Raw genomic sequence first — 97,003 nt, forward strand, 5'->3', positions numbered from 1 at the left:
TTTGCGCTCTTCGTGCTTGGCAACGGTTTGTCCGGTATGGGCAAGCTGCTGCTGCTTCAACGCCAGTTCGCGGCGGATGCGGTTTGCCTCGTCCTGCTGGGTTTGGAAGGCGGTGTTGAGCGTGGCTTGGGCTTCTTCCAATTCGGGCAGACGTTCTTCGTGTTCGGCAACCTGCATCGCCCATTCCGCCAGCTCGGTTTGCTTTTCTTCGGCCTGCAACTCGTTTTCTTCAAGCTGCACGCGGATTTGCTGCTGCTCCTGATGGATGCGTTGCAACTGCGCCTGAGCCGCCTGCTTGTCGCGTTCGATGCGTTGGTGCAGGTTTTGTTGATGGCGGATTTGTTCTTCCAAACGGGCAATCTGTTCGCGCAACACGCCGCGTTTATTGCTCAATTCGTGTACCGCCTGCTGCTGCGACTGCTCGGCGGTCTGCAAGGTGTGTACTTCGTCGTTTAACGCCTGAACCTGCGCGGCGGTTTCGTCCTGCTGCGCCTGCAAAGACTGATGCTGCGCGGTCGCCTTATCGGCGGCGGCAAGCGATTGCTGCCATTGGGCGTAATCGAGCAAATCCTGTTGCTGGTTCAACTGCGCGGTCAGGGATTTGTAGCGTTCGGCGGTTTCCGCCTGTTTCTCCAGCTTTTCCACCTGACGCGCCAACTCGTTCTGCAAATCGCCCAAACGCTGCAAATGCTCGCGTGTGTCTTTCAGACGGCCTTCCGTCTCCTTGCGGCGTTCCTTATATTTGGACACGCCTGCCGCCTCTTCGATATAGGCGCGCAACTCTTCCGGCCGCGCTTCGATGATGCGCGAAATCATCCCCTGTTCGATGACGGCATAACCGCGCGCACCCACGCCCGTACCCAGAAACAAATCGGTAATGTCGCGGCGGCGCACGGTCTGATTGTTGATGAAATAAGTCGATTCGCCCTGACGCGTCAGCTGCCGCTTGATGCTCACCTCGGCATACTGCCCCCACGCACCCTGTAAACTGTGGTCGCTGTTGTCAAACACCAGCTCCACCGAAGCCCTCGGCGCGGGACGGCGCGTCGCCGCACCGTTAAAAATCACGTCCTGCATACTTTCGCCGCGAAGCTGCTTCGCCGAAGCCTCGCCCAACACCCAACGCACCGCGTCAATCACATTCGACTTGCCGCAGCCGTTCGGCCCGATAACCGCAACAAGCTGCCCCGGAACATGAATCGTGGTCGGGTCGGTAAAAGATTTGAAGCCGGAGAGTTTGATGTGGGTAAGGCGCATAATGGTCGGAAAAAATAAAAAAGAAGCGTATTTTAACGGAAATCCCGCCACACCACCCCATATCTTTCCGGCAAAACCTTACCGCATCCGCCCCGCGCGATGCCGTCTGAAGCCTTCAGACGGCATTTTTAACGCGCCCGAACCCCGGTTCCGCCAACGCCCGATGCTTGGCGCGGCATTTGCCGTATTGCCCCGCCGCCGGGCGCGTTATAATCCGCCACGACATCCGCCCGATTTGGAAACCTGCCTATGAAACCCGCCTATTTCATCTCCGACCTGCATTTGAGCGAAAAGCATCCCGAACTGACCGCGCTGCTGCTGCGTTTTTTACGTTCTGCCGCCGCCGGGCAGGCGCGGGCGGTTTATATTTTGGGCGATTTGTTTGATTTTTGGGTGGGCGATGACGAAGTTTCCGAGTTGAATACTTCGGTTGCGCGGGAAATCAGGAAATTGTCCAACAAAGGCGTTGCCGTGTTCTTTGTCAGGGGTAACCGCGACTTCCTGATCGGTCAGGATTTTTGCCGGCGTGCGGGCATGACGCTGCTGCCGGATTACTCGATTTTGGACTTGTTCGGCTGCAAAACCCTCATCTGCCACGGAGACACATTATGCACCGACGACAGGGCATACCAACGTTTCCGCAAAATCGTGCATCGGAAGCGGCTGCAAAAACTGTTCCTGATGCTGCCTCTGAAGTGGCGCACGCGCCTTGCCGCCAAAATCAGGCGTGTCAGCAAAATGGAAAAACAGGTCAAGCCCGCCGATATTATGGATGTCAATGCCGCCTTTACCGCGCGGCAGGTTCGCGCCTTCGGTGCGGAAAGGCTGATACACGGGCACACCCACCGCGAGCATATCCATCACGAAAACGGCTTTACCCGCATCGTTTTGGGCGACTGGCATAACGACTATGCTTCAATCCTCCGCGTGGACGGGGACGGCGCGGTATTCGTGCTGCTGGAAAAATGCTGAAAATGCCGTCTGAAGCCTTTCGGGCGGCTTTTTTTACACGCCCCTTTCCCACACTCCCTCCGCCGCATCATCGCCATCCTTAACCCGCATTAATAGCCATTATCGATAAAATGCTTGACCGATTACATAAGATTACGTAAAGTGTGCAAACGTATAATAATTGGTCTTACCAATTTATCTTTTAACCAAAATATCGGGTGTGCGGGATTTGAACGTCTTTCCAAACCTCAACGCGCCTTATGATGCAAATGCCTAAAAAGGATTCGTTATGGCACTTTTCCTCAGCATATTCCCCATCGTCCTGCTGATTTGGCTGATGGTGAAAAAAAACAGTATGCCTTCCTACGTCGCGCTGCCGATTACCGCAGTGCTGATTTACGCCATCAAACTTTTCTACTTCGGCGATGCGGGAATGCTGCTCAACGCCACCGCCGCTTCCGGCCTCGTCAAAACACTCACGCCGATTACCGTGATTTTCGGCGCGATTATGTTCAACCGTATGATGGAAACCACGGGCTGCATCGATGTCATCCGCAAATGGCTGGCGACCATCAGCCCGAATCCCGTAGCGCAACTGATGATTATCGGCTGGTCGTTTGCCTTTATGATTGAAGGCGCATCCGGCTTCGGCACGCCTGCTGCGATTGCCGCGCCGATTCTGATGAGCTTGGGCTTCAATCCGTTGAAAGTGGCGATTTTCACTTTGGTGATGAACTCCGTCCCCGTCTCTTTCGGCGCGGTCGGTACGCCGACCTGGTTCGGTTTCGCACCGCTGAACCTGAGTGCCGAAGACATCCTCGCCATCGGCAGGCAGACCGGCGTGATGCACTTCTTCGCAGGTTTCATCATCCCCGTCATCGGCTTGAGTTTTATCGTACCTTGGTCTGAAATCCGCAAAAACTTGGGCTTCGTCGCCATTGCCGTTTTCTCCTGTACCCTTCCCTATGTCGCATTGGCAATGGTCAACGAAGAATTTCCTTCTTTGGTTGCCGGCGCAATCGGTCTGATGTTTTCCGTATTTGCAGCTAATAAAGGCTGGGGCTTGAGCAAAGACCACGCCAAAGACCCGAATGCCGAAAAAGTGCCGTTCGCCCAAGTCGCCAAAGCACTCACCCCTTTGGGTATGCTGATCGGTATGCTGGTGGTTACCCGCATCAAACAACTTGGCATCAAAGGCATTTTGACCAGCAAAGAAGAATGGTTCAGCTTCCAACTGCCGTTTGATTTGTCCAAAATTACCGTCAGCGACTCCCTGACAATTACCTTCGGCAATATTTTCGGACAAGATGTCAGCGCGTCCTACCAAACGCTGTACGTTCCCGCTTGGATTCCGTTTGTCTTTACCGTTTGGATCTGCATCCTGCTGTATAAGACCAAATTCAAAGATGCTTGGACGATTTATGCCGTAACCTTCAATCAAACCAAAAAACCGCTGCTTGCCCTGATGGGCGCGCTGATTATGGTTCAGCTGATGCTGGTCGGCGGCGACAATTCGATGGTGAAAATCATCGGTAAGGAATTTGCCGCAATGGCGGGCGAACACTGGGTTTACTTCTCGCCGTATTTGGGCGCGATCGGCGCGTTCTTCTCCGGCTCCAACACCGTGTCCAACCTGACCTTCGGCCCGATTCAGCAGCAAATCGCCTTGGATACCGGCCTGTCCGTTACCCTGATTCTGGCGTTGCAATCCGTCGGCGGCGCGATGGGCAATATGGTGTGCCTCAACAACATCATCGCCGTATGTACCGTATTGGACGTGAAAAATTCCGAAGGTGCGATTATCAAGAAAACCGTTATCCCGATGGCGATTTACGGCGTGATTGCCGTCGTCGTGGCAATGATTTTCTTCCTCTAGGCGAAACGCCGCCATCCATAGCGGCAGCACCATACGGGGAACGGAAACCGCCGTTCCCCCGTCAGGGCGGCGCGTCGGGCAGAATACCCGTGCCGGAACAAGCCCGCCCAGCCAAACAAATGCCGTCTGAAACCGGAAAAGGCTTCAGACGGCATTTTTCCGCCGTTTGCATTCAGGCGTAATGATGATGCGGCATCTTTCCGTCAAGGCGGTAGCGCGTGCCGCAATACGGACAGGCAACGCTGCCCGACTCTCCTTCGCCCAAAGGCAAAAACACCCTCGGATGTCCGTTCCACTGCTCGTTGTCCGGTCCCGAGCAATACAGCGGCAGATTTTCCGGCAACACGGAAATTTCCTGCGGATTCAGATTGTCCATTCGATTTTCCTTCACGTGGTTGGTGTACGCCTATTTTACGCCATCGGCAGGCTAAAGGATATTTTCGGCGCAAAGCCGCAATCCGCTATAATCCCCACTTTTCAGACGGCATACTATGACTGCGCTTACCCTTCCGGAAGACATCCGCCAACAAGAGCCATCCGTTCTGCTCTATACCCTCGTTTCCGCCTACCTCGAACACACCGCCCAAACCGGCGACGAATCCCTCTCCTGCCTGTCCGACGACCAGCACACGCTGACCGCATTCTGCTACCTCGACAGCCAAGTCGAAGAAGGCGGCTTCGTACAGCTTATCGCCTCCGGCTACGGCGAATACATTTTCCGCAACCCGCTTGCCGACAGCCTGCGCCGCTGGAAAATCAAAGCCGTGCCGAAAGTCTTGGACAAAGCCAAAGCCCTCTACGAACAACACGGCGAAAACATCGAAACGCTTGCCGACGAAGGGCGGGACATCCCTTCCCTGCGCAAACAGTTCCCCGACTTTGAAGAATGGGACGGCGCATACTACGAAGCCGCCGAACAAGACCTGCCCCTGCTTGCAGAACACATACGGTCAAACTGGGAAACCTTCGCCCATATCGGGCAGGCGTGATTGCGTCTGTTTCCAGCCCGTATAAAACAGCGTAAAATCGGCAAACCCGAATGACCTTCCGTCCACATCAAGGAGCAAGCTATGTTCTTCAAGCACATCGAAGCCGCCCCCGCCGATCCGATTCTCGGTTTGGGCGAAGCATTCAAAGCCGAAACCCGCCCCGAAAAAGTCAACCTCGGCATCGGCGTGTACAAAGACGCATCCGGCGCGACACCCATTGTCAAAGCCGTCAAAGAGGCTGAAAAACGCCTGTTGGAAAGCGAAACCACCAAAAACTACCTGACCATCGACGGCGTTGCCGACTACAACGAGCAAACCCAAATCCTGCTGTTCGGCAAAGACCACGAAATCATCGCCAGCCGCCGCGCCAAAACAGCGCAAAGCCTTGGCGGTACAGGCGCATTGCGTATTGCGACCGAATTTGCCAAACGCCAGTTGAACGCGCAAACCATCTGGATTTCCAATCCGACTTGGCCAAACCACAACGCCATCGCCAAAGCGGTCGGTATCCAAGACAAACCTTATCGCTACTATGATGCCGCCAAACACGGTTTGGATTGGGACGGTATGATTGAAGACTTGAGCCAAGCGCAAAAAGGCGACATCGTCCTGCTGCACGGCTGCTGCCACAACCCTACCGGCATCGACCCTACGCCCGAACAATGGGAAACTCTGGCAAAACTTTCTGCCGAAAAAGGCTGGCTGCCGCTGTTTGACTTTGCCTACCAAGGCTTCGGCAACGGTCTGGAAGAAGATGCCTACGGCTTGCGCGTGTTCTTGAAACACAATACAGAATTGCTGATTGCCAGCTCTTATTCCAAAAACTTCGGTATGTACAACGAGCGCGTCGGCGCGTTCACTTTGGTGGCCGAAGACGAAGCAACCGCCGCCCGCGCCCACAGCCAAGTCAAAACCATCATCCGTACCTTGTATTCCAATCCGGCTTCACACGGTGCGAACACCATTGCGCTGGTGTTGAAAAATGATGATTTGAAAGCCCAATGGATTGCCGAACTCGATGAAATGCGTGGCCGCATCAAAACCATGCGCCAAAAATTTGTCGAGTTGCTCAAGGCCAAAGGTGCTAACCAAGACTTTGATTTCATTATCGAACAAAACGGCATGTTCTCTTTCAGCGGCTTGACTCCCGAACAAGTTGACCGTTTGAAAAACGAGTTTGCCATTTATGCCGTCCGCTCCGGCCGCATCAACGTCGCCGGCATTACCGACGACAACATCGATTATCTGTGCGAAAGCATTGTAAAAGTACTGTAAAAGTACTGTAAAAAGCGCAGCTATATGAAATGCCGTCTGAACCTCAACCAGTTCAGACGGCATCTGTTTTTTGTTAAAAAACAATAAACTATAACAATTTCAAACAAGCTGAAAACATCTATAAAACCAACCCAATATGATGAACTCAAATAAAAAATACGAATATCATCATTCTCAAATTCAAAATTTGAACGCCACAGTATAGTGGATTAACTTTAAACCAGTACGGCGTTGCGTTGCCTCGCCTTGCCGTACTATCTGTACTGCCTGCGGCTTCGTCGCCTTGTCCTGATTTTTGTTAATCCACTATATTATCCGAAGCCACAAAAACCTTTCCGCCGTCATTCCCGCGCAGGCGGGAATCCGGGAACCCAATGCTGCAAGAATTGATTAGAAACAACTGAAACCGAGCAAACTGGATTCCCGCCTGCGCGGGAATGACGAAATAAGGCGAGCAAAAATGATGGAACAAATTAATTAAAAACAATAACTTATATTATTTTCTTAAATTTTCGATAAAATCAATTTTCCGTATTCAATACCGCCTCAATCAATTCCTGCGCACCGTCGTCCGCCAATTTCTTAGCGACTGCGCGTCCGAGCGCGTCGGCGTATTCGGCAGGTGCTTGCGCGTCCGCCTGCAACACAACCGAACCGTCAGGATGACCGACCAAGCCGCGCAAGGTCAGCAAGCCGTTTTCTTCCGTGCAATATGCGGCCAGCGGCACTTGGCAGCTTCCGCCCAAAGCGCGTGCGAGGGCGCGTTCGGCGGTAACGCAGGCATTGGTAACGCCGTGGTTCAAGGGTTTCAAAACCTCATACAAATCTTCGCGGTGCGCGGCAATTTCAATACCCAATGCGCCTTGTCCGGCGGCAGGCAGGCTGTCGGATTCCGACAAAATCATGCGGATGCGTCCGTCCAATTCCAGACGCTGCAAACCGGCGGCGGCAAGGATAATTGCGTCGTATTCGCCATTGTCCAACTTGGACAAACGGGTTTGCACATTGCCGCGCAAAGGTTTGATAAGCAAATGCGGATAGCGCGCGCGCAACTGGGCTTCGCGGCGCAGGCTGGATGTGCCGACAACCGCGCCTTCGGGCATTTCTTCCAAACGCGCGTATTGGTTGGACACAAACGCGTCAAACGGATTGGCGCGTTCGCCGATGGCGGCAAGCGCGAAACCTTCGGGCAAATCCATCGGCACGTCCTTAATCGAATGCACCGCCAAATCGGCGCGACCGTCATATAAAGCCTGTTCCAACTCTTTGACAAACAAGCCTTTACCACCGACTTTTGACAAAGTTCTGTCCAAAATCCGGTCGCCGCGCGTGGTCATGCCCAAGATTTCGACTTCGCAATCGGGATACAGCGCCTTCAGACGGCCTTGGATATGTTTCGCCTGCCACATAGCAAGCAGGCTTTCGCGGCTGGCGATGACGAGTTTTTTCGGGTTCATGTTCAATGCGTTCAAAGAATGGAAACGGCGTGAAGTCTATCATATTTTGAACGTTTCTTCAGACGGCACCGTCAGGTCTATGTTATATTTACGCCCACAAAACACGAAACCCGCCACAATGAAACGCGCCAAAAAATACCCTTTCTTAACGTTGCAGCGGCAACGTTTCCATTTGAACTTTGAAAACGCCTCTTCCGCCGCCGGCATCCCCGCCGAACGTGATTTCTACCGCTGGGCTTGGTCTGCCCTGAAAAGCGGATACCGCCGCGCCGACATCGGTTTGATCCTTTTGGACGAAGAAGCAGCACGCGCCTACAACCGCGACTACCGGGGCAAAGATTACGCCACCAATGTATTGAGTTTCGCGCTCAACGAAGGCGAAACCCTGCCCGGTCAAGTTTCGGAAAAACTGTACGGCGATTTGATTATCTGCCCGCAAGTCGTATTGAAAGAAGCCGCCGAACAAGGCAAAACATCCGAGCAGCATTTTGCCCACCTGACCATACACGGTACGCTGCACCTGATGGGCTACGACCACATCGAAGACGATGAAGCCGAAATAATGGAAGCCGAAGAAATCCGCCTGATGCGGGCGGCAGGCTTCCCCAACCCCTACCGAGAGGACGGACATTAAAATGGACGGCGCACAACCGAAAACAAATTTTTTTGAACGCCTGATTGCCCGACTCGCCCGCGAACCCGATTCCGCCGAAGACGTATTAAACCTGCTTCGGCAGGCGCACGAACAGGAAGTATTTGATGCGGATACGCTTTTAAGGTTGGAAAAAGTCCTCGATTTTTCCGATTTGGAAGTGCGCGACGCGATGATTACGCGCAGCCGTATGAACGTTTTGAAAGAAAACGACAGCATCGAACGCATCACCGCCTACGTTATCGACACCGCCCATTCGCGCTTCCCCGTCATCGGCGAAGACAAAGACGAAGTTTTGGGCATTTTGCACGCCAAAGACCTGCTCAAATATATGTTCAACCCCGAGCAGTTCCACCTCAAATCCATTCTCCGTCCCGCCGTCTTCGTCCCCGAAGGCAAATCACTGAACGCGCTTTTAAAAGAGTTCCGCGAACAGCGCAACCATATGGCAATCGTTATCGACGAATACGGTGGCACATCGGGTTTGGTAACTTTTGAAGACATCATCGAGCAAATCGTCGGCGACATCGAAGACGAGTTTGACGAAGACGAAAGCGCGGACAACATCCACGCCGTTTCCGCCGAACGCTGGCGTATCAACGCCGTTACCGAAATCGAAGACATCAACGCCTTTTTCGGCACGGATTACAGCAGCGAAGAAGCCGATACCATCGGCGGACTGGTCATTCAGGAATTGGGACACCTGCCCGTGCGCGGCGAAAAAGTCCTTATCGGCGGTTTGCAGTTCACTGTCGCCCGCGCCGACAACCGCCGCCTGCATACTCTGATGGCAACACGCGTAAAATAAAGTTTGCCCTATAAAACAAATGCCGTCTGAACCCGATACGGTTTCAGACGGCATTTCCCTAACCGGCTACTTCCTGCTCAAAGTCAGCCCCGTCCAACCGAACAGAAGTGTCAAAGCCAGACTCAAATAGCAGAAAAAGGCATAGGGCAGATATTCCCACACCGGCACGCCCAGCGCGTGGCTGATGAACACGCCGCACACGCTCCACGGAACAAGCGGATTGATGACCGTACCCGCGTCTTCCAGCGTGCGAGAGAGGTTGCGCGAATGCAGGCCGAGTTTGTCGTAAACGGGTTTGAACGTTTCTCCCGAAAGCAGGATGCTCAAATATTGCTCTCCAATCAGGAAGTTCACTCCAACCGAAGTCATGGCGACGCTGAATGTGGCGCGCCCGGCATTCGTCAAAAAGCTGCGGACGGCATCCAGCAGGGAAGGAATTACACCGAGCGCAAACAACAGTCCGCCCAAACTCATACCAAGGATAACGATGGTCTGCGTGAAAAACATACTTTCCAAACCGCCGCGCGAAATGAGTTTGGCGATGTCTTTAAACGCTTCGCCTTCGAGTTTGTAGCCGCCGTAAAACCACGCGCCGAGCTGACGCAGATCGGGCGTGCTGTGCAGATACGTTACAGCAACGGCAACCATGACGGTAAAGAGCATGGCAACGACGGCGTTGACGCGCATCAGCGCAAGAACGACCAACAGCGCAAACGGAATCAGCGAATAGCCGTGCACCAATCCCGTGGCTTCAAGCTGGCTGCGGAAGGATTCGACGCTGCCCATATCGTATGCCGCGACATTCGGCAAAAGCCACAGCATCAGTGCCGCGCTGATAAGCCATGCGGGGATGGTGGTGTACATCATATTTTTGATGTGTTCAAACAGGTCGATACCGACGATAGAGGCGGAAATGCCCGTGGTGTCGGAAAGCGGGGACATTTTGTCGCCAAAAAATGCGCCCGAAACAATCGCGCCCGCCGTCATCGCCATATCGGCATGAAACGCCGCCGCCATCCCCATAAAGGCAACGCCGACCGTAGCGCAGGTGGTCAGGCTGCTGCCGATGGACACGCCGATGACGGAACACAGCGCGAAGGCGGAAAAATAAAAATAAGTCGGGGAAATCAGTCCGAAACCGTAATACATCAGCGTCGGAATCGCGCCGCTCATCATCAGCGCGCTGACCATCAGCCCGATGAAGAAAAACAGGTAAATCGCGCCCATACCCTGATTCAACGCGCCTATCATGCCCTGCTGCATATCGTTGTATTTCAAACCGCGCGCCAAGCCGTACAAAATCAGCACGACGATGGCGGCAATAATGGACATATGCGGCAGCCACTCCAATGAAATGATGGTATAGCCCATCGCGGCAATCAGAGCGACGACGACGGCAAGTGCCTCACCGCGCGGCATATCGAGTAAGGATTTGAAAGCAAACATGATTCTTTGCCCGATTTGATATAAAGTTAACGGATTCTAACACACCATACCGAATCCGCCCGACGTTTTCAGACGGCATTTTAGCGTTTTACAAAAGCCGGACAGAAACAAAACGGCAATTTTCTCAATTTAAATTAATTTTTTTGAAATATAATTTTTTATTTTTTTATTTGTTGGCATATAAGACTTTTATGGATTGAAGTATTAAAACCTCGGCACACACGCCGCAAACACCGGTACGCAAAAATGCCGTCTGAAAGATGTTCAGACGGCATTTCTCAAGAAAAAGATTATTTGTCCGCCCGATACCCGTACACCGCAAAAAACACGATGTAGAGATAACAGATGACGGAAACGACAAACGAAGACATCAGGGTGTAAGTATCCGCCGCCCAACCTTGAATCACCGGCACGACCGCACCGCCGACAATCGCGGTACACAGCACACCGGAAGCCGCGTTGGTGAATTTGCCCAATCCTTTGGTTGCCAAAGAGAAAATCGTCGGGAACATAATCGAGTTGAAAAAACCGATGGCAAGCAGCGACCACATCGCCACATCCGCATTGCCGCTGCCCGTCGCCATCGCGACGGCAAGCAGCACGACCGCAGCCGATGCGTTAAACGCCAGATAGCGGTTGGGCGCAAATTTCGCCATTACTGCCGAACCGAGGAAACGTCCGACCATCGCGCCGCCCCAATAGAACGACAGGTAATGCGCGGCAGAAGCATGATCCAGCCCTTTCAGATAACCCAATACGTTGACCATCAGCGAACCGATGGAGACTTCCGCACCGACATAGCAGAAAATGCCTGCCGCGCCGAACACGAGATGTTTGTACTGCCACACGCCGGTTTTGCCGTCGTGGTTGTGTTCGCTTTCTTCGGCGGCAATTTTTTGCGCGTCGGGCAGACGGATCAGTTTGACAAATACGGCAAGGATAATCAGCAGCCCCGCCAGCCCCAAATAGGGAATCTGTACGGAAGAAATCTGTTCCGCCTTGCTGACGGTTCGGGTTGCGTCCGCCAAAATCAGGAATGCGCCGATTTGCGGCGCAATGGTCGTACCCAAAGAATTGAACGCCTGAACCAGCGTCAGCGTTGCCGATTCCTTGCCGGGTTTCGCCAGCAGGGTTACATAAGGATTACCGGCAACCTGAAGCAGCGTTACGCCGGAAGCCAAAATAAACAACGCGCCCAAAAATACCGCGTAAGAATGGCTGCCCGCAGCAGGATAAAACAACAGGCATCCGACCGCCGTCAGCAGAAAGCCGCCGATAACACCGTTTTTATAGCCGACTTTGCCGACAAAAGCCCCCATCGGGATGGACATCACCGCATAGGCGGTAAAGAAACAGAATTGAATCAGCATCGCCTGAACATAAGTCAGGTCGAAAATTTCTTTCAAATGAGGGATAAGGATGTCGTTCATGCAGGTAATAAAACCCATCATGAAGAACAGCGTAGTCAAGACGACCAACGGGGATGTATGGTTGTTTTGTGATTGCGCAGACATGATTTGCCTTTCATTTTATTGGAATACATTGCACGGTTCGGACGGCAAAAATTGACATTCTTCAAGGGCGGCGTGAATCATACTGACATTTCACAAATTTGCAAGCCGTCGGCATATCCTCGCCGGACAACATCCGTTATTATCCCGACAAGCACGCCGACGCTGTATTTTTTTCAATCCTCATTTTGATTTATCACAAACCGTACATGACCGTTTTTTCCGCCTACGCCGCCCTCGCCTTTTCCGCCTTCACTTCCGCCACCCTCCTGCCCGGCACATCGGAAGCCGCCTTTGCCCTATTCGTCCACCGCTTTTCCGAACATGCATACGGCGCATGGCTGTGCGCCGGCCTTGCCAACGGATTGGGCAGTATGGTTTCCTATTGGATGGGGCGTTTGCTGCCTTCCCGAAAAATGCCATCTGAAAAAACACTGAATCTGATGCGGCGTTTCGGTATTTGGCTGCTGCCGTTTGCGTGGCTGCCCGTCGTCGGCGACGCACTACCGCTTGCCGCTGGCTGGCTGCGGTTGAATCCGTGGACAAGCGGGCTGATGCTGGTTATCGGCAAAACGGCGCGTTACGCCTTCATTCTGTGGGGAATGCAATATTACGCCGCCTGAACCGTGCGTTATAATGCCGAACACACAAACCCACCGTATAAAAAAATGAACAGACACATCCGCCAAGAAATTTTCGAACGTTTCCGCGCCGCCAATCCCCATCCGACCACCGAGCTGAATTTCAACTCCCCTTTCGAGCTTTTAATTGCCGTTCTGCTTTCGGCGCAGGCGACCGATGTCGGCGTAAACAAGGCGACGGCGAAGCTGTTTCCGATTGCCGATACGCCTCAGGCGATGTTGGATTTGGGCTTGGACGGCGTGATGGAATACACAAAAACCATCGGGCTGTATAAAACCAAGTCCAAACATATTATGCAAACCTGCCGCATCCTGCTGGAAAAATACAACGGCGAAGTGCCGGAAGACCGCGAGGCTTTGGAATCGTTGCCTGGCGTGGGGCGCAAAACGGCAAACGTGGTATTGAACACAGCGTTCGGCCATCCCGTCATGGCGGTCGATACGCATATTTTCCGCGTGTCCAACCGAACCAAAATCGCCCCCGGGAAAGATGTACGCGAAGTCGAAGACAAACTGATGCGCTTCATTCCTAAAGAATTTCTGATGGACGCGCACCACTGGCTGATTTTGCACGGACGCTACACCTGCAAGGCACTCAAACCGCAATGCCAAACCTGCATCATCAACGATTTGTGCGAATATCCCGCCAAATCCTGACCCTCCCTTTCCGTTCAAAATGAAACGCTTGAAAATTCGGACGGACGTTGTAGAATTTCATCCCATGCCGTCTGAAGCCGACAAAATGCGCTTCAGACGGCATTGAAGTCAATATCGGCACAACACAAAGGACGAAACGTGTTCAAAAAATACCAATACCTCGCTTTGGCAGCACTGTGTGCCGCCTCGCTGGCAGGCTGCGACAAGGCAGGCAGCTTTTTCGGTGCGGACAAAAAAGAAGCATCCTTCGTAGAACGCATCGAACACACCAAAGACGATGGCAGCGTCAGTATGCTGCTGCCCGACTTTGCCCAACTGGTGCAAAGCGAAGGTCCGGCAGTCGTCAACATTCAGGCAGCCCCCGCCCCGCACACCCAAAAAGGCAGCGGCAATGCCGAAAACGATTCCGACCCGATTGCCGACAACGATCCCTTCTACGAATTTTTCAAACGCCTCGTCCCGAATATGCCCGAAATCCCCCAAGAAGAAGCAGACGACGGCGGATTGAACTTCGGTTCGGGCTTCATCATCAGCAAAGACGGCTACATCCTGACCAATACCCACGTCGTTGCCGGTATGGGCAGCATCAAAGTCCTGCTCAACGACAAGCGCGAATATACCGCCAAACTCGTCGGCTCGGATGTCCAATCCGATGTCGCCCTTCTGAAAATCGACGCAACGGAAGAGCTGCCCGTCGTCAAAATCGGCAATCCCAAAGATTTGAAACCCGGCGAATGGGTAGCCGCCATCGGCGCACCCTTCGGTTTCGACAACAGCGTTACCTCCGGCATCGTGTCCGCCAAAGGCCGCAGCCTGCCCAATGAAAGCTATACACCCTTCATCCAAACTGATGTCGCCATCAATCCGGGCAACTCCGGCGGCCCGCTGTTCAACTTAAAAGGACAGGTCGTCGGCATCAACTCGCAAATATACAGCCGCAGCGGCGGATTTATGGGCATTTCCTTCGCCATCCCGATTGACGTTGCCATGAATGTTGCCGAACAACTGAAAAACACCGGCAAAGTCCAACGCGGACAACTGGGCGTGATTATTCAAGAAGTATCCTACGGTTTGGCACAGTCGTTCGGTCTGGATAAAGCCAGCGGCGCATTGATTACCAAAATCCTGCCCGGCAGCCCCGCAGAACGTGCAGGCTTGCAGGCGGGCGACATCATACGCAGTCTCAACGGAGAAGAAATACGTTCTTCCGGCGACCTTCCCGTCATGGTCGGCGCCATTACACCGGGAAAAGAAGTCAGCCTCGGCGTATGGCGCAAAGGCGAAGAAATCACAATCAAAATCAAGCTGGGCAACACCGCCGAACATACCGGCACATCATCCAAAACAGATGAAGCCCCCTACACCGAACAGCAGTCGGGTACGTTCTCGGTCGAATCCGCAGGCATTACCCTTCAGACACATACCGACAGCAGCGGCGGACATCTCGTCGTCGTACGGGTTTCCGACGCGGCAGAACGCGCAGGCTTGAGGCGCGGCGACGAAATCCTCGCCGTCGGGCAAGTCCCCGTCAATGACGAAGACGGTTTCCGCAAAGCGATGGACAAGGCGGGCAAAAACGTCCCCCTGCTGGTCATGCGCCGTGGCAACACGCTGTTCATCGCATTAAACCTGCAATAACACACATAATTTAACCAAAATATTTTTTAAATGATAAAATGCCCGCCAATACCGATTAACGGGCATTTTATAAAAATCAGTTGGTTGATTTTAAACAAATATTTTTTACGACAAAAAATATTTCCGCCCATTTTGCCAACAAAACCCAAACCGGAGGCGGACAGATACCCTCCCATCCGGACGCTTGACACCCCCATAAACCATGCAGCTGATCGACTATTCACATTCATTTTTCTCGGTTGTGCCACCCTTTTTGGCACTGACACTTGCCGTCATTACCCGCCGCGTACTGCTGTCTTTAGGCATCGGTATTCTGGTCGGCGTTGCCTTTTTGGTCGGCGGCAACCCCGTCGACGGTCTGACACACCTGAAAGACATGGTCGTCGGCTTGGCTTGGGCAGACGGCGACTGGTCGTTGGGCAAACCAAAAATCTTGGTTTTCCTGATACTTTTGGGCATTTTCACTTCCCTGCTGACCTACTCCGGCAGCAATCAGGCGTTTGCCGACTGGGCAAAACGGCACATTAAAAACCGGCGCGGCGCGAAAATGCTGACCGCCTGCCTCGTGTTCGTAACCTTTATCGACGACTATTTCCACAGCCTCGCCGTCGGTGCGATTGCCCGTCCCGTTACCGACAAGTTTAAAGTTTCCCGCGCCAAACTCGCCTACATCCTCGACTCCACTGCCGCGCCTATGTGCGTGCTGATGCCCGTTTCAAGCTGGGGCGCGTCGATTATCGCCACGCTTGCCGGATTGCTCGTTACCTACAAAATCACCGAATACACGCCGATGGGGACGTTTGTCGCCATGAGCCTGATGAACTATTACGCGCTGTTTGCCCTGATTATGGTGTTCGTCGTCGCATGGTTCTCCTTCGACATCGGCTCGATGGCGCGTTTCGAACAGGCGGCGTTGAACGAAGCCCACGACGAAACTGCCGCTTCAGACGCTACCAAAGGTCGTGTTTACGCACTGATTATTCCCGTTTTGGCCTTAATCGCCTCAACGGTTTCCGCCATGATCTACACCGGCGCGCAGGCAAGCGAAACCTTCAGCATTTTGGGGGCATTTGAAAATACCGACGTAAACACTTCGCTGGTATTCGGCGGCACTTGCGGCGTGCTTGCCGTCGTCCTCTGCACGTTCGGCACAATCAAAGCGTCCGATTACCCCAAAGCCGTTTGGCAGGGTGCGAAATCCATGTTCGGCGCAATCGCCATTTTAATCCTCGCCTGGCTCATCAGTACGGTTGTCGGCGAAATGCACACGGGCGACTACCTCTCCACACTGGTTGCGGGCAACATCCATCCCGGCTTCCTGCCCGTCATCCTCTTCCTGCTCGCCAGCGTGATGGCGTTTGCCACCGGCACAAGCTGGGGGACGTTCGGCATTATGCTGCCGATTGCCGCCGCCATGGCGGTCAAAGTCGATCCCTCACTGATTATCCCGTGTATGTCCGCAGTAATGGCGGGGGCAGTATGCGGCGACCACTGCTCGCCCATTTCCGACACGACCATCCTGTCTTCCACCGGCGCGCGCTGCAACCACATCGACCACGTTACCTCGCAACTGCCTTACGCCTTAACCGTTGCCGCCGCAGCCGCAGCCGGTTACCTTGCCTTGGGCATGACCAAGTCCGCGCTGCTCGGCTTCGGCACGACCGGCATTGTATTGGCGGTGCTGATTTTTCTGTTGAAAGATAAAAAACGCGCCAACGCCTGACCCCTTTCCCTGTTCAGACGGCATATGCCGTCTGAAGCTTTTTGGAGCAAACCGCAATGACCGTCCCCCATATTCCGCGCGGCCCCGTCATGGCCGACCTTGCCGCCTTCCGCCTGACCGAAGAGGAAAAGCAACGCCTGCTCGACCCTGCAATCGGCGGCATCATCCTCTTCCGCCGCAACTTCCAAAACATCGAACAGCTCAAAACACTCACCGCCGAAATCAAAGCCCTGCGCACACCCGAACTCATTATCGCCGTCGATCACGAGGGCGGCAGGGTGCAACGGTTTATCGAAGGCTTCACCCGCCTGCCCGCAATGAACGTTTTAGGGCAAATTTGGGACAAAGACGGCGCGTCCACCGCCGAAACCGCCGCCGGACAAGTCGGCCGGGTTTTGGCAACCGAGCTTTCCGCCTGCGGCATCGATTTGTCCTTCACGCCCGTCTTGGATTTGGACTGGGGAAACTGCCCCGTTATCGGCAACCGCAGCTTCCACCGCAACCCCGAAGCCGTAACCCGCCTCGCCCTCGCCCTGCAAAAAGGCTTGAATCGCGGCGGCATGAAATCCTGCGGCAAACATTTTCCCGGACACGGGTTTGTCGAAGGGGACAGCCATTTGGTGCTACCCGAAGACGGGCGCAGCCTCGACGAACTCGAAGCCGCCGACCTTATCCCCTTCCGCAGCATGAGCCGGGAAGGTATGGCGGCGGTTATGCCCGCCCACGTCGTTTATCCGCAAGTGGATGCCAAGCCCGCCGGGTTTTCCGAAATCTGGCTCAAACAGATTTTGCGCCGCGACATCGGATTCAAAGGCGTGATTTTCTCGGACGATTTGACTATGGAGGGTGCGTGCGGTGTCGGCGGCATCAAAGAACGCGCCCGCATTTCCTTTGAGGCAGGTTGCGACATCGTCCTCGTCTGCAACCGTCCCGACCTTGTGGACGAACTGCGCGAAGATTTCCACATTCCCGACAATCCCGCTTTGGCGCAACGTTGGCAATATATGGCCAACACGCTCGGCAGTGCCGCCGCGCAAGCCGTGATGCAGACGGCGGATTTTCAAGCGGCGCAAGCCTTGACCTCCCGTTTGACTTCGCCTCAGGACACGGCGGGCGGCGTAAAAGTCGGCGAAGCCTTTTAAATCGGCTGCGTTTCAACAATCTGCCGATTTCAACCGTTTGTCAGGGAAAGGCAATGATTTTTTTCGGTCAGGTAGAAAGTTATCTTATTGAATTACTTGAAGATAAGGATGCTTATCAACACTGTATTCAAACACAGCCCTTTAAATCCACCCGACACGCGGCAAAAAGGCAAAACGGTATAGGCACGCCGTATTTTTTACGCTATAATCACGCCTTACTTAATTCGGAATGTAGCGCAGCCCGGTAGCGCACTTCGTTCGGGACGAAGGGGTCGGAGGTTCGAATCCTCTCATTCCGACCAAATCCAAACCGCCTCGGCATCGATTGCCGGGGCGGTTTTTACCTTTTGGCGTCAACAGAAAAATGCCGTCTGAAACAGCATTCTGTTTCAGACGGCATTTCGTTTTCCCCCAACCCTGCCATTTGCGCGCACTGACAAAGGGTATCGGCAAGGTTCAAAAGACTATCGGAATTTAGGAAGCCGAGCTTGTACCCAACGGCGGCATCTTATTCAGTAAGGTTCCGAACCAATTAGGCAGCGGAAATGCCGGCAGTTTCACGCGGAAGCGGTACACTTCCCGTATGTTAAACATCGGTAAAACGGTAAGCCGACCCTTTGAGTTACACTACTTAAACTACTCTATTCCCGCCCATTTGTGCGTCTGTACGCTCAACTGCCAATGCACGGGCGCGTCGGGGCGGCTGTTCAGAATACCGATTTGGCGGATAGTGTCGTAGATGTTCATTGCGCCGTTTTGTTCGCAGGGCGAAAGGTAGTAATGATGCGCGCGGATTTTGCGTTCCATATTTTCGCAGAACCCGACGACATCGCCGTCGGCAACAATCCGCACTTCGTCGGCGGTTTCGATACAGCTTTTTTCGTATTTGGCGGCATAGCAGGCTTTAGGGCTGGTGGCGACATAGTCGATTTGCGGCGGCGCGGGCTTGAGGCCGTTGGTTTCGATACAGAGGAAATAGCCTTCCGCCTTGAGCGCGTTCAAGAGGGTGTCGAGATGCGGCTGTATGGTCGGTTCGCCGCCGGTGATGATGATATTGCGGGCGGTGTAGGCTTTCAGACGGCCTAAGATGTCGGACAGGCTCATCATACCGAATGTCAAATAATCGGTATCACACCAGCCGCAGGCAAGGTTGCATTTGCCCAAGCGGACGAAAACGGCAGGCATGCCCGTGTTCCAGCCCTCGCCTTGCAGGCTTTCAAAGATTTCAACGATGCGGTATTGCGGATTTTCGGGGGCGACGCTGATTTTTTTCATACCGCCAATACCGCCGCCGCTGCCAAAAATGCGGGCACCCCCTGTTTGACGAGTATGCCTTTGTTGCCTGTGGTAAACGCGCCCCACGCGGCGGCAATCAATACGAAACCGAGAAACAGAATCGTTGCACCGTAAACGGCATTGTCCGGCACGGCAAACCGAGACCACACCAGCCCGATGCCGAGAAAGCCGTTATACAGCCCTTGGTTGCCAAACAGGGTCTGCACGCGCTTTTGTTCCATAAATTCATAAGGCAGCTTGAACGTTTCCGCCGCTTTTTCGCTGGGAATCTGTGTCATTTCAAGCCAGGCGATGTAGAAATGTTCGGCGGCGACGAGGAGAACGAGAATGGTGGAGAGGAGTTTCATGGGTGTTCCTTTTAATGGGTACGTTTGAGATGGAATGCCGTTTGAAAAGACGGGGAATCCGTGCAGGAGAAAAAACCGTTTTACGGTATATTGGTAGATCTTATCTGCTCTGGCTCTCAGGCTTCGTTCGCCGGGTGTGAATCCGTCCAAACGGTCTAGGGCATTATTCTCCACCGCATTCTGCCCCAGCACGCCCCCTACCTGTGCACTGATCAGCATGAAAAAAGTGTAAACAATGCAATTTTTCCAATAAATAATCAATACAGAAATTTACTTGCATCTATTATATTCACTTTGCAACCATGTTAAATCACTGTATTTTATTTTATTAATTTTATCAAAAACTATTTGGTGCTTATTTATTTGAGCATTTTCTATACTATCAGTTAGTTTGTTAATACGTAATAGCTTTAACTTTTTATTTGTATAGCAGAAATCATGCACAATACCTCCATCAATATATGAAAAATAAATAAAGTTACCCTCTTCTATATAGTTATTAATAAAGAAATAAATAATGGAATTCTGATTTTTATCTATTAAGAAATAGTTAAATGGTATGCCAGAATTATAACTGTATGACTTCTCAAAAATAAATCGTTTTGTTGATAATTCCTTCTCATTTGGATAAAAAATGAAAATCCAAAATAAAGTCATAACTACCCATAAAATTATTTTTTTAATTAACAATATTAACTCTCCCTTTGAAATCTATCTTGAATTTTGTACCACTAGTGGATTAACAAAAATCAGGACAAGGCGACGAAGCCGCAGACAGTACAAATAGTACGGAACCGATTCACTTGGTGCTTCAGCACCTTAGAGAATCGTTCTCTTTGAGCTAAGGCGAGGTAACGCCGTACTGGTTTAAATCTAATCCACTATAAATTCAAATAAGGACGCCCCACATCGTCATTCCCGCACAGGCGGGAATCCAGAGATTTGGAATTGTTGCAATTTTTAAATATTCCTGATAAATCAAGGTCTGGATTCCCTCCTGCGCGGGAATGACGCGGTTGGGCATGTCTTATTTGAATTTACTATATCGATACGTTCAAGATATTCCCTACTCCCCTTCATACTCCGCACACGATGTCGGCGTTTCCCACAATTTCACGCGGCACACGTTCAGCCCCGCGTTTTTCAAACGGTCGTACATTTCGACCGCCATATTTTCGGCAGTGGTGCGGCAGGGCAGGCGCAGGGTTTTCATGTTCCAACCCTCCAAAAGCGCGGCGATTTGGCATTCGCGCCCGTTGCCGCCGTGGTAGATGAAGGCGTGGTCGAAGGGGTCGGTAATGTGTTGTTTGACGATGGCTTTCAAGTCGGTAAAGTCCATCACCATACCGTCTTTCGCGCCGCCTTTGATAATGCCGTCTGAAACGGTGATTTCGAGTTTGTAGGTATGCCCGTGCAGGTTTTGGCATTTGCCGTCATGCCCGTCGAGCATATGCGAGGAGTCGAAGGTGAAGATTTTGGTGATTTTCATGGGTTCTCAAATGGGCAAATAACCTTGAAAGCCGATTTCGGCAGGCTTGCCGTGCGGATTCGGGGTCAGGCGGATATGGAAATTGCCGATGCGGTCGAGCGCAAGCAGGTTGTCCACGTCTTTTAAGTTGTCTTTATGTTGCTGAACATGGTCGGTCAACAGGGTTTGCAGGGCTTTTTGTTTGGCTTCGGCAGGCGTGGCGGCGGCGAACAACCCGAAAGCGTGCGCTTCGGCGAGCTGCCCTGCGCGATAGCCGCCGACATTGGCAAAATACAGGCGCGGGGCGTGTTCAGACGGCATTGCGGTATGTTCTTCCGCCTCCCGTACGCAGACATCGTAACCGTCCGCCCATTCGACAATCTGCCAGCCGTCGATGTGGATTTTGTCCGCATCGCCGAACCATGCGGCTTTGAGCGCGGGGATGGCTTCGCGGTAATCGTCGCACACGGCAAATTGGATGTCGTGCACTTCGATATTCGACCGGCCGGCATTGCCGCCGAGGTAAAACATATGGAGCTTGGGCATATCGTATTCCTTGTGCTTTGCGCGCGTTCAGACGGCCTTTTTACTTTCCAGATATTCCGCCAGCCCGCGTTCGCGCAAGATACAGCTCGGGCATTCGCGGCAGCCGCCGACGATGCCCTTGTAGCAGGTGTGGGTCTGTTCGCGGATGTAGTCCAACACGCCCATTTCGTCCGCCAACGCCCACGTTTGCGCCTTGGTCAGGTACATCAGCGGCGTGTGGATTTGAAAATCGTAGTCCATCGCCAGATTAAGGGTAACGTTCATCGATTTGACAAACACGTCGCGGCAGTCGGGATAGCCGGAAAAATCGGTTTCGCACACGCCCGCGATGATGTGCCGGATGCCCCGCCCTTTGGCGTAAATCGCGGCGTAAAGCAGGAAAAGCGCGTTGCGCCCGTCCACAAAGGTATTGGGAACGCCGTTGTCGGCGGTTTCAATGGCGGCAGCTTCGTCCATCAAGGCGTTGTGCGTAATCTGCCGCATCAGGCTCAAATCGAGTACGGTCTGACTGACACACAAATCCTGCGCGATCCACTCTGCGCGTTCCAGCTCGACGGCGTGGCGTTGCCCGTATCGGAAGGTGATGGCTTGGACGTTTTCGCGCCCGTAGGTTTGGATTGCCTGAATCAGGCAGGTGGTCGAATCCTGACCGCCCGAGAAGATGACCAAGGCTTTTTGGTTTGACATATCGAATCCTAGTTTTGGTAACGCGGGAGGTTTGCGAACCGCGAAGTTGGACAGTAAAGACGCGGATTATACAGGCAAACGCGTTCAGACGGCATCTGAACGCCATGCCGTCCGAACACGCGGCTTATGCCGACTTGACGGCAAGCTCCGCAAGCGTCTGCCTTGTGCGAAGGAGATATTGTTTTCTTCGGCGGTCGGGACGGGACCGCTGTCGGGAATATCTTTTTCGACGGCTTCGCAGACGGCGGACACTTTGGGGACGGTAAGCAATACGGCTTCGCAACCTTCAACGCTGTCGATGCCGCGAGCGATTCGGCGGGCGGGATTGCGGGTGCTGCCGTTTTGGGAACAGTAGAGGACGAAGATTTTGAGGGGGATTTGGGTTCATAGGCGGATTCCGTTAAAATGGTTCGGTCTTCAGACGGCATAACGGTTGTCCCAATGCCGTCTGAAACAGCCGCAGTTCAGGCATTTGTTCCTGACGGCAAAATTGGCTATAACATCGGGCATCAACGCCCAACCTACTGACCGGGCAAGAAATTATGACCTTTTTACAACGTTGGCAAGGTTTGGCAGACAATAAAATCTGTGCGTTTGCATGGTTCGTCGTCCGCCGCTTTGATGAAGAACGCGTACCGCAGGCGGCGGCAAGCATGACGTTTACGACGCTGCTGGCACTCGTCCCCGTGCTGACCGTAATGGTGGCGGTCGCTTCGATTTTCCCCGTGTTCGACCGCTGGTCGGATTCGTTCGTCTCCTTCGTCAACCAGACCATTGTGCCGCAGGGCGCGGACATGGTGTTCGACTATATCAATGCGTTCCGCGAGCAGGCGAACCGGCTGACGGCAATCGGCAGCGTGATGCTGGTCGTAACCTCGCTGATGCTGATTCGGACGATAGACAATACGTTCAACCGCATCTGGCGGGTCAATTCCCAGCGTCCGTGTATGATGCAGTTTCTCGTCTATTGGGCTTTACTGACGTTCGGGCCGCTGTCTTTGGGCGTGGGCATTTCCTTTATGGTCGGGTCGGTACAGGATGCCGCGCTTGCCTCAGGTGCGCCGCAGTGGTCGGGCGCGTTGCGGACGGCGGCGACGCTGACCTTCATGACGCTTTTGCTGTGGGGACTGTACCGCTTCGTGCCAAACCGCTTCGTTCCCGCGCGGCAGGCGTTTGTCGGGGCTTTGGCAACAGCGTTCTGTCTGGAAACTGCGCGTTCCCTCTTCACTTGGTATATGGGCAACTTCGACGGCTACCGCTCAATTTACGGCGCGTTTGCCGCCGTGCCGTTTTTCCTGTTGTGGCTGAACCTGTTGTGGACGCTGGTCTTGGGCGGCGCGGTGTTGACTTCTTCACTGTCCTACTGGCGGGGCGAAGCGTTCCGCAGGGGGTTCGACTCGCGCGGACGGTTTGACGACGTATTGAAAATTCTGCTGCTTCTGGATGCGGCGCAAAAAGAAGGCAAAGCCTTGCCTGTTCAGGAGTTCAGACGGCATATCAATATGGGCTACGACGAGTTGGGCGAGCTTCTGGAAAAGCTGGCGCGGTACGGCTATATCTATTCCGGCAGACAGGGCTGGGTTTTGAAAACGGGGGCGGATTCGATTGAGTTGAGCGAACTCTTCAAACTCTTCGTGTACCGCCCCGCCGCCCAAAACAAAGACAAAGCCAACCAAACCGTCGATACCGTCATGCAGCCCTGTCTGCAGACGCTCAACATGACGCTGGCGGAGTTTGACGCGCAGACCAAACAAACCGTTTCCCCCGATTCCCCCACAACATCCGGAGGATAAGCCATGTTGTGCAAAACCTTCCTCATCCTTTCCGCAACCCTCGCCTTCGCGCACGCATACGCCGATGCGCCCGACGGCATTTTCGTCGTCAATTTCCAATCCCCGAGCGGCAACATCGTCTGCGGCGGCGACACCGAACCGCCGGAAGGCGAAGAACCGTGGCACGGCGTATCCTGCTTCATCCGCGAAACCGACAATACCAAACCCGCCATGCCGAAACCCAAAGGATGCGGATTCGACTGGGGCAATGTGTTCAACATCGACAACAAAGGGAAAGCCTACATGAGCTGTTACAGCGACTACCCGTACAGCCCCGAACCGCCCGTCCTCGCCTACGGACACACCGCCAAAGGAAAAGGCTGGCAGTGCGGCAGCCTTGAAAACGGCGTACTCTGCACCAATTCGGGCGGACACGGCTTCCTGCTCAACCGCAAATGGCAGCGTATGTTTTAAAACAGAATGCCGTCTGAACCGCAGTTTTGCAGCGTTCGGACGGCATACCCGCCAACCACACAAAGGAAAAACCATGAGCAAAAAAATCAAAGCCGGCATTGTCGGCGCGACGGGCTACACGGGCGTGGAACTGCTGCGCCTGCTTGCCGCCCATCCCGATGTCGAAGTTGCCGCCGTAACCAGCCGCAGCGAAGCGGGAACCGCAGTTGCCGATTACTTTCCAAGTCTGCGCGGCGTGTACGGCCTCGCCTTCCAAACGCCCGACGAGGCAGGTTTGGAACAATGCGACATCGTCTTCTTCGCCACGCCCAACGGCATCGCCATGAAAGACGCGCCGCGCCTGATTGAACAGGGCGTGCGCGTCATCGACCTCTCCGCCGACTTCCGCATACGCGACATTCCGACCTGGGAACACTGGTACGGCATGACCCACGCCGCCCCCGGCCTCATTCCCCAAGCCGTGTACGGATTGAGCGAACTCAACCGCGAAGCCGTCGCACAGGCACGCCTCGTCGCCAACCCCGGCTGCTACCCGACCTGCGTTTCCCTGCCGCTCGTGCCGCTGTTGCGGCAATGCCGTCTGAAGCCCGGTATGCCGCTGATTGCCGACTGCAAATCCGGCGTGTCCGGCGCGGGCAGGAAAGGCAATGTCGGTTCGCTGCTGTGCGAAGCCGGCGACAACTTCAAAGCCTACGGCATAGCCGGACACCGCCACCTGCCCGAAATCAGGCAGACCATCGCCGGGCTTCAGGACGGCATCGCCGAAGGATTCGTGTTCACGCCTCACCTCGCGCCGATGATACGCGGCATGCACGCCACCGTTTACCTCCACCTTTCAGACGGCAGCGACCCCGAAACCGTCCTGCGCGACTACTACCGCGACAGCCCGTTCGTGGACATCCTGCCTGCCGGTTCGACACCCGAAACCCGCAGCGTGCGCGGAAGCAACACCTGCCGCATCAGCATCCGTCAGGCGGCGCAATCCGATGTGTGGGTCGTCCTTTCCGTCATCGACAACCTCGTCAAAGGCGCGGCGGGTCAGGCGGTGCAAAATATGAACATTATGTTCGGACTGGAAGAAACGCACGGCTTGGGCGGCATCCCCCTGCTCCCCTGAAGCGCAAACGGCAAACCGCAGGCATCGTGCCTGCGGTTTTTTGATGCCGTCTGAAAGCGACGGTTTTTTTTAGGGCTCGGACGGCTTTCGGCTCATCATTCCGCGAAAACAACAATCTGAAATCCCGTCATTCCCGCAAAAGCGGGAATCTATAGTGGATTAAATTTAAACCAGTACAGCGTTGCCTCGCCTTGCCGTACTATCTGTACTGTCTGCGGCTTCGTCGCCTTGTCCTGATTTAAATTTAACCCACTATAGTTTATCCGGTTTCAGCAATTTCCGACACATTTCCACACGCTTCGATTCCGTCATTTCTCCGGTTTCAATCATTTCCGATAACACCGTGGTTTTTCATTTCTAGATTCCCGCCTGCGCGGGAATGACAGCGTAGGGCTTGCCGTTTTCCCGATAAGTCTCTGCGGCTTCCCATTGCCGGATTTCCGCCCACTTGGGAATAACGGGATTTGAAATCATGAAAATGTGTCAAAAATAATATAGTGGATTAACAAAACCAGTACGGCATTACCCCGCCTTAGCTCAAAGAGAACGATTCTCTAAGGTGCTGAAGCACCAAGTGAATCGGTTCCATACTATTTGTACTGTCTGCGGCTTCGTCGCCTTGTCCTGATTTTTGTTAATCCACTATAAAAAATCAGATTTCCGTTACACTTTTTTCTAATATTTCAGACGGCATTTTGCTCACACGCCCAAATACCCTTCCCTGCCGGAAAGCCACCGCGCCAGATGCGCTTCGACGATTTCAGGGTTTTGTTCAATCAGCAAAGGGGCGGTTTCGCGCGCCTGTTCCAAGAGGTGCAGGTCTTCTTCGAGGTTGGCGAAGCGCAGCATGGGGACGCCGCTTTGGCGCGCGCCGAGAAATTCGCCGGGGCCACGGATATTGAGGTCTTGGCGGGCGATTTCGAATCCGTCGGTGTGTTCGTAGATGACTTTCAGCCGCGCTTTGGCGAGTTCGCCCAAGGGTTCGGCAAACAGGAGGACGCACACGCTTTCCGCCGCGCCGCGCCCGACCCGACCGCGCAATTGGTGAAGCTGCGCCAAGCCCATGCGCTCGGCGTGTTCGATCACCATCAGGGCGGCGTTGGGCACATCTACGCCGACTTCGATGACGGTGGTGGCAACCAAGACGTTCAGACGGCCTGCGGCAAACTGAGCCATGACTTCGGCTTTTTCGGCGGCTTTCATGCGCCCGTGTACCAAGCCGATGTTGAGTTCGGGCAAGGCTGCCTGAAGCTGGACTAGGGTTTCGGTGGCGGTTTGCAGTTGGAGGGTTTCGCTTTCTTCAATCAGCGGGCAGACCCAGTATGCCTGCTGCCCTTTGCGGCAGATGTTGAGGACGAAGCCTTCGACTTCGGCGCGGCGGACGTTGTTGACGAGGCGGGTTTTAATCGGGGTGCGCCCGGGCGGGAGTTCGTCAATGACGGACACGTCCAAGTCGGCGAAGAAACTCATGGCGAGCGTGCGCGGGATGGGGGTGGCGGACATCATCAGCTGGTGGACGTCTCGTCCTTTGTTTTTGAGGGCGAGGCGTTGGGCGACGCCGAAGCGGTGTTGTTCGTCCACAATCACCAAGCCCAAATTTTGGAACTCGACGTCGTCTGAAAACAGGGCGTGCGTGCCGACAGCGATTTTGACGGTGCCGTCGGCAAGTTTGGCTTTGGCTTCGTCTTTGGCTTTTTTGCGCTGGCTGCCGGAGAGCCAGACGACTTCAAGGTCCAACGGCTCAAGCCATTGTTTGAACTTGATGAAATGCTGTTCGGCAAGGATTTCGGTCGGCGCCATTACAGCCACCTGCGCGCCAGACTCAATGGCAGTCAGCGCGGACAAGGCGGCGACGATGGTTTTGCCGCTGCCGACATCGCCTTGCAGCAGGCGGTGCATGGGGTGGGTTTGTGCCATATCGCGGCGGATTTCGGACACGACTCGTTCTTGTGCATCGGTCAGGGCAAACGGCAAGGCGTGGCGCAGAGCTTGGGTCAACGTGCCGTCGCCGCCCAATGCTGCCGCGGTGCCGCTGACGCGCTTCTGCCGCGCCAAGCGCATGGAAAGCTGTTGCGCCAAAAGTTCGTCGAATTTAAGCCGCTGCCATGCGGGCAGCGTGCCGTCTGAAAGTTGATGAATCGTGAAACTCGGCGGCGGCGAATGCAAAAGGCGCAGGCTTTCAGCAAGGTGCGGCAGTTTCAGACGACCTAATAAAGCATCAGGCAAGGTGTCGTGCAGCGGCGTAACGTCCAACGCCGTCTGAATGATGCGGCGCAAAGTGGGCTGGTTCAAACCGTTTACGGTCGGATAGACGGGCGTGAGGCTTTCCGCCAAACCGCTGCCCTCGGCATCGCGGATTTTGGGATGAATCATCTCGTCGCCGTAAAAGCCGTGTTTGATTTCGCCCACGGCGCGGATGCGTTTGCCGACCGCCGTCTGCTTCTGATGGCTGGCGTAAAAGTGGATGAAGCGCAGGAAAAGGACGCTGCCGGAGCCGTCGGCGATTTGGACAATCAGCTGCTTGCGCGGTTTGAACGTTACTTCCTGATGGATGACTTCGCCCTCGACCTGACACGGCACGCCGATCGGCGCATCCTTAATCGGCATGATGTGCGTCTCATCCTCGTAACGCAACGGCAGGTGCAACACCAAATCCCATGCGGTATGGAGGTTGAGTTTTTCGAGCTTCTTGGCGGAAACATCGGTAATTTTGAGCTGTTTTCGGGTTTCGGGCGACATCATAGGCAGATTCCTTTGGACGCGCCTATTTTATCCGAAAACAAAAATGCCGTCTGAAACGGATTCAGACGGCATCGGCAGGCAGGAATCAAGCTCCGGCGGCTTCGGCTTCCTGCTGTTGTTGGTAAATCGCCTCAAAATTAATCGGCGCGAGCAGGACGGGCGGGAAGCCGGCGCGCGTTACCGTACTGGAAACGGCTTCGCGCGCGTAAGGGAAGAGGATGTTCGGACACGCCACGCCGAGCAGCAGGTCGGCATCTTCTTCGGGGATGTTTTCCAGACGGAAAATACCGCTTTGGGTTACTTCGTTCAAAAACATCGTGCGCTCGTTATCCAGCTTGGCGGTAACGGTTACGGTAACGTCCACGTTGTAGTAGCCGTCTTCCAGCTTTTGGCTGCCGGTGGAAACGCGCATATCCACTTCGGGCTCGCCCTGTTCCAAAAAGATTTGCGGCGCGTGCGGCACTTCCAAAGACAAGTCTTTGACATACAGTCGCTCGATGCTGAATACGGGTTGCAGTTCTTCGCTCATTTTGTTTTCCTAGTTGGGGGTTAAGGGTTCAGCAGTCCGTCCAGCCCGCCTTCCTGCTGGAGGCGGTAGAGGTCGGTAAATCCGCCGACGTGCGTTTCGCCGATGAAAATCTGCGGCACGCTGCGCTGTCCCGAAAGCTGCTGCATTTCGGCAAAGGCTTCGGGGCTTGCATCGACACGGATTTCGTCGATATGTCCGACACCTGCCGCGTGCAGCAGCCTTTTCGCCATCGTGCAGTAGGGGCAAAACGGACCTGTGTACATGGTAACGGTCTGCATATTGGGTTTCCGAAAATTTTGCAATGATAATCAATATAGGGGCATTTCCCCCGTTTGGCAAGTGCGGAACAGATGCACGTTCAAACGGCATGTGCGGAGTGTGTCAAACTTTCTTTTTTAAAGTATGATAGGCATTGTGAAAAATATTTTTGCGCCCGCGCTGCGCGGCGGAACGGGTGCAAAAATATTTTTATTACATTTTCAGGAAAAACCATGTTGTCAGGACTCCCCATCCCCAAAGACATCGCGCGCCCGCCCGAAACGATATTGGTCAACATCACGCCGCAGGAAACGCGCGTGGCGGTGTTGGAGGAAAACAATATCTGCGAGCTGCACATCGAGCGCAACAGCGGGCATAGCCTGGTCGGCAATATCTATCTGGGCGTGGTGCGCCGCGTGCTGCCCGGAATGCAGAGCGCGTTTATCGACATCGGTTTGGAACGCGCTGCGTTTTTACACATCGTCGATGTCCTCGAACAACGCCGCAACCCCGAAGAAACCCAGCGCATCGAACATATGCTGTTTGAAGGGCAGTCGGTTTTGGTGCAGGTCATCAAAGACCCCATCAACACCAAAGGGGCGCGGCTTTCCACCCAAATCTCGCTGGCGGGGCGTTTCCTCGTCCATCTTCCGCAAGAAGACCACATCGGCGTGTCCCAACGCATCGAAGACGATGCCGAACGCAGCAGCCTGCGCGAGCGTCTCAACAAGCTCCTGCCGGAAAAGGCATGCCACGGCTACATCATCCGCACCAACGCCGAAAACGCCACCGACGAACAGCTCCAGTCCGATATCGACTACCTGACCAAAGTGTGGGAACACATCCAAGAACAGACAAAAATCCAACCGCCGGAAACCCTGCTTTATCAGGACTTGCCTTTAAGCCTGCGCGTGTTGCGCGATATGGTCGGCTGCGACACGCAAAAAATCCTCGTCGATTCCACCGTAAACCACGGGCGCATGACGCGTTTTGCCGAACAATACGTCCACGGCGCATTGGGCAGGATAGAGCTGTTCAAAGGCGAACGCCCGCTGTTTGAAACCCACAACGTCGAACAGGAAATCGGCCGCGCCCTGCAACCGCGCGTCAACCTCAACTTCGGCAGCTACCTGATTATCGAGTCCACCGAAGCCATGACCACGATAGACGTGAACACCGGAGGCTTCGTCGGCGCACGCAATTTCGATGAAACGATTTTCCGCACCAACCTCGAAGCCTGCCACACCATCGCCCGCGAATTGAGGCTGCGAAACCTCGGCGGCATCATCATCATCGACTTCATCGATATGGCGCAGGAAAGCCACCGCGAAGCCGTGTTGCAAGAGCTTGCCAAAGCCCTCGCCTTCGACCGCACGCGCATCACCCTGCACGGCTTTACCCATTTGGGGCTGGTCGAGCTGACGCGCAAACGCTCGCGCGAAAACTTAAGCCAAGTCCTCTGCGAACCCTGCCCTTCCTGCCAAGGCAGAGGCCGTCTGAAAACGCCGCAAACCGTGTGCTACGAAATCCAGCGCGAAATCGTCCGCGAAGCGCGCCGTTACGATGCCGAAAGTTTCCGCATCCTCGCCGCTCCCAACGTCATCGATTTGTTTTTGGACGAAGAATCGCAATCCTTGGCAATGCTGATAGATTTTATCGGCAAACCGATTTCTCTGGCGGTCGAAACCGCTTACACACAGGAACAATACGATATTGTGCTGATGTAAAAAATGCCGTCTGAAGCCTTCAGACGGCATCTGTCTATTTCAGGGCTTCCTTGTCCAACAAGGCGCGTATCAGCAGGCCGTGTCCGAACCTGCGGCTGTCGGACAATTCCAAATATCCGCCGTATTTTTTGGCAAGCGTGTCGGCGATGGACAGACCCAGCCCCGTCCCCTGCTGCTCCGTTCCCAAAATACGGTAAAACGGATCGAGGACACGGGCGCGTTCGGATTCGGGAATGCCGTTCCCGTTATCTTCCACCCACACGGCAAGATATTTCCCTTCGTCCGTGAAACCCAAATCTATCCTGCCTTCGGGCGGCGTATAACGTACCGCGTTGTCGGCAAAGGTTTTAATCAGCGTATAGATTTCCGTTTCGTCGGCAGACACTTCGACATCGCCTCCGACTGCCACACCGATGTCCTGACGTTTTTCCAAAGCCAGCGGCATCAGTTCCTGCAACACTTGGCGGAAACGGCTTTGCAGACCGAATGTCGTTTTCGTCAGAGGGGTTTCGTCCGACTGCGAACGCGCCAGTACCAAAAGCTGCTCGAGCAGGTGTTTGTTGCGCCTGATGCTCTGCTGCAAAACGGCGGACTGCCGCGCCGCTTCGGGCGGCAGAGGCATATTGTTGAGCCGTTCCGCCTGAAGGGAAAGGGCGGTCATCGGCGTACGCAACTCGTGTGCCGCGTCGGCGACAAACCGCTGACGGTGGCGGATGTCTTCATCCGCACGTTTCAAAAGCAGGTTGATGGCGGTTACGAAACCTCTGATTTCACTGGGAATATTGTCCACGCTCAAAGCAGACAGGTCATTGATTCGGCGTTGTTCGAGACTTTGCGACAATTTGCGGACGGGGCGCATGGCTTTGTGCGTAATCCACACGGTCAGCAGTATCATCAGCAGCAGTGCCGCCAACAGGGGCAACACGCTTTGCCGTGCCGCATCCGCCGCCAAATCTTCACGGTATTCGTTTTCCTGCATGACGGCAATCCGTCCCTGTTCGGTCGTGCGGATATAGACGCGGTAATAATCGTCGTCCCCGTCCGCCTGAAGCGTGTGCAGACCGTCCGCCAGATGCGCGGGCAGGCTGACAACAGGGTCTTCCTGCTGCGGCATCTGCACGAAAATGCGCGTATCGCCGTCGCCCTCGGGCAAAGTTTCGGGTTGGGAATCGGGGGCGACGTACAATGCCGCCTGACGGAGCAGGTCGTCCTGCAACTCTTCCGTTTCGTGGAAGGTTTCGTAGTAGGAAAACATACCTGCAAGCATTGCCAGCGGAACAAACATCCAAATCAGGGCAAGGCTGATTCTGACCTGAAGCGAATGTTTTAAAATTTTAAAAAAACGGTCCGGCATCTTCGTTCCTATTCAGACGGCATCTTGACGCGGCATCAGCCAGCCGACACCGCGCACATTTTGTATGCTTTCCTTACCCAGTTTCTTACGCAGCGCGTGAATCAGAAAATCCACCGCATTGCTTTCGACTTCCTCACCCCAACCGTAAACCTTGTCCTCCAAATCCGAGCGCGACAGAATGACACCCGGCCTCGCCAACAAAGCCTGCAATACCGAAAACTCCTTATTGCTCAACGCAACCTGCCGCCCTTCGGCAACAATTTCCGCCTGATACGTTGCCGGATTCAGCGAAATCACGCCGTTGGACAGGCAAACCCGTCCCTGACCGCCGCCGCGCCGCAACACCGCCCGCATCCGCGCCTTAAGCTCCGCCATATCGAACGGCTTGACGATATAGTCGTCCGCACCGCCGTCCAAACCGTTCAGACGGCTGTACAAATCATCCCGCGCCGTAACGATCAGCACGGGGACGGTACAGCCTGTCGCGCGTATTTCCGACAAAACATCCAAACCGTCCCGCACCGGCAAACCCAAATCCAGCAGCATCAAGTCATAAGGCCGGGCAGCGGCCGCCGCCGCAACCTGCGCGCCGTTTTTGACCCAATCCACCGCATAGCCGCCGTCTTTCAAACTTGCCGACACCGCTTCCGCAATCATCGCATCGTCTTCCACCAGCAAAACACGCATCAACTTTCCCTTCAAAATAAACCGTGCCTATTCTAACACCCCAAAATTAGCCGCAATTTAGCGGCAACAAAAAACCGCAGAACCAAGATTCTGCGGTTTTTGACCGTTTCCAACCTATTTTGCGTGTTTCTCCACCAGAGAGACAAACTGATTAATATATGACTGAACAAAATCCCTCGCCGAGTCGATTAATTTGCCTTTTTCATCAAACAGCGTCGGCGAATTGCCCAAAAACACTTCCGGCTGTCCGGTTACGGGCATATCGAAATAAGACAGGGCAAGGCGCAGGTTTTTTTGCGAACTGTACCCGCCCATCTTGCCGACGGAATGGCTGATGATGCCGGCAGGTTTGTTTTTCCACGCCACATCGGCATTCGGTTTCGAGCCGATGTCCACCGCATTTTTCAAACAGGCGGGAATGGTGCGGTTGTTTTCGGACGTAACGAACAAAATGCCGTCTGAAGCCTTAATCGTTTCGCGGAAAGCCGTGTAACTTTCGGGCAGCGGCACATCTTCCACCGCAGGGTCGTCATAATCGAAATTGTAAAGCGGCAGATGTCCGATTTCGACGATTTCCGCCTGCCAGCCTTCGGGAAACATCTCCGCCGCATTCAATGCCACTTTGCGTGCAAACGAAGCACGGCGCAGGCTGCCCACCAAAATACTGATTTTCTTAGCCACAATCATTCCTCCTGAATATTAAGTTTGTGCGTTTCAATCATTTTATAATGATAACGATTATTATATATGTGATTTCCCCTGCAAACAAGCCGGCCCGCCGCCACGGCGTTCCCACTTATCTGGCTTTGCCTTATAATTGCTTTTTTTATGTAACAGATTCACCTATGAATTTCCCCAAAACAGCGGCCTCCCTGCTGCTGCTTCTCGCCTCCCTCGCCGCACACGCGCTCGATACGGGGCGCATTCCGCAAAACGAAATCGCCGTATATGTCCAAGAACTCGGCAGCGGCAGGGTCGTCATCGACCACCGCGCGGATGTCCCCGTCAATCCCGCGTCCACGATGAAACTCGTTACCGCGTTTGCCGCCTTCAAAACCTTCGGCAGCAATTACCGCTGGGCGACCGAGTTTAAAAGCAACGGCAAAGTGAGTAACGGCACGCTGGATGGCGATTTGTATTGGGCAGGCAGCGGCGACCCCGTTTTCAATCAGGAAAACCTGCTTGACGTTCAAAAACAGTTGCGCGACAAAGGCATACGCAATATCACGGGGCATCTGATGCTCGACCACAAGCTGTGGGGCGAAGTCGGCAGTCCCGACCATTTTGAAGCCGACGGCGGCTCGCCGTTTATGACTTCCCCCAATCCGACTATGCTGTCTGCCGGTATGGTTATGGTGCGCGCCGAACGCAATGCCGCCGGCAGTACCGACATCCTCACCGATCCGCCTTTGCCGCATATTTTCACCCAAAACAACTTGAAAATTACCGCCTCCCAAGCTGCCTGCCCTTCGGTCAAAAAACTGATGCGCGCATCTTTTTCGGACAATACGCTGAAATTGCGCGGCAATATTCCCGAAAGCTGTTTGGGCAAGCCTGTCGGTGTCCGGATGTTCGCGCTTGACGAACTGATCCGGCAAAGTTTTACCAACCACTGGCTGCTGGGCGGCGGACGGATTTCAGACGGCATCGGCATAGCCGACACACCGGAAGGCGCGCAGACGCTTGCCGTTGCACACGCCAAACCGATGAAGGAAATTTTGACAGACATGAACAAGCGTTCGGACAATCTGATTGCGCGTTCCGTCTTCCTCAAACTCGGCGGCAACGGCAAACTGCCCGCCGTTTCCGAACAGGCGGCGTCTGCCGTCCGGCGCGAACTTGCCGTATCGGGCATCGATGTTGCGGATTTGGTTTTGGAAAACGGTTCGGGTCTGTCCAGAAAAGAAAGGGTAACAGCGAGAATGATGGCGCAAATGTTGGAAACGGCTTATTTCAGCCCGTTTGCACAAGATTTCATCGACACACTACCCATCGCCGGCACAGACGGAACTTTGCGCAACCGCTTCAAACAAAGCGGCGGGCTGCTGCGTCTGAAAACCGGCACGCTCAACAATGTCCGCGCATTGGCAGGCTACTGGCTGGGCGACAAACCGATGGTCGTCGTCGTCGTCATCAACAGCGGGCGCGCCGTTTCCCTGCTGCCTGATTTGGACAACTTCGTTGCCAAAAACATCATCTCCGGCGGCGACGGCTGGCTGGATGCGAAACTGATGTGCAAAGAACGCCACGCCTGAACGGACAAAAATATAGTGAATTAACAGGTTACCGCATTGCCGTACAGTTTGCAGTTTCACCGCCTTGTTCCGATTTCTGCCGACCCACGATAAAATGCCGTCTGGACTTGACTGCACCCTATAAGTTGGGGCAGTGCAAGTTCAGACGGCATTTTTATTTTTCCATCAAATCGTAGCCCCAATCCAACAGCATCAATATTTCATCCGTTTCCGCACCATAATCCAACACGATACCGACCCAATGCTGCTTGTTTATATGGTAATTTTCTCCCCACCTCAAAACGGAAACCATATCAGGATTACTCTTCACATTAATGGATGTTACCCCTCCATCCCCTGCAAACCCAAACGGCTTTTGGCAATCCTCCCGATTAGTGCATACCATTTCCCCCTATTCCCACCATGCCTCAACACGGCAGAATCGGGATATTTTATAAGAACCGTGCCGCATTGCTTCTCTGCGTATTCTAAAATCCGCCTTGATTGGGTAACAACTTTCCCTCCATAAAAGAATGCCGTACCGGATTCTCTGACAAAAACAAAACCCTCTAAGAAAATACTTAGAGGGTTTTGGAATTTGGCTCCCCGACCTGGGCTCGAACCAGGGACCTGCGGATTAACAGTCCGTCGCTCTACCGACTGAGCTATCGGGGAATAAGCGCGAATAATAAAACAGAAATACCGAACGTGTCAATATAAATTTACAATCGATTGCACTTTATCTGCAAGCCCGCAATCTTTATATGTTATATGGCTTCCGCAATATGCCTTGCCGCTCGTTTGGCATCCAATAGGATTAAACCAAGTTTGCCGGTTTCTTTTGCCATCAGCACCAACACGGCATCTTTACCCGCCTGACTTAAAAGGATATAGCCTGATTTTCCTTTAATCATCACTTGTTCCAATTCCCCGCAGGCGAGTTCTTGCACCGAACGGCTGCCTAAAGCAAGCAAAGTAGCAGAAATCGCCCCTACCCTGTCCGAATTCAAATGTGAAGGAAGCATTGTCGCCATCGGCAATCCGTCGGTTGAGATAACGGCAGATGCGACAATATCCGGAGATGTGTTGTTCAAGTCTTCCAAAACCGAAATTAATAATTGCTGCATAAACCCTCCTATCCCAAGTTTTACACACGGTTGCTGTAACGGCGGTATAAAATCCTGACCAAAGTAACAAATGCCTCTTTGCTCAAGTCCGGAATACCGCCGATGACCAAAATAAATTTGGTTGAACCGATATACAATGGGAAAAATGTCAATTCGCTCTGACCAGAAGGGTCGCAAACGCCCCAAGCGTTATTGTTGATATACAGGTTGTTCTTAATCAGCAGCCGGTGTTTCTTTTCCATCTGTGCAACTTCTGCCGCCAGCAACCCCAACTCTTCAGCCGCCTCATGATGGAAATTGGCATTGGCAAGATACAGGCCGTTCCGATCGACCAATAATGCCTTACCACTGCCGGACAACTGCTCCATCAACAGCGGCAATTGCTCGTCCGACAGATTGATGCCGTCTGAATGACCGTTTTCATCGCCATAAAGGAATTCGAGTTTTTGCAAACGATACAACAGGTTCAAAGCGGTATCGATGTCGGCGGTGTCCGCCCAGGCGAGCAGCTTCTCACTGCTGACCACTTCGTCCGCATCCGCTTTCAACAGGCTGTGCAACAAGGTTTTACCGGCACTGGGGGTATCGCTGGATACGGCATAAAATGCACCGGCAGGAGTCAGGCGGGGATATAAATTTGCTTGTAGTGAAAGTGTTGATTCCATATTAAACCTCCAGTCCCGGATCAATAGAAAATAACATTGCGCTAACCAATTGCTTTACGTCATCTTCCTTACGGGCATCAATTTCAAAAACCGGAACATTAAGATTATGTTTTGCAAGATATTTGTGATACACGTCGATACCGGGCTGAGAGCGTATATCCATCTTGGTAATACCGACAACGACGGGTGCCTTCTCCAGCAGCCCTCGAAACGAATGCAAAAAGAATTCCAAATCTTTCAATGGGTTGGTTCTGGCATTATCTAAAAGCAAGACCAAACCCATACTGCCTTGGCTTAAGATTTCCCACATAAAGTTGAACCGTTCCTGACCGGGCGTACCATATAAATGGACTTTGGTATCCTCATCCAAGCTGATGACCCCGTAGTCCATCGCCACTGTCGTATTCCTTTTCCTATCCAAAGTCATATCGGATGCGGAAGCATCGGTCTGGACGGGTGCTTCATCCGAAATAGCCGCAATGGCGGTGGTTTTCCCTACGCCGACAGGTCCTGTGAAAATAATTTTATTTTCTCTCATCTCTCTGCCTCTTAGCTGCCCAACAGTTTTTTCATCAGCCTTTGAAGAAGGCCGCGCGGCTGGGATTGGGATGGTGTCGTGATTTTTTCCGCTTTTTTCACCATTTCACTATCAGAGGCAGAATCGGCCCCGATATTTATTTTATCCGCCATATCGGAGTATGCCTGTTGTGAAACCGTTTTTAAATCTACCGACAAAAACCCGGTTATATAGGTTGCTGCAAGATAATTCAGAATATCATTGAGGTTTAAAGGCATCACTTTATACAACACATTAAGGTTGACGGATGCCTTGGTCAGAAATGCCGACAAGCGTATCGATCCCGGCACATTTGCCAACCGGGTCAGGTTCGGCCAAGATTTCAACGTAAACGGAGTATCGGGAGAAATCGGATAAATCAACCTGCCCTGCGCCGTCCAAATGGAAAACTGCCACATACAGGACATAATGCCTACTTTAGCCTTTTCGCGCCATTGCGGGTTATCGGGAACAGTCTTGCAACAGACCTGCAAATTTTCGTCTTTGCACAATTCTTCGAGTTTTTGCACACTTTCTGTCAGCAAAACCCGTTGTATCGAGGGGAAAACAATAAGGACCGGCTTATTTCCATGCAAGATAGCGATGTCCCGCCTGTTCTTTTCCGCAAACCGCAACGCCCCCAATAATCCTTTATTCGGGTTAAACCGGCGTATCGTAACCGTACGCTGCACATTCCCGTTGTTTTTCGCTGACCGGTCTGCGGGTGCAATAAACGATTTCCCATAAACATTCTCGCCCTGCAACAACTTGCGGAGCATAGGAAACAATGTTTCAAACCGAATCGGTTTGGGCAGGTAGGGAACTTCAGAATCGGGAACTTTCTCCGAACAGACGGCGACGGGTATATCCTTATAACGCTCGGCAAGCTCTTTCCAAAGTTCAAAACCGCCCTCGGCATCGGTATCTGCCAAAACCAAATCGGGCACGGCACTGCCGTCTGAAGGGGATACTGTTTCATAACGGGTGGTATTGTGCATTTTGAATGCCATTTTGAAAACGGATTCCTGCTGCGCCGTCATCCCCGCCAACATTACGCGTACTGTTTTAATTTTCGGCAGTTGAACTTCCATTTTTATTTTCCGTACCGTTTTATTTTTTTATATTTTGATTCATACGCTGCAGCAGCCGGCTCATCAGCATAACGACTTCTTCAGGAAGCCTGTCCGCACGTTCCCTCAATACCCTTAAAAACTGCCCCAACCTATCCCAATCTTCAGTACGTTCATAAATATCGATCAACGTAATATAAAGCTGGGACTCGTCAGAATATTTCAATACCGCCTGCTCCAACACATCCATTGCCGCCTCAATCTGACCATACATCAGCAACGACTCTACTTCTTTAACCGCATCGTCTGCCGGAGACGAACCGGTGTTGATCAACGAAGAATCTTGAAGCACCAAATCCCGATGTTGCGCTTTGAATTTCTGTATATTTTTCGGCAGATATCCGTGCCCCATACCGATGTCTTTGATTTGCTGGTCGTTCGGCCCCTTTTCCAAATCATCGAAAACTTCATGGTAACCCAGGCTGTACCCCCACCCCAGCATCCGCTCTTTAACCTGCCTGCCGTAGTTGCCCAACGTTTGGTAAAGTTTCCACAAATGTCCGGCAAAACGGTCTATGTCCGCGTGTTGGTAATCGAGTTTCAATGCATCGATAATCAGGTTTGCAGGTTTTTCGGAAGTTTGGATGGCACGGTCGTATTGTTTCGATGCCGTTTCGTAGCTGACTTTGTCTTTAAGGATTTTTGCACCTTGATCGGCACGGACCAGACCGGCAATCGCACCGATTTCCTCTTGGCTGATCCCGGACACGTCTTTTTTGCCCCGCACAATCGGGATGCGCTTGATTTCTTCGGCTCCATAAGCCTTACCGCCGGCATCCGGCTGGGGCGATGCGGAAGCTGCCGTCGCAGAACCGCCTTCCGCGCGTTTTTCAATCTCCTGAATGCCCCATCCCAAACCTTCTTCCGCCAAGACGCGGATACGCAAATGGTTGGGATCGCGCTGTAATGCCTGTTCGATATATTTTGCCAAAAGTTCGGAAGGAATCAGTCTGCCGTATTTTTGCAGATTGTCTGCTAAAACATCGACATCCCCCACTTCGAGATTGATATCGAGCAGCTCGCGGATAAGGTTTTCAGGTTTCGCTTCACCATCCGGAATGCCGTCCAGATAGGCAGCCAAAGACTCGGCAGCCTTGCCCTGATAACCGAACTGCTTATAAACCTGATATTCCGTCAGCGGATCGACTTCTTGCGCGGATACTGCCGCAGATGCGGTCTCGGCGCTCTCATTCCAAGAAAATCCCGTCTGCGTGCCGTCTGAAACCGATTGGTCAACCTGATCGACCCAGTCCGAATCATTGCTTCCGGGCGGCTGCCCCTGCGTATTGCCGACACCTTGGGATTTGCGCTTCGGTGTTTTCTTACCCTGCTTCGCACGCATAACCAAAAGCACCAGCAATACCGCCAGTGCCAGACCGATAATTAATGAGTTTTCCAAAGGATACTCCCGATACCGTAACGAGCGGATAGCTAACTGCCTGCAACGGCAATTGTCCGCTTTTATTATTAACGATTTACTGAAATAGACTTGTAAGTTTCAAATCATACCATAATTTAACGTTTGACAATATGCCTTCTGCACAAGCCTTGCCATATGACCTTTTATGTTTTATACGTTTAAATGTATTTGTCGGGCACTATCTGTTTGCACCCCCTTCCTTAATTATTCTTTTCCTTTGATTTCCAAAAAGTTATTTTCCTGTTTGCGGCAACAAATCGAATACGGCGACAGACTCGGTATGGGATGTCTGGGCAAACATATTCATTATCCCTGCCTGGCTGAGCATATAGCCTTTTTCAACCAACACGCCCGCATCCCGTGCCAAAGTGGAAGGATTGCAGGATACATAAACGATTTTTTGCGGAAGGTAGGGTGTATGCAGCGATTTGACGACTTCATACGCACCGCTTCTGGGAGGATCTATCAACATTTTGTCAAATTTCCCCCATGAGGCCACCATATTCTCGGTGCAATCAAAGAGGTTGGCAGCAATAAAATCTGTTTGTCCGCCGCAACCGTTTAACCGTGCATTTTGCCGGGCACGCCCGACCAGGTTTTCCGCACCTTCGACACCAACCACACTCGCTCCACTCTTGGCTATGGGCAGACTGAAATTGCCCAAACCGCAAAACAAGTCTGCAACTCGCTCACCCTGACATATATCGAGCATTTTTACGGCGCGTGAAACCATCAGCCGGTTGGTATCGGTATTGATTTGTGTAAAATCTCCCGGACGGAACGGCATTTCAATGCCGAACTCAGGTAATGTATATTTTAATGTTTTGTCTGTTTTGGGATAAAACGGTTGCGATACGCCCCCTTCGATTTGCAGCCAAACCTGCCAGCCGTCCGACAATTCCGAATCAAACCACTGTCGAATCCGGTTTTCTTCGTTCTGCCGAAGTTTGCTTTTGAACGCGATGTTCAATACGGTGATTTCACTGCCGCGATAAAACTCGGCAAAACGGGCAACACTTCCCTCTTCCGCCAAATCCTGCAAAAGCCCCCTGATGGCGGGCAGTTTGTCCGAAACCGACTTCGGAAGAAGCATACATGACGAAATATCCACCACATCATTCGTTTTCTTTGCCTGAAACCCCAGTTTCAGACGGCATGATTTATCTAATGATACACTGAACCGCGCCCTATCCCGATAATGCCATACATGTCCGTAAATCGGCGGCAATATCTGCTTCGGTTTGACCTTACCGATACGCTCCAACTGCTCTTCCATCATCCTTTGTTTGAACGCCACCTGCGCTGTCGGAGAAATATGTTGCAGGGAACAACCGCCGCAGCGTTCAAAATAACGGCACTGCGGGACGGTACGCTCATCCGAAACTTTGAATATCGTTACTGTTTCCGCTTCGTCAAACTGCTTTTTCTGTTTGGTAATCCGAAAACCGACCCTTTCAGACGGCAATGCCCCTTTAATAAAAACCGTTTTGCCGCCAACCTTTGCCACACCCCTGCCTTCATAATCCAAGGCGGAAATTTCCGCGACATTTGTTTCCGTTGCCATTACCCAATCCGTCCGCACTGTACCGAAGCGCATATTTTCGCACAAAACCGCGCGGTTTCAGGTATGATTTGCCGAAAATCCGTTGGACACACGCCATATTTTGATATGAATAAAACAATCTGCATCACTGCCGCACTGTCTATAACCAGTTTTTCATACGCGCATACAGTTATTCCCGATGTCTCCCCCGTCGCACAAGGTCAACATGTCTTCATTAACATCCCCCAGCAACGCCTGTTTCTCTACACCGACGGCAAACTGACCAAGGTTTATCCCGTTGCAGTAGGTCGGGCAATGACGCAAACCAATCTAGGCGAACATAAAATCGGGGCGAAAGCCTATAACCCTGTTTGGCACATCCCCAAATCCATACAGAAAGAACGCGGCGACGGCGTAAAAACCATAGCCGCCGGCCCGGACAACCCTTTGGGGCCGGTTTTTGTCCGCTTAGGCGACCCGAAACTCGGTTTGGGCATACACGGAACCAATGCGCCGACCAGCGTCCCCGGGGTTCGGAGTCACGGCTGCGTCCGCATGAAATCGCCCGACGCGCTCGAGTTTGCCAAAACCATCGCCAGCGGCTCGCCCGCCTCCGTCATCTATCAAATGGCGGGGCTCAATGAAGATGCGGATCGCAACCTGTGGCTTGCCGCCTTCCGCGACCCCTACGGCAAAAACAACCTTGACACCGCCTCCCTGAAAAAAAGCATCGGGCAATGGGCAAAAACACAGGGCAAAACCATCGCGCCCGAGAAAGTCGATGCCGTACTCAAAGACCGCACCGGATTGGCCGTCTGCCTGACCTGCGGCAAAAACGGCAAGATGAAGATGCCGCTCAAATCGCTGGCGTGGATACAGGGTTCTTCCTCATACAGCCAAGCTGAAGCACCTAAGCCGAAAATTACCCGGGTTAACCCTGTCGAACAGCCGGTTCCCCAAGCTGCCGAACAACCTCCGGTTCAAATCGTCCACCCCATTCCCGACCTGCCGCCGGCCGATGTCGAACCGGTTACCGAATCCGTACATCAGGCAGAAACTGAAACTTTTAAAAATACTGCTTCCGAACCGTTTGATTCGCTGTTCTAAATCCGTCTCCCCACCGGAAAACAAAATGCCGTCTGAACGCTTCAGACGGCATTTTGGTTCATCTTTCCATCAAAGGAATCAGCGATCGAGCTGCTCTTTGATGATTTTCAGGTCGGGGTAAGACAACACGATGTCGTATTCGCGGCCGTCTTTATAGGCTTCCACTTCCAAAACAGGTTTGCCCCAATGGTCGTCTGCATCGACATCGTGAACCTGATAACCGCGCTGTTCCAACATTTTCACGGCTTTCGTGCGGTTTTGTTCAAAATGGGGATCGCTGTAAATCTGACGCTCGGCAGAGTCGCTGGCAAATGCAGCAGCGGCACTCAGGGAAACAATGGCAGCCAATAACAGTTTTTTCATTTCCAGTCCTTTCTTAATCGACTTATTGAACAAGATGTGTTTTTCAATGCCGCCATTAAAACACAGCAAAATTAGGTTTGAATTAGCAGGAAGTTAAGAAGCGTAAATGCCGTCTGAAAAAACAGAGCCGTCAAACGGCTCTGTTTTCCTTATGCTTCTTTGGTTTCGGCCGCCTTTTGGCGCAGGCGCAGGCTCAATTCGCGCAACTGCTTGTCGTCCACGCTGTTGGGCGCGTTGGTCAGCAGGCATTGGGCGCGTTGGGTTTTCGGAAAGGCAATCACGTCGCGGATGGATTCGGCACCGGTCATCAGCGTTACCAGACGGTCGAGGCCGAATGCCAAACCGCCGTGCGGAGGCGCACCGAATTTCAGATTGTCCAAGAGGAAGCCGAATTTCTCTTGTTGCTCTTCAGGGCTGATTTTCAGCGCGGCAAACACTTTCTCTTGTACGTCTGCACGGTGGATACGGATAGAGCCGCCGCCGATTTCCCAGCCGTTCAATACCATATCGTAGGCACGGGCCAGGCAGTTTGCAGGGTCGGAAACCATCAGGTCTTCATGGCCTTCTTTAGGCGCGGTAAACGGATGGTGTACGGCAACGTAGCGGTCGGCTTCTTCGTCGTATTCGAACATTGGGAAATCGACAACCCACAAAGGTTTCCATTCGTCTACGAAGTAGTCGTTGTCCTTGCCGTGTTCCAAGCCGACTTTGATACGCAGCGCGCCGATGGCTTCGTTCACGACTTTGGCTTTGTCTGCGCCGAAGAAGATGATGTCGCCGTTTTGCGCGCCGGTACGCTTGATGATTTCTTTCAGGGCGTTTTCGGACAGGAATTTCACGATTGGAGATTGCAGGCCGCTGTCTTCGCCGTTGGAAAGGTTGCCGACATCGTTCACTTTGATGTATGCCAAACCTTTCGCGCCGTAGATGCCGACAAATTTGGTGTATTCGTCGATTTCTTTGCGGCTGAATTTCGCGCCGTTCGGTACGCGCAGGGCGACTACGCGGCCGCCTTTCATGTCGGCTGCGCCACGGAAAACTTTAAATTCTTCCGTTTTCATCAGGTCGGTCAGCTCGGTAAATTTCAAGTTGATACGCATATCCGGTTTGTCAGAGCCGTAGTAAAACATGGCTTCAGAGTAAGGCATACGTGGGAAGTCGCCCAGATCTACATTCAAGGCATCTTTGAAGACTTGTTTCGCCATACCTTCGGTGATGTCCATAATTTCATCCTCGTTCAAGAACGAGGTTTCCAAGTCGATTTGAGTGAATTCAGGTTGACGGTCGGCACGCAAGTCTTCGTCACGGAAACATTTGGTGATTTGGTAGTAACGGTCGAAACCCGCCACCATCAACAGTTGTTTGAACAATTGCGGAGATTGCGGCAGAGCGAAGAATTCGCCCGGATGAACGCGGCTCGGCACGAGGTAGTCGCGCGCGCCTTCCGGAGTGGAGCGGGTCAGCATCGGCGTTTCAATGTCGATGAAGCCTTGCGCATCCAGATAACGGCGAACGCCCATAGCGACTTGATAACGCAGGCGCAGGTTGCGCTGCATCACAGGGCGGCGCAGGTCGATAACGCGGTTGGTCAGGCGCACGTTTTCGCTGATGTTTTCATCGTCGATTTGGAACGGAGGCGTAGCGGCAGCGTTCAAGACTTCGATTTCTTTGGCGAGGATTTCGATTTTGCCGGAAATCATTTTGTCGTTGGTTGTACCTTCAGGACGGTTGCGTACGCGACCGGTAATGCTCAAAACGTATTCGTTGCGGGAGGAATCGGCAGCGGCAAACGCTTCCGGAGTGTCGGGGTCAATCACGATTTGGACGATGCCTTCGCGGTCGCGCAGGTCGATAAAAATCACACCGCCGTGGTCGCGCCGGCGGTGTACCCAGCCTTTGACGGTAACGGTTTGGTCTAAGTATTGCTCGCTGATCAGGCCGCAATAGTTGGTACGCATAAAATCACCTTTTATTGATTTAAACTGAAAACAGAAAATGCCGTCTGAACGGCGGCTTTATTGTTGTTCGGGCAACTCCGCCTTTTCAGGCGGCATAGGTCCTGCCAATGTTTTGACGGGCAGGTCGTCAGGGATGACCATACCCAGCGAAATCACATATTTCAACGCTTCGTCCACGCTCATATCGAGTTCGCGCACATCGCTTTTCTTTACCATAATATAGTAACCGCCGGTCGGGTTGGGCGTGGTCGGGACATACACGGAAAGATAATCGCCGTCCTGCGGCAATGCTGCCTTAACCGCATTCGACACCTGCCCGGACACGAATGCGATTGTCCAAATACCCGATTGGGGAAATGGCACGAGTACCGGCGTTTTAAACGAACGGCTGCTGTCGGAAAGCAGGGACTCGGATACTTTTTTCACACTCGAATAGATGGATTTGACAACCGGAATCCGCCCCAACAGGCTGTCCCACGCGGCGAGAACCTGCCGGCCCAATACGTTGGCGGCAAACAATCCGGTTACGAACAATACGGCAATGGCAACGATAACGCCCAGCCCCGGGATATTGAAGCCCAAAACATATTGTGGCCGCCATTGCTTCGGCAGCAGGTTGACGAGCTGGTCGGACGCGGAAACGATATAGGAAATCACCCAAACCGTTACCGCAATCGGCAGCCAGACCAAAATGCCCGTAATCAGATATTTTTTTAACGCCTTGGCAGCTTTGCCGCCTTCGGCCGCAGGTTCCGTCATCTTGCTTGATTCCGACAAAGTCCGTACAAACCGCACATTATACGCGTTTGCCCGGATTCAAACGAATTTTTTATCCCGCCCCGCCAAACCGTCGGCGGCTTCAGACGGCACGGCAACTTGATATGCCGTCTGAACACGCGGTTCAGATACCGTCCCAGTCGTTGAACATCAACCCGATACCGATACCGTTTTGCTTGTGGTTGTAATCGATCAGGCTTTCCCCGTAACCGTGGAATCCGCGTACCACGCCTTTGAGTTTGCCCTTAATCGGAAACGTGTAGGCGGCTTCAATCGCGCCGTAGCCCGTTTTGGGGTTGTAGCGCAATACGGAATACACATTCTTCCTGTCATTCAAACGGTACTGAACTTTCACATCGCCATACCCCATATAATCGGCAATATCGGGATTGTCGTTTTTATCGCCGCTCTGATCGAACTCACGCACCCACACGCGCGGAATTACCGTCAATTTGCCCCACTCCATGCCTGCCATGGCATAAATCCTGTTCCACGAACGCGATTCGGGACGGCTCTGTCCGTTGGACTGGTGGACAAAACCCGCACCGAGCATACGCAGCCTACCGCCAAAGGGAAGGTCTGCCTTCACAGGCTGGGTCAGGAAAATTTCAGGTTTGTAATCCGTATTGCGGAACGGCGCGGATTTCCTGCCTTGGTTGTAAATCTGCCAATCGGATTTTTGGGTGTAGCCGAACCACAGATCCGCGCGGGTTTTAAACAAATCTTCGGCAATTTTGCTTTTAAACGAAACCTGCAATTTGGTTTCCGCACGTTTCTGCTGTCCGAATTTTTCCTGCGCAGTCGTACCGCGCGTCGGCGAACTCGGGGCATAGTTGGGCGAACTGTTGTACCAAACCGGCATAAGGTACATCGGATTGTGTTCGCGCACGCCCAACAGCCCGCGCAAATCGTTTTTGTCCAAGTCGTACATCAGGCTCAAAGGCGTATAGATGTCGGCGGTTTCGCCCACACTGTCGGTAGGAAGCGCATCCCCGCCTTTTTCAACAACAATGACCGCCTCGCCCTTATCCAGACTGCTGCGGACGGTTTCCGTCAGATTGAGTACGGTTTTCGACTCCCGCCCTTCCTGCCCTGCCGAAGACGGAAGCTGTGCCGCAAAAATCCTGTCGTAACACGCCAAACGCGTAACATTGTCCGTCAAAGCGGCGCATTGCAGCGCGGTCTCTCCAAAAGCGGATGCCATCGGCAACAGTCCTGTCAAAAGGATATAGCGCATATTCCGTGTATTCATCTCCACCCCCATTGTCAGCATATTGGTTTTCAGACGGCATTTTATAGCGGATTCGGATAAAAAACCGCACCCTTTCCGCCATTTCGGGATTTTGCCCCCACAATGCAAAAACCCCGAAACCGTCGGGCTTCAGGGTTTTTTGCTTATTACATATAAAAAACCGCCTTGGCGGTTTTGCAAAAATCAAGCCAGTGCTTTTACTTTTGCAGACAGACGGCTTTTGTGGCGCGCCGCTTTGTTTTTGTGGAACACGCCTTTGTCGGCGATGCGGTCGATGACTTTGACGGACTCTTGGTAAACCGCTTGTGCGGCAGCTTTATCGCCTGCTTCGACTGCTTTCAATACTTTTTTCACTGCGGTGCGGAATGCGGTACGCAGGCTAGCGTTGTGGGCGCGTTGTTTGACGGACTGGCGGGCACGTTTGCGTGCTTGTGCGCTGTTTGCCATATTGGAATCTCCTGGAAGAAAAATAAATTCTGTAAACGCGCAATTTTAAAGGGGGTTTACATTATATGCAAGCCTTTTCTCTCTATCCGCCCGTCGGACACCCTGACAGCGCAGGAAAACGGCAAAATCGGGCGACCGTTTTCCTCCCCTTTTGGAAACGGGGTAATTTTTTAGGAAAATCAGTCCAATATCGCTTTGAGTTTGCACAAATTTACTTTACAATGCCCAAACCTTGCGCCGAGGTAACGATGGGGCGCGGGGATTTCTTTTTTTTTCCAACCTCTTTCATCAGGAATCTGCCCGTATGAAAAAATCCGTATTAGCCGTTTTGGCCGCGCTGTCTCTGGCAGCCTGCGGCGGCAGCGAAAAAAACGCCGTGCAACCTCAAGCAGACGCTGCGTCTGCTGCCAATGCCGAAGCCGCTGCCACCGATACTCTGAACATCTACAACTGGTCGAACTATGTTGACGAGAGTACGGTCGAAGACTTTAAAAAAGCCAACAATCTGAAGCTGACTTACGACTTGTACGAAAACAACGAAACGCTGGAAGCCAAAATGCTGACCGGCAAATCCGGTTACGATTTGGTTGTGCCGGGCATCGCCTTCCTGCCGCGCCAAATTGAGGCGGGCGCGTATCAGAAAGTCAACAAAGACCTGATTCCCAACTATAAGAACATCGATCCCGAACTCTTGAAAATGCTGGAAACCGCCGACCCGGGCAACCAGTATGCCGTCCCCTATTTCTCCGGCGTGAACACGATTGCGATTACGGCGAAGGGCAAAGAGCTTTTGGGCGGCAAGCTGCCCGAAAACGGCTGGGATTTGCTGTTCAAACCCGAATACACCCACAAGCTGAAATCCTGCGGCATCGCCCTGTGGGACACCCCGAGCGAAATGTTCCCGATTTTGCTGAACTACTTGGGCAAAGACCCCAAAGGCTCGAATCCTGAAGATTTGAAGGCGGCGGCGGAAGTGTTGAAGTCTATCCGTCCTGATGTCAAACGTTTCAGCCCGTCCATCATCGACGAACTGGCGCGCGGCGACATCTGCCTGGCGGCAGGCAACGGCGGCGATTTGAACTTGGCGAAAGCACGTTCCGAAGAAGTGAAAAACAATGTCGGCATCGAAGTGCTGACACCGAAAGGTATGGGCTTTTGGATCGAGTCTTGGCTGATTCCGGCTGATGCGAAAAACGTCGCCAATGCCCACAAATACATCAACTACACGCTCGACCCCGAAATCGCGGCGAAAAACGGCATCGCCGTAACCTTCGCCCCCGCCAGCAAACCGGCGCGCGAAAAAATGCCTGCCGAGCTGGTGAACACCCGTTCCATCTTCCCGAATGAACAGGATATGAAAGACGGTTTCGTGATGCCGCAAATGAGTACGGATGCGAAAAAACTGTCTGTCAGCCTGTGGCAGAAAATCAAAGTCGGCACCAACTGATTTGAAGCATTAAAAATGCCGTCCGAACAATGTTCGGACGGCATTTTATATTGGATTGAAATAGAAATATTTATATAGTGGATTAACAAAAATCAGGACAAGGCGACGAAGCCGCAGACAGTACAAATAGTACGGAACCGATTCACTTGGTGCTTGAGCACCTTAGAGAATCGTTCTCTTTGAGCTAAGGCGAGGCAACGCCGTACTGGTTTTTGTTAATCCACTATACCGTCGTTCCCACGGTCGGGATTTCAGATTGCGGACATCTGTCAGAAAGACAAAAAACCTTCCGCCGTTATTCCCCACAGGCGGTAATCCGATCCGTGGGGATTTTGCAACTTCAAATCAATCCTCAAACTGAAATCCCGTCATTCCCACGAAAGTGGGAATCCGAACGCGTCCGCACGGAAACCCGCATCCCGTCATTCCCATGAACGTGGGAATCTAGAACGTAAAATCTAAAGAAACCGTTGTATCCGATAAGTTTCTGCACCGACAGGTCTGGATTCCCGCCTGCGCGGGAATGACGGAATTTGAGGTTTCTGTTTTTGATTTTCTGTTTTCACAGGAATGACAGGATTTTAGCGAGCCGTAGGGTGGGCTTCAGCCCACCGTACCAAGAGTTTTTGGAGAATCGGTAAGATTCGGCGGTTTCGGTTTTCGGTGGGATTGGGCGAGATGGATAACATTGACGGAGTTGGTGGGATTGGTAATATTGGTGGGCTAAAGCCTGCCTTACAGCCTGCCCTATGTCCACGCTGCACATCCTACGCCCGCCTTGCGTTCCTTATAAGTAGCATTTTACGCAATACTTTGCGTCCGCTGAAAAAATTTCAAACGGTCTTTTTTATCAAATGCGAAAAATATAACGTCATTCCCGCGCAGGCGGGAATCTAGTCTGTCGGTGCGGAAACTTATCGGATACAACGGTTTCTTTAGATTTTACGTCCTAGATTCCCGCCTGCGGGGAATGACGGGTTTCAGGATTACGGTGTATCGGGAATAATGGGAAACGGTGGGAATTGTGTAAAAAATGCCGTCTGAAGCCTTTCAGACGGCATTTGCGGCGTTTGGACGTTTAAAACTTCATTTCCAAGCTAAATGTGTAGTTTCGGCCGGGGGCGGCATATCGGTTGTAAACGCCGACATTTTTGTGTTGATTGACTGCGCCGCCGGCAGTTTGCCGCACATTTTCCCAAGTAACATAGCGGTGGTTGAGGAGGTTGTACACGCCCGCACGGAGGGTGAAGTGTTTTTTAATCGTGTAATAACCGGACACATCCACAATATACCAAGGGCGGGTACGGCGCGCGGTGGCTTTTGTATTGCGGCTGTTGCCGTTGAGCAAAGCCCGGCTGCCCAACAACTCTGTGATTTCCTTGGCTTTGGAATAAGTCAGCATACCGTTCACACCCCATTTGCCTTCCGGTTGGTCATAGCCCAAGCCGACGACATAGCGCGAGGGTTGGATGGCATCAAACAGGTGTGATTGAATATCGGTGCGGTCTGCGCGTTTTTTGATGTCGCGGACACGGACACGATTATAGGCAAATGTAGAATACCAACCTTCGGGCAATTTATCCCATACGCCGTTCCAATCGATTTTGCCCAAAACATTGATGCCGGTAATCCGCGCGCTTTGGGCATTGAGGTAAGCCGGGTCGCCTTTGGCTTCTTCTTTGCCGTTTTTAATTTGCGCTTCATAACCCCGGACAATCAAATCGCGGTAGGCATTGTTGAACCAACTTGCCTCCAAGTTGCCGAAATCGCCTTTAAACACGATGCCGGCTTCTTTGTTGAACGATTTTTCCGGATCGATTTTGACCGCCTTGCTTTGAACACCCGCCCGCCAGCCGTACATTTCCGCAAACGAGGGCAGGCGGAAGCCGGTTGAAGTGCGGTAAGTCAAATCCAGCCAGTCGGCAGGTTTGAGGACGATGCCTGCGTTCCAGGACAGGGTGCGGTGCGTGCCGGTGGAAACGCTGCCGTCGTCCGAATGCGTGCTGCGGTAGTCGTAGCGCAACCCCGCGCCGACATCCGCCCACCTGCCCAAACGGACATTGTCCCGAACTGCCGCGTAATAGCTTTTGCCGTTGATGCTGCGCGGCGTGCAGTCCGTATAAGTATTGTTGCCCGAGCGGCAGATTTGCCCCGTAACCACATTTCCCCCGCCTATGCTGACCCAATAGGGTTTGTCTTGGCTGCCGTTGGGGCTGATTTTTTGATTGCCGTTTTGAGTGGGTATTTTCGACGAATAGGCGCGGTTGGCATTTTGATAATAATAATCCTGATGGCGGAGGTCGGAACCAAAACGGTCAAAACCGAGGTTGACGCTCAGGTTGTGGCGGATTTTGGCGGTATCGAAGGATTTTTTGAATGCCGCCTGCAAGAGCCTGTGGCTTTCCCCGTAAATCACGCGGTCGGATTTGTAATAGGAAAACGGCTTGTCGGCACTCGGGCGGCAATATTTGTCCGAACCGTCGGCAGAACAGTGCGTCTGCTGAAAATGATTATCCAAACCGATACCCTGCCGGTCGTAAGAGAGGCGGGCATAATCCGCCCAAGTGTCTTTATCGGCATTGGTATAGACATATTCCAAACCGTAGCGGCTTTTGGTGTGCGTCTCGTCGTAAAACACGCCCGTACCGTATTCCGCGCCCACCAGCGCACCGTTTTCGCCGTTGGTAAACAGACCGCCGTATTTGTGGTCGCCCGCGTATTTGCCGTTGCCGGACAAAGAACCCGCCTGTTTTTTATTTTCATCAAAAACCGCCTTGGTCAGGAATGCCGGAACCGTCATATCGCGCGTGTCGAAAGTTTGTTGCGTGCGTTCGAGTATGCCGCCGATGTAGTGCCGTTTGTTTTCAAAACGAAAACCCGGGCGGAACAGCCACGACCGGCTTTCGTATGAAAGCGGATCGGCGAGGAAGCGGTTGGGGCCCGTGTAGTCTCGGGTGGAAACCGTTTGCCGTTCGTCTTTGCCGACAACATCTTTTTTCGGATTCGCTTTACACGTTTCGTAATTTCTGCTTTCGCATTCTTCTTCGACCACGAAATGAGCGTATTGGTGGTCGTCTTCAACCGGCACCAGCCTGTTAAAGCTCTGAACGCCGCGTCCGGCGGCTTCGTGGGCGCGGATTTCCCCCGCGCGCCGACCCGTGTGGATCAGCAAAGCCTCCGCACCGCCGATGCGCCCCGCCAGCGCGATGGATTGGGTAAGCCCCCGGTTTTTGCCGGAATAGGCGGTTTTACTCTGAATCCCCCACTGCCTGCCTTCCCCGATAACATCGTCGGCGGTTTTGGTTTGAAATGCGACCGAGCCTGCCAATGCGCCGCTGCCTTGTTCGACCGAGTTTGAGCCTTTGCTGATTTCGACAGCTTTGACGTTTTCATACTCGATTTCATTGATTGCGCCGCTGCTGCCCGCCGTCCTCGTCCCGCCCAATGCCGCCTGCGCGGTGTAGGACTGTATTTGCGCCAAGCCGTCCACCGTCAAGGAAACGCGGTTTTTGTCCATACCGCGTATCGAGTAACCCGAGCTTGCGCCGCGCCCCTGTTCGACGACGGCGATGCCGGGGTCGTAACGCGTCAGGTCGCGGATATCGAGTACCTGTTCCTTGCTGAGGGTGTCGGCGGTTTTGACCAATTTGCCCAAACCGGTTACTTCGTTATCGCGGCGGGTTTTCTGTTTTTTGGCTTTTACCTGTATGGTATCCAACTGTTTTTCCTGTGCTTGTCCGGCTTGCACATTTTCTGCATAAACGGGCAGCGCGGTCATTAAAGACAGGCATAAAATATTTAATCGGAACAAATGTTGCTGTTGCATAGTGTTTCCCTACTCTTCGCTTTCAGACGGCATCGGAAGGAGCGATGCCGTCTGAAGCCTTATTCTCGATTGTTCGGCAGCCGTGCTTATTGCACAAGCTGTTGGCGTTTCGCACCGAATATCACCGATGCTTTTTCTTGTTTTCCATCCGGTACATTTCCCGGAAATGAGAACGAACCGCCCATCTCAATGGCGTTTTTGCCGTAGAAACCGCCGGATACAGTGGCTTCAATATGCGTATAGTGGGAATTTCCGGTATTTTGCGGATCCAGCGCAAAGCCATCATTACCGGTTTTCGCCGTACCTAAAAAACCGTTGCCCTGAATCATGGCAGTAATAGTAAACGCAGGAGACGTACGGTCTTTTGCCGTCAGTGTGCCACTGATTTTTTTAGTGGAAAAATCCACGTCAAACTCTGCCCTATTACCGCCTTCCTGATTGGAGGCTTCGCCGCTCCAGCTTGTGCCGTTGGCAATATATCCGTACCAAGTACCGCGATATTTGGCGTTTGCCTCCGTCCTTGCCTCCACATCGGATACTGGAGTGCGGACACCTTGCAGGAACATATCGTCTTTATTTTCTTTTGACAGCTTCCCAAAACTCATGTAATCCAAGTTGGAACAACACACCGTTGCCTTCACGCCGTTTTGCTCAATCTCGTGCTGAAATGCCGCCTTATTGCCCTCAGACGGCAGCAGTGAAAGCTCCACCCCGTCAACCAGCAGCTTTTTCACATCTCCAAAACTATCTATTTGCTCCTTCTTAAACTCCCCTCCGGTAATACGGTATGCATCTATCACGGTTTCCGTTGCAAGCCCTGCCGCGTTTTCCCCCTCCTTCTTATCTTTCTGCTTCGCACCAAACACCGCTGCAACTTTGTTGTCGTTGCTTAAGAATTTACCGGCAAGTTCCTCGCCTTTCGGTCCGTAAAATCCGCCTTCCAAACTGTCGGAGTCGGAAACGAAGGGATGACCGTTCCCGGTATTTTTATCCGCTGCCAACGCCTTACCTTTGAAACGGTTGCCGTGCAGGTTAGCCTGAATGTCGTAACGTTTAATTTGTTTGTCTCTATTTTCGGTTTCGTTATGGGTAATCCGGTTATTGCGGTAGAGTTTGCCGGTCATGGTCTTGGCGGCGAAATCCACCTCAAACTCGCTGGTCAGCCCGAAATCGGTCTGACCTTCCTTCGCCTCGCTTTTGTTGCGCAACACATCCGCTTCCTCGGCAGACAGAGCCCCGTACCTGTCCCCCGCTTGCGAATTACCCAACTGGGAAAACTTCTGTTTTTCCTTGGCATCGGTTACATAATCCCAAGTACCTTTGTAAATCGCCTTACCCGTCGGCAGAGCTTGGGAAGGATTACTGCCTTTGTAGAAAAGGTAGCCGTCCGGACCGAAAAGAACGATTTTGTTTTTGAAATCGATTTTATTGGCACCGTTGCGGTAGATATAGCCCGAGCGGACATATTGGAAACCCGTATAGCCTTCCACGCGGCTTTTGCCGTCCTCACCCGGCTGAATAGACTCGTTCAGCGTACCCTTATTCATCGCCGAAATCTCATTCTTTTGGGGAAACTCATCCGGCTTACCCGCCGCCAATTTTACCCAATCCGCATCCGACAACTGCTGATGCTTCTGCTTCACTTCCTGATGGACATTACGGCGCGGTATTTTGACTGCAAAACCGTAAGCCGGACGGTCGTTTTCCGCCGCCTGCGCTTCATCGGGTTTTACCGGTTTTTCAGTCTGTTCGTCTTGGTATTTCGGTGCTTCGGGCTGCGGGTTGCGCTGTTTCGTTTCCACGCTGTCCAAATCGAAACTGCCGCCTCCGCCCAGACAAGCACTCAACAAAAACACAGGCAGCACCATAGCAGCCTGATTCACCAATGGATTGCTCATATAAACCCAATTCAATTAAAGAATGATAAGGATTATTATTTTATTTATTTTTAACAAATTTGCAAATGCTTTTTTATTTTTTTAGGGAATACACCAAAATCCCGTCATTCCCGTGCAGTCGTGAATCCGAACGCGTCCGCACGAAAACCTATATCCCGTCATTCCCACGTATATCCCGTCATTCCCACGAAAGTGGGAATCCAGTTCGTTCGGTCTCGCTTGTTTTAAGTTTCGGGTAACTTCCACTTCGTCATTCCCGCGCAGGCGGGAATCCAGTGCGTTGAGTTTCAGCTATTTAGAATAAATTTTGAAACTCTAATCGCGTCATTCCCACAAAAGTGGGAATCCAGTTTTTTGAGTTTCAGTCATTCCCGATAAATTGCCTTAGCATTGAATGTCTAGATTCCCGCCTGCGCGGGAATGACGAATCCATCCATACGGAAACCTGCATCCCGTCATTCCCACGAAAGTGGGAATCTAGGACATAAAATCTAAAGAAACCGTTTTTCCCGATAAGTTTCCGCACCGACAGACCTAGATTCCCGCCTGCGCGGGAATGACGGGATTTGAGGTTTCTGTTTTTGATTTTCTGTTTTCGTAGGAATGACGGTTTAGAGTTACCCGAAACCTCAAAAAAAAAACCTAAACCGAACGGTCTGGATTCCCGCCTGCGCGGGAATGACGGGTTTCGAGATTACAGTGTATCGAGAAGGATGGGAAACGGTGGGAATTGTGTAAAAAATGCCGTCTGAAGCCTTTCAGACGGCATTTGCGGCATTCGGACATTTAAAAATCCCATCATTCCCGCGCAGGAGGGAATCCGAATACATCTGCACAGAAACCTGCATCCCGTCATTCCCGCGAAAGCGGGAATCTAGAACGTAAAATCTAAAGAAACCGTTTTATCCGATAAGTTTCCGCACCGACAGGTCTAGATTCCCACTTTCGTGGGAATGACGGGATTTTAGGTTTCTGTAATCTCGGGCAGCTTTCCGTTATCGTTTTAACCCAAAGACACCATTTCAATCTGCTCCATCGTCCTACCCAGAAAACGTTCGCCGATGGTTCTGAATTTCAAAGGAATATCGCTGACGTAAAAACGGTAGTCGGGATTGTTGTTGTCGGTATTGAGCAATCCTTCCTGCGCAAGGACGCGTGCTGTTTCTTCAGCCGTCGTAATCGCGGAATCGACCAGCGCGACATTGTGCACCTCCCTGCCGATTAAGGGCTTGAGCAAGGGAAAGTGCGTGCAGCCCAACACCAGCGTATCGATGCCGTCTGCAAGCAATGGTTTGAGGTATTCGCATACGGTCAGGCGGGTAACTTCGTGTTCCAACCAACCTTCCTCCACCAAAGGGACGAGCAGCGGCGCGGCCTGCGTGCGGACAAGCGTGTCGGGGTTGTTCCTATGGATGGCGCGCGCATAAGCATTGCTGTTAACTGTGGTATTGGTGGCGATAATGCCGATTTTATTGTTGCGCGTCGTTGCCAGCGCGGCTTTCGCGCCGGCGGAAATCACGTCCAACACAGGCATATTGCCCGTCTTTTGGCGGATTTTCTGCCCCGCCACCGCCGCAATCGTATTGCACGCGATAACCATCGCCTTAACATCGTGTTCCAATAAAAAATCGACAATCTGCATCGAGAAATTTTCGATGGTCGCCTTAGATTTCGTCCCGTAAGGTACGCGCGCCGTGTCGCCGAAATAAATGATGTTTTCCATCGGCAGCCGCTCCATCAGTGCGCGCACATTGGTCAAACCGCCGATTCCCGAGTCAAAAACGCCGATGGGTCGCTGCCTGCCGATATTTTCCATCCTTTTTCCAATCTGTCCTAAACATACAATCTGCGTATTGTACACGCGCCGCTTTTTCTTGACAGCCATGCCGTCTGAAAGCAGAACGCGTATTTGGCTGTTATAATGTACGGCAATGCCGCCGGGCGCACGGTTTGCCGACCACCTGCCCCTCCGATCCGCCACATAAAAGTTGTAAAGCCCCTATGTCTGATTTTTCCCCCGTTTCCCGATTCCTTGCCGACGAAGCCGCCACACTCGATTTTGGCGCGGCGTGGTCTTCCCGTTTAAACGCACCGCTGGTCATTTATCTCGAAGGGGATTTGGGTGCGGGCAAAACCACGCTGACACGCGGCATCCTGCGCGGATTGGGTCATCAGGGCGCAGTCAAAAGCCCGACCTACGCCATCGTCGAATCTTATCCGCTGGAACGCTTCACCTTGCACCATTTCGACCTCTACCGCTTCTCGTTCCCCGAAGAATGGGAAGACGCGGGGCTGGACGAACTGTTTGCCGCAAACAGCGTCTGCCTGATCGAATGGCCGCAACAGGGCGGGGAATTTACGCCGCCTGCCGACATCACCGCAACATTGACACACGACGGCGGCGGCAGAAAATGCCTGCTGACCGCCCATACCGAACGAGGACGTGAAAGCCTGCCGCTATGACCAAACTGACACGAAGACAAATCATCCGCCGCACCGTCGGCACACTGTTCGCCCTGACCCCTATCGCATCCGCCGTTGCCAAAACCGTACGCGCACCACAATTCACCGCCGCACGGATATGGCCGTCCCACACCTACACCCGCCTGACGCTGGAAAGCACCGCCGCGCTCAAATACCAGCACTTCGCGCTCGACAACCCGGGCAGGCTGGTCGTCGATATACAAAACGCAAACATCAATACCGTATTGCACGGACTGTCTCAGAAGGTTATGGCGGACGACCCCTTTATCCGCAGCATACGCGCGGGTCAGAACACGCCGACCACCGTCCGCCTCGTCATCGACCTGAAACAATCCTCACGCGCACAAGTCTTTTCCCTCCCCCCTGTCAGCGGTTTTAAAAACCGCCTCGTTATCGACCTCTATCCGCACGGAATGGATCCCGACGATCCGATGATGGCACTGCTTAACGGCAGCCTGAACAAAACTCATCGCGGCTCCCCTGAAGCCGACCTCGCTCAAAACACTCCCGCACAAACCGAACGTGGCAAAAACGGGCGCAGACCCGTCATTATGATCGACCCCGGACACGGCGGCGAAGACCCCGGCGCCGTCAGCTCGGGCGGTTTGCAGGAAAAACACGTCGTCCTCTCCATCGCCCGTGAAACCAAAAAACAATTAGAAGCCTTGGGTTATAACGTCTTTATGACGCGCAACGAAGACGTGTTCATCCCCTTGGGCGTGCGTGTTGCCAAAGGGCGCGCACGGCGGGCGGACGTATTTGTCTCCATCCACGCCGACGCCTTCACCAGCCCCTCCGCGCGCGGCACAGGGGTTTATATGTTGAACACCAAAGGCGCAACCAGCTCTGCCGCCAAATTCTTGGAACAAACCCAAAATAATGCCGACGCGGTCGGCGGCGTACCGACCAGCGGCAACCGCAATGTCGATACCGCCCTGCTCGACATGACGCAAACCGCCACACTGCGCGACAGCCGCAAACTCGGCAACCTGGTGCTTGAAGAATTGGGCAGGCTCAACCACTTGCACAAAGGCAGGGTGGACGAAGCCAATTTCGCCGTTTTGCGCGCACCCGATATGCCGTCTATCCTGGTCGAAACCGCCTTCCTGTCCAACCCTGCCGAAGAGAAGCTGCTGGGTAGCGAATCCTTCCGCAGGCAGTGCGCCCAATCCATTGCCTCAGGTGTCCAACGCTACATCAACACTTCCGTATTGAAGCGGGGTTGATTGAAAAGGCGGTGTTTCAAAATATAGTTGCCGGATAAAGGCAGGCATAAACCTACTTCCGCCCCAAACCGCGTTTTTATGATGAAAGGTATGGATAAATTGAGATACCAACAGGATTTTTTAAATATCCGCCCCATTTTTACAGCCGGCGAACAAGAATACCTGACCGGATTGTCCGATCGGCTTCCTTTATCTGTTTTAACGGACTCCGTGCGTAATATTGAAGAAATCGGTATCGATTTTGTGTACAGTTCTGCCAAATTGGAAGGAAACACTTATAATCAATACGATACGCAGGCATTGCTTAAACTCGGGCAAACCGCAGGCGGGAAGTTATATTCGGATGCCGTAATGTTAATCAACCTGAGGGAAAGTTACCGGCACCTGCTGTCCGGTTTAGACAGCCCCGAGCCGTTTGACTGGTTGGATTTCTTAAAAACCACCCACAGCCTAATTTCCGAAAACTTACTGGAAAAAGGCTCCGGCGGCGTAGTCCGCCGCGACAGCGTTACTATAAGCGGGACAGACTACACGCCTTTATCTAACCCGCAAAGTTTGGATACGGAATTAAAATGGTTGCTTCAAGAAGCCCCAAAAATAGAAAATCCTTTCGACCGTGCCGTTTATCTCCATAATAATTTGGCGTATCTCCAATATTTTAAGGACTGCAATAAACGTACTGCCAGAAACTGTATGACCTTGTCGCTGATGCGCTCCGGTTTTTTTCCTTGCGTATTCGCCCCCGACAGTTATCCCGCCTATGCCGAGGCTGTCGTAGCCTATTACGAAACCGGCAATTACGGTTTATTCAAGAAATATTTTATTTCGGCATACGAAAATACCGTAAATAAGTACGCCCCCCAGCCTGATATGGATATTTTCCGTAATTTCTCCCTTTAATTCCAAGGGATTGTTATCCGTATCTTCCGCACGCGGCAAATGCGGCGGCAAAGTGGACACGCCCCTCCCTTACCTTCGGTTAATATCGGCCGGATATTAAAAAATGCCGTCTGAACATTTTTCAGACGGCATTTTTGTACACTTTCCTCAACGGTTCGATCCCTGCACCATATCAATCAGAAACAGGCGGCAGTCGATGTTGCCGTTATAAAGCGGGATTTTGCGTTTTGGCGACAGGCGCATGAATTTGGGCATTTCCCTGTCGCCGGTAAACATGCCGACCCGCCAGCCGGCATAGTGTTTTTTCAACCACGTCCCCAACTGCGGATACAGTGCCTGCAAAGCGCAGACTTCCTCAAGGCGCACGCCGTAGGGCGGATTGGACACCATGATGCCGTTTTCGCCGTTCGGACGGACGGATTGCGCGTCGGCAACGCTGAAGGAAACAATGTCGTCCGCTCCGGCATTGTGTGCGTTGTCCAATGCCGTCTGAACGATGCGGCGGTCGTTGTCGCTGCCTGCAATCGGGGCGCGGACGGGGCGAGTTTGCGCTTCGGCGCGGCGGCGCAAATCCGCCCACAGCGTTTTATCGAAATTTTGCAGTTTCTCAAAACCGAAACGGCGCATCATACCCGGCGCGCGGCCGGTGGCAATCCAAGCGGCTTCGATAGCAATCGTGCCGCTGCCGCAAAACGGGTCTTGAAACGGCTGCGTGCCGTCGTAACCTGCCGAGAGCAGCAGTCCGGCTGCAAGGTTTTCGCGCAGCGGGGCTTCGCCGGTATCCAGGCGGTAGCCGCGTTTGAACAGGGCTTCGCCCGAAGTGTCGATGAAGATTTCGACATTGCGTTCGTTCAAAAAGGCGTGGATGCGGACATCGGGCGCGGCTTTGTCCACGCTCGGACGTGCGTCGTAAATGTCGCGGAAAGCGTCGCAGACGGCATCTTTGACGGTCAAACCGACAAATTGGAGGCTTTTGACGTTGGCGCGCTTTGCCTCGACTTTGACTTTGAACGTCTGCTGCAAGGTAAACCAGTTGAACCAGTTGATGTTTTTGGCAAGTTTGTAGATGTCGCGCTCATTGCGGTATGTGCCTTTGATCAGGCGCAGCAGGATGCGGCCGGCGGTGCGCGAGTGCAGGTTGGCGGCGTAAACCTGTTCCAATCCGCCCCGGCAGGAAACGCCGCCGTCAAACGCTTGGACATCGGTACAGCCGAGGCTTCCGAGTTCTTGCGATAAAACGGTTTCCAAGCCGCGCGGGCAGGTGGCGAAAAGTGTATATAAAGTATTCATAGCGTGTCCTTTCCGGACGGATGTTCCGGCAATGGCGGATTGAAAGGTTTATTCGGCGGTAAATGCCGTCTGAAATGTCCGGCTGCCGATTGTAATGTCCGCCGTAAAATCGCGCCTGCCTTCGACACAGACGGGCAGGCGGATGCGTACTGCCTGCCAATTCCCCGACGATTGCCGCTCAAACATATAGCGGTTGAAACCCATATCCATATTTTTCATACTGAAGCTGATGCTGACCTGTTCCGTGCCGGCAGGCGCGTGTTCGATATAAATATCAAACGGTTTTTTGGTTGAAACGGCGGCGGCGCGGACACGGCTTCCGTCCGGCAGCGTGCAACCTTCGGTCAAATCGCATTGCACCTCCGCAACTTGCGGCTGCTGCGCCTGCCACCATTGCAACAACACGAGCTTGAAGGCGGCAAAGGCAATCAGCAGCAGTGCGGCAAACAGCAGTTTGCGGTTTTTAGCCATTTCCGTTCCCCATTTTTTCATCGGCCAACACAGCGTGTGCGCCCGCCGCCAGCCATTGCCCGCCGTAATGCGATGCCGTCTGAACGTCGGCGGCAACGACCAGCGGCACGGATACGCCGTGCTTCAACACTTCGTCCACCGCTGCGGCTTGTGCGGCATTACCGACCCGCCACACGGCCACATCCGCGCCCTTTTCCTGCGCCTGCCGCCATTGTTCGCGGGTCTGCACCATCATCCACACGCTGTCGGCGTGTTCGGGTCTGTCCTGCCATTGCGCCGCCTCCATCAAAACGTTCGCACCGCTTCCCTCTGCCGAACCCAAAGGCAGGACGCGGTACGCGCCCATACTGTTTTCTCCGTACAAACCCGTTTTCAGGCTGCCGTACAAACGGCGCGGGACGGACAACGAACGCAAAAGCGCGCCGTTGGCGGGCAGCATGGGGGCAACGGTAAAATCGCCCGCCTTCTGCCAAGACCATTTCTGTCCTTCGCGCGATTGCGGTTCGCCCATCCATTGGTCGGGGTTTACCCATAGGAATTTCAGGCAGACATGCGCATGCTCGTAGGAATGGATTTTGGTCAGCCAAGGCGTGGCGGCGAGGATGCGGATGCTGAGTTCTTCTTCAAACTCGCGTTGCAGGGCTTGGAAGTCGGTTTCGCCCGCTTCGACCTTGCCGCCGGCAAATTCCCAATATCCGGCATAGGGCTTGCCTTCGGGGCGGGAACTGAGCAGGTAGTCGCCGTCCCGGTTGAGCAGGATGCCGGCAACGACGCGGATAAGGGGTCGGGTGTCTTGGGTCATGGCGGGTATGCGGTTGGTCGGTCGGAGTGCAAATGAAGGACGGGCAATGCCGTCAACGGGTTTGCCGCATTTCAGACGGCATTATTTTTCGGCAACGGCAAACGCCAACACGGTATCGCCTTCGTCCGCCATACTCAGGCTGACGCGGCTGATACCTTGTTCTTCCAGCCATTCTGACAGGACGGGGGCATAGAAAAATTCGGGTTTGCCCAATGCGTCGTGCCCGATGCCGATGTTGCGGAAGGAAACTGCGCCGCGTATGCCCGTGCCGACGGCTTTGGCAAAGGCTTCTTTGGCGGCAAAGCGTTTGGCAAGATAGTTGACGGGTTTGCCCGCCTGAGGAAATTCAAGCAGCTCTTCGGGAGTGAGGATGCGCCCGGCAAACGCCTGTCCGAATTTTTTGTTTAAGCGGATGATGCGCTTGAGGGAAACGATGTCTGTACCAATGCCGTAAATCATATTTGCGCTCCTTTGTCGTGAAATGCCGTCTGAAACGGTTTGCCTGCCCTTACGGCAGCATTCTTGCACGGAACATGGTTTCTTTCATCTGGCGCACGGCCTCGGGCAATCCGAGGAAAAGTGCCTGCGAAATCAGCGAATGTCCGATGTTCAGCTCGCGGATGGCGAGAATTTGGGCGATGGGGGTAACGTTGTGTATGGTCAGTCCGTGTCCGGCGTTGACGACCAAGCCCAAATCGCTGGCAAAATGCGCGCCGTTTTGCAGACGCTCGAATTGTTTGATTTGTTCGGCGTGGCTGCGTGCATCGGCGTATGCGCCGGTGTGCAGCTCGATAACGGGTGCGCCGACATCATGGGCGGCTTGGATTTGCTCGTTGTCGGCATCGATAAAGAGCGAGACTCGGATGCCCGCGTCGGTCAGGATTTTGGTGAACTCGGCAATTTTTTCTTGTTGCGCCAATACGTCCAAGCCGCCTTCAGTCGTGATTTCCTGACGTTTCTCAGGCACGATGCACACGTCTTGCGGCATGACTTTGAGTGCGTTTCCCAACATTTCTTCAGTCAGTGCCATTTCAAGGTTCAGGCGCGTGCGGATGGCGTTTTTGACGGCGAACACGTCCGCGTCTTTGATGTGGCGGCGGTCTTCGCGCAGGTGCATGGTAATCAAATCCGCACCGTGCGTTTCCGCGACCAATGCCGCTTCCACAGGGCTGGGATAGGTCGTGCCGCGGGCATTGCGGACGGTGGCGATGTGATCGATGTTGACACCTAAAAGCATGATGTTTCCTTTCCTCTTCGATTTTTTATTTTGCAACATACCGGTACGCTGCGTCGGCACCTATGTTGCACGACGGTCAAACTGCCGTATCTGTTCCAACACCTGCCTCGACTTCACCCCTTCAGGAAGCAGGCTGCCTGTCAGCAGCCGTGTGATTTTCAGGGCATCCTGAAGGCTTTGCGCACTGCCGAAACTGCCCGTCTGCAAATCAATCAGGCTCTGCCCGTCGGCAATAATGACGGTTTCAGACGGCAAAACACATTCCCTGCCTACGGGCATGACTGCTTCTTCCGGTCTGATACAGTATCTGGCGGAGGACTGGATTTCCCTGCCCTCTCCGTCCGTATGCAAATCGGGGGCGACGCCTAAGGCCGTCAGCAGCTTCCACTCGAAGCGGCGCAAATCGCCAACATGGTCTGCTTCGCAGCAGACTGCCTTCATCACTTCAGCCAATGCATCGTATAACTCAGGCATCGGATCTTCGCGCGCGGTCAGTTTCAACACCAGCTCGTTCACATACAACCCGCCAAACAACGACCTGCCCTGCGGCTGCCGCCAACCGCCGACCCATTCGGCGCGGTGAAGGGTTTTGAGTTCCTGACTGCCGTACCACGACACGCTGACAGGGACGAACGGAACCAATACGCCGCGCAGCTCGCTCTGCCGTTTGCGCGCGCTCCGCGCCAGCAAAGCCACACGCCCGTAACGGCGGCTGAATGCTTCAACCCACAGGCTGCTTTCGCGCCAAGGCGAAGATGCCAGCATAAAAACGGGTTCGTGGTTGACTCGGTATTCGGACATAATCGTTGGGGAAATGCCGTCTGAACGCTGCCGCGACTACAAAACGGCAGTCGGATACGAACCGATGATTTTGACGAACGAAGCGCGCCTGCCCAACTGTTTTAATGCCGTCTGAACCTTGCCATCCGTGCGGTGTCCCTCGATATCGATAAAGAACAGGTATTCCCACAACGCCGCCTTTCCGGGACGGCTCTCAAACTTGGTCATGGAAATGCCTGATTCGGTCAGGGGTTGCAGCAGCGAGGCAACCGCGCCCGCCCGGTTGGGTGCGGAAACGACCAGCGAGGTTTTGTCGCTGCCGCCGACACCGGTTTCATGATGACCCATAACCAGGAAGCGCGTGGTGTTGTTCGTCTCATCCTCAATGCACTCGGCAACGGGGCTGAGTCCGTAAATTTCCGCCGCAGTACGCCCGGCAATGGCGGCAACCGTACCGTCGTCCGATTCGGCAACCAGCCGCGCAGCTTCGGCATTGCTGGAGACCGCCACCCTCTCGGCGTTGGGAAGGTGTCTTCCCAGCCAGTCGTTGCACTGCGCCAACGCCTGTGCGTGCGAAAATACTTTGGTGATGCCTTCGGTACTGCTGCTGTTTTTACGCAGAAGGTTGTGGTGTATGCGCAAGACAACTTCGCCGCAAGCCTGCAATGCGGTAACGGCAAGCAGGTCTAACGTGCGGCCGACCGAGCCTTCGGTCGAATTTTCCACGGGGGCGACCAGATAATCCGCCTGACGCGTTTCAACCTGTTTGAAGCAGTCGTCTATGGTCGGACACGCCATAGTGTGTGCGGCATGACCGAAATGCTTAATCGCCGCCTGTTGGGTAAACGTACCCTGCGGTCCCAGATAGGCGATGGTCAGCGGGCGTTCTACGGCGAGGCACTCGCTCATCACTTCCCTGAACAGGCGGGCGACGGATTCGTCGGGCAGCGGGCCTTTGTTCAAATCCTGAATACGGCGCAACACGGCGACTTCGCGTTCGGGGCGGTACACCGCGCCCGTGCCTTTCAGTTCGCCGATGGCGTGTGCGTGTTGCGCGCGTTCGTTGAGCAGGCGCAGGATTTCCGCATCGATGGTGTCGATGGCGTTGCGGTGGGGAAGGAGGAGTTCGTCGATGTGATGGGACATGATTTTGTCTGAATGGTAATTTATCGTGCATTCTAACATCAAATGCCGTCTGAAACGGTTTCAGACGGCATTTTCCGTTAAAGGTATTCGCTTTGCCCGTTTTCTTTCCACGCACGATGCGAGCAGAGCCACAGGAGCGCAATGCCGCAAGAGGTGGACGCAGTCATGGTTGCCGCCATCACGGTTGCCGAACCATCGTGCAAGAAGGTCGCCGCCATACCCACCCCCGCGCCGATTAAAGATTGGAATACACCCAACACGGCGTTTGCGCTGCCGCCCTCTTCTTTGAAATAAGACATAAAGCATGCCTGCGTGTTCGCACCGACCAGACCCTGCGTACCGACGGAAAACATCACGCACGCAACCAGCAGCCAAAACGGGGGCAGCCCGAAAAACAGCACGGCGGCGAGTTGGGACAGGTTGGCGGCAAATTGGACAACAATCCCCCACAGCAGGATGCTTTGCGGATGCGCGCCGGTTTTGAGCCGCCACGCGGTAATACGGTTGAAAAACATCATTGTGATGATGTTGAGTGCAAACGCCCAAGCGTATTGATGCGGCGTAACGCGGTAAAGCTGCTGGTACACGAAGGACGATTCGGTCAAAAAAGCAAACATCGAGCCAAAACTGAATGCTTGGAAAAACAGATAACCCATGGCGGCGCGTGTTTTCAAAACACGTTTGAACCGCCCAGCCACCAGCCCGAACACATCCCTGCCGATTTTGCCGCCGACGGCAGGCTTGGGCAGGAAATATTGCACCAAACCGAGCAACACCAGCGAATAAGCCGCCAAGAAAACGAAAATCGCCTGCCAGCCGCCCAAGCCCTGCAATACCGCGCCAACCATGGGCGCGACAAGCGGCACAATCATCAGGATAATGCCGATGAGGGCGAACATCTGGGCGGCTTTCCGCCCTGAATAATAATCGCGCACCATTGCGCCGACAATGACCACAGTCATGCCTGCGCCGAACGCCTGTACCGCACGCAGGTTAAGGAGCTGTTCGGCACTCGAAACAAATACGATGGCGGCAACGGCAAGGCAATATACAATCAAACCGGTCAGGGCGACGGGTTTGCGCCCTTTGATGTCGGACACCGAACCGCCGACCACCTGTCCGAACGCCGTGCCGAACATAAACAAACTCAGGCTCTGTTCGATGCGGTGGACATCCGCGTTCAGCGACTGCGCCATTTCGGGAATCGCGGGCAGGTAGGCATCGATGGAAAACGGCATCAGCGCGACCAGCATCGCCATCAAAACCGCCATCAGTTTTTCGTTCATCTCAGGATAATGGGCAGAAGGCATAAATTCTCGTCCGATTCGCAAACAAACCGCCCGGCGGCGGAAAACACAATACGCGGAAACGGAAAATTTTAACACACCGGCACAAACAGGCGGCAACAAAAGCCACGGGCAAAACCGGACAGGCAGGAACGATATAGTGGATTAACAAAAACCAGTACTGCGTTGCCTCGCCTTAGCTCAAAGAGAACGATTCTCTAAGGTGCTGAAGCACCAAGTGAATCGGTTCCGTACTATCTGTACTGTCTGCGGCTTCGTCGCCTTGTCCTAATTTTTGTTAATCTACTATAAAAAAGCCGGAGGCGGACAAAGATTTGAAAAATATTGTATAATGGAATGGGATTCCCTAACGGATTCCCTAACGGATTCCCTAACGGATTCCCTAACGGATTCCCTAACGGATTCCCTAACGGATTCCCTAACGGATTCCCTAACGGATTCCCTAACGGATTCCGATATTCAAAAAATTTTGAACATTTTTAGGAATCAAGAAATGAAAAAACTCCTTACTGCATTAACCGTGCTTGCCCTTCCCGCTGCCGCATTTGCCGCCGACAACCAACCGGGCGTTTATGTACAGGGCGATGCGGGTCTTGCCTCCATCCACGCCGATGGCGAAACATTCAACAATTTCCTCCCGCGCGTTTCCGTCGGCTTCGATGCCGGCGATATGCGTATTGCCGCAGACTACTACCGCGTCCGCGACAAAATTGACGACGCTACCGCCACACTCCAAGGCGCAGGCGTTGCCGTCATCAAAGACTTCAACACCAATTCCATCGTCAAACCTTATGTCGGCGCGCGTTTGGGACTGAACCGATTGACCGTAAAAGATGAAGACGGAAAATACAGTAAAACAAAAGCAAGCATCGGCGCATTGGGCGGTGTCGGCTTTGAAGTCGCTCCCAACGTTACTTTGGATTTGGGCTACCGCTTCAATTATTTGGGCAAACTTGACGATACAAGGGTATTTGCCAACGAATATACCGCCGGTGTCCGTGTGAAATTCTAACCCCCGAAACCGGCATCCGCCGGCAAGCCGACCGCCGCCATTGCGGCGGTTTTCCGTTTCCGCAAAAATCAAAAACAAATGCCTAAAATCCCGTCATTCCCGCAAAAAATGGGGATCCGTTTTTTAAGCTTCGTTTTTTTGAATTTCAGGCAACTTCTAAATCGTCATTCCCGCGAAAACAGAAACCTAAAATCCCATCATTCCCAAAAAACAGAAACCCAAAACCTCGTCATTCCCGCGCAAGCGGGAATCCGGGCATCTGACGCTGCGGCAATTTGTCGGAAATAACCGAAACTCAAAAAACCGGATTCCCGCCTGCGCGGGAATGACGGCGCAAAGATTTCCGCCTATCCGGCAACCATCAAACACCGCCTCCCAACTTTATTTTTGATGCGACAGCCGGCCGGCAACCAAAGTGGTGGCGATGACGACAAACACGCCCAAGGCGGACACGGGCGACAAATGTTCGCCCAAAATCAAAACCGCCAACAGCACGCCGACGACGGGTTCGAGCGAAATCAACAGTCCCGACACGTTTGCCGGAACACGGCTCATCCCCTTGTTCCACAACCAATAGGCGTACCAGCTGCACCCCACGCCCAAATACAGCAGCGACACCACGCCCTGCCAGCTCCAATGCACGGTATAACTCTGCGCCAGGGCAAGCGAAAACGGTAGGCACATCAGCGATGCGGCGGCAATGGAAACAGATGTGAATGCCGGTGCGCCGATGCGGGCAATCAGCCTTTGCGTCGGGCGGACTGCCGTGCAGAAACCGATTCCTGCAAGCAGCACCAGAAAACAGCCGAACCAGCCGACTTCGCCACCCTCTTCCGCACCGCCCGCCATCAGCAGCGCAATGCCGACAAACGCTGCCACACCGCATATCCAGTGGTAGGCACGCGCTTTGTCGTTGAAAAAGAAGTGTCCGACAAACACCATCAGCAGCGGCTCGAGTCCGACGATGGTCGATGCGCTGGCGGCAGACGTATATTTTAGTCCGACAAACTGCAGCATCAGGGTCAGCACATAGTTGACAAACGCCGCAATCAGCAGGGGCTTCCATTCCTCGCGCGGAATCTTGCCGATATGCCGGCGGCAGGCGGGCAGCACCAAAAGCGCGGCAATCAGCAGGCGCGCGCCGACCATCAGTGCGGGATCGATGCCGCCATAGGCATATTTGGCGGCAATAAACGAGCTGCTCCAGATAATCAGGGCAAGGATTTGGTAAAACATATGAGTGATAAAGTCGGATGGTTATACAAAAAGTAAAAAGGCTGTTGCCCCGCCTGATAAAACAGATATTTCATCGCCGGCAATGCCGTCTGAACGCTTCAGACGGCATCCAAAACCCGGTGTTTCAGAGCGGGCAGGCGGCTGCGGACGCTGTTCAGGCGGTTGGCATCGATGTCTGCCGTAACGATGCCTTCGCCTTCGGGCAATACGTCCAACACGTCGCCCCACGGATCGACAATCATACTGTGTCCGAATGTGCGCCTGCCGTTTTCGTGCAATCCGCCCTGCGCCGCCGCGACAACATAACATTGGTTCTCCACCGCACGCGCGCGCAGCAGCAACTCCCAATGCGCCTTGCCCGTCGTGTGGGTAAATGCCGCCGGAAGCATCAATACGTCAAACGGCAGCTGGCGGCGGAAAAATTCGGGAAAGCGGACATCGTAACAAATACCTGCCGCCACCGGCACGCCCTCTGCCGACAAGTGCGGCACTTCCCGCCCTGCGCTGATGGTATCGGATTCGGCATAGCGTTCGCCCAAACCGGAAAAACCGAAGAGGTGCATTTTGTGGTACAGACCCGTCCTTACGCCGTCCCGTCCGTACACCAACAGCGTATTCATCACTTTGCCCGCCTCGCGGCTTTGCAGCGGCACGGTTCCGCCAAACAGCACCACGCCGCACGCTTTCGCCGTTTCACTCAATGCCGTCTGAAAGCGTCCGCCGCCCAAAGGCTCGGCAAACGCGAGTTTGCCGGTATCGTTTGCGCCCATCAGCACCCAATATTCGGGCAACAGCACCCAATCCGCACCGCACTGCGCCGCTTGTTTGACTAAACGCCCCATCGTTTCGATATTTTTTTGCGGCGACAATCCTGAAACCATCTGCACGGCGGCAACTCTGATTTTGTCCATTTCTTCTCCTTTTTCCTACCGACCTTGCGGCATATTCCGCCGATACGCTACCATAACGGCAGTTGACGAAAATCTTTACACAAATGCCCATTTTGAACCATATTGCCCTCATCGGTGTAGGGCTGATCGGCGGTTCGTTCGTTCTCGACCTCAAAAGGCAGGGACTCGTCCGCACCGTTACCGGCATCGACACCGACCGCGACAACCTGCAACGTGCGCTAGAACGCGGCGTGATTGACCGTGCGTCCGTTGCCATCGATAAAAACAGCATCGCCGATGCGGATTTGATTGTTATCGCCACGCCCGTTGCCTCCGTCTCCGGCATCTTAACCGCGCTTGCACCCGTTTTACCCGCCCACGCTTGGATTTCCGATGTCGGCAGCACCAAAATCTCCGTTATCGAGGCTTTCCGACGCTGTCTGCCCGACCGCCTGCACCACTGCATCGCCGCCCACCCGATTGCCGGTTCCGACAAAAGCGGGGCAGATTCGGCGCAGTACGGTCTGTTCCAAAACAGAAAACTCATCATCACACCACACGGCGGCGAAGATTCAGACGGCATCGCATTGGTAGAAAACCTGTGGCGCGCGGTCGGTGCGGACATTTTCACGATGGACGCGCAACGCCACGACGCGGTTTTCGCCGCCGTCTCCCATATGCCCCACCTGACCGCCTTCGCCTATGTCCACCAGCTTTTCGACCACCCCGACGGGCAGGAATATCTGAAATTCGCCGCCACGGGCTTTCAGGACTTTACCCGCATCGCTTCCGGCCACCCTGCTGTGTGGGCGGACATCTGCCTTGCCAACAAAGACAGCCTGCTGCAACTGATTCAAGGCTTGGGCAAACAGTTGGACGTTTTGGCAGACATCCTGACCGCCGACGACCGCGAAGCCCTGTACCGCTATTTTGAAGAAGCCAAAACCACACGCGACCGCTGGCTGGACGGCAACTGACCGCCATACCGTCTGAAAAGCAAACCGCCGCAGACCCGAAATCTGCGGCGGTTTGTCTCAACCCGGCCTGCCGTCGGCACGCGGACGGATCAGCCACGGGATGTATTTCCACGCATACACCAGCAGCGCGAGGGCGAACAAAACCGACGACGTGCGGATGCTGTGCGTGTAGGCAGTACCGGAAGAAAATACGGCAACCATGCGGACGGCAGTTGCCGCCATCATCAGCCAAAATGCGAACGGAACGGATTTTGGCGGCGGATAAATCGGATTGCCCGTATGACCGAGCGCGGTACGCGCCATCATGCCCAAAGTCAGCACGCCGATACCGCCGACCCCGATCAGGTGCACGCCCAAATTGAGGAAGGCAGGTTTGAAATAAGACGCGCCGACCGCAATCAGCCCCAACCCGGTAAACAGATAGCCGGCAAACAGAATCCACAGCATCGGTTCTTTCAACACGGGTTTATACCACCAGCGGTACACCTGCACGGTAAAAATCACGCCCGCCGCAAACGCGAAAGCCGCCGACAGCCAAGGCATCACGCCGTGCGCCATCAGCATGGCGGTCAGCATGGGCAGCCACAGAGAAGCCTGCGCCACCCATTTCGGACTGGGAATCTGCGGCACATTCAACCGTTTGGACGTGAAAAACGAGATAATCCTCATCCCGATCAGGCCGATAAAGCCCGACACCATAATCAGGCCCGACTGCAATCCGCTCAAGAGTCCGCCTAGGTTGCCGTTGTGCAGCTGGACGTGGAACGCCGCGTGCGTGCCGCCCAAGACGAACAGCGCGAATACGGCGACATAGTTGCGTTGATTCTGTGAACGGATGACAGGCAAAGCCATGCACACCGCGCCATACCAGAAAAACAGCGTACCGAGTATGCCGCTTGCCGCCGCACCCCACACGGGGATGAAAACGGCAATCCGCGCCGCCAGCCAAAAGGCGGTCAACCCGACCAAAACGCCGCCCCGCGTGGGCGGCTGTCCCGTCCAAGTGGCGACGGCGGTCAGCAGGAAGGCGATGACGACGAGACCGGCATAACCCCAAATCATCTCATGCGCGTGCCAATAGAAACCGGACAGCTCATGCGTTCCCGTGTAGCCGAAGCCCCACAGCAATACGGACAATGCGCCGTACAGTGCTGCCAGCGAATAAAACGGGCGGAACGCCATTGCCCAGACGGGGTGCTTGGTAAATGCGCTCATTCGTGTTCCTTATTTGTCGTTAATATATTCAGCCCTCCGAACCGGCGGGCTCGGACGGCAAAAACGGTTCGGCGGCGGGAAACAGCTCGCGTTCTTCAAAGCGCGCGTGATCGCGGAGCGTAACGGCAAAATCCGTGTTCCATATTTTGCTCCCGTATTCGGGTTGCGCCATCATCTGCCGCAGTTTGGCGTGATCGCCTTCAAAACGGGTTTTCAACTCAGGCGCGATGCTTTGCCAAATCGGGGCAAACTTGGCTTCTTCTTCGCGAAAATGGGTTTCCAATTCGGCAAAATGCGGTTCGAGTTCGTCCCGATGCCCCTCTTCCGGCGTACGCAGCAGCCGCACGCACAGGGAAAGCGAATGGTGATGGTCGCGCGAAAGACCGACAAGGGCGGGATGTCGTTTCAACGGTTTCATGATTTTGAGTTACAATAACAAATTATCAAACGGTAGCGCGGATGTTTCAGACGGCATACCGCCGCAGACAGGCTGCATTCTACCGCCCCGACGGACAGGGTTTCAACCATTAAGGTATTTTCCGTGAAACTTAAACCGTACCGATAAGAATAACGATCCATACCGAGAAAATCATGTATCTGACCCAACATACCGACTACGGGCTGCGCGTCCTCATCTACACCGCCGTCAACGACGACGCGCTGGTCAACATCGCTACCATCGCCTCGACCTACGGCATTTCCAAAAGCCATCTGATGAAGGTCGTTACCGCGCTGGTCAAAGGCGGGTTCTTGCACAGCGTACGCGGGAAAGGCGGCGGGCTGAGGCTTGCCGCGCCGCCAGACCGCATCAACATCGGATCGGTTGTCCGCCACCTCGAACCGATGCAGCTGGTCGAGTGCATGGGCGAGAACAACGAATGCCTGATTACACCGTCCTGCCGCCTGACGGGCATACTCGGCGGCGCAATGAAGTCGTTTTTCACGTATCTGGACGGCTTCACGCTGCAAGACCTGCTCAACAAGCCGACCTACGACCTGCTCTACGAACCGAGAATTCCGATTGTAACGCAACATTAAGGCTGCAAAAGGCTGCAAAAATGCCGTCTGAAACACAAACCGCCCCCGGAGGCAGTTCGGTTTCAGACGGCATTTCTTTATTCAGACCAAATTACAAACCCGCGGCTGCTTTCAATGCGGCAGCTTTGTCGGTGCGCTCCCAAGTGAACTCGGGTTCTTCGCGGCCGAAATGGCCGTAGGCGGCGGATTTGCCATAAATCGGGCGCAAAAGGTCGAGCATTTGGACGATGCCTTTGGGGCGCAGGTCGAAATGTTCGCGAACTAAGGCAATCAGTTTTTCTTCGCTGATTTTGCCTGTGCCGAAGGTATCGATGGAAATCGAAGTCGGTTCGGCAACGCCGATGGCGTAGGAAACCTGAATCTGACATTGGGTTGCCAAACCCGCAGCGACGATGTTTTTCGCAACATAACGGCAGGCGTAGGCGGCGGAACGGTCGACTTTGGACGGGTCTTTGCCGGAGAACGCGCCGCCGCCGTGCGGAGCCGCGCCTCCGTAGGTATCGACGATGATTTTACGGCCGGTCAGACCGCAGTCGCCTTGCGGGCCGCCGATGACGAAGCGGCCGGTCGGGTTGATCAGGTATTTGGTTTCGGCGGTCAGCATTTCGGGCGGCAAAACGGGCTTGATAATCTGCTCGATCACGGCTTTGCTCAGTTCTTCATGGCTGATGGCAGGATCGTGTTGCGTAGAGAGGACGACGGTGTCGATGCGTTTTACCTTGCCGGTTTCGCTGTCGTAAACCACGGTCAGCTGCGCTTTTGCGTCAGGGCGCAGCCAAGGCAGGCGGCCGTCTTTGCGCAATTCGCTTTGACGCTGCATCAGACGGTGGCTGTAATAGATGGCAAACGGCATCAGGGTCGGGGTTTCGTCGCAGGCGTAGCCGAACATCAAGCCTTGGTCGCCCGCGCCTTGGTTCAAGTCGATGCCTTCGCCTTCGTTCACGCCTTGGGCGATGTCAGGGGATTGTTGGTCGTAGTACACGCCGACCGCGCAGCCGTTGGCATCAAAGCCCAGCTCGGAGGAGTTGTAGCCGATGCGTTTGATGGTTTCGCGTGCGACTTTGATGTAGTCCACTTGGGCGGTGGTGGTGATTTCGCCCGCCAATACGCACAAGCCTGTGTTGACCAAAGTTTCCGCCGCGACACGCGCTTTGGGGTCTTGCGCCAGAATCGCATCCAAAATCGCATCGGACACTTGGTCGGCCACTTTATCCGGATGGCCTTCGGATACCGATTCGGAAGTAAACAGATATTCGCTCATTGAGATTTTCCTTGAAAAACAAACCATCTTCTTCAGACGGCATATTGTATGAACATAATGTCAAACAGCGGGAAATATAGCAAAATTTCCCTATTTGTGCCATCCAGTTGAGAAATATTCCCATTTGAATGGTATAGTGGATTAACAAAAATCAGGACAAGGCGACGAAGCCGCAGACAGTACAAATAGTACGGCAAGGCGAGGCAACGCCGTACTGGTTTAAATTTAATCCACTATACTTTGGAATCTCTGCCCGTACGTTTCTTACAAGCAAAAAAATTCCCGCATCAAGCGGGTTTGGATTGCCTTTGTGGCCACATCGGTTTTTTCAACCGTCCACCTTACTTTTCCGTTTGAAAAGCAGGTTGGCATGGAATTCCCAACTCGTGATGCAAGCGGGCGATGTTAGCAGAAAAGCCTTTCCACCGCAAGCCGTTCCCTTTTTCAGACGGCATCTTTCGTTTACAATTCGGGCTGTTTCCCCCTTTCACCCCCTGCTATGTACACCTTATTGACCGCCCTGCTCAAATCCCTTTCCCTGCTACCCCTGCCCTCACTGCACAAACTGGGCGTTTTCCTCGGGCATCTGGCGTTTTACCTGCGTAAAGAAGACCGGGCACGCATTATTGCCAATATGCGTCAGGCGGGTTTGAACCACGCCACGCAGACGGTCAAAGCTGTTTTTGCGGAAACGGCAAAAGGCGGTTTGGAACTCGCCCCCGCGTTTTTCAAAAAACCGGAAGACATCGAAACAATGTTCAAAGCGGTACACGGCTGGGAACACGTGCAACAGGCTTTGGACAAACACGAAGGGCTGCTGTTCATCACGCCGCACATCGGCAGCTACGATTTGGGCGGACGCTACATCAGCCAGCAGCTTCCGTTCCCGCTGACCGCCATGTACAAACCGCCGAAAATCAAAGCGATAGACAAAGTGATGCAGGCAGGCAGGGTGCGCGGCAAAGGTAAAACCGCGCCCACCGACATGCAAGGGGTCAAACAAATCATCAAGGCCCTGCGTGCGGGCGAGGCAACCATCATCCTGCCCGACCACGTCCCTTCGCCTCAGGAAGGCGGCGACGGCGTGTGGGTAGATTTTTTCGGCAAACCTGCCTATACGATGACGCTGGCGGCAAAATTGGCACACGTCAAAGGCGTGAAAACCCTGTTTTTCTGCTGCGAACGCCTACCCGACGGACAAGGCTTCGTGTTGCACATCCGCCCCGTCCAAGGGGAATTGAACGGCGACAAAGCCCATGATGCCGCCGTGTTCAACCGCAATACCGAATATTGGATACGCCGTTTTCCGACGCAGTATCTGTTCATGTACAACCGCTATAAAGCACCGTAACGAAAATAAAAATGCCGTCTGAACGATTTCAGACGGCATTTTGTCATTTGACGATTTCCGACAGCGGCCAACGCGGGCGTACATTAAATGCACCGACCTCCCTGCCCTTGCCCAGGTGCATCGCACCTGCAAAGGCAATCATGGCACCGTTGTCCGTGCAGTATGCCATCGGCGGGAAAAACACGCTGACTTTTTCGGACGGATGTTTCGGCTTGCCTTTGGGGGTCGGGATTTGCACCGTCATGTTGCCGAAAGTTTCGCGGAGTTTGCGGTTTGCACCGACTCCGCCGGCGACCACTACGGTTCTGAACCCTGTCTGCAACAGGGCTTTTTTCACTTTTGCCTCCAACACATCTACCACCGCATCTTGAAACGCACGGCAAATATCGTTGCGGGTTTGCTCGGGTATGGTTTCCGAACCGTTTGCCTCACGCACTTTTTCAACAGCAGTCAAAACAGCGGTTTTCAAACCCGAAAAACTCATCTGCAAATCGTCGGAATGAATCATCGGGCGTGGGAAAATAAAGGCATCGGGACTGCCCGATTTGGCAAGTTCGGAAAGCTTTGCGCCGCCCGGATACGGCAATCCGAGCAATTTTGCCGTTTTATCGAATGCCTCGCCCGCCGCATCATCGACGCTCTCGCCCAAAAGCTCGTAGTCGCCTATGCCCCTGACCGCCATAATCTGCGTATGCCCGCCCGAAACCAACAGCGCGACAAAAGGAAAGTCGGGTTTTTCCTCCGCCAACAGCGGCGACAGCAGATGTCCTTCCAAATGATGGACGGGAATGACAGGCTTGTCCAATGCCAAAGCCAGCGCGTTGGCATAGCTCGAACCCGCCAGCAGTGCGCCGCCCAAACCGGGGCCTTGGGTAAAGGCAACTGCGTCAATGTCGCCATACGATGCGCCCGCCTGCGCCAAACAGCCTTCAGTCAACGGAACAAGGCGGCGGATATGGTCGCGGCTTGCCAATTCCGGCACGACCCCGCCGTATTCCGCGTGCATTGCCATTTGAGTGTGCAGGCAGTGCGCCAGCAATCCTCGTTCCGTATCGTAAAGTGCAACGCCGGTTTCGTCGCAAGAAGATTCGATTCCTAATACCAACATGGTCTGATGCCGTTAAAAACTGAAAAACGTATTTTAGCGGATTTCGGCACGACTGCCGTATCCCAAAAACGGAACATGCCGTCTGAAACCCTTCAGACGGCATGTTCTGCCTGATTCAAAGCGTTCCGTAAGAATGCAGCCCGCTCAAAAACATATTCACGCCGATAAAGGCAAATGCGGTTACGAACAAACCGATAATCGCCCACCACGCCAGCACTTTGCCGCGCCAACCTGCCACCAGCCGCAAGTGCAGCCAAACGGCGTAATTGAGCCAGACGATGAACGCCCACGTCTCTTTCGGATCCCAACTCCAATAGCGTCCCCAAGCGTCCGCCGCCCACAACGCGCCCAAAATAGTGGCAATGGTAAAGAACAGAAAGCCGACGGCAATCGCCTTATACATCACCTCGTCAATCAATGCCGACGGCGGCAGCCACGATTTCCCGCCCTTCTCTTCCGTACGCAGGGAAAACAGCTCGGCAATGCCCAGCATCGCGGAAATGCAAAATGCGCCGTAACCGATAAAGTTTGCCGGAACATGTATCTTCATCCACCACGACTGCAGGGCGGGAATCAGAGGCTGGATGGTATGCGCCTCACGCGACACGCTGTACCACAACACAAATCCAACCACGACCGCCATAAAGCCGAACACGAAGCCGCCCAATTTCTGCACGGCAAATTTACCCTCGTAATACAGATACATCAGCGCGGTAATGACCAGAAACAGGATGAAGACTTCATAAAGGTTGGACACGGGGATATGCCCTGCATCGGGACGGAGCAGATAGCTTTCGTGCCAACGTACCAGCAGACCGGTAAAGCCTGCTACGGCAGACACCCATGCAAACACGGTTCCCATACCCAACAGCGTGTTGGTCGGCACATTTTTTACTCTTGCCAAAACCGCGCCCGAAATATAGGCAAACAAAGCGAAAAAGACGAATGCGCACTGCCACATAATCACCGATTGGCTACTGAGGAAATACCGCAACAGGAAAATCTCTGCCGATTTGATGTCGCCTCCGTACAAACCGACGGCAGCATAAGCAAACAATATGCACAGTGGCACAAACCAGCGCATCGGTTTGAAAAACCAACCCAAAAACACGGCAATACCGGCACTCGCCCACAACATGACCGTTTCGTAAATGTCCATATGCATACCGGAACGGGTCTGTACGAAAACCGTACCCGCAAAAACCAGCGCGGCAAACACCCAATCCCAGATATTCAAATTACGGATAAAAGACTTTCGGACCAGCAGTTCGTGTTCAGGAAGGGTTTTATAGTGTTCAGTCATGATTCAAGTCCTTGCCGAGCCGTTGCAGACTCTCGACATGTTTTGGAAATTCCTTCTGCAAATCCCGTTCACTGCGGGCCGAAGACATGGCAAAACGGATTTTGCCGTCTGAAAACAATACCCACGCCCGTTTTTCGCGCACATAAAACATAAATACCGTACCCAAAACCAACAATACCGAGCCGAGATAGACCAAAAGCGCACCCGGCGAACGGGTCATCTGCAAACCTGAGGAACGCACTTCCGAAAACCCGTCAAGTTGCAGCAGCATAGGGGCGGGATATTCCGTCAGCCCCGTATAGGCATCCATACTGTGCAGCAGGAAACGGTTCCGCGCTTCATCCTGCCGCCATTCGGGTAAGCCGTACCGGCGTATGGCCTCATCCAAAGCGGCGTTCATCACGCCGTAAAGCATTTCGTAGAAATAGCCCTGCATCTTATCCTGCTGCTCTTTCGGGATATTGGACGTAATAAATTCGTCCAATCCCAAATAGCCTTTTTGTGCAAAGATGTTCAGCGTGTTTTCCGCCGCCAGCATGAATTGTTCGCGGATTTCGGCAGGTGCGTCTTTGGTTGCGTCGGCAACCAGACGTTTGCGCCCTTCCCCATCTTTCAAAAACTCACGCAATGCCATAAAGGTGTCCGCTTTCAACTGCTTATCCAAAGGAATACGCAGCCAGCGGTATTGCTGCTGCAAGCCGCTGCGCGTGCCGGTAATCCAAAAATAATCTTTGTCCTGCAAAACCGGCAGCATATAGTTTTTATATTCGACCGCCTGCCCTGCCGCATTACGGATGCGGTACACGATGGAAGGGCCGATATTGGTGTATTTCTTACCCTCCTGTGTAACGGCGCGGACATCGTTCAGCGTGGATTTCAAGCTTTTTTCCCGTTCCGCGCCCTCGCTCATGTCCTCCACATTCATAGAGGTAAACTGATCGAACTCAAGACGATATTTGTGTTTGCCAATTTCCAACGGAAACTGCCGCATGGATGTTGCCTTCAACACGACAGGTTCGCGCGAAGCATCACCCAAATTCCACGCCTTGAATGTCAAATCCGAACCGCCGTCGGCAAAACTCGCCTGATAAATCGTGATGCCGTGCAAGGTCAGCGGATGATTGACCCGTATGGTCCGCTCGAGTTTCTCACCGGTTGCCTTGTCCGTTACTTCAATATCGCTGGCGAAATCACGCGGCATACCGGTATTGTAAAAGTCGATATGAAATTTTTTCAGTTTGACTTCAAAAGGTAAGTCCTGAACCAACATCCCGTTGTCGGCATTCAGGAAAACCACATCCGCACTTTGCCCTTCGGAAATATTGACGTTGCCCCTAAATGAGAGATTGGACGCACCCAAAATACTTTCGGGCTTGAAATCCTTGGCATAAACCGCCTGATTGTCCGGAACAATCCGACCGGTCAGCATACCCAGTTTCAACAGCAGGTTACTGTCTATCAGCCCGCCCAGGCAAATGACAATCAAAGCAATATGGGCAAAGATATAGCCCCATTTGTTCATCGTGCCTTTTTTGGCGGCAATCAGAACCGACCCGTCCTCACGGCTGACGGTTTTTCCCTGAAAACCCTGCACCTCCAGATAACGTTTGGCAACTTCGGGGGCAATTTTTACATCCAACAGCGAAGAATGGCGCATCGCCGCCAGAGATTTTTCTTTAACCTTTTCCCGAAAAGACTTCATTTCGCGCCAGAACGGCGGCACATTGCGAATCAGGCACAAACTGGTCGAGATGACCAAAAAGAGCATAATGACAACGAACCATGCCGAAGCATAGACATCATACAGTCCCAGAAAACCAAAAATCTGCGCCCAAAACGGACCGAATTTGACCAAATAATCCGTTTGCACCTGATTTTGCTGCAAAACCGTGCCGATAACCGACGCAATACCCAACAGGCTGAGCAGGGCGACGGCAAAACGCATCGAACTGAAAAAAGCGAACCACTGACGGGGCAGGGGCGGTGTGGGTTTACGGGGTTTACTCATCTTGTGTTTATTCCGCCATCAGGAATATGGGCAGGTAAAAGGCAAGGTTTGGATTCTACTGTCCCGGCACTTGTTATTTCAAGGCGGTTCGGGCCACCCGCACCAACCATAACGGGTGCGATTGAAAAAACTTATCGCAGAATTGTCTGAAGCCGTCTGAAAACTTTTCAGACGGCCTCTAAAACAGACTATTGCGGAATTAACGCAAACCTTGGATAAAGTTGGCAACCGCTTTCAAATCTTCTTCAGACATACGGTTTGCAATATCCGCCATAATGGCATTTTTGCGCTGACCGGACTTGTAGGCATTCATCTGTTCGACAATATATGCCTGATGCTGACCGCCCAAACGCGGATAAGCCTGAATCTCGCTTCCGCCGCCCGGCATACCCGCACCGCTCGGACCGTGGCAGGACATACACGCCGGCACTTTTTTATCGCTCAAACCGCCGCGATAGATTTTCGCACCCAATTCGGGATTTTCTTTCGGATTCGTCTCGCCCGATTTCGGCTGCTGTTTGGCATAGAACGCGGATACGTTCAAAATATCCTGATCGCTCAAATTCATTACCATCGGTTTCATCACAGCTGCCGAACCGTGGGTGCGTTTGCCGTCACGGATGCCGATGGTTTGATGATAGATGTAAGCAGTATGCTGTGCCGCCAAACGCGGATACATCGCAATGCCGCTGTTACCGTCTGCTGCATGGCAAGCCGCACAAACCGTTGCGGCAACCTGTTTGCCTTTTTCCACGTCCGCTTTGGGAGATGCGGAAACCGCACCGGCAGCCAAAACAAAGGCCAATAAAGTCAATCGTTTCATGGAGTGCTCCTGATTACAGCATTGGATAACGCAACAATGCTCTTTTTATATTCAAATACGGGATTTTTGACCCGATTAAAACCGATGATTCTGCAAACGTGATATTCTATACTAAATTTACATTAAATTACTACTGTGTTTCACATAAAACCAACCGCATATTTTGCTGTCGGACAAACGGCGGCGGAAAAACAAGGATATGCCCATGAACCTTTTTCAAAACGCCAAATTCTTCACGACGGTAAACCATCTCAAAGACCTGCCGGACACATCGCTCGAAATTGCCTTTGTCGGCAGGAGCAATGCCGGAAAATCCAGTGCCATCAATACCCTGACCAACCATGTCCGTCTTGCCTACGTTTCAAAAACACCGGGACGGACGCAGCATATCAACTTTTTCGAGCTGCAAAACGGCAATTTTATGGTCGATTTGCCCGGCTACGGTTATGCCCAAGTCCCCGAAGCGGTACGCGCACATTGGGTCAATCTGCTCGGCGACTACCTCCGCCATCGGAAACAGCTTATCGGTCTGATTCTGATTATGGATGCCCGCCATCCTTTAAAAGAACTCGACATCCGTATGCTGGACTTTTTCCACACGACCGGCAGACCGGTTCACATCCTTCTGTCAAAAGCCGACAAATTATCCAAAAACGAACAGATAAAAACCCTGTCCCAAGTCAAAAAACTGCTCAAACCTTATTCCGACAGGCAAAACATCAGCGTACAGCTGTTTTCCAGCCTGAAAAAACAAGGTATTGACGAGACCAACCGAACTGTCGGAAGCTGGTTTGACGCAGCAGATGCCGCCGCTTCCTCTCCAGAGGAAAACTGACCCCAATTATACGGAAACCGTATTTCCCCCACTTGACCGACCGCAAACATTTAAAAAATTGCCACTGCCAAATCTAAAATGCCGTCTGAAAGACTTTTCAGACGGCATTTTGCGGAGTCTTTAAAACAGAGAATCCAACTGCTGCTGTTTGGAATCCGTATTGCTCGGAAGCACCGGCGTTTCCTGTACGTCCTGACGCGTTTCGTCAGACCTTCCCTGCTGTTCTTTTTCTACTGCCGCTTCATCATCTTCTTTTGCCCGTCGGGAAGGTTGCGGCGCAATACCGCTGTTGTCCAGCATCAAGCCTGGATCGGTTACCATACGTTCTTTCATATAGTATTCGCCATTGCTGCTGACCACACCTTCAGGCATTTTCATCCCTTTGCCCTGCTTTCCTTTCAACGCAAAACGCATATAGTCCACCCAAACCGGCACTGCAATCGTACCGCCGTAGCCGGCACGCCCCATACTCTTAGGTTTGTCGAAGCCGATATATACGGCAGTAACCACATCGGGATTAAACCCGACAAACCACGCATCCTTATTGTCATTGGTCGTACCCGTTTTACCGGCAATATCCGTTCTTCCCAACGCAGCTGCCCCCCTTGCCGTACCGACACGGATCACATCCTGCATAATCTTATACATAATATAGGCATTGCGCGGATCGATTGCCTGAGGCGCATTTTGCCCGGCCACCAAAGGTTGCATTTGGGCACGCAACCTGCCGTCTCTGTCATAAATCTTATCGATCACGTGCGAAGAAACCCTATATCCGCCGTTCGCAAATACGCTATATGCCTCCGCTATCCTCAACGGCGTCGTCTCGCCCGTACCTAAAGCCATAGACAGGCTGACAGGCAGCTCGGACGGTCTGAAGCCGAAACGCCGGATATACTGTTGCGCGTAACCGACACCGATAGACATCAAAATACGGATGGAAACCATATTCTTGGAAGCTGTCAGAGCCTGCCTTAAAGTGATATATCCCGAATATCTGCCGTCTGAATTTTTAGGTGTCCAAACCGAACCGTTCGGCCCTTTCCCCGGCAGGGAAATCGGCGCATCGTTAACCATTGTGGACGCGGTCATACCCTTAGATAATGCCGCCGAATAGACAAACGGCTTAAAGGTCGAACCCGGCTGCCGCATTGCCTGAACGGCACGGTTGAATGTTTTGCTGTGAAAATCATAACCGCCGACCAGCGCGCGCACCGCCCCGGTTTTCGCATCCAGCGAAACCAAAGCACCTTGCAGGAGCGGCTCTTGAACCACCGCCCAACGCCCGCCATTGTTTTTGACACGGATGACCGCGCCCCTGCGGATACGGTCCTCACCCATTTTCTCATTATCGACCGCGCGGGCCGCAAAACCCAAGGCACGCCTGTCAAGCGTAACCCGCCTGCCGCCGGGAAGCTGTATGACGACATTTTTCTTTTTAGTAACATCCAACACAACGGCGGGAATCATTTTATCGACGGTATAGAGTCCCGACAGATACTGGCTGACAGTCTCCTCGACATCTTCACTCTTACTCAAATCGATATAGTTTTCCGCACCGCGGTAGCTGCTGCCGCGATCGAAATTCCGTAGAGCCTTGCGCAATGCCTCAGTTGCCACCTTCTGATGATCGGTGCGGACCGTGGTATAAACCTTAAAACCCTGCGTATAGGCATCTTCACCATATTTCTCATACAGTTCCTGACGCACCATTTCCGCCACATATAAAGCACTCTGATCGATTTTCTGAACAAACCGCTCGTAATGCAGCTCCTCATTTAACGCCTGATCGCGCTGTTGCACGGTAATCATCTTCTCCTCGAGCATATTGTTCAAAATATACTTCTGGCGCAACTTGGCACGTTCCGGATTAACAATCGGATTATAGGCGGACGGAGCCTTGGGCAGTCCCGCAAGCATGGCGGCTTCCGCCAAAGTCAAATCTTGGACATTCTTATTGAAATAGATTTGCGCGGCAGATGCAAAACCATAGGCGCGCTGACCGAGGTAAATCTGATTGAAATACAACTCGAGGATTTTGTCTTTGCTTAAAGACTGCTCGATCTTATAGGCAAGCAACGCCTCATTGAATTTGCGTGTGAACGTTTTTTCACTGCTCAAATAAAAATTTTTCGCCACCTGCTGTGTAATCGTACTCGCACCCGACTGCACGCTGCCGGACACGACATTGCCGACGGCAGCGCGGGCAACACCCCAAACATCCACCCCCCAATGCCGGTAAAAGCGTTTGTCCTCGGCGGCGATAACCGCATTCCGCAACACCTCGGGGAAATCGCCGATTTTTGTAAATTCGCGCCGCTGCTCCCCATACATACCGATGACTTCTCCATCCGCCGAATAAATAGTCAACGGCATTTTAGGCTGGTAATGCTGCAAAGAATCCAAAGACGGCAGTTTCGGATACGTTACCAAAATAGCAATGGCAACCAGCCCCACTCCAAATACACATAATCCCAAAACCAAACCAAAACAGGTAGTTATAATCTTTTTAATCATAGCTGAATGATAATTTACCATTATCGGTATTAAATAAAGTAAAATAGCAGCCGATTTCTACAAAGCACAGTTTCAACGTGTAAAAAACAAGAAATCCATTACGGATACCGAAACGGTTACTCACTGTACAAATAAAGTAGGAACTTCATCATGCGCTTGTTTAACAGCTTGAAAAACCCTAAAAAAACAGATGCCAAGCCCCAAAAGAAATCCTCAGGGCTCAATAACCGCACGGCAATCGGCGTCGACATCGACCAACATTCCATCAAAATGGTCCAATTGTCAGGACGTAGTTTAAACCAAATCCAATTGGAAAAATACATTATTGTCAAACTGCCGAAAAATATTGTCCAAGGCAACAAAGTTCAAAATTACGATCAACTTGTTACATATTTGCAACAAGCCTATGCCGAACTGGGTGCTTCATGCAAAAACATCATCGCATCCGTCCCACAAAATCTGACAACCATCGAACAATTGACCTACACCGCCAAAGATGCGGAATTGGATCTGCAGGGGTTCGTGGAGTCCTCCATCTCCGAAGTCAGCTCGATATCGCTCGAAGAAGCCAATTACGACTATCAGGTCTTGTCCCAATCGGCCGCCGGCGAAGCTGTTTTGGCCGTCGCATCGAGAAAGGATGAAATCGAACCCCTGATTGACGCATTCAACGCCGCCGGTATGAAATTATCCGCGCTTGATGTGGACATTTTCGGGCAATACAACGCCTACGCGCTGTGGATAAACCATTTCGCCCCCGAACTTGCAGCCGAAAAAGTCGCCATTTTCGGCGTATATGCCGCACAAACCTACGCCTTGGTCATCCAAGACGGAAAAATCCTATACAAACAGGAAACCTCCGTCAGCGAAGAACAGCTCAACCAACTCATCCAGCGCACCTATCAGGTGACAGAAGAAAAAGCGGAAGAAATCATCAACTCCCCGCAAAAACCTTCCGATTACCAAGAAAGAGTGGCAGACCATTTCAACCAGCAGATTACCCAAGAAATACAAAGGGTTTTACAGTTTTATTACACCACGCAGACCGCAGACGATATGACCGACATCAAGCATATCCTGCTGACGGGGGAGGCGGTGCGCCAGGAAGGCATCGCCCAAACCGTCGCCTCTCAAACCAATGCGGATGTACAATGCGTCCATCCCGCGCGTTATTTTGCGGACAACCTCAAAACAGACGAACAACAATTCGAACTTGATGCGCCGACACTGACCAGGGCGTTCGGTTTGGCGGTACGGGGATTATAATTATGAACAATTTAATCAAAATCAACCTCCTCCCCTACAGGGAAGAGATGGACAAGCGCAAACAGCAGCAGTTTAAAATGCTGATGTACGGTGCCGTGCTGACGGGCGTTGCCGCCGTTGCGGCAACCTACCTGTTTATCGACAACATGATCAATAACCAGTCGGAAAGAAACACGCTGCTGGAAACCTCCATCGCACACTTGGATACCGAGCTGTCGGAAATACAAAAGCTCAAACAGGAAAAAGATGCCTTCCTGATTAAGAAAAACAAAATCGAGGAACTCCAGCTCAAACGCCTCCAAGCCGCAAAAATCCTCGACAGCCTGAATGAGGCCGTCCCCGAAAGCACCTACCTGACCTCGCTGGATGCCGTTACCGCCGACTCTTACCGGCTCAACGGCAGGACATCCAGCGACAACCGCGTTGCCGCCATGATGAGGGCGATGCCCAATACCGGCATATTCAAGCAACCCGAATTGTTAAGCATCAAGAAAAACAATTCGTATCAAGAATTTACCCTTCAGGCAACATTACAACCTATCGTAAAGGCGGCCGAATCCAAAGAGAATCCGGCTTCGGGAAATGCACAGGAGGCAAACTGAATGGCTTCTAAATCATCTAAAACCAACTTGGATCTCAACAATCTTCACCTGCTCAACCTTCCTGCCAAGCTTTTTATCGCCCTGCTGGTCGTTGCCGCCATGCTGGGGCTCGGTTATGCCGGATTGTTCAAAAGCCAGATGGAATCCCTTGAGGAATATGAAGCAAAAGAAACCGAACTGAAAAACACCTACAAACAGAAAAGTATCGACGCGGCCAGTTTGGACAACCTGAAAGAAGAGCTTGCCGCCATCCGATCCGCCTTCAACATTATGCTGAAACAGCTTCCGACCGATTCCGAAATTCCCAATCTGGTTCAAGAGCTTCATCAGGCAGGCTCAAGCAACGGCCTGCGCTTGGACAGCGTCATACCACAGCCGCCTGTTGACGACGGCCCGATACAAAGGCTGCCCTATTCCATTTCCATTACCGGAAACTACAATCAAATCAACCAGTTCACGCGCGATGTCGGCAGCCTTTCGCGGATTATCACCCTTGAATCGCTCAAAATCACCCAATCCTCCGAAAACGGAGGGGGGGCGGACGGCAAAAGCAACATCCTGAACCTCAGTGCCATTGCCACTACCTATAAGGCAAAATCCATTGAAGAACTTGCCGCACAACAGCAGGCTGCAGAAGCGGCACAAAATGCCGAACAAAAATAACTTATGTTAGGGAAACCATGAAATATTACGCCTTATTCATCAGCCTTGCCGCCCTATCCGCCTGTTCCCAAGATGCTGAAGACCTGAACGGGTGGATGGCTCAGACACAGCAGGAAGCCAAAGCAGGAATCATACCTTTCCAAGCGCCGACCCTGCCGGTCGCTCCGGTATACAGCCCCCCTCAGACGACAGGACCCAACGCTTTCGATTTCCACCGAATGGAAGCCGCCAAAAAAGGGGGTAACGCCCCCGACACCAAGCGCATTAAAGAAACGCTGGAAAAATTCAGCTTGGAAAACATACGCTATGTCGGCATTGTGAAGTCCGGTCAGAAAGTATCCGGCTTCGTTGAAGCCGACGGTTATGTCTACACAGTCGGCATCGGCAACTATTTGGGGCAAAATTACGGTAAAATCCAAAGCATTACCGACGACAACATCGTTTTGAACGAATTAATCGAAGACGGTACGGGCAACTGGGTTTCCCGCAGGGCGGAACTGCCTCTGAACGCTTCCGACAAAAACACCGAACAAGCGGCAGCACCCGCCGCAGAACAAAATTAAGAAGGGGATTAATCCATATGAATACCAAACTGACAAAAATCATTTCCGGCCTGTTTGTCGCAACCGCCGCCTTTCAGACGGCATCGGCAGGAAACATTACAGACATCAAAGTCTCCTCCCTGCCCAACAAACAGAAAATCGTCAAAGTCAGCTTTGACAAAGAAGTTGTCAACCCGACCGGCTTCATAACCTCCTCACCGGCCCGCATCGCCTTGGACTTTGAACAAACCGGCATTTCCATGGATCAACAGGTACTCGAGTATGCCGACCCTCTGTTGAGCAAAATCAGTGCCGCACAAAACAGCAGCCGTGCGCGTCTGGTTCTGAATCTGAACAAACCGGGCCAATACAATACCGAAGTACGCGGAAATGAAGTTTGGATTCTCATCAACGAATCGGACGATACCACATCCGCCCCCACCCGCCCCGCCGTAAAAGCCGCGCCTGCCGCACCGGCAAAACAACAGGCTGCCGCGCCGTTTACCGAGTCCGTAGTATCCGTATCCGCCCCGTTCAGCCCCGCAACACAACAAACGGCAGCTGTACAGGCAAAACAAACCAATATCGATTTCCGCAAAGACGGCAAAAATGCCGGCATTATCGAATTGGCGGCATTAGGCTTTGCCGGGCAGCCCGACATCAGCCAACAGCGCGACCACATCATCGTTACGCTGAAAAACCATACCCTGCCGACCGCGCTCCAACGCAGTTTGGATGTGTCAGACTTCAAAACACCGGTTCAAAAGGTTACGCTGAAACGCTTCAATAACGACACCCAGCTGATTATCACAACAGTCGGCAACTGGGAACTCGTCAACAAATCCGCCGCGCCCGGATACTTTACTTTCCAAGTCCTGCCGAAAAAACAAAACCTCGAGTCAGGCGGCGTGAACAATGCGCCCAAAACCTTCAAAGGCCGGAAAATCTCCCTTGACTTCCAAGATGTCGAAGTCCGCACCATCCTGCAGATTTTGGCAAAAGAATCCGGGATGAACATTGTTGCCAGCGATTCCGTCAACGGCAAAATGACCCTCTCCCTCAAAGACGTACCTTGGGATCAGGCTTTGGATTTGGTTATGCAGGCGCGCAACCTCGATATGCGCCAGCAAGGGAACATCGTCAACATCGCGCCCCGCGACGAGCTGCTTGCCAAAGACAAAGCCCTCTTGCAGGCAGAAAAAGATATTGCCGATCTGGGTGCGCTGTATTCCCAAAACTTCCAGTTGAAATACAAAAACGTAGAAGAATTCCGCAGCATCCTGCGTTTGGACAATGCCGACACGACCGGAAACCGCAACACGCTTATCAGCGGCAGGGGCAGCGTGCTGATCGATCCCGCCACCAACACCCTGATTGTTACCGACACCCGCAGCGTCATCGAAAAATTCCGCAAACTGATTGACGAATTGGACGTGCCCGCGCAACAAGTGATGATTGAGGCGCGTATCGTCGAAGCGGCAGACGGCTTCTCGCGCGATTTGGGCGTTAAGTTCGGCGCGACAGGCAAGAAAAAACTGAAAGATGCAGACCACGCATTCGGCTGGGGTGTGAACTCGGGTTTTGAAGGTGGCGACGGCAAATGGTCTGCCCAAACCAGCATCAACCTGCCGGTTGCCGCTGCCGCAAACAGCATTTCACTGGTGCGCGCGATTTCCTCCGGCGCGTTGAATTTGGAATTGTCCGCATCCGAGTCGCTTTCAAAAACCAAAACGCTTGCCAATCCGCGCGTACTGACCCAAAACCGGAAAGAAGCCAAAATCGAATCCGGTACGGAAATCCCCTTCCAAGACACTTCAAGTTCGGGCGGCAGCAGCAGCACGACCACAACCTTCAAAAAAGCCGTCTTGGGGCTGACCGTTACGCCGAACATCACGCCCGACGGGCAAATCATTATGACCGTCAAAATCAATAAAGACACGCCCGTCGACTGTACCGTGAAAGATGAGACGACCAAGTGTATCCAAACCAAAAACCTGAATACGCAGGCTATGGTTGAAAACGGCGGCACGTTGATTGTCGGCGGTATTTATGAAGAAGAGAACGGCAATACGCTGACCAAAGTCCCCCTGTTGGGCGACATCCCCGTTATCGGCAACCTCTTTAAAACACGTGGGGAAAGCACCAACCGCCGCGAACTGCTGATTTTCATTACCCCGAGAATTATGGATACGGCCGGCAACAGCCTGCGCTATTAATCGGTAAAAAAGGGCATATGTTTTACAGCATATGCCTTTTTTTATGATTATGCCGCGCCCGAAATGCCGCCATTCCCGCGAAAGCGGAAATCCAGTCCGTTCAGTTTCGGTCATTTCCGATAAATTCCTGTTACTTTTCATTTCTGGATTCCCACTTTTGTGGGAATGACGGAGGAAGAGATAAATCCTCGCAATCCAAAGCCTCGTCATTTCTACAAAAAACAGCAACCCGAAACACCCCGTCATTCCCGCGCAGGCGGGAATGACGGATTTTAGGTTGCTGTTCTTTGTTTTCTGTTTTTGCGGGAATCCGTTTTTTTGATCGGCTGTGTTTGAATATAGTATTAATAAACATATTATCTTCAATATATTCAATTGGATAATTGTTTACCTAAGCAAAGATAATTGCCTTTTCCTGACAAATAAGTGAAATCAACGGATTGTCAAAACACAGCCTGAAATAAAAAACCTCCCTGATTTCTTTTATTTTTCCTTAAAATCAGAAAGGTTCGGGATGGTCGGGTTATTTTTCCAAACGTACCGCCGCCCTGCCGATTTCGTATAAAATCCTGCCGTAACCCGACAAGCCCGAACCCTGCCGCCCCGAAAGGCGGGGTGTCAAACATTAAGGAACCGTGATGAAAAACTTTAACGACAAACTCATCCTCATCGGACTGATGGGCGCGGGCAAAACCACGCTGGGCCGGCAAATGGCGCAGCGGCTGGATTACCGTTTTTACGACAGCGATCACGAAATCGCCGCAGCCGCCGGCGTTCCCATCCCCACCATATTTGAAATGGAAGGCGAACAGGGATTCCGTTCGCGCGAAACCGCCATGCTCAAAAAGCTGGTTATCCTGCCCCATATCGTCCTGTCCACCGGCGGCGGCGCGGTGTTAAAAGAAGAAAACCGCGCCCTTATCCGCAAAAGCGGCACGGTCGTTTATCTGCACGCCCCGCCCGAAACCCTGCTCGAACGCACGCGCTGCGACAACAGCCGCCCTTTGCTGCAAGTTGCCGATCCTTTGGCGAAATTGCGCGAACTCTACGCCGCACGCGACCCGCTTTACAGGCAAACTGCCGACTTCACCGTCGAATCGGGAAACTGCCGGCAAACCATACAAACCCTGCTCAACCTTTTATCCGAATAAAAACCGACGCATGAAAACACTGACCGTACACACCCCGTCCCACAGCTACCCCATCTTTATCGGCAACGGGCTGCTGCCGCAGGCAGGAAGCCTGCTCAAACCGCATTTGGGCAAACGCGCCGCCATCATCACCAACGAAACCGTCGCCCCGCTCTACCTCGGCACGCTTCAGACGGCATTGGATGCGGCAGGCGTATCCCATTTCAGCATCATCCTGCCCGACGGCGAGGCGCACAAAAACTGGCAGACGCTCAACCTCATCTTTGACGGGCTGATGCAAAACCGCGCCGAACGCAAAACCACGCTCATCGCACTGGGCGGCGGCGTGATCGGCGATATGACGGGTTTTGCGGCGGCTACTTATCAACGCGGCGCGCCATTTGTTCAAATTCCCACTACTTTATTAAGTCAGGTCGATTCCTCCGTCGGCGGCAAAACCGCCATCAACCACCCGCTCGGCAAAAATATGATCGGCGCGTTTTACCAGCCGCAGGCGGTGCTTGCCGACTTGGACACGCTGCACACCCTGCCAGCCCGCGAATTGTCCGCCGGTATGGCGGAAGTCATCAAATACGGCGCGCTCGGCGACATCGGTTTTTTTGAATGGCTGGAACAGCATATGCCCGAACTGATGGCTCTCGAACGCGCGCCCCTCACCCAAGCCGTGTACCGCTGCTGCCAAATGAAGGCAGACATCGTCGCCCAAGACGAAACCGAACAGGGCATACGCGCATGGCTCAACCTCGGACACACCTTCGGACACGCCATTGAAACCGAGATGGGTTACGGCGTATGGCTGCACGGCGAGGCCGTTGCCGCCGGCTGCGTGTTGGCGGCGCGTTTGTCCGAACAACTGGGCAAAACCTCAGCCGCAGATACCGCACGGCTTGCCGCCCTGCTCGAAGCCGCCGGACTGCCGTCCGCACCGCCCGTGTTTGCCTTTGAAAAATGGCTGGAACACATGAGCCACGATAAAAAAGTCAGCGGCGGCGTGATGCGCTTTATCGGTCTGAACCGGCTGGGCGAAGCCAACATCACCGAAATTACCGACACGGACATCCTCCGCCGCACCCTGCAACCGTATCTCTGATTAGCCATACCGATGTGTTGCCGCGCGGGTTTGACGCACAATGATGACTTTCCATCATCATTCTCCGCAAAAGCAGGCATCCAGTTATCCCATATCGCAGGGATTTATCCGGAATAACAGCAACCCTGTCGCCGTCATTCCCGCGAAAGCGGGAATCCGGTCCGTTCAGTTTCGGTCATTTCCGATAAATTCCTGTTGCTTTTCATTTCTAGATTCCCACTTTCGTGGGAATGACGGCGGAAGGGTTTTGGTTTTTTCCAATAAATTCTTGAGGCATTGAAATTCCAGATTCCCGCCTGCGCGGGAATGACGGCTCAAAAGTTACGAAACGAAAAACAACCGAAACCGGACAAGTCGGATTCCCGTCTGCGCGGGAATGACGGAATATTAAGTTTCCGTCTTTGTTTTCTGTTTTCGCGGGAATAATGGGGAACAAGCCGTATTTCAGACGGCATTTTCAGTTCGGGGTATAATCCGAATACTTGCGACCATCTGAATCATTTGGACAAACTATGTGTCAACTGCTGGGCATGAACTGCAATACGCCGACCGATATTATGTTTTCCTTTGAAGGCTTCCGCTGCAGGGGCGGCATTACCGACCACCACGCCGACGGTTTCGGCATCGGCTTTTTTGAAGGCAAAGGCGTGCGCCTGTTCCACGACGACAAGCCGAGTGCCAATTCACCCGTCGCCGACCTCGTGCGCGCCTACCAGATTAAATCGGAAAACGTCGTCGCACACATCCGCAAAGCCTCGCAAGGTCAAACTTCGCTGGCGAACACCCATCCCTTTATGCGCGAAATGTGGGGCGGCTACTGGCTGTTTGCCCACAACGGGCATTTGGTCGATTTTTTCCCCGAACAGGGCGAATTTTTCCACCCCGTCGGCACAACCGATTCCGAACGCGCGTTCTGCCACATCCTCAACCGCCTGCGCACACGCTTTGCCGCCCGTCCCGACGACGACACGCTGTTTGACGCGATTGCGGGGCTGACGCACGAAATCCGCAAGTTCGGGCTGTTTAACTTCGTCTTGTCCGACGGCATTTCCCTGTTTGCCCACGCCAGCACACTGCTACACTACATCGTCCGCCAAGCCCCGTTCGGCAAGGCGCGCCTGCTCGACGACGACGTAATGGTCGATTTTGCCGAAGTAACCACGCCGGACGACCGCGTCGCCGTTATCGCCACCCTGCCGCTGACCCGCGATGAAACGTGGTCCCAACTTGCCGTGAACGAACTGGTCATGTTCCGCGAAGGCAACATCGTCCGGCACGACCGTCCCGAAAACCCCATCTATATGAGTGCCGAAGAAGGTCTGGAAATCGCCCGCGCCGCCGGCGTATCGGTTTGACGTTCAGACGGCATCAGGAAGAAACACCATGAAATGCCCGTTTTGCGCCCACCCCGACACCCGCGTTGCCGATTCCCGCCTGATGGAAGAACGCAACGCCGTGCGCCGCCGCCGTCAATGCCCCAGCTGCGGCAAACGCTTCGGCACACTCGAAACCGTCGAATTCAAAATGCCCTCAATCACCGGTCATGACAGAAAACGCCATCCTTTCGACAGAAGGAAGCTTCATGCCGACCTGACCGCCGCCGTCCGCAAATGCACCGGCCCAGAGCAAATCGACGAGATTGTCCGCCTGACGGAATACAGGCTGTACAATTCAGGTTTGCGCGACATATCCTCCACCGAACTGGCCGACATGGTGCTAAAAGAGCTGCTTGAGCACAACACGGAAGCCGCCGTCCGCTTCGCCGCCCTGCACAAACGCTTCGACAGCACGGAACATTTCGCCTCGTGGCTGGCGCAAGCCGTCAAAACAGGCGGCAAAACCTGATTCTCCCCAACCCATACTGATACGGTATCCCCATGTTTTCGGACACAGATACATCCATGATGCAAAAAGCCCTCGACCTTGCCGCTTTGGGGCGTTTTTCCACTTCGCCCAATCCGCGCGTCGGCTGCGTTATCGCACACGGCAGCCAAATTGTCGGGCAGGGCTTCCACGTCAAAGCGGGCGAACCCCATGCCGAAGTCCACGCCCTGCGTCAGGCGGGCGAAATGGCACAAGGCGCGACCGCCTTTGTTACCCTCGAACCGTGCAGCCATTACGGGCGTACCCCGCCCTGCGCCGAAGCTCTGCTCCGTTCCGGCATAACACGCGTCGTTGCCGCCATGCGCGACCCCAACCCGCTGGTTGCAGGCAAAGGGCTTGCCCTGCTCGAAGTAGCTGGCATCAAGACGGAATGCGGGCTGCTTGAAAACAAAGCACGCGAACTCAACCGGGGATTTTTATCGCGCATCGAACGCCGCCGCCCCTTCGTCCGCCTCAAATGCGCCGTTTCGCTGGACGGCAAAACCGCGCTTTCAGACGGCAGCAGCTTTTGGATTACCGGCGAAGAAGCGCGTGCCGACGTACAGGTTTTGCGCGCCGAAAGCTGCGCGGTGCTGACCGGCATCGGTACCGTATTGGCTGATAACCCATGGCTCAACGTCCGAGCCATCCCAACCCTGCGCCAACCCGCACGCATCGTGTTAGACAGCCGCCTGCGCCTGCCTCCGTACAGCCATTTGGTTACCGACGGACAATCTCCGACCTACATCGCCACCTTGGAACGCGATGAAGACAAACTCCGCCCCTATCGGGAACACGCACACATCCGCATCCTGATGCCGTCTGAAACGGCAGACGGCAAAATCGACCTTCACCACCTGATGCGCCTCCTTGCCGACGAAGGTTTCGGCGAAATCATGGTCGAAGCAGGTTCCGAACTCACATCCGCATTTTTGGCAGAAGATTTGGCGGACGAAATCGTGCTGTACCGCTCGCCCAAAATCCTCGGCAACGGCAAAGACCTGTTTTCCCTGCCCGAAAACCGCGCCGCCCTTTCCGCAACGCCCTTGTGGACACCCGTTTCAAGCGAAATCCTCGGACACGACATCAAAACCGTGTTCCGAAAAAACGGCAACGCCTTTTAAAGGGTTTGCGCCGTTTCACTATATAATAACGCCGATAAAAAACGGCCCCGTTCAGACCGCCGCCCGCCCGGAAAAGCGCAAACCGGACTGCCGCACCCCACCGGCAGCCGCGACGGACTGAAAGCCGTCAAATTCCGATAAAGAAAGGCTTCAGACGGCACAGGCAGAATCCCGCCGCCGTCCGGACATCAAAAATGGACACAAAAGAAATCCTCGGCTACGCGGCAGGCTCGATCGGCAGCGCGGTTTTAGCCGTCATCATCCTGCCGCTGCTGTCGTGGTATTTCCCCGCCGACGACATCGGGCGCATCGTGCTGATGCAGACGGCGGCAGGACTGGCGGTGTCGGTATTGTGCCTCGGGCTGGATCAGGCATACGTCCGCGAATACTATGCCGCCGACGACAAAGACACTTTGTTCAAAACCCTGTTCCTGCCGCCGCTGCTGTTTTCCGCCGCGATAGCCGCCCTGCTGCTTTCCCGTCCGGCCATGCCGTCTGAAATCCTGTTTTCGCTCGACGATACCGCCGCCGGCATCGGGCTGGTGCTGTTCGGACTGAGCTTCCTGCCCATCCGCTTTTTCTTACTGGTTTTGCGTATGGAAGGGCGCGCCCTTGCCTTTTCGTCCGCGCAACTCATGTCCAAGCTCGCCCTGCTGCTGCTGTTGCCGCTGACGGTCGGGCTGCTGCACTTTCCGGCGCGCACCGCCGTCCTGACCGCCGTTTACGCGCTGGCAAACCTTGCCGCCGCCGCCTTTTTGCTGTTTCAAAACCGATGCCGTCTGAAGGCCGTCCGGCGCGCACCGTTTTCATCCGCCGTCCTGCACCGGGGGCTGCGCTACGGCATACCGATCGCACTGGGCAGCATCGCCTATTGGGGGCTGGCATCCGCCGACCGCCTGTTCCTGAAAAAATATGCAGGCTTGGAACAGCTCGGCGTTTATTCGATGGGTATTTCGTTCGGCGGGGCGGCATTATTGTTCCAAAGCATCTTTTCAACGGTCTGGACACCGTATATTTTCCGCGCAATCGAAGCAAACGCCCCGCCAGCCCGCCTCTCGGCAACGGCAGAATCCGCCGCCGCCCTGCTTGCCGCCGCCGTCTGCCTGACCGGCATTTTCTCGCCCCTTGCCTCCCTCCTGCTGCCGGAAAACTACGCCGCCGTCAGGTTTATCGTCGTATCGTGCATGCTGCCGCCGCTGTTTTGCACGCTGGCGGAAATCAGCGGCATCGGTTTGAACGTCGTCCGCAAAACGCGCCCTATCGCGCTCGCCACCTTGGGCGCGCTGGCGGCAAACCTGCTGCTGCTGGGGCTTGCCGTACCGTCCGGCGGGGCGCGCGGCGCGGCGGTTGCCTGTGCCGCCTCATTCTGGCTGTTTTTTGTTTTCAAGACAGAAAGCTCCTGCCGCCTGTGGCAGCCGCTCAAACGCCTGCCGCTTTATACGCACACATTGCTCTGCCTGGCCTCCTCGGCGGCCTACACCTGCTTCGGCACACCGGCAAACTACCCCCTGTTTGCCGGCGTATGGGCGGCATATTTGGCAGGCTGTATCCTGCGCCACCGGAAAGATTTGCACAAACTGTTTCATTATTTGAAAAAACAAGGTTTCCCATTATGTTCCAACACACGGGACGACACATAAAGCACCGCCCTATGTGCCGTCCTGATCCGGAAGGGGTTACTGCATCCCTTTCGGCGAAGACGAAGCGTTTATCGAAGCCGTCGATACGCTCGTCAAGCAGCCCGAATTGCGCGAAAAAATGGGCAAAGCCCTGCACAAACACGTCGAAACCTTATGCTCCGACGAAAAAATCTACCGCACCACAATGGCTGCGTACAAAATGTGAGGCCTCTGAAAATATGAACATCACCATCGTCGCCCCTTATTGCTCGCTGCCGTCCGAGCCGCATTTCAACCGCTTTTGGTATCTGGCAGAACTGTTGTCGCAATCGCACGACGTATTGCTGATTACCAGCAACTTCAAGCACTACGACAAATCGTTCAGACGGCCCGAAGATGCCGAGGCAGCCTCGAAAGGCCGTCTGAAAGTGATGCTGCTGGAAGAGGGCGGCTATGGCAAAAACGTGTCTTTGAAGCGCGTGACCAGCCATCTCCGCTTCGTCAAACATTTTGAAAAATGGTTGGAAAACTGCCGTCCGGGCGGACAAGACGTTGTCTATTCCGCCTATCCGCTGATTGCCACCAACCTATTGCTGGGCAAACACAAAGCGCGTTTGGGCTACAAGCTGATTATCGACGTGCAGGACGTGTGGCCGGAGTCCTTCTCCTCGGTCGTACCGTTTTTGAAAAAAATCCCGCACAAGCTGCTGCCCTTTGCTTCACGCGCCAACCAAGCCTACCGCTACGCCGACGCACTCGTTGCCGTATCGCAGACTTATCTCGACCGCGCCAAAGAAGCCAATCCGGACGTACCCGGCGAAGCCGTCTATATCGGTACGGACTTTGCCGCCACCGCCCCCCCCCCCCCCCCCC

90 protein-coding genes, 2 tRNA genes, 3 pseudogenes and 1 riboswitch (1 of these 96 running past the window's edge) are annotated in these 97,003 nt (G+C 53.3%); of the genes and pseudogenes, 41 read left to right on the forward strand and 54 right to left on the reverse strand.

The window, feature by feature from the left end; genetic code table 11:
* Window positions 1-1,257 carry the start of a chromosome segregation protein SMC gene (smc, locus tag Q9J32_RS04425; protein ID WP_301883993.1) on the reverse strand. It extends 2,229 nt beyond the left edge of the window, so 1,257 of the gene's 3,486 nt are visible here — the first part of the coding sequence; it begins with the start codon at window positions 1,255-1,257; its stop codon lies beyond the left edge, outside the window.
* Between the two features lies 1 nt (window position 1,258).
* Here smc and Q9J32_RS04430 point away from each other — a divergent pair, with 1 nt between their 5' ends.
* From Q9J32_RS04430 to Q9J32_RS04440, 3 genes are all read left to right on the forward strand, one after another.
* Window positions 1,259-1,510, forward strand: a complete 252-nt coding sequence (locus Q9J32_RS04430) for a hypothetical protein (protein WP_301883996.1) — start codon at window positions 1,259-1,261, stop codon at window positions 1,508-1,510.
* A complete protein-coding gene (gene lpxH / locus Q9J32_RS04435) occupies window positions 1,507-2,229 on the forward strand; it encodes a UDP-2,3-diacylglucosamine diphosphatase (RefSeq protein WP_301883998.1) in 723 nt (240 codons plus the stop codon). The genes Q9J32_RS04430 and lpxH overlap by 4 nt, the downstream gene beginning before the upstream one ends.
* Window positions 2,230-2,497: 268 nt before the next feature.
* Window positions 2,498-4,084, forward strand: a complete 1,587-nt coding sequence (locus Q9J32_RS04440; protein ID WP_301884000.1) for an L-lactate permease — start codon at window positions 2,498-2,500, stop codon at window positions 4,082-4,084.
* On the opposite strand, the gene Q9J32_RS04445 is transcribed toward Q9J32_RS04440, so the two are convergent.
* Both Q9J32_RS04445 and Q9J32_RS04450 read right to left on the reverse strand, forming a co-directional pair.
* Window positions 4,081-4,239, reverse strand: coding sequence for a hypothetical protein (locus Q9J32_RS04445; RefSeq protein WP_159068528.1), 159 nt, complete (start codon window positions 4,237-4,239; stop codon window positions 4,081-4,083). The genes Q9J32_RS04440 and Q9J32_RS04445 overlap by 4 nt on opposite strands.
* Window positions 4,240-4,256: 17 nt before the next feature.
* A complete protein-coding gene (locus Q9J32_RS04450) occupies window positions 4,257-4,460 on the reverse strand; it encodes a zinc-finger domain-containing protein (RefSeq protein ID WP_002241191.1) in 204 nt (67 codons plus the stop codon).
* A gap of 115 nt (window positions 4,461-4,575) precedes the next feature.
* On the opposite strand from Q9J32_RS04450, the gene Q9J32_RS04455 reads away from it, so the two are divergent.
* Both Q9J32_RS04455 and Q9J32_RS04460 read left to right on the forward strand, forming a co-directional pair.
* Window positions 4,576-5,073, forward strand: coding sequence for a DNA-mimic protein DMP19 (locus Q9J32_RS04455; RefSeq protein ID WP_301884004.1), 498 nt, complete (start codon window positions 4,576-4,578; stop codon window positions 5,071-5,073).
* 81 nt (window positions 5,074-5,154) lie between these two features.
* Window positions 5,155-6,348 carry an amino acid aminotransferase gene (locus tag Q9J32_RS04460; RefSeq protein WP_301884006.1) on the forward strand — a complete coding sequence of 398 codons (1,194 nt, stop codon included), beginning with the start codon at window positions 5,155-5,157 and terminating at the stop codon, window positions 6,346-6,348.
* 521 nt (window positions 6,349-6,869) lie between these two features.
* On the opposite strand, the gene hemC is transcribed toward Q9J32_RS04460, so the two are convergent.
* Window positions 6,870-7,805, reverse strand: coding sequence for a hydroxymethylbilane synthase (gene hemC, locus Q9J32_RS04465; protein ID WP_118791998.1), 936 nt, complete (start codon window positions 7,803-7,805; stop codon window positions 6,870-6,872).
* 118 nt (window positions 7,806-7,923) lie between these two features.
* Between hemC and ybeY the strand changes: the two genes are divergently transcribed.
* Together ybeY and Q9J32_RS04475 are read left to right on the forward strand one after the other, a co-directional pair.
* Complete coding sequence (gene ybeY / locus Q9J32_RS04470; protein ID WP_107818837.1) at window positions 7,924-8,439, forward strand: rRNA maturation RNase YbeY; 516 nt, start codon at window positions 7,924-7,926, stop codon at window positions 8,437-8,439.
* A gap of 1 nt (window position 8,440) precedes the next feature.
* A complete protein-coding gene (locus tag Q9J32_RS04475) occupies window positions 8,441-9,265 on the forward strand; it encodes a CorC family transporter (protein ID WP_301884011.1) in 825 nt (274 codons plus the stop codon).
* A gap of 66 nt (window positions 9,266-9,331) precedes the next feature.
* Here the strand turns inward: Q9J32_RS04475 and nhaC are convergent, their stop codons facing one another.
* Together nhaC and Q9J32_RS04485 are read right to left on the reverse strand one after the other, a co-directional pair.
* Complete coding sequence (gene nhaC, locus Q9J32_RS04480) at window positions 9,332-10,711, reverse strand: Na+/H+ antiporter NhaC (RefSeq protein WP_301884013.1); 1,380 nt, start codon at window positions 10,709-10,711, stop codon at window positions 9,332-9,334.
* 290 nt (window positions 10,712-11,001) lie between these two features.
* Window positions 11,002-12,225, reverse strand: coding sequence for a sugar MFS transporter (locus Q9J32_RS04485; protein WP_301884014.1), 1,224 nt, complete (start codon window positions 12,223-12,225; stop codon window positions 11,002-11,004).
* A 206-nt stretch (window positions 12,226-12,431) separates the two neighbouring features.
* Here Q9J32_RS04485 and Q9J32_RS04490 point away from each other — a divergent pair, with 206 nt between their 5' ends.
* The 6 genes from Q9J32_RS04490 (at window position 12,432) to Q9J32_RS04515 (ending at window position 18,325) form a co-directional block, all read left to right on the forward strand.
* Window positions 12,432-12,845 (forward strand): YqaA family protein, encoded by a 414-nt coding sequence (locus Q9J32_RS04490; protein WP_301884016.1) that lies wholly within the window; start codon window positions 12,432-12,434, stop codon window positions 12,843-12,845.
* 45 nt (window positions 12,846-12,890) lie between these two features.
* Complete coding sequence (gene nth, locus Q9J32_RS04495; RefSeq protein ID WP_107818482.1) at window positions 12,891-13,520, forward strand: endonuclease III; 630 nt, start codon at window positions 12,891-12,893, stop codon at window positions 13,518-13,520.
* A gap of 138 nt (window positions 13,521-13,658) precedes the next feature.
* Window positions 13,659-15,158, forward strand: coding sequence for a DegQ family serine endoprotease (locus tag Q9J32_RS04500; protein ID WP_301884020.1), 1,500 nt, complete (start codon window positions 13,659-13,661; stop codon window positions 15,156-15,158).
* 202 nt (window positions 15,159-15,360) lie between these two features.
* Window positions 15,361-16,881 carry a Na+/H+ antiporter NhaC family protein gene (locus tag Q9J32_RS04505; protein WP_301884024.1) on the forward strand — a complete coding sequence of 507 codons (1,521 nt, stop codon included), beginning with the start codon at window positions 15,361-15,363 and terminating at the stop codon, window positions 16,879-16,881.
* A 56-nt stretch (window positions 16,882-16,937) separates the two neighbouring features.
* Window positions 16,938-18,023: a beta-N-acetylhexosaminidase gene (gene nagZ / locus Q9J32_RS04510; RefSeq protein ID WP_301884026.1), complete on the forward strand. Its 1,086-nt coding sequence runs from the start codon at window positions 16,938-16,940 to the stop codon at window positions 18,021-18,023.
* A gap of 225 nt (window positions 18,024-18,248) precedes the next feature.
* Window positions 18,249-18,325, forward strand: a tRNA-Pro gene (locus Q9J32_RS04515).
* A 334-nt stretch (window positions 18,326-18,659) separates the two neighbouring features.
* Here Q9J32_RS04515 and Q9J32_RS04520 read toward each other — a convergent pair.
* The 7 genes and pseudogenes from Q9J32_RS04520 to Q9J32_RS04550 form a co-directional block, all read right to left on the reverse strand.
* Window positions 18,660-19,298, reverse strand: a complete 639-nt coding sequence (locus tag Q9J32_RS04520) for a 7-carboxy-7-deazaguanine synthase QueE (RefSeq protein ID WP_301884027.1) — start codon at window positions 19,296-19,298, stop codon at window positions 18,660-18,662.
* Window positions 19,295-19,666: a DUF1304 domain-containing protein gene (locus tag Q9J32_RS04525; RefSeq protein ID WP_301884030.1), complete on the reverse strand. Its 372-nt coding sequence runs from the start codon at window positions 19,664-19,666 to the stop codon at window positions 19,295-19,297. Before Q9J32_RS04525 ends, Q9J32_RS04520 begins: the two co-directional genes overlap by 4 nt.
* Window positions 19,667-19,936: 270 nt before the next feature.
* Complete coding sequence (locus tag Q9J32_RS04530) at window positions 19,937-20,356, reverse strand: hypothetical protein (protein ID WP_042508533.1); 420 nt, start codon at window positions 20,354-20,356, stop codon at window positions 19,937-19,939.
* Window positions 20,357-20,732: 376 nt separating this feature from the next.
* On the reverse strand, window positions 20,733-21,155 hold the full coding sequence (gene queD / locus Q9J32_RS04535; protein WP_301884032.1) for a 6-carboxytetrahydropterin synthase QueD: 423 nt from the start codon (window positions 21,153-21,155) through the stop codon (window positions 20,733-20,735).
* A gap of 6 nt (window positions 21,156-21,161) precedes the next feature.
* Window positions 21,162-21,680, reverse strand: coding sequence for a DUF1543 domain-containing protein (locus Q9J32_RS04540; RefSeq protein WP_301884034.1), 519 nt, complete (start codon window positions 21,678-21,680; stop codon window positions 21,162-21,164).
* Window positions 21,681-21,707: 27 nt separating this feature from the next.
* Window positions 21,708-22,367: a 7-cyano-7-deazaguanine synthase QueC gene (queC, locus tag Q9J32_RS04545; protein ID WP_301884037.1), complete on the reverse strand. Its 660-nt coding sequence runs from the start codon at window positions 22,365-22,367 to the stop codon at window positions 21,708-21,710.
* Between the two features lie 183 nt (window positions 22,368-22,550).
* Window positions 22,551-22,755 (reverse strand): annotated as a pseudogene (locus tag Q9J32_RS04550) (NAD(P)H:quinone oxidoreductase); the annotation flags it as partial.
* A gap of 154 nt (window positions 22,756-22,909) precedes the next feature.
* Here Q9J32_RS04550 and Q9J32_RS04555 point away from each other — a divergent pair.
* The 3 genes from Q9J32_RS04555 (at window position 22,910) to argC (ending at window position 25,730) form a co-directional block, all read left to right on the forward strand.
* Window positions 22,910-24,160 (forward strand): YihY family inner membrane protein, encoded by a 1,251-nt coding sequence (locus Q9J32_RS04555; RefSeq protein ID WP_301884040.1) that lies wholly within the window; start codon window positions 22,910-22,912, stop codon window positions 24,158-24,160.
* 3 nt (window positions 24,161-24,163) lie between these two features.
* Complete coding sequence (locus Q9J32_RS04560; protein WP_301669256.1) at window positions 24,164-24,613, forward strand: DUF6636 domain-containing protein; 450 nt, start codon at window positions 24,164-24,166, stop codon at window positions 24,611-24,613.
* Window positions 24,614-24,686: 73 nt separating this feature from the next.
* Window positions 24,687-25,730 carry an N-acetyl-gamma-glutamyl-phosphate reductase gene (argC, locus tag Q9J32_RS04565; protein ID WP_301884044.1) on the forward strand — a complete coding sequence of 348 codons (1,044 nt, stop codon included), beginning with the start codon at window positions 24,687-24,689 and terminating at the stop codon, window positions 25,728-25,730.
* 152 nt (window positions 25,731-25,882) lie between these two features.
* Here argC and Q9J32_RS04570 read toward each other — a convergent pair.
* The 4 genes and pseudogenes from Q9J32_RS04570 to grxC all read right to left on the reverse strand — a co-directional run.
* Window positions 25,883-25,999, reverse strand: a pseudogene (locus Q9J32_RS04570) (IS5/IS1182 family transposase); the annotation flags it as partial.
* Between the two features lie 430 nt (window positions 26,000-26,429).
* The gene (gene recG / locus Q9J32_RS04575; protein ID WP_301884045.1) at window positions 26,430-28,472 is read right to left on the reverse strand and encodes an ATP-dependent DNA helicase RecG; all 2,043 of its coding nucleotides are present in this window, start codon (window positions 28,470-28,472) and stop codon (window positions 26,430-26,432) included.
* A gap of 85 nt (window positions 28,473-28,557) precedes the next feature.
* A complete protein-coding gene (secB, locus tag Q9J32_RS04580) occupies window positions 28,558-29,001 on the reverse strand; it encodes a protein-export chaperone SecB (protein WP_003754271.1) in 444 nt (147 codons plus the stop codon).
* 20 nt (window positions 29,002-29,021) lie between these two features.
* Window positions 29,022-29,279, reverse strand: coding sequence for a glutaredoxin 3 (grxC, locus tag Q9J32_RS04585; RefSeq protein WP_002214462.1), 258 nt, complete (start codon window positions 29,277-29,279; stop codon window positions 29,022-29,024).
* Between the two features lie 213 nt (window positions 29,280-29,492).
* Between grxC and rng the strand changes: the two genes are divergently transcribed.
* Window positions 29,493-30,986, forward strand: coding sequence for a ribonuclease G (rng, locus tag Q9J32_RS04590; protein WP_301884048.1), 1,494 nt, complete (start codon window positions 29,493-29,495; stop codon window positions 30,984-30,986).
* A gap of 34 nt (window positions 30,987-31,020) precedes the next feature.
* On the opposite strand, the gene Q9J32_RS04595 is transcribed toward rng, so the two are convergent.
* From Q9J32_RS04595 to Q9J32_RS04605, 3 genes are all read right to left on the reverse strand, one after another.
* Complete coding sequence (locus Q9J32_RS04595) at window positions 31,021-32,271, reverse strand: ATP-binding protein (RefSeq protein WP_301884168.1); 1,251 nt, start codon at window positions 32,269-32,271, stop codon at window positions 31,021-31,023.
* An 81-nt stretch (window positions 32,272-32,352) separates the two neighbouring features.
* Complete coding sequence (locus tag Q9J32_RS04600) at window positions 32,353-33,027, reverse strand: response regulator transcription factor (RefSeq protein ID WP_301884049.1); 675 nt, start codon at window positions 33,025-33,027, stop codon at window positions 32,353-32,355.
* Window positions 33,028-33,141: 114 nt separating this feature from the next.
* A complete protein-coding gene (locus Q9J32_RS04605) occupies window positions 33,142-33,714 on the reverse strand; it encodes an NADPH-dependent FMN reductase (RefSeq protein ID WP_301884051.1) in 573 nt (190 codons plus the stop codon).
* 158 nt (window positions 33,715-33,872) lie between these two features.
* Here Q9J32_RS04605 and dacB point away from each other — a divergent pair, with 158 nt between their 5' ends.
* On the forward strand, window positions 33,873-35,282 hold the full coding sequence (gene dacB, locus Q9J32_RS04610; RefSeq protein ID WP_301884052.1) for a D-alanyl-D-alanine carboxypeptidase/D-alanyl-D-alanine endopeptidase: 1,410 nt from the start codon (window positions 33,873-33,875) through the stop codon (window positions 35,280-35,282).
* 154 nt (window positions 35,283-35,436) lie between these two features.
* On the opposite strand, the gene Q9J32_RS04615 is transcribed toward dacB, so the two are convergent.
* The 8 genes from Q9J32_RS04615 to rlmD all read right to left on the reverse strand — a co-directional run bounded on the left by Q9J32_RS04615 (window position 35,437) and on the right by rlmD (window position 41,723).
* Window positions 35,437-35,592, reverse strand: coding sequence for an MmcQ/YjbR family DNA-binding protein (locus Q9J32_RS04615; protein WP_301884053.1), 156 nt, complete (start codon window positions 35,590-35,592; stop codon window positions 35,437-35,439).
* A 268-nt stretch (window positions 35,593-35,860) separates the two neighbouring features.
* A tRNA-Asn gene (locus tag Q9J32_RS04620) sits at window positions 35,861-35,936 on the reverse strand.
* A 92-nt stretch (window positions 35,937-36,028) separates the two neighbouring features.
* Complete coding sequence (locus tag Q9J32_RS04625) at window positions 36,029-36,388, reverse strand: roadblock/LC7 domain-containing protein (protein WP_003710368.1); 360 nt, start codon at window positions 36,386-36,388, stop codon at window positions 36,029-36,031.
* 20 nt (window positions 36,389-36,408) lie between these two features.
* Window positions 36,409-37,053: a hypothetical protein gene (locus Q9J32_RS04630; RefSeq protein ID WP_003710371.1), complete on the reverse strand. Its 645-nt coding sequence runs from the start codon at window positions 37,051-37,053 to the stop codon at window positions 36,409-36,411.
* A 1-nt stretch (window position 37,054) separates the two neighbouring features.
* Entirely contained in the window at window positions 37,055-37,591 is a 537-nt protein-coding gene (locus tag Q9J32_RS04635; protein WP_003710372.1) for a GTP-binding protein, read from the reverse strand.
* An 11-nt stretch (window positions 37,592-37,602) separates the two neighbouring features.
* Window positions 37,603-38,700: a DNA-binding transcriptional response regulator gene (locus tag Q9J32_RS04640; RefSeq protein WP_301884055.1), complete on the reverse strand. Its 1,098-nt coding sequence runs from the start codon at window positions 38,698-38,700 to the stop codon at window positions 37,603-37,605.
* Between the two features lie 19 nt (window positions 38,701-38,719).
* Window positions 38,720-40,138, reverse strand: a complete 1,419-nt coding sequence (locus Q9J32_RS04645) for a 23S rRNA methyltransferase (RefSeq protein ID WP_301884057.1) — start codon at window positions 40,136-40,138, stop codon at window positions 38,720-38,722.
* A 253-nt stretch (window positions 40,139-40,391) separates the two neighbouring features.
* Complete coding sequence (rlmD, locus tag Q9J32_RS04650; RefSeq protein ID WP_301884060.1) at window positions 40,392-41,723, reverse strand: 23S rRNA (uracil(1939)-C(5))-methyltransferase RlmD; 1,332 nt, start codon at window positions 41,721-41,723, stop codon at window positions 40,392-40,394.
* Between the two features lie 63 nt (window positions 41,724-41,786).
* Here rlmD and Q9J32_RS04655 point away from each other — a divergent pair, with 63 nt between their 5' ends.
* Window positions 41,787-42,809, forward strand: coding sequence for a L,D-transpeptidase (locus Q9J32_RS04655; RefSeq protein ID WP_301884062.1), 1,023 nt, complete (start codon window positions 41,787-41,789; stop codon window positions 42,807-42,809).
* 78 nt (window positions 42,810-42,887) lie between these two features.
* Here Q9J32_RS04655 and Q9J32_RS04660 read toward each other — a convergent pair whose 3' ends face one another.
* The 5 genes from Q9J32_RS04660 to rpsT all read right to left on the reverse strand — a co-directional run bounded on the left by Q9J32_RS04660 (window position 42,888) and on the right by rpsT (window position 47,606).
* Window positions 42,888-43,172, reverse strand: coding sequence for a PepSY domain-containing protein (locus Q9J32_RS04660; protein ID WP_301884064.1), 285 nt, complete (start codon window positions 43,170-43,172; stop codon window positions 42,888-42,890).
* A 149-nt stretch (window positions 43,173-43,321) separates the two neighbouring features.
* A complete protein-coding gene (aspS, locus tag Q9J32_RS04665) occupies window positions 43,322-45,130 on the reverse strand; it encodes an aspartate--tRNA ligase (protein WP_301884065.1) in 1,809 nt (602 codons plus the stop codon).
* A gap of 57 nt (window positions 45,131-45,187) precedes the next feature.
* Window positions 45,188-45,889, reverse strand: a complete 702-nt coding sequence (locus tag Q9J32_RS04670) for a DUF502 domain-containing protein (protein WP_118814532.1) — start codon at window positions 45,887-45,889, stop codon at window positions 45,188-45,190.
* 142 nt (window positions 45,890-46,031) lie between these two features.
* Window positions 46,032-47,180, reverse strand: coding sequence for a phospholipase A (locus Q9J32_RS04675; protein ID WP_301884066.1), 1,149 nt, complete (start codon window positions 47,178-47,180; stop codon window positions 46,032-46,034).
* A gap of 162 nt (window positions 47,181-47,342) precedes the next feature.
* Window positions 47,343-47,606, reverse strand: a complete 264-nt coding sequence (gene rpsT, locus Q9J32_RS04680; RefSeq protein WP_002212556.1) for a 30S ribosomal protein S20 — start codon at window positions 47,604-47,606, stop codon at window positions 47,343-47,345.
* Between the two features lie 304 nt (window positions 47,607-47,910).
* Here rpsT and Q9J32_RS04685 point away from each other — a divergent pair, with 304 nt between their 5' ends.
* The gene (locus Q9J32_RS04685; RefSeq protein WP_002224944.1) at window positions 47,911-49,053 is read left to right on the forward strand and encodes an extracellular solute-binding protein; all 1,143 of its coding nucleotides are present in this window, start codon (window positions 47,911-47,913) and stop codon (window positions 49,051-49,053) included.
* A gap of 1,078 nt (window positions 49,054-50,131) precedes the next feature.
* On the opposite strand, the gene tbpA is transcribed toward Q9J32_RS04685, so the two are convergent.
* From tbpA to murI, 3 genes are all read right to left on the reverse strand, one after another.
* Window positions 50,132-52,879, reverse strand: coding sequence for a transferrin-binding protein TbpA (gene tbpA / locus Q9J32_RS04690; protein ID WP_304675371.1), 2,748 nt, complete (start codon window positions 52,877-52,879; stop codon window positions 50,132-50,134).
* 86 nt (window positions 52,880-52,965) lie between these two features.
* Window positions 52,966-54,777: a transferrin-binding protein-like solute binding protein gene (locus Q9J32_RS04695; protein WP_301884069.1), complete on the reverse strand. Its 1,812-nt coding sequence runs from the start codon at window positions 54,775-54,777 to the stop codon at window positions 52,966-52,968.
* A gap of 1,003 nt (window positions 54,778-55,780) precedes the next feature.
* Window positions 55,781-56,593, reverse strand: coding sequence for a glutamate racemase (gene murI, locus Q9J32_RS04700; RefSeq protein ID WP_101185419.1), 813 nt, complete (start codon window positions 56,591-56,593; stop codon window positions 55,781-55,783).
* A gap of 185 nt (window positions 56,594-56,778) precedes the next feature.
* Here murI and tsaE point away from each other — a divergent pair, with 185 nt between their 5' ends.
* The 3 genes from tsaE (at window position 56,779) to Q9J32_RS04715 (ending at window position 59,387) form a co-directional block, all read left to right on the forward strand.
* Complete coding sequence (gene tsaE, locus Q9J32_RS04705) at window positions 56,779-57,240, forward strand: tRNA (adenosine(37)-N6)-threonylcarbamoyltransferase complex ATPase subunit type 1 TsaE (RefSeq protein WP_301884072.1); 462 nt, start codon at window positions 56,779-56,781, stop codon at window positions 57,238-57,240.
* Window positions 57,237-58,487, forward strand: coding sequence for an N-acetylmuramoyl-L-alanine amidase (locus Q9J32_RS04710; protein WP_301884073.1), 1,251 nt, complete (start codon window positions 57,237-57,239; stop codon window positions 58,485-58,487). Before tsaE ends, Q9J32_RS04710 begins: the two co-directional genes overlap by 4 nt.
* A gap of 81 nt (window positions 58,488-58,568) precedes the next feature.
* Window positions 58,569-59,387 carry a Fic family protein gene (locus tag Q9J32_RS04715; protein WP_301884170.1) on the forward strand — a complete coding sequence of 273 codons (819 nt, stop codon included), beginning with the start codon at window positions 58,569-58,571 and terminating at the stop codon, window positions 59,385-59,387.
* A gap of 147 nt (window positions 59,388-59,534) precedes the next feature.
* On the opposite strand, the gene Q9J32_RS04720 is transcribed toward Q9J32_RS04715, so the two are convergent.
* The 8 genes from Q9J32_RS04720 to Q9J32_RS04755 form a co-directional block, all read right to left on the reverse strand.
* Window positions 59,535-60,677, reverse strand: a complete 1,143-nt coding sequence (locus tag Q9J32_RS04720; protein WP_301884076.1) for a THUMP domain-containing class I SAM-dependent RNA methyltransferase — start codon at window positions 60,675-60,677, stop codon at window positions 59,535-59,537.
* Between the two features lie 48 nt (window positions 60,678-60,725).
* On the reverse strand, window positions 60,726-61,148 hold the full coding sequence (locus Q9J32_RS04725; protein WP_301884078.1) for a hypothetical protein: 423 nt from the start codon (window positions 61,146-61,148) through the stop codon (window positions 60,726-60,728).
* Complete coding sequence (locus Q9J32_RS04730; protein ID WP_301884081.1) at window positions 61,141-61,950, reverse strand: NUDIX domain-containing protein; 810 nt, start codon at window positions 61,948-61,950, stop codon at window positions 61,141-61,143. Before Q9J32_RS04730 ends, Q9J32_RS04725 begins: the two co-directional genes overlap by 8 nt.
* A gap of 81 nt (window positions 61,951-62,031) precedes the next feature.
* Window positions 62,032-62,409 carry a holo-ACP synthase gene (gene acpS, locus Q9J32_RS04735; protein ID WP_118792039.1) on the reverse strand — a complete coding sequence of 126 codons (378 nt, stop codon included), beginning with the start codon at window positions 62,407-62,409 and terminating at the stop codon, window positions 62,032-62,034.
* A gap of 49 nt (window positions 62,410-62,458) precedes the next feature.
* A complete protein-coding gene (pdxJ, locus tag Q9J32_RS04740; protein ID WP_301669280.1) occupies window positions 62,459-63,187 on the reverse strand; it encodes a pyridoxine 5'-phosphate synthase in 729 nt (242 codons plus the stop codon).
* Between the two features lie 60 nt (window positions 63,188-63,247).
* Entirely contained in the window at window positions 63,248-63,988 is a 741-nt protein-coding gene (gene recO, locus Q9J32_RS04745) for a DNA repair protein RecO (protein ID WP_301884084.1), read from the reverse strand.
* Window positions 63,989-64,024: 36 nt separating this feature from the next.
* Window positions 64,025-65,152: a prephenate dehydratase gene (gene pheA / locus Q9J32_RS04750; protein ID WP_301884087.1), complete on the reverse strand. Its 1,128-nt coding sequence runs from the start codon at window positions 65,150-65,152 to the stop codon at window positions 64,025-64,027.
* A gap of 38 nt (window positions 65,153-65,190) precedes the next feature.
* Window positions 65,191-66,423, reverse strand: a complete 1,233-nt coding sequence (locus Q9J32_RS04755) for a multidrug effflux MFS transporter (protein ID WP_301884090.1) — start codon at window positions 66,421-66,423, stop codon at window positions 65,191-65,193.
* Window positions 66,424-66,913: 490 nt separating this feature from the next.
* On the opposite strand from Q9J32_RS04755, the gene Q9J32_RS04760 reads away from it, so the two are divergent.
* Window positions 66,914-67,432, forward strand: coding sequence for an opacity family porin (locus tag Q9J32_RS04760; RefSeq protein WP_036470459.1), 519 nt, complete (start codon window positions 66,914-66,916; stop codon window positions 67,430-67,432).
* Between the two features lie 381 nt (window positions 67,433-67,813).
* Here Q9J32_RS04760 and Q9J32_RS04765 read toward each other — a convergent pair whose 3' ends face one another.
* Entirely contained in the window at window positions 67,814-68,668 is an 855-nt protein-coding gene (locus Q9J32_RS04765) for a DMT family transporter (protein ID WP_025457976.1), read from the reverse strand.
* 98 nt (window positions 68,669-68,766) lie between these two features.
* Complete coding sequence (locus Q9J32_RS04770; RefSeq protein ID WP_025457977.1) at window positions 68,767-69,579, reverse strand: carbon-nitrogen hydrolase family protein; 813 nt, start codon at window positions 69,577-69,579, stop codon at window positions 68,767-68,769.
* A gap of 83 nt (window positions 69,580-69,662) precedes the next feature.
* On the opposite strand from Q9J32_RS04770, the gene Q9J32_RS04775 reads away from it, so the two are divergent.
* Window positions 69,663-70,535: a prephenate dehydrogenase gene (locus Q9J32_RS04775; protein ID WP_301884098.1), complete on the forward strand. Its 873-nt coding sequence runs from the start codon at window positions 69,663-69,665 to the stop codon at window positions 70,533-70,535.
* A 57-nt stretch (window positions 70,536-70,592) separates the two neighbouring features.
* Here Q9J32_RS04775 and Q9J32_RS04780 read toward each other — a convergent pair whose 3' ends face one another.
* Window positions 70,593-71,750 carry an NnrS family protein gene (locus Q9J32_RS04780; protein ID WP_301884100.1) on the reverse strand — a complete coding sequence of 386 codons (1,158 nt, stop codon included), beginning with the start codon at window positions 71,748-71,750 and terminating at the stop codon, window positions 70,593-70,595.
* A gap of 28 nt (window positions 71,751-71,778) precedes the next feature.
* A complete protein-coding gene (locus Q9J32_RS04785; protein ID WP_118792047.1) occupies window positions 71,779-72,168 on the reverse strand; it encodes a hemerythrin domain-containing protein in 390 nt (129 codons plus the stop codon).
* Window positions 72,169-72,341: 173 nt separating this feature from the next.
* Here Q9J32_RS04785 and Q9J32_RS04790 point away from each other — a divergent pair, with 173 nt between their 5' ends.
* On the forward strand, window positions 72,342-72,788 hold the full coding sequence (locus Q9J32_RS04790) for an Rrf2 family transcriptional regulator (protein WP_301817544.1): 447 nt from the start codon (window positions 72,342-72,344) through the stop codon (window positions 72,786-72,788).
* A gap of 91 nt (window positions 72,789-72,879) precedes the next feature.
* On the opposite strand, the gene metK is transcribed toward Q9J32_RS04790, so the two are convergent.
* A complete protein-coding gene (metK, locus tag Q9J32_RS04795) occupies window positions 72,880-74,049 on the reverse strand; it encodes a methionine adenosyltransferase (protein ID WP_107819775.1) in 1,170 nt (389 codons plus the stop codon).
* Window positions 74,050-74,189: 140 nt separating this feature from the next.
* On the opposite strand from metK, the pseudogene Q9J32_RS10200 reads away from it, so the two are divergent.
* Window positions 74,190-74,312 (forward strand): annotated as a pseudogene (locus tag Q9J32_RS10200) (IS5/IS1182 family transposase); the annotation flags it as partial.
* Between the two features lie 25 nt (window positions 74,313-74,337).
* Window positions 74,338-74,447: riboswitch (SAM-I-IV-variant riboswitch) on the reverse strand.
* 101 nt (window positions 74,448-74,548) lie between these two features.
* The gene (locus Q9J32_RS04800; RefSeq protein ID WP_301884129.1) at window positions 74,549-75,400 is read left to right on the forward strand and encodes a lysophospholipid acyltransferase family protein; all 852 of its coding nucleotides are present in this window, start codon (window positions 74,549-74,551) and stop codon (window positions 75,398-75,400) included.
* Between the two features lie 43 nt (window positions 75,401-75,443).
* Here Q9J32_RS04800 and tsaD read toward each other — a convergent pair whose 3' ends face one another.
* From tsaD to Q9J32_RS04820, 4 genes are all read right to left on the reverse strand, one after another.
* Window positions 75,444-76,508 (reverse strand): tRNA (adenosine(37)-N6)-threonylcarbamoyltransferase complex transferase subunit TsaD, encoded by a 1,065-nt coding sequence (tsaD, locus tag Q9J32_RS04805; RefSeq protein WP_301884132.1) that lies wholly within the window; start codon window positions 76,506-76,508, stop codon window positions 75,444-75,446.
* A 115-nt stretch (window positions 76,509-76,623) separates the two neighbouring features.
* On the reverse strand, window positions 76,624-77,811 hold the full coding sequence (ccsB, locus tag Q9J32_RS04810) for a c-type cytochrome biogenesis protein CcsB (protein ID WP_301884134.1): 1,188 nt from the start codon (window positions 77,809-77,811) through the stop codon (window positions 76,624-76,626).
* Window positions 77,804-79,756 (reverse strand): cytochrome c biogenesis protein ResB, encoded by a 1,953-nt coding sequence (locus tag Q9J32_RS04815; RefSeq protein WP_301884172.1) that lies wholly within the window; start codon window positions 79,754-79,756, stop codon window positions 77,804-77,806. The genes ccsB and Q9J32_RS04815 overlap by 8 nt, the downstream gene beginning before the upstream one ends.
* 262 nt (window positions 79,757-80,018) lie before the next feature.
* Entirely contained in the window at window positions 80,019-80,642 is a 624-nt protein-coding gene (locus Q9J32_RS04820) for a c-type cytochrome (protein ID WP_301884135.1), read from the reverse strand.
* 205 nt (window positions 80,643-80,847) lie between these two features.
* On the opposite strand from Q9J32_RS04820, the gene yihA reads away from it, so the two are divergent.
* On the forward strand, window positions 80,848-81,477 hold the full coding sequence (yihA, locus tag Q9J32_RS04825) for a ribosome biogenesis GTP-binding protein YihA/YsxC (RefSeq protein WP_107819769.1): 630 nt from the start codon (window positions 80,848-80,850) through the stop codon (window positions 81,475-81,477).
* A gap of 120 nt (window positions 81,478-81,597) precedes the next feature.
* On the opposite strand, the gene Q9J32_RS04830 is transcribed toward yihA, so the two are convergent.
* Window positions 81,598-83,994, reverse strand: a complete 2,397-nt coding sequence (locus Q9J32_RS04830) for a penicillin-binding protein 1A (RefSeq protein ID WP_118792053.1) — start codon at window positions 83,992-83,994, stop codon at window positions 81,598-81,600.
* 150 nt (window positions 83,995-84,144) lie between these two features.
* Here Q9J32_RS04830 and pilM point away from each other — a divergent pair, with 150 nt between their 5' ends.
* From pilM to Q9J32_RS04890, 12 genes are all read left to right on the forward strand, one after another.
* Window positions 84,145-85,260 carry a type IV pilus biogenesis protein PilM gene (gene pilM, locus Q9J32_RS04835; protein ID WP_301884138.1) on the forward strand — a complete coding sequence of 372 codons (1,116 nt, stop codon included), beginning with the start codon at window positions 84,145-84,147 and terminating at the stop codon, window positions 85,258-85,260.
* A 2-nt stretch (window positions 85,261-85,262) separates the two neighbouring features.
* On the forward strand, window positions 85,263-85,862 hold the full coding sequence (locus tag Q9J32_RS04840; protein WP_107819766.1) for a PilN domain-containing protein: 600 nt from the start codon (window positions 85,263-85,265) through the stop codon (window positions 85,860-85,862).
* Window positions 85,863-86,525 carry a type IV pilus inner membrane component PilO gene (locus Q9J32_RS04845; RefSeq protein ID WP_301884141.1) on the forward strand — a complete coding sequence of 221 codons (663 nt, stop codon included), beginning with the start codon at window positions 85,863-85,865 and terminating at the stop codon, window positions 86,523-86,525.
* Between the two features lie 17 nt (window positions 86,526-86,542).
* Window positions 86,543-87,088: a pilus assembly protein PilP gene (locus tag Q9J32_RS04850; protein ID WP_301884143.1), complete on the forward strand. Its 546-nt coding sequence runs from the start codon at window positions 86,543-86,545 to the stop codon at window positions 87,086-87,088.
* 17 nt (window positions 87,089-87,105) lie between these two features.
* On the forward strand, window positions 87,106-89,283 hold the full coding sequence (locus Q9J32_RS04855) for a type IV pilus secretin PilQ (RefSeq protein ID WP_301884146.1): 2,178 nt from the start codon (window positions 87,106-87,108) through the stop codon (window positions 89,281-89,283).
* A 638-nt stretch (window positions 89,284-89,921) separates the two neighbouring features.
* Window positions 89,922-90,434, forward strand: a complete 513-nt coding sequence (locus Q9J32_RS04860; protein ID WP_301884148.1) for a shikimate kinase — start codon at window positions 89,922-89,924, stop codon at window positions 90,432-90,434.
* A 10-nt stretch (window positions 90,435-90,444) separates the two neighbouring features.
* The gene (aroB, locus tag Q9J32_RS04865; RefSeq protein WP_301884151.1) at window positions 90,445-91,524 is read left to right on the forward strand and encodes a 3-dehydroquinate synthase; all 1,080 of its coding nucleotides are present in this window, start codon (window positions 90,445-90,447) and stop codon (window positions 91,522-91,524) included.
* A gap of 512 nt (window positions 91,525-92,036) precedes the next feature.
* Window positions 92,037-92,879 (forward strand): class II glutamine amidotransferase, encoded by an 843-nt coding sequence (locus Q9J32_RS04870; protein ID WP_301884153.1) that lies wholly within the window; start codon window positions 92,037-92,039, stop codon window positions 92,877-92,879.
* Between the two features lie 28 nt (window positions 92,880-92,907).
* The gene (locus Q9J32_RS04875) at window positions 92,908-93,369 is read left to right on the forward strand and encodes a transcriptional regulator NrdR (protein WP_301884155.1); all 462 of its coding nucleotides are present in this window, start codon (window positions 92,908-92,910) and stop codon (window positions 93,367-93,369) included.
* A gap of 32 nt (window positions 93,370-93,401) precedes the next feature.
* Complete coding sequence (ribD, locus tag Q9J32_RS04880) at window positions 93,402-94,511, forward strand: bifunctional diaminohydroxyphosphoribosylaminopyrimidine deaminase/5-amino-6-(5-phosphoribosylamino)uracil reductase RibD (protein WP_301884157.1); 1,110 nt, start codon at window positions 93,402-93,404, stop codon at window positions 94,509-94,511.
* Window positions 94,512-94,705: 194 nt separating this feature from the next.
* Entirely contained in the window at window positions 94,706-96,151 is a 1,446-nt protein-coding gene (locus Q9J32_RS04885; protein ID WP_301884159.1) for a lipopolysaccharide biosynthesis protein, read from the forward strand.
* 218 nt (window positions 96,152-96,369) lie between these two features.
* On the forward strand, window positions 96,370-97,003 hold a 634-nt coding region (locus tag Q9J32_RS04890; RefSeq protein WP_369415174.1), incomplete at its 3' end, for a glycosyltransferase family protein.

It is taken from the genome of Neisseria uirgultaei (assembly GCF_962719845.1).
GTDB lineage: Bacteria > Pseudomonadota > Gammaproteobacteria > Burkholderiales > Neisseriaceae > Neisseria > Neisseria bergeri.

Coding starts and splice junctions, on each gene's coding strand:
- Q9J32_RS04430 (WP_301883996.1), top strand. CDS start 1,259: ATGGTCGGAAAAAATAAAAAAGAAGCGTATTTTAACGGAAATCCCGCC.
- lpxH (WP_301883998.1), top strand. CDS start 1,507: ATGAAACCCGCCTATTTCATCTCCGACCTGCATTTGAGCGAAAAGCAT.
- Q9J32_RS04440 (WP_301884000.1), top strand. CDS start 2,498: ATGGCACTTTTCCTCAGCATATTCCCCATCGTCCTGCTGATTTGGCTG.
- Q9J32_RS04445 (WP_159068528.1), bottom strand. CDS start 4,239: ATGCCGTCTGAAGCCTTTTCCGGTTTCAGACGGCATTTGTTTGGCTGG.
- Q9J32_RS04450 (WP_002241191.1), bottom strand. CDS start 4,460: ATGGACAATCTGAATCCGCAGGAAATTTCCGTGTTGCCGGAAAATCTG.
- Q9J32_RS04455 (WP_301884004.1), top strand. CDS start 4,576: ATGACTGCGCTTACCCTTCCGGAAGACATCCGCCAACAAGAGCCATCC.
- Q9J32_RS04460 (WP_301884006.1), top strand. CDS start 5,155: ATGTTCTTCAAGCACATCGAAGCCGCCCCCGCCGATCCGATTCTCGGT.
- hemC (WP_118791998.1), bottom strand. CDS start 7,805: ATGAACCCGAAAAAACTCGTCATCGCCAGCCGCGAAAGCCTGCTTGCT.
- ybeY (WP_107818837.1), top strand. CDS start 7,924: ATGAAACGCGCCAAAAAATACCCTTTCTTAACGTTGCAGCGGCAACGT.
- Q9J32_RS04475 (WP_301884011.1), top strand. CDS start 8,441: ATGGACGGCGCACAACCGAAAACAAATTTTTTTGAACGCCTGATTGCC.
- nhaC (WP_301884013.1), bottom strand. CDS start 10,711: ATGTTTGCTTTCAAATCCTTACTCGATATGCCGCGCGGTGAGGCACTT.
- Q9J32_RS04485 (WP_301884014.1), bottom strand. CDS start 12,225: ATGTCTGCGCAATCACAAAACAACCATACATCCCCGTTGGTCGTCTTG.
- Q9J32_RS04490 (WP_301884016.1), top strand. CDS start 12,432: ATGACCGTTTTTTCCGCCTACGCCGCCCTCGCCTTTTCCGCCTTCACT.
- nth (WP_107818482.1), top strand. CDS start 12,891: ATGAACAGACACATCCGCCAAGAAATTTTCGAACGTTTCCGCGCCGCC.
- Q9J32_RS04505 (WP_301884024.1), top strand. CDS start 15,361: ATGCAGCTGATCGACTATTCACATTCATTTTTCTCGGTTGTGCCACCC.
- nagZ (WP_301884026.1), top strand. CDS start 16,938: ATGACCGTCCCCCATATTCCGCGCGGCCCCGTCATGGCCGACCTTGCC.
- Q9J32_RS04520 (WP_301884027.1), bottom strand. CDS start 19,298: ATGAAAAAAATCAGCGTCGCCCCCGAAAATCCGCAATACCGCATCGTT.
- Q9J32_RS04525 (WP_301884030.1), bottom strand. CDS start 19,666: ATGAAACTCCTCTCCACCATTCTCGTTCTCCTCGTCGCCGCCGAACAT.
- queD (WP_301884032.1), bottom strand. CDS start 21,155: ATGAAAATCACCAAAATCTTCACCTTCGACTCCTCGCATATGCTCGAC.
- Q9J32_RS04540 (WP_301884034.1), bottom strand. CDS start 21,680: ATGCCCAAGCTCCATATGTTTTACCTCGGCGGCAATGCCGGCCGGTCG.
- queC (WP_301884037.1), bottom strand. CDS start 22,367: ATGTCAAACCAAAAAGCCTTGGTCATCTTCTCGGGCGGTCAGGATTCG.
- Q9J32_RS04555 (WP_301884040.1), top strand. CDS start 22,910: ATGACCTTTTTACAACGTTGGCAAGGTTTGGCAGACAATAAAATCTGT.
- Q9J32_RS04560 (WP_301669256.1), top strand. CDS start 24,164: ATGTTGTGCAAAACCTTCCTCATCCTTTCCGCAACCCTCGCCTTCGCG.
- argC (WP_301884044.1), top strand. CDS start 24,687: ATGAGCAAAAAAATCAAAGCCGGCATTGTCGGCGCGACGGGCTACACG.
- recG (WP_301884045.1), bottom strand. CDS start 28,472: ATGATGTCGCCCGAAACCCGAAAACAGCTCAAAATTACCGATGTTTCC.
- secB (WP_003754271.1), bottom strand. CDS start 29,001: ATGAGCGAAGAACTGCAACCCGTATTCAGCATCGAGCGACTGTATGTC.
- grxC (WP_002214462.1), bottom strand. CDS start 29,279: ATGCAGACCGTTACCATGTACACAGGTCCGTTTTGCCCCTACTGCACG.
- rng (WP_301884048.1), top strand. CDS start 29,493: ATGTTGTCAGGACTCCCCATCCCCAAAGACATCGCGCGCCCGCCCGAA.
- Q9J32_RS04595 (WP_301884168.1), bottom strand. CDS start 32,271: ATGTTTGTTCCGCTGGCAATGCTTGCAGGTATGTTTTCCTACTACGAA.
- Q9J32_RS04600 (WP_301884049.1), bottom strand. CDS start 33,027: ATGCGTGTTTTGCTGGTGGAAGACGATGCGATGATTGCGGAAGCGGTG.
- Q9J32_RS04605 (WP_301884051.1), bottom strand. CDS start 33,714: ATGATTGTGGCTAAGAAAATCAGTATTTTGGTGGGCAGCCTGCGCCGT.
- dacB (WP_301884052.1), top strand. CDS start 33,873: ATGAATTTCCCCAAAACAGCGGCCTCCCTGCTGCTGCTTCTCGCCTCC.
- Q9J32_RS04625 (WP_003710368.1), bottom strand. CDS start 36,388: ATGCAGCAATTATTAATTTCGGTTTTGGAAGACTTGAACAACACATCT.
- Q9J32_RS04630 (WP_003710371.1), bottom strand. CDS start 37,053: ATGGAATCAACACTTTCACTACAAGCAAATTTATATCCCCGCCTGACT.
- Q9J32_RS04635 (WP_003710372.1), bottom strand. CDS start 37,591: ATGAGAGAAAATAAAATTATTTTCACAGGACCTGTCGGCGTAGGGAAA.
- Q9J32_RS04640 (WP_301884055.1), bottom strand. CDS start 38,700: ATGGAAGTTCAACTGCCGAAAATTAAAACAGTACGCGTAATGTTGGCG.
- rlmD (WP_301884060.1), bottom strand. CDS start 41,723: ATGGCAACGGAAACAAATGTCGCGGAAATTTCCGCCTTGGATTATGAA.
- Q9J32_RS04655 (WP_301884062.1), top strand. CDS start 41,787: ATGATTTGCCGAAAATCCGTTGGACACACGCCATATTTTGATATGAAT.
- Q9J32_RS04660 (WP_301884064.1), bottom strand. CDS start 43,172: ATGAAAAAACTGTTATTGGCTGCCATTGTTTCCCTGAGTGCCGCTGCT.
- aspS (WP_301884065.1), bottom strand. CDS start 45,130: ATGCGTACCAACTATTGCGGCCTGATCAGCGAGCAATACTTAGACCAA.
- Q9J32_RS04670 (WP_118814532.1), bottom strand. CDS start 45,889: ATGACGGAACCTGCGGCCGAAGGCGGCAAAGCTGCCAAGGCGTTAAAA.
- Q9J32_RS04675 (WP_301884066.1), bottom strand. CDS start 47,180: ATGCTGACAATGGGGGTGGAGATGAATACACGGAATATGCGCTATATC.
- rpsT (WP_002212556.1), bottom strand. CDS start 47,606: ATGGCAAACAGCGCACAAGCACGCAAACGTGCCCGCCAGTCCGTCAAA.
- Q9J32_RS04685 (WP_002224944.1), top strand. CDS start 47,911: ATGAAAAAATCCGTATTAGCCGTTTTGGCCGCGCTGTCTCTGGCAGCC.
- tbpA (WP_304675371.1), bottom strand. CDS start 52,879: ATGCAACAGCAACATTTGTTCCGATTAAATATTTTATGCCTGTCTTTA.
- Q9J32_RS04695 (WP_301884069.1), bottom strand. CDS start 54,777: ATGAGCAATCCATTGGTGAATCAGGCTGCTATGGTGCTGCCTGTGTTT.
- murI (WP_101185419.1), bottom strand. CDS start 56,593: ATGGAAAATATCGGCAGGCAGCGACCCATCGGCGTTTTTGACTCGGGA.
- tsaE (WP_301884072.1), top strand. CDS start 56,779: ATGTCTGATTTTTCCCCCGTTTCCCGATTCCTTGCCGACGAAGCCGCC.
- Q9J32_RS04710 (WP_301884073.1), top strand. CDS start 57,237: ATGACCAAACTGACACGAAGACAAATCATCCGCCGCACCGTCGGCACA.
- Q9J32_RS04715 (WP_301884170.1), top strand. CDS start 58,569: ATGAAAGGTATGGATAAATTGAGATACCAACAGGATTTTTTAAATATC.
- Q9J32_RS04720 (WP_301884076.1), bottom strand. CDS start 60,677: ATGAATACTTTATATACACTTTTCGCCACCTGCCCGCGCGGCTTGGAA.
- Q9J32_RS04725 (WP_301884078.1), bottom strand. CDS start 61,148: ATGGCTAAAAACCGCAAACTGCTGTTTGCCGCACTGCTGCTGATTGCC.
- Q9J32_RS04730 (WP_301884081.1), bottom strand. CDS start 61,950: ATGACCCAAGACACCCGACCCCTTATCCGCGTCGTTGCCGGCATCCTG.
- acpS (WP_118792039.1), bottom strand. CDS start 62,409: ATGATTTACGGCATTGGTACAGACATCGTTTCCCTCAAGCGCATCATC.
- pdxJ (WP_301669280.1), bottom strand. CDS start 63,187: ATGCTTTTAGGTGTCAACATCGATCACATCGCCACCGTCCGCAATGCC.
- recO (WP_301884084.1), bottom strand. CDS start 63,988: ATGTCCGAATACCGAGTCAACCACGAACCCGTTTTTATGCTGGCATCT.
- pheA (WP_301884087.1), bottom strand. CDS start 65,152: ATGTTAGAATGCACGATAAATTACCATTCAGACAAAATCATGTCCCAT.
- Q9J32_RS04755 (WP_301884090.1), bottom strand. CDS start 66,423: ATGCCTTCTGCCCATTATCCTGAGATGAACGAAAAACTGATGGCGGTT.
- Q9J32_RS04760 (WP_036470459.1), top strand. CDS start 66,914: ATGAAAAAACTCCTTACTGCATTAACCGTGCTTGCCCTTCCCGCTGCC.
- Q9J32_RS04765 (WP_025457976.1), bottom strand. CDS start 68,668: ATGTTTTACCAAATCCTTGCCCTGATTATCTGGAGCAGCTCGTTTATT.
- Q9J32_RS04770 (WP_025457977.1), bottom strand. CDS start 69,579: ATGGACAAAATCAGAGTTGCCGCCGTGCAGATGGTTTCAGGATTGTCG.
- Q9J32_RS04775 (WP_301884098.1), top strand. CDS start 69,663: ATGCCCATTTTGAACCATATTGCCCTCATCGGTGTAGGGCTGATCGGC.
- Q9J32_RS04780 (WP_301884100.1), bottom strand. CDS start 71,750: ATGAGCGCATTTACCAAGCACCCCGTCTGGGCAATGGCGTTCCGCCCG.
- Q9J32_RS04785 (WP_118792047.1), bottom strand. CDS start 72,168: ATGAAACCGTTGAAACGACATCCCGCCCTTGTCGGTCTTTCGCGCGAC.
- Q9J32_RS04790 (WP_301817544.1), top strand. CDS start 72,342: ATGTATCTGACCCAACATACCGACTACGGGCTGCGCGTCCTCATCTAC.
- metK (WP_107819775.1), bottom strand. CDS start 74,049: ATGAGCGAATATCTGTTTACTTCCGAATCGGTATCCGAAGGCCATCCG.
- Q9J32_RS04800 (WP_301884129.1), top strand. CDS start 74,549: ATGTACACCTTATTGACCGCCCTGCTCAAATCCCTTTCCCTGCTACCC.
- tsaD (WP_301884132.1), bottom strand. CDS start 76,508: ATGTTGGTATTAGGAATCGAATCTTCTTGCGACGAAACCGGCGTTGCA.
- ccsB (WP_301884134.1), bottom strand. CDS start 77,811: ATGACTGAACACTATAAAACCCTTCCTGAACACGAACTGCTGGTCCGA.
- Q9J32_RS04815 (WP_301884172.1), bottom strand. CDS start 79,756: ATGCGTTTTGCCGTCGCCCTGCTCAGCCTGTTGGGTATTGCGTCGGTT.
- Q9J32_RS04820 (WP_301884135.1), bottom strand. CDS start 80,642: ATGAAACGATTGACTTTATTGGCCTTTGTTTTGGCTGCCGGTGCGGTT.
- yihA (WP_107819769.1), top strand. CDS start 80,848: ATGAACCTTTTTCAAAACGCCAAATTCTTCACGACGGTAAACCATCTC.
- Q9J32_RS04830 (WP_118792053.1), bottom strand. CDS start 83,994: ATGATTAAAAAGATTATAACTACCTGTTTTGGTTTGGTTTTGGGATTA.
- pilM (WP_301884138.1), top strand. CDS start 84,145: ATGCGCTTGTTTAACAGCTTGAAAAACCCTAAAAAAACAGATGCCAAG.
- Q9J32_RS04840 (WP_107819766.1), top strand. CDS start 85,263: ATGAACAATTTAATCAAAATCAACCTCCTCCCCTACAGGGAAGAGATG.
- Q9J32_RS04845 (WP_301884141.1), top strand. CDS start 85,863: ATGGCTTCTAAATCATCTAAAACCAACTTGGATCTCAACAATCTTCAC.
- Q9J32_RS04850 (WP_301884143.1), top strand. CDS start 86,543: ATGAAATATTACGCCTTATTCATCAGCCTTGCCGCCCTATCCGCCTGT.
- Q9J32_RS04855 (WP_301884146.1), top strand. CDS start 87,106: ATGAATACCAAACTGACAAAAATCATTTCCGGCCTGTTTGTCGCAACC.
- Q9J32_RS04860 (WP_301884148.1), top strand. CDS start 89,922: ATGAAAAACTTTAACGACAAACTCATCCTCATCGGACTGATGGGCGCG.
- aroB (WP_301884151.1), top strand. CDS start 90,445: ATGAAAACACTGACCGTACACACCCCGTCCCACAGCTACCCCATCTTT.
- Q9J32_RS04870 (WP_301884153.1), top strand. CDS start 92,037: ATGTGTCAACTGCTGGGCATGAACTGCAATACGCCGACCGATATTATG.
- Q9J32_RS04875 (WP_301884155.1), top strand. CDS start 92,908: ATGAAATGCCCGTTTTGCGCCCACCCCGACACCCGCGTTGCCGATTCC.
- ribD (WP_301884157.1), top strand. CDS start 93,402: ATGTTTTCGGACACAGATACATCCATGATGCAAAAAGCCCTCGACCTT.
- Q9J32_RS04885 (WP_301884159.1), top strand. CDS start 94,706: ATGGACACAAAAGAAATCCTCGGCTACGCGGCAGGCTCGATCGGCAGC.